This window comes from Pseudomonas sp. NFACC02, from assembly GCF_900110765.1.
Taxonomy (GTDB): domain Bacteria; phylum Pseudomonadota; class Gammaproteobacteria; order Pseudomonadales; family Pseudomonadaceae; genus Aquipseudomonas.
This window is the reverse complement of record NZ_FOEO01000001.1, coordinates 280,111-394,416: the sequence shown is the minus strand read 5'-3', so window position 1 is coordinate 394,416 and position 114,306 is coordinate 280,111. Positions and strand designations below refer to the sequence as shown.

The 114,306-nt window shown below is 61.2% G+C and carries 107 protein-coding genes and 3 pseudogenes (1 of these 110 only partly in view); 70 read left to right on the top strand and 40 right to left on the bottom strand.

Going from position 1 to position 114,306, the window contains the following annotated elements:
- Positions 1–994: 994 nt before the first annotated feature.
- The 6 genes from BMY73_RS01960 to BMY73_RS01935 all read right to left on the bottom strand — a co-directional run bounded on the left by BMY73_RS01960 (position 995) and on the right by BMY73_RS01935 (position 6,082).
- On the bottom strand, positions 995–1,666 hold the full coding sequence (locus BMY73_RS01960) for a response regulator transcription factor (RefSeq protein WP_062382567.1): 672 nt from the start codon (positions 1,664–1,666) through the stop codon (positions 995–997).
- Between the two features lie 31 nt (positions 1,667–1,697).
- Positions 1,698–2,258 (bottom strand): PQQ-dependent catabolism-associated CXXCW motif protein, encoded by a 561-nt coding sequence (locus tag BMY73_RS01955; protein WP_092404638.1) that lies wholly within the window; start codon positions 2,256–2,258, stop codon positions 1,698–1,700.
- A 106-nt stretch (positions 2,259–2,364) separates the two neighbouring features.
- Positions 2,365–3,156 carry an ABC transporter permease gene (locus tag BMY73_RS01950; protein WP_092404636.1) on the bottom strand — a complete coding sequence of 264 codons (792 nt, stop codon included), beginning with the start codon at positions 3,154–3,156 and terminating at the stop codon, positions 2,365–2,367.
- On the bottom strand, positions 3,153–3,890 hold the full coding sequence (locus BMY73_RS01945; RefSeq protein ID WP_092404634.1) for an ABC transporter ATP-binding protein: 738 nt from the start codon (positions 3,888–3,890) through the stop codon (positions 3,153–3,155). Before BMY73_RS01945 ends, BMY73_RS01950 begins: the two co-directional genes overlap by 4 nt.
- On the bottom strand, positions 3,887–4,846 hold the full coding sequence (locus BMY73_RS01940; RefSeq protein ID WP_092404632.1) for a YVTN family beta-propeller repeat protein: 960 nt from the start codon (positions 4,844–4,846) through the stop codon (positions 3,887–3,889). Before BMY73_RS01940 ends, BMY73_RS01945 begins: the two co-directional genes overlap by 4 nt.
- A 66-nt stretch (positions 4,847–4,912) precedes the next feature.
- Positions 4,913–6,082 (bottom strand): ABC transporter substrate-binding protein, encoded by a 1,170-nt coding sequence (locus BMY73_RS01935; RefSeq protein ID WP_092404630.1) that lies wholly within the window; start codon positions 6,080–6,082, stop codon positions 4,913–4,915.
- Between the two features lie 243 nt (positions 6,083–6,325).
- On the opposite strand from BMY73_RS01935, the gene pedF reads away from it, so the two are divergent.
- From pedF to BMY73_RS01895, 8 genes are all read left to right on the top strand, one after another.
- A complete protein-coding gene (gene pedF, locus BMY73_RS01930) occupies positions 6,326–6,739 on the top strand; it encodes a cytochrome c-550 PedF (protein ID WP_092404740.1) in 414 nt (137 codons plus the stop codon).
- A 5-nt stretch (positions 6,740–6,744) separates the two neighbouring features.
- On the top strand, positions 6,745–7,632 hold the full coding sequence (locus BMY73_RS01925; protein WP_092404628.1) for a substrate-binding periplasmic protein: 888 nt from the start codon (positions 6,745–6,747) through the stop codon (positions 7,630–7,632).
- 26 nt (positions 7,633–7,658) lie between these two features.
- Positions 7,659–8,393 (top strand): quinoprotein dehydrogenase-associated SoxYZ-like carrier, encoded by a 735-nt coding sequence (locus tag BMY73_RS01920; protein ID WP_371914937.1) that lies wholly within the window; start codon positions 7,659–7,661, stop codon positions 8,391–8,393.
- A complete protein-coding gene (locus BMY73_RS01915; RefSeq protein ID WP_062382588.1) occupies positions 8,390–9,337 on the top strand; it encodes a quinoprotein relay system zinc metallohydrolase 1 in 948 nt (315 codons plus the stop codon). Before BMY73_RS01920 ends, BMY73_RS01915 begins: the two co-directional genes overlap by 4 nt.
- A 153-nt stretch (positions 9,338–9,490) precedes the next feature.
- Positions 9,491–11,266 (top strand): PQQ-dependent methanol/ethanol family dehydrogenase, encoded by a 1,776-nt coding sequence (locus tag BMY73_RS01910; protein WP_092404626.1) that lies wholly within the window; start codon positions 9,491–9,493, stop codon positions 11,264–11,266.
- A 144-nt stretch (positions 11,267–11,410) separates the two neighbouring features.
- Positions 11,411–11,482, top strand: coding sequence for a pyrroloquinoline quinone precursor peptide PqqA (pqqA, locus tag BMY73_RS01905; RefSeq protein WP_010455123.1), 72 nt, complete (start codon positions 11,411–11,413; stop codon positions 11,480–11,482).
- Positions 11,483–11,638: 156 nt separating this feature from the next.
- Positions 11,639–12,802, top strand: a complete 1,164-nt coding sequence (gene ercA, locus BMY73_RS01900; protein ID WP_062382593.1) for an alcohol dehydrogenase-like regulatory protein ErcA — start codon at positions 11,639–11,641, stop codon at positions 12,800–12,802.
- Positions 12,786–14,516 carry a PAS domain-containing hybrid sensor histidine kinase/response regulator gene (locus BMY73_RS01895; RefSeq protein WP_092404624.1) on the top strand — a complete coding sequence of 577 codons (1,731 nt, stop codon included), beginning with the start codon at positions 12,786–12,788 and terminating at the stop codon, positions 14,514–14,516. The genes ercA and BMY73_RS01895 overlap by 17 nt, the downstream gene beginning before the upstream one ends.
- A gap of 158 nt (positions 14,517–14,674) precedes the next feature.
- On the opposite strand, the gene moaA is transcribed toward BMY73_RS01895, so the two are convergent.
- The 10 genes from moaA to BMY73_RS01845 all read right to left on the bottom strand — a co-directional run bounded on the left by moaA (position 14,675) and on the right by BMY73_RS01845 (position 25,518).
- The gene (moaA, locus tag BMY73_RS01890) at positions 14,675–15,673 is read right to left on the bottom strand and encodes a GTP 3',8-cyclase MoaA (protein WP_092404622.1); all 999 of its coding nucleotides are present in this window, start codon (positions 15,671–15,673) and stop codon (positions 14,675–14,677) included.
- 76 nt (positions 15,674–15,749) lie between these two features.
- Positions 15,750–16,577 (bottom strand): formate/nitrite transporter family protein, encoded by an 828-nt coding sequence (locus BMY73_RS01885; protein WP_062382599.1) that lies wholly within the window; start codon positions 16,575–16,577, stop codon positions 15,750–15,752.
- A gap of 347 nt (positions 16,578–16,924) precedes the next feature.
- Positions 16,925–18,295 (bottom strand): cation:proton antiporter, encoded by a 1,371-nt coding sequence (locus tag BMY73_RS01880; protein ID WP_092404620.1) that lies wholly within the window; start codon positions 18,293–18,295, stop codon positions 16,925–16,927.
- Positions 18,296–18,858: 563 nt separating this feature from the next.
- Positions 18,859–19,911: an ABC transporter substrate-binding protein gene (locus tag BMY73_RS01875; RefSeq protein WP_092404736.1), complete on the bottom strand. Its 1,053-nt coding sequence runs from the start codon at positions 19,909–19,911 to the stop codon at positions 18,859–18,861.
- Positions 19,912–19,916: 5 nt separating this feature from the next.
- Complete coding sequence (locus BMY73_RS01870; protein WP_092404618.1) at positions 19,917–21,116, bottom strand: NAD(P)/FAD-dependent oxidoreductase; 1,200 nt, start codon at positions 21,114–21,116, stop codon at positions 19,917–19,919.
- A complete protein-coding gene (locus BMY73_RS01865) occupies positions 21,113–22,474 on the bottom strand; it encodes an FAD/NAD(P)-dependent oxidoreductase (protein ID WP_092404616.1) in 1,362 nt (453 codons plus the stop codon). The genes BMY73_RS01870 and BMY73_RS01865 overlap by 4 nt, the downstream gene beginning before the upstream one ends.
- Positions 22,471–22,761, bottom strand: coding sequence for a (2Fe-2S)-binding protein (locus tag BMY73_RS01860; protein ID WP_092404614.1), 291 nt, complete (start codon positions 22,759–22,761; stop codon positions 22,471–22,473). Before BMY73_RS01860 ends, BMY73_RS01865 begins: the two co-directional genes overlap by 4 nt.
- Before the next feature lie 61 nt (positions 22,762–22,822).
- Positions 22,823–23,617 (bottom strand): ABC transporter permease, encoded by a 795-nt coding sequence (locus tag BMY73_RS01855; RefSeq protein WP_062389169.1) that lies wholly within the window; start codon positions 23,615–23,617, stop codon positions 22,823–22,825.
- Between the two features lie 3 nt (positions 23,618–23,620).
- Positions 23,621–24,493 (bottom strand): ABC transporter permease, encoded by an 873-nt coding sequence (locus BMY73_RS01850; RefSeq protein WP_062389166.1) that lies wholly within the window; start codon positions 24,491–24,493, stop codon positions 23,621–23,623.
- Positions 24,490–25,518 carry an ABC transporter ATP-binding protein gene (locus BMY73_RS01845; RefSeq protein WP_092404612.1) on the bottom strand — a complete coding sequence of 343 codons (1,029 nt, stop codon included), beginning with the start codon at positions 25,516–25,518 and terminating at the stop codon, positions 24,490–24,492. The genes BMY73_RS01850 and BMY73_RS01845 overlap by 4 nt, the downstream gene beginning before the upstream one ends.
- Before the next feature lie 257 nt (positions 25,519–25,775).
- Here BMY73_RS01845 and BMY73_RS01840 point away from each other — a divergent pair, with 257 nt between their 5' ends.
- Both BMY73_RS01840 and BMY73_RS01835 read left to right on the top strand, forming a co-directional pair.
- Positions 25,776–26,615 (top strand): IclR family transcriptional regulator, encoded by an 840-nt coding sequence (locus tag BMY73_RS01840; RefSeq protein ID WP_062389159.1) that lies wholly within the window; start codon positions 25,776–25,778, stop codon positions 26,613–26,615.
- 385 nt (positions 26,616–27,000) lie between these two features.
- Positions 27,001–28,620: a methyl-accepting chemotaxis protein gene (locus BMY73_RS01835; protein WP_092404610.1), complete on the top strand. Its 1,620-nt coding sequence runs from the start codon at positions 27,001–27,003 to the stop codon at positions 28,618–28,620.
- A 278-nt stretch (positions 28,621–28,898) separates the two neighbouring features.
- On the opposite strand, the gene BMY73_RS01830 is transcribed toward BMY73_RS01835, so the two are convergent.
- Positions 28,899–29,798 (bottom strand): LysR family transcriptional regulator, encoded by a 900-nt coding sequence (locus BMY73_RS01830; RefSeq protein WP_062389152.1) that lies wholly within the window; start codon positions 29,796–29,798, stop codon positions 28,899–28,901.
- 106 nt (positions 29,799–29,904) lie between these two features.
- On the opposite strand from BMY73_RS01830, the gene BMY73_RS01825 reads away from it, so the two are divergent.
- The 18 genes from BMY73_RS01825 to BMY73_RS01745 all read left to right on the top strand — a co-directional run bounded on the left by BMY73_RS01825 (position 29,905) and on the right by BMY73_RS01745 (position 46,357).
- The gene (locus tag BMY73_RS01825) at positions 29,905–31,275 is read left to right on the top strand and encodes an MFS transporter (protein ID WP_175500110.1); all 1,371 of its coding nucleotides are present in this window, start codon (positions 29,905–29,907) and stop codon (positions 31,273–31,275) included.
- A gap of 54 nt (positions 31,276–31,329) precedes the next feature.
- Positions 31,330–32,604: a glucarate dehydratase family protein gene (locus BMY73_RS01820; RefSeq protein ID WP_092404606.1), complete on the top strand. Its 1,275-nt coding sequence runs from the start codon at positions 31,330–31,332 to the stop codon at positions 32,602–32,604.
- Positions 32,605–32,681: 77 nt separating this feature from the next.
- Positions 32,682–33,050: a hypothetical protein gene (locus tag BMY73_RS27750; protein ID WP_139214067.1), complete on the top strand. Its 369-nt coding sequence runs from the start codon at positions 32,682–32,684 to the stop codon at positions 33,048–33,050.
- Positions 33,051–33,570: 520 nt separating this feature from the next.
- Positions 33,571–33,987: a DoxX family protein gene (locus BMY73_RS01810; RefSeq protein WP_092404602.1), complete on the top strand. Its 417-nt coding sequence runs from the start codon at positions 33,571–33,573 to the stop codon at positions 33,985–33,987.
- A complete protein-coding gene (locus tag BMY73_RS01805) occupies positions 33,980–34,612 on the top strand; it encodes an antibiotic biosynthesis monooxygenase (RefSeq protein ID WP_092404600.1) in 633 nt (210 codons plus the stop codon). The genes BMY73_RS01810 and BMY73_RS01805 overlap by 8 nt, the downstream gene beginning before the upstream one ends.
- Positions 34,613–34,760: 148 nt before the next feature.
- Positions 34,761–36,599 carry an amidohydrolase gene (locus tag BMY73_RS01800; RefSeq protein ID WP_092404734.1) on the top strand — a complete coding sequence of 613 codons (1,839 nt, stop codon included), beginning with the start codon at positions 34,761–34,763 and terminating at the stop codon, positions 36,597–36,599.
- Between the two features lie 115 nt (positions 36,600–36,714).
- Entirely contained in the window at positions 36,715–37,338 is a 624-nt protein-coding gene (gene ycaC / locus BMY73_RS01795) for an isochorismate family cysteine hydrolase YcaC (RefSeq protein ID WP_062389129.1), read from the top strand.
- A gap of 38 nt (positions 37,339–37,376) precedes the next feature.
- A complete protein-coding gene (locus tag BMY73_RS27745) occupies positions 37,377–37,586 on the top strand; it encodes a hypothetical protein (RefSeq protein ID WP_139214065.1) in 210 nt (69 codons plus the stop codon).
- Between the two features lie 20 nt (positions 37,587–37,606).
- The gene (locus BMY73_RS01790) at positions 37,607–38,014 is read left to right on the top strand and encodes an SRPBCC family protein (protein ID WP_092404598.1); all 408 of its coding nucleotides are present in this window, start codon (positions 37,607–37,609) and stop codon (positions 38,012–38,014) included.
- A 721-nt stretch (positions 38,015–38,735) separates the two neighbouring features.
- Entirely contained in the window at positions 38,736–39,044 is a 309-nt protein-coding gene (locus BMY73_RS01785; protein WP_092404596.1) for an antibiotic biosynthesis monooxygenase, read from the top strand.
- Position 39,045: 1 nt separating this feature from the next.
- Positions 39,046–39,324 (top strand): helix-turn-helix domain-containing protein, encoded by a 279-nt coding sequence (locus BMY73_RS01780; protein WP_092404594.1) that lies wholly within the window; start codon positions 39,046–39,048, stop codon positions 39,322–39,324.
- Positions 39,325–39,556: 232 nt separating this feature from the next.
- The gene (locus tag BMY73_RS01775; protein WP_062389116.1) at positions 39,557–40,231 is read left to right on the top strand and encodes a GntR family transcriptional regulator; all 675 of its coding nucleotides are present in this window, start codon (positions 39,557–39,559) and stop codon (positions 40,229–40,231) included.
- Positions 40,232–40,346: 115 nt separating this feature from the next.
- Positions 40,347–41,153, top strand: a complete 807-nt coding sequence (locus BMY73_RS01770; RefSeq protein WP_062389113.1) for an ABC transporter substrate-binding protein — start codon at positions 40,347–40,349, stop codon at positions 41,151–41,153.
- A 24-nt stretch (positions 41,154–41,177) separates the two neighbouring features.
- Positions 41,178–41,945 carry an amino acid ABC transporter permease gene (locus BMY73_RS01765; RefSeq protein ID WP_062389110.1) on the top strand — a complete coding sequence of 256 codons (768 nt, stop codon included), beginning with the start codon at positions 41,178–41,180 and terminating at the stop codon, positions 41,943–41,945.
- Position 41,946: 1 nt separating this feature from the next.
- Positions 41,947–42,726, top strand: a complete 780-nt coding sequence (locus tag BMY73_RS01760; protein ID WP_092404592.1) for an amino acid ABC transporter ATP-binding protein — start codon at positions 41,947–41,949, stop codon at positions 42,724–42,726.
- Positions 42,727–42,745: 19 nt separating this feature from the next.
- Positions 42,746–43,837, top strand: a complete 1,092-nt coding sequence (locus BMY73_RS01755) for a polyamine ABC transporter substrate-binding protein (RefSeq protein WP_092404590.1) — start codon at positions 42,746–42,748, stop codon at positions 43,835–43,837.
- Between the two features lie 26 nt (positions 43,838–43,863).
- Entirely contained in the window at positions 43,864–45,474 is a 1,611-nt protein-coding gene (locus tag BMY73_RS01750) for a gamma-glutamyltransferase family protein (RefSeq protein WP_092404588.1), read from the top strand.
- 202 nt (positions 45,475–45,676) lie between these two features.
- On the top strand, positions 45,677–46,357 hold the full coding sequence (locus tag BMY73_RS01745; protein WP_092404586.1) for a GntR family transcriptional regulator: 681 nt from the start codon (positions 45,677–45,679) through the stop codon (positions 46,355–46,357).
- A gap of 126 nt (positions 46,358–46,483) precedes the next feature.
- On the opposite strand, the gene BMY73_RS01740 is transcribed toward BMY73_RS01745, so the two are convergent.
- The gene (locus tag BMY73_RS01740; protein ID WP_092404584.1) at positions 46,484–46,810 is read right to left on the bottom strand and encodes an NIPSNAP family protein; all 327 of its coding nucleotides are present in this window, start codon (positions 46,808–46,810) and stop codon (positions 46,484–46,486) included.
- A 175-nt stretch (positions 46,811–46,985) separates the two neighbouring features.
- Between BMY73_RS01740 and BMY73_RS01735 the strand changes: the two genes are divergently transcribed.
- From BMY73_RS01735 to BMY73_RS01685, 11 genes are all read left to right on the top strand, one after another.
- Entirely contained in the window at positions 46,986–47,879 is an 894-nt protein-coding gene (locus tag BMY73_RS01735) for an NAD(P)-dependent oxidoreductase (RefSeq protein ID WP_092404582.1), read from the top strand.
- Positions 47,880–49,307, top strand: a complete 1,428-nt coding sequence (locus BMY73_RS01730; protein ID WP_092404580.1) for an aldehyde dehydrogenase family protein — start codon at positions 47,880–47,882, stop codon at positions 49,305–49,307.
- Between the two features lie 103 nt (positions 49,308–49,410).
- Positions 49,411–49,806, top strand: a complete 396-nt coding sequence (locus BMY73_RS01725) for a carboxymuconolactone decarboxylase family protein (protein WP_092404732.1) — start codon at positions 49,411–49,413, stop codon at positions 49,804–49,806.
- A gap of 53 nt (positions 49,807–49,859) precedes the next feature.
- Positions 49,860–51,200 (top strand): MFS transporter, encoded by a 1,341-nt coding sequence (locus BMY73_RS01720; RefSeq protein WP_092404578.1) that lies wholly within the window; start codon positions 49,860–49,862, stop codon positions 51,198–51,200.
- A gap of 36 nt (positions 51,201–51,236) precedes the next feature.
- The gene (locus tag BMY73_RS01715; protein WP_092404576.1) at positions 51,237–52,160 is read left to right on the top strand and encodes an NAD(P)-dependent oxidoreductase; all 924 of its coding nucleotides are present in this window, start codon (positions 51,237–51,239) and stop codon (positions 52,158–52,160) included.
- Complete coding sequence (locus BMY73_RS01710; RefSeq protein WP_092404574.1) at positions 52,157–52,546, top strand: cupin domain-containing protein; 390 nt, start codon at positions 52,157–52,159, stop codon at positions 52,544–52,546. The genes BMY73_RS01715 and BMY73_RS01710 overlap by 4 nt, the downstream gene beginning before the upstream one ends.
- A 13-nt stretch (positions 52,547–52,559) precedes the next feature.
- On the top strand, positions 52,560–53,330 hold the full coding sequence (locus BMY73_RS01705) for a carboxymuconolactone decarboxylase family protein (protein WP_092404572.1): 771 nt from the start codon (positions 52,560–52,562) through the stop codon (positions 53,328–53,330).
- A gap of 58 nt (positions 53,331–53,388) precedes the next feature.
- Positions 53,389–54,246 carry an N-acyl homoserine lactonase family protein gene (locus tag BMY73_RS01700; RefSeq protein ID WP_092404570.1) on the top strand — a complete coding sequence of 286 codons (858 nt, stop codon included), beginning with the start codon at positions 53,389–53,391 and terminating at the stop codon, positions 54,244–54,246.
- Positions 54,243–55,010, top strand: coding sequence for an SDR family NAD(P)-dependent oxidoreductase (locus BMY73_RS01695; protein ID WP_092404568.1), 768 nt, complete (start codon positions 54,243–54,245; stop codon positions 55,008–55,010). Before BMY73_RS01700 ends, BMY73_RS01695 begins: the two co-directional genes overlap by 4 nt.
- Positions 55,011–55,055: 45 nt before the next feature.
- Positions 55,056–56,396, top strand: a complete 1,341-nt coding sequence (locus BMY73_RS01690; protein ID WP_092404566.1) for an MmgE/PrpD family protein — start codon at positions 55,056–55,058, stop codon at positions 56,394–56,396.
- 15 nt (positions 56,397–56,411) lie between these two features.
- On the top strand, positions 56,412–57,293 hold the full coding sequence (locus BMY73_RS01685; RefSeq protein ID WP_092404564.1) for an NAD(P)-dependent oxidoreductase: 882 nt from the start codon (positions 56,412–56,414) through the stop codon (positions 57,291–57,293).
- A gap of 21 nt (positions 57,294–57,314) precedes the next feature.
- On the opposite strand, the gene BMY73_RS01680 is transcribed toward BMY73_RS01685, so the two are convergent.
- Positions 57,315–58,676, bottom strand: coding sequence for an MFS transporter (locus BMY73_RS01680; RefSeq protein WP_092404562.1), 1,362 nt, complete (start codon positions 58,674–58,676; stop codon positions 57,315–57,317).
- An 85-nt stretch (positions 58,677–58,761) separates the two neighbouring features.
- Entirely contained in the window at positions 58,762–60,504 is a 1,743-nt protein-coding gene (locus tag BMY73_RS01675; RefSeq protein WP_092404560.1) for an IlvD/Edd family dehydratase, read from the bottom strand.
- A gap of 188 nt (positions 60,505–60,692) precedes the next feature.
- Between BMY73_RS01675 and BMY73_RS01670 the strand changes: the two genes are divergently transcribed.
- The 15 genes and pseudogenes from BMY73_RS01670 to BMY73_RS01600 all read left to right on the top strand — a co-directional run bounded on the left by BMY73_RS01670 (position 60,693) and on the right by BMY73_RS01600 (position 73,061).
- A complete protein-coding gene (locus tag BMY73_RS01670) occupies positions 60,693–61,397 on the top strand; it encodes a GntR family transcriptional regulator (RefSeq protein WP_062389053.1) in 705 nt (234 codons plus the stop codon).
- Between the two features lie 116 nt (positions 61,398–61,513).
- Positions 61,514–62,593, top strand: a pseudogene (locus tag BMY73_RS01665) (transglycosylase SLT domain-containing protein); the annotation flags it as partial.
- Positions 62,594–63,773: 1,180 nt separating this feature from the next.
- Positions 63,774–64,625, top strand: coding sequence for a sigma 54-interacting transcriptional regulator (locus BMY73_RS01660; protein WP_371914936.1), 852 nt, complete (start codon positions 63,774–63,776; stop codon positions 64,623–64,625).
- A gap of 84 nt (positions 64,626–64,709) precedes the next feature.
- Positions 64,710–65,621 carry a sigma 54-interacting transcriptional regulator gene (locus BMY73_RS01655; RefSeq protein ID WP_062389046.1) on the top strand — a complete coding sequence of 304 codons (912 nt, stop codon included), beginning with the start codon at positions 64,710–64,712 and terminating at the stop codon, positions 65,619–65,621.
- A gap of 203 nt (positions 65,622–65,824) precedes the next feature.
- Positions 65,825–66,166, top strand: coding sequence for a type III secretion system major pilin HrpA (locus BMY73_RS01650; RefSeq protein ID WP_062389043.1), 342 nt, complete (start codon positions 65,825–65,827; stop codon positions 66,164–66,166).
- 54 nt (positions 66,167–66,220) lie between these two features.
- Entirely contained in the window at positions 66,221–67,246 is a 1,026-nt protein-coding gene (locus BMY73_RS01645) for a harpin HrpZ family protein (protein WP_092404554.1), read from the top strand.
- Positions 67,247–67,301: 55 nt separating this feature from the next.
- Entirely contained in the window at positions 67,302–67,676 is a 375-nt protein-coding gene (gene sctI, locus BMY73_RS01640; protein ID WP_092404552.1) for a type III secretion system inner rod subunit SctI, read from the top strand.
- A 9-nt stretch (positions 67,677–67,685) separates the two neighbouring features.
- Positions 67,686–68,489 (top strand): type III secretion system inner membrane ring lipoprotein SctJ, encoded by an 804-nt coding sequence (gene sctJ / locus BMY73_RS01635; protein WP_092404550.1) that lies wholly within the window; start codon positions 67,686–67,688, stop codon positions 68,487–68,489.
- Positions 68,489–69,031 (top strand): type III secretion protein, encoded by a 543-nt coding sequence (locus tag BMY73_RS01630; protein WP_256570774.1) that lies wholly within the window; start codon positions 68,489–68,491, stop codon positions 69,029–69,031. Before sctJ ends, BMY73_RS01630 begins: the two co-directional genes overlap by 1 nt.
- A gap of 33 nt (positions 69,032–69,064) precedes the next feature.
- On the top strand, positions 69,065–69,646 hold the full coding sequence (sctL, locus tag BMY73_RS01625) for a type III secretion system stator protein SctL (protein ID WP_092404548.1): 582 nt from the start codon (positions 69,065–69,067) through the stop codon (positions 69,644–69,646).
- 100 nt (positions 69,647–69,746) lie between these two features.
- Positions 69,747–69,971, top strand: coding sequence for a type III secretion protein (locus BMY73_RS01620; RefSeq protein WP_062389028.1), 225 nt, complete (start codon positions 69,747–69,749; stop codon positions 69,969–69,971).
- Positions 69,958–70,389 (top strand): type III secretion protein, encoded by a 432-nt coding sequence (locus BMY73_RS01615; RefSeq protein WP_092404546.1) that lies wholly within the window; start codon positions 69,958–69,960, stop codon positions 70,387–70,389. The genes BMY73_RS01620 and BMY73_RS01615 overlap by 14 nt, the downstream gene beginning before the upstream one ends.
- A 1-nt stretch (position 70,390) precedes the next feature.
- The gene (gene sctC / locus BMY73_RS01610) at positions 70,391–72,496 is read left to right on the top strand and encodes a type III secretion system outer membrane ring subunit SctC (protein ID WP_092404544.1); all 2,106 of its coding nucleotides are present in this window, start codon (positions 70,391–70,393) and stop codon (positions 72,494–72,496) included.
- Positions 72,493–72,699, top strand: a complete 207-nt coding sequence (gene hrpT / locus BMY73_RS01605) for an HrpT family type III secretion system protein (RefSeq protein ID WP_092404542.1) — start codon at positions 72,493–72,495, stop codon at positions 72,697–72,699. Before sctC ends, hrpT begins: the two co-directional genes overlap by 4 nt.
- 2 nt (positions 72,700–72,701) lie before the next feature.
- A complete protein-coding gene (locus tag BMY73_RS01600) occupies positions 72,702–73,061 on the top strand; it encodes a type III secretion protein HrpV (RefSeq protein ID WP_092404540.1) in 360 nt (119 codons plus the stop codon).
- 89 nt (positions 73,062–73,150) lie between these two features.
- Here the strand turns inward: BMY73_RS01600 and BMY73_RS01595 are convergent, their stop codons facing one another.
- Positions 73,151–73,432: a DUF1652 domain-containing protein gene (locus BMY73_RS01595; protein ID WP_062389014.1), complete on the bottom strand. Its 282-nt coding sequence runs from the start codon at positions 73,430–73,432 to the stop codon at positions 73,151–73,153.
- Positions 73,433–74,024: 592 nt separating this feature from the next.
- Here BMY73_RS01595 and BMY73_RS28685 point away from each other — a divergent pair.
- Together BMY73_RS28685 and BMY73_RS28680 are read left to right on the top strand one after the other, a co-directional pair.
- Positions 74,025–74,792, top strand: a pseudogene (locus BMY73_RS28685) (MCP four helix bundle domain-containing protein); the annotation flags it as partial.
- A complete protein-coding gene (locus BMY73_RS28680; protein WP_371914935.1) occupies positions 74,787–75,650 on the top strand; it encodes a methyl-accepting chemotaxis protein in 864 nt (287 codons plus the stop codon). The pseudogene BMY73_RS28685 and the gene BMY73_RS28680, both read left to right, overlap by 6 nt.
- 154 nt (positions 75,651–75,804) lie before the next feature.
- On the opposite strand, the gene BMY73_RS01585 is transcribed toward BMY73_RS28680, so the two are convergent.
- The 5 genes from BMY73_RS01585 to BMY73_RS01565 form a co-directional block, all read right to left on the bottom strand.
- The gene (locus BMY73_RS01585) at positions 75,805–76,788 is read right to left on the bottom strand and encodes a 2-hydroxyacid dehydrogenase (RefSeq protein WP_092404536.1); all 984 of its coding nucleotides are present in this window, start codon (positions 76,786–76,788) and stop codon (positions 75,805–75,807) included.
- 15 nt (positions 76,789–76,803) lie between these two features.
- Positions 76,804–78,120, bottom strand: a complete 1,317-nt coding sequence (locus BMY73_RS01580; protein WP_062389005.1) for an MFS transporter — start codon at positions 78,118–78,120, stop codon at positions 76,804–76,806.
- A gap of 75 nt (positions 78,121–78,195) precedes the next feature.
- Positions 78,196–79,161, bottom strand: a complete 966-nt coding sequence (locus BMY73_RS01575) for a sugar kinase (protein WP_092404534.1) — start codon at positions 79,159–79,161, stop codon at positions 78,196–78,198.
- A complete protein-coding gene (locus BMY73_RS01570; protein WP_092404532.1) occupies positions 79,154–79,954 on the bottom strand; it encodes a sugar phosphate isomerase/epimerase family protein in 801 nt (266 codons plus the stop codon). The genes BMY73_RS01575 and BMY73_RS01570 overlap by 8 nt, the downstream gene beginning before the upstream one ends.
- Positions 79,955–80,059: 105 nt before the next feature.
- A complete protein-coding gene (locus tag BMY73_RS01565) occupies positions 80,060–81,082 on the bottom strand; it encodes a LacI family DNA-binding transcriptional regulator (RefSeq protein WP_092404530.1) in 1,023 nt (340 codons plus the stop codon).
- A 245-nt stretch (positions 81,083–81,327) separates the two neighbouring features.
- Here BMY73_RS01565 and BMY73_RS01560 point away from each other — a divergent pair, with 245 nt between their 5' ends.
- From BMY73_RS01560 to BMY73_RS01520, 9 genes are all read left to right on the top strand, one after another.
- Positions 81,328–82,464 carry an MFS transporter gene (locus tag BMY73_RS01560; RefSeq protein WP_092404528.1) on the top strand — a complete coding sequence of 379 codons (1,137 nt, stop codon included), beginning with the start codon at positions 81,328–81,330 and terminating at the stop codon, positions 82,462–82,464.
- A gap of 214 nt (positions 82,465–82,678) precedes the next feature.
- Positions 82,679–83,359 (top strand): hypothetical protein, encoded by a 681-nt coding sequence (locus tag BMY73_RS01555; RefSeq protein ID WP_062388989.1) that lies wholly within the window; start codon positions 82,679–82,681, stop codon positions 83,357–83,359.
- A gap of 223 nt (positions 83,360–83,582) precedes the next feature.
- Positions 83,583–84,506 (top strand): DNA-3-methyladenine glycosylase family protein, encoded by a 924-nt coding sequence (locus BMY73_RS01550; RefSeq protein ID WP_092404526.1) that lies wholly within the window; start codon positions 83,583–83,585, stop codon positions 84,504–84,506.
- A 120-nt stretch (positions 84,507–84,626) separates the two neighbouring features.
- A complete protein-coding gene (locus BMY73_RS01545) occupies positions 84,627–85,193 on the top strand; it encodes a methylated-DNA--[protein]-cysteine S-methyltransferase (protein ID WP_092404524.1) in 567 nt (188 codons plus the stop codon).
- A gap of 71 nt (positions 85,194–85,264) precedes the next feature.
- Positions 85,265–85,882, top strand: a complete 618-nt coding sequence (lexA, locus tag BMY73_RS01540; RefSeq protein ID WP_092404522.1) for a transcriptional repressor LexA — start codon at positions 85,265–85,267, stop codon at positions 85,880–85,882.
- On the top strand, positions 85,882–86,499 hold the full coding sequence (gene imuA, locus BMY73_RS01535; RefSeq protein ID WP_175500114.1) for a translesion DNA synthesis-associated protein ImuA: 618 nt from the start codon (positions 85,882–85,884) through the stop codon (positions 86,497–86,499). Before lexA ends, imuA begins: the two co-directional genes overlap by 1 nt.
- A 7-nt stretch (positions 86,500–86,506) precedes the next feature.
- The gene (locus tag BMY73_RS01530) at positions 86,507–87,937 is read left to right on the top strand and encodes a Y-family DNA polymerase (RefSeq protein WP_092404518.1); all 1,431 of its coding nucleotides are present in this window, start codon (positions 86,507–86,509) and stop codon (positions 87,935–87,937) included.
- A complete protein-coding gene (locus tag BMY73_RS01525) occupies positions 87,934–91,032 on the top strand; it encodes an error-prone DNA polymerase (RefSeq protein WP_092404516.1) in 3,099 nt (1,032 codons plus the stop codon). Before BMY73_RS01530 ends, BMY73_RS01525 begins: the two co-directional genes overlap by 4 nt.
- Positions 91,033–91,251: 219 nt before the next feature.
- Entirely contained in the window at positions 91,252–92,103 is an 852-nt protein-coding gene (locus BMY73_RS01520; RefSeq protein WP_092404514.1) for an urea carboxylase-associated family protein, read from the top strand.
- A gap of 617 nt (positions 92,104–92,720) precedes the next feature.
- On the opposite strand, the gene BMY73_RS01515 is transcribed toward BMY73_RS01520, so the two are convergent.
- Positions 92,721–94,751: a hybrid sensor histidine kinase/response regulator gene (locus BMY73_RS01515; RefSeq protein ID WP_092404512.1), complete on the bottom strand. Its 2,031-nt coding sequence runs from the start codon at positions 94,749–94,751 to the stop codon at positions 92,721–92,723.
- On the bottom strand, positions 94,748–96,232 hold the full coding sequence (locus BMY73_RS01510) for an ATPase domain-containing protein (protein ID WP_092404510.1): 1,485 nt from the start codon (positions 96,230–96,232) through the stop codon (positions 94,748–94,750). The genes BMY73_RS01515 and BMY73_RS01510 overlap by 4 nt, the downstream gene beginning before the upstream one ends.
- A gap of 284 nt (positions 96,233–96,516) precedes the next feature.
- On the opposite strand from BMY73_RS01510, the gene BMY73_RS01505 reads away from it, so the two are divergent.
- Both BMY73_RS01505 and nudC read left to right on the top strand, forming a co-directional pair.
- Entirely contained in the window at positions 96,517–97,329 is an 813-nt protein-coding gene (locus BMY73_RS01505; RefSeq protein WP_092404508.1) for a crotonase/enoyl-CoA hydratase family protein, read from the top strand.
- A 92-nt stretch (positions 97,330–97,421) separates the two neighbouring features.
- Positions 97,422–98,270, top strand: a complete 849-nt coding sequence (nudC, locus tag BMY73_RS01500; RefSeq protein ID WP_092404506.1) for an NAD(+) diphosphatase — start codon at positions 97,422–97,424, stop codon at positions 98,268–98,270.
- Here the strand turns inward: nudC and BMY73_RS01495 are convergent.
- The 5 genes from BMY73_RS01495 to BMY73_RS01475 form a co-directional block, all read right to left on the bottom strand.
- A complete protein-coding gene (locus tag BMY73_RS01495; RefSeq protein WP_092404504.1) occupies positions 98,226–99,005 on the bottom strand; it encodes a TSUP family transporter in 780 nt (259 codons plus the stop codon). The genes nudC and BMY73_RS01495 overlap by 45 nt on opposite strands.
- A gap of 799 nt (positions 99,006–99,804) precedes the next feature.
- Complete coding sequence (locus BMY73_RS01490) at positions 99,805–100,572, bottom strand: SDR family oxidoreductase (protein ID WP_092404502.1); 768 nt, start codon at positions 100,570–100,572, stop codon at positions 99,805–99,807.
- 68 nt (positions 100,573–100,640) lie between these two features.
- On the bottom strand, positions 100,641–101,708 hold the full coding sequence (locus tag BMY73_RS01485; protein ID WP_092404500.1) for a phosphotransferase family protein: 1,068 nt from the start codon (positions 101,706–101,708) through the stop codon (positions 100,641–100,643).
- A gap of 226 nt (positions 101,709–101,934) precedes the next feature.
- The gene (locus tag BMY73_RS01480) at positions 101,935–102,249 is read right to left on the bottom strand and encodes an SCP2 sterol-binding domain-containing protein (protein ID WP_062388950.1); all 315 of its coding nucleotides are present in this window, start codon (positions 102,247–102,249) and stop codon (positions 101,935–101,937) included.
- A gap of 57 nt (positions 102,250–102,306) precedes the next feature.
- Positions 102,307–103,017: a histidine phosphatase family protein gene (locus BMY73_RS01475; protein ID WP_092404498.1), complete on the bottom strand. Its 711-nt coding sequence runs from the start codon at positions 103,015–103,017 to the stop codon at positions 102,307–102,309.
- A gap of 232 nt (positions 103,018–103,249) precedes the next feature.
- On the opposite strand from BMY73_RS01475, the gene sohB reads away from it, so the two are divergent.
- Positions 103,250–104,272 carry a protease SohB gene (sohB, locus tag BMY73_RS01470; protein WP_092404496.1) on the top strand — a complete coding sequence of 341 codons (1,023 nt, stop codon included), beginning with the start codon at positions 103,250–103,252 and terminating at the stop codon, positions 104,270–104,272.
- Between the two features lie 178 nt (positions 104,273–104,450).
- Here the strand turns inward: sohB and BMY73_RS01465 are convergent, their stop codons facing one another.
- On the bottom strand, positions 104,451–104,945 hold the full coding sequence (locus BMY73_RS01465) for a DUF934 domain-containing protein (RefSeq protein WP_062388937.1): 495 nt from the start codon (positions 104,943–104,945) through the stop codon (positions 104,451–104,453).
- A complete protein-coding gene (locus tag BMY73_RS01460; RefSeq protein ID WP_092404494.1) occupies positions 104,929–106,587 on the bottom strand; it encodes a nitrite/sulfite reductase in 1,659 nt (552 codons plus the stop codon). The genes BMY73_RS01465 and BMY73_RS01460 overlap by 17 nt, the downstream gene beginning before the upstream one ends.
- A gap of 558 nt (positions 106,588–107,145) precedes the next feature.
- On the opposite strand from BMY73_RS01460, the gene BMY73_RS01455 reads away from it, so the two are divergent.
- Complete coding sequence (locus tag BMY73_RS01455; RefSeq protein WP_092404492.1) at positions 107,146–108,270, top strand: ABC transporter substrate-binding protein; 1,125 nt, start codon at positions 107,146–107,148, stop codon at positions 108,268–108,270.
- 1 nt (position 108,271) lies between these two features.
- Here BMY73_RS01455 and BMY73_RS01450 read toward each other — a convergent pair whose 3' ends face one another.
- On the bottom strand, positions 108,272–108,514 hold the full coding sequence (locus tag BMY73_RS01450; protein WP_092404490.1) for a DUF2970 domain-containing protein: 243 nt from the start codon (positions 108,512–108,514) through the stop codon (positions 108,272–108,274).
- A 109-nt stretch (positions 108,515–108,623) separates the two neighbouring features.
- On the bottom strand, positions 108,624–109,319 hold the full coding sequence (locus tag BMY73_RS01445; protein WP_092404728.1) for a pirin family protein: 696 nt from the start codon (positions 109,317–109,319) through the stop codon (positions 108,624–108,626).
- 398 nt (positions 109,320–109,717) lie between these two features.
- On the opposite strand from BMY73_RS01445, the gene BMY73_RS01440 reads away from it, so the two are divergent.
- Complete coding sequence (locus BMY73_RS01440) at positions 109,718–112,156, top strand: UvrD-helicase domain-containing protein (RefSeq protein ID WP_175500113.1); 2,439 nt, start codon at positions 109,718–109,720, stop codon at positions 112,154–112,156.
- 328 nt (positions 112,157–112,484) lie between these two features.
- On the opposite strand, the pseudogene BMY73_RS01435 reads toward BMY73_RS01440, so the two are convergent.
- The 3 genes and pseudogenes from BMY73_RS01435 to BMY73_RS01425 form a co-directional block, all read right to left on the bottom strand.
- Positions 112,485–112,997, bottom strand: a pseudogene (locus BMY73_RS01435) (ABC transporter ATP-binding protein); the annotation flags it as partial.
- A 38-nt stretch (positions 112,998–113,035) separates the two neighbouring features.
- Positions 113,036–114,067 carry a FecCD family ABC transporter permease gene (locus tag BMY73_RS01430; protein WP_092404488.1) on the bottom strand — a complete coding sequence of 344 codons (1,032 nt, stop codon included), beginning with the start codon at positions 114,065–114,067 and terminating at the stop codon, positions 113,036–113,038.
- Positions 114,064–114,306 carry the 3' portion of an ABC transporter substrate-binding protein gene (locus tag BMY73_RS01425; RefSeq protein WP_092404486.1) on the bottom strand. It continues 771 nt past the right edge of the window, so the window shows 243 of its 1,014 coding nt (coding positions 772–1,014); its start codon lies beyond the right edge, outside the window; it ends in the stop codon at positions 114,064–114,066. The genes BMY73_RS01430 and BMY73_RS01425 overlap by 4 nt, the downstream gene beginning before the upstream one ends.

Genomic DNA, 114,306 nt, shown 5'->3' with positions numbered 1-114,306 from the left:
CGTATGCGATAGTCCAGACACCACAAATCGCGACTTGGGTGCAGGCCAAACGCAGACGACGCGCAGTGGGTCGAGCGGCAGGGATGCCGCGAGAGCGCCGTCAGGGCATGGATGCCCGTTCGGCGCGGGCCCACGGAGCGTCGTCGGAGTGCGGGTACCCGACGCAGGAGGGCCAAACCAGGAGCTGGGCACTTTTGGTTACTTTTGGTGCCTTTTCAAAAGTGACCCGCCGGAGGGGCGGAAAGGTGAGTCGGCGCCACCCGAGATAATGGATCTGCTCACAATCCCAACGCCATACCCATTTTGATCGTTCCCACGCTCCGCGTGGTAAAGCAGCGACTGACGCTCTGCGTCAACGTGGACGCGGAGCGTCCTGGCAGCCATTCCCACGCAGAGCGTGGGAACGATCCTGAATCGTCTGCACCCCACCCGCGACTGTTGTAGCCGCCGGAGTGGCGCTCCACCTTGTCCCGCGATCTGCCGGGAACCGGCAGCAAAACCGGTGCATGCGGAGTGCCTGATACAACCGGGTCGTCTGATTTTGCTGCCGCTGCGCGCCAGATCGCGGGACAAGCCACGCTCCTACAAGAGAGAGTGGTGTACGGGAAATGGATGCACGAACCAAGAAAGCGCGGAGTGTTAGCTCCAGCCCGAGTTGCTCTCGTATGCGACAGTCCAGACACCGCAAATCGCGACTTGGGTGCAGGCCAAACGCAGACGACGCGCAGTGGGCCGAGCGGCATGGATGCCGCGAGAGCGCCGTCAGGGCATGGATGCCCGTTCGGCGCGGGCCCACGGAGCGTCGTCGGAGTGCGGGCACCCGACGAAGGAGGGCCCAACCAGGAGCTGGGCACTTTTGGTACTTTTGGTGCCTTTTCAAAAGTGACCCGCCGGAGGGGCGGAAAGGTGAATCGGCGCCACCCGAGAAAATGGATCTGCCCACCCTCCCAATGCCAAACCCGACGAACCCACGAACCCACAACGCCGGACTTCGCTACCTGCGCAGATACGCCGCAAAGTCGATGTCGCCCGCACTCAGGATCGCCTGCACCCGGTTATGCACGTTGAGTTTGCGCAAGATCGCCGAAACGTGTGCCTTCACCGTGGTTTCGGCAATGGCCAGGCTGTAGGCGATCTGTTTGTTGGAATCGCCTTTGGTCATGCGCTCCAGTACCAACAATTGTTTGCGAGTCAACGCCTGGAGCAGTTCGGGCGGGAAGTGGGGAGCGTCGCTACCGTTGCCGCTGCGGCGGGTGGCGCTTTTCTGGCTGCGGATGATGTCTGACGGCAGGTACACGTTGCCATTGAGAATCTGCTCGATGGCTTCGGTCATCTGCTTTCGCGGCGAAGACTTGGTGATAAAACCCACGGCGCCATAGGTGATTGCCTGCAGCACCACCTGCTTGTCCTGCTCGGCGGACACGATCACCACCGGAATGGTCGGTGCTTCGTTTCGCAGGTTGATCAGGCCATTGAGGCCGTGCATGCCCGGCATGTTCAGGTCCAGCAGAATCAAATCCAGGTCGTCATGCTCCCGGGTCAGGGCAAGCGCGCTGTCCAGGTCTTCGGTTTCCATGACTTCACTGCCAGGGAAACCGTCGCTGATGACGTTATGAATGGCTTCCCGAAACAGCGGGTGATCGTCGGCGATCAGGATCTTGTACATGGTTTTTCACCTTTTTTATTGTCGATGCCGTTTAGCGCAAAGGTTCGGGTTGTGCGGGTTCCACGGGCAGTCCGGCAGACAGCCAGGCGTCCAGGCCGTCGCGATACCAATACAGATGACTGTAGCCCAGCGCGTTGGCGCGTTTTGTCGCGTTCCAGCTCAGCCAGCAGTCGGCTCGGCAGTAGAACACCAACGGCGTGTCCTGACGACCATCGGTCAGCGTGCGCAGGTTGAAGGTGAAGTACTCCATCCAGCGCGGGGCCAGTTCTCCGTCACCGGTATTGGCCAGCCAGTGACTGCCGGGGAGGTTGGTGTGGGGTTCGTCTTCAATGAAGCGACCTTCCAGCCACTGCCTGCGGTATACGTCGATCAGCACAGGTTTGGGATGCTGGCCGAGCAGCGCCCGCAGCTGTTCGGTGCCGACGATCTGCGCACCGTCGATCCGTTCTGGCGTCGGGCTGCGATACAGCGTGATGCGGTAACCGTCGGCGTTGAACAGCGGCGCGCGCGCATCAGCGGTCGCAGCGTGAGCCAACGGGCCTGAACCCAGGACAAGCGCAAGCAGACAGGCATAGGATGAGGCGCGGGGCATGGCGAAAGTTCCTTTCTTCTTATGGCGTGCATTACAAGCCAGTCCCGCTGCTTTGTGAATGCGACCATAGAAAGGAAAACCAGTACCAAAGTCTTAACGGGGTCGTTCAGCCCGGCTTGCGCACCGCCGCGTGCTGCGGGTTGAAGGTCAACACGGCCAGCCAGGCAAACAGTACGGTCAACACCAGGCAGACCGCCAATGCCAACGGGTTCAGCCGTTCGTACAACGCATAACGCACCAGTTCCACCGCGTGACTGAACGGGTTGACCGCGCACAGCCAATACAGCCATTCGCTGGCTTCGCGCATCTTCCACAGCGGGTACAACGCCGACGACATGAAAAACAGCGGAAAAATCACGAAGTTCATCACGCCGGCGAAGTTCTCCAGTTGGCGAATGGCATTGGACAACAGCAAGCCCAGCGCACTGAGCATCAACGCGACCAGCAGCAAGGCAGGCAATGCGACCAGCAGCCCTAACACGGGCGGCTGCACGCCGTACACCCACGCGACGGCCAGAAACGCATACACCTGCAACAGGGAGATCAGCGACGTTGCCAGCAGTTTGCTCACCAGCAGGAATGTGCGGGGCAGGGGACTGGTCAGCAGCACGCGCATGCTGCCCATCTCCCGGTCGTAGACCATCGACAGCGAACCCTGCATGCCGTTGAACAGCAGGATCATGCACGCCAGGCCCGGGATGATGTACACCTCATACGGAATGTAGGTGTCGTAGGGTTCGATGATCGCGATGCCCAGCGCCGCGCGGAAGCCGGCGGCGAACACCAAAAGCCACAGCAATGGCCGCACCAGTGCGCTGAGGAAGCGGGTGCGCTGCAGCACGAACCGCAGCCATTCACGCAGGACGATCCCGCTGAAACAGTGCCAATAAGCGTTCATCGAGGTGTCGCTCCGGCGGTGGTGGTCAAGCGGTTGAACGCCGTACCCAGTTCACCCCCATGCTCGGCGCTTATATCGCGGGCCTGGCCGCTGGCTACCAGGCGGCCCTGATGCAGAATCAGCAGGTCGTCGTCGCTGTGGACCTCGTCGAGCAAATGGGTGGTCCAGAGCACGCTGATGCCCTGGTCGCGGCACAGGCTGCGCACATGCTGGTTCAGGGCCAGACGGCTTCCCGGATCCAGACCCACGCTGGCTTCGTCCAGCAACAACAGGCGCGGTTGGTGCAGCAACGCCCGGGCGATTTCCACCCGGCGACGGTGCCCGCCATTGAGCTCCCGGACCCGTTCACGACGGCGCTCGCTCAACCCCTGACGGGCCAGTTCCTGTTCAACCCGCTGGTTGACCTCGCGACGCGCCAGTCCATGCAGCGCGGCGTGATACCGCAAGTTCTGCTCAACGCTCAGGTCCAGATCCAGCGTGCTCTGCTGAAACACCACGCCCAGCTGTTTGAGGGCCGGGCGAGGTGACTGGCGCAGCGAGAATTCGCCCATCCGGATCTCGCCTCTCTGCAGGTCGTAGAGCCGGGTCAACAGCGCGATCAAGGTCGACTTGCCCGCGCCGTTCGGGCCCAACAAGGCCGCGAAACGACCGGGCGCCAGGCTGAACGACACCTGCCGCAACGCCTCGCGTGCGCCGTAGGCGAAGCTCAACTGGTCGACATGCAGTGCACTCATGGCGCGACCACCACGCCCCACGGATAACGCCCGACCTTGACCGACTTGAGCACCTTGAGGCTGGCAACGTCGATGACCGAAACATCACCGCTGACGCCGTTGGTCGCCAACAGCTGTTTTTGATCCGGGGTGAACGCCAGTTGCCAGACCCGGCGCCCGACCAGCAGATAATCGACGACGTCCAGGGTTTTAGCGTCGATCACCGCCACGTGGTTCGCAGGCCCCAGGGCCACAAACGCGTATTTGCCGTCGTCGGTGATCTTGATGCCCACCGGCTGCACCTTGTCCGGGTGCACGCCTTTGATCTCGAATCTCAGGGTCTTGAGGATCTTGCGAGTGGCCACGTCTATCACGCTCACCGTGCCGCCAATTTCCGCCGACGCCCAGAGCTGCGAACCGTCCTTGTTGAACTCGACGAAGCGCGGGCGTTGATCGACCAGCGTGTTGTCCGCCAGGGTCTGGGTCGAGGTGTCGATCCAGTGCAGCATGTTGGTGGTTTCACTGGTGTTGACCGCCCACTTGCCATCGGGGCTCACCGCCATGCCTTCGGGTTCCACCCCGACGTCCACCTGCGCCAGCACCTTCGAGGTTTCGGTGTCGATGACCGTCACCAGCGAGTCGTCTTCGTTGGAGACGTACAGCCAGCGGTTGTTGGGATGAAGGGCGAATTGCTCGGGGTCTTTGCCGGAGGGCAGTTCCTTGATGATTTTGTGTGTGGCGATGTCCATGACCTGCACACGGTCCGAATCGCTCGCGCAGATGTACAGCAGCTTGTTGTCGTGGGACAGCAGCAGGCCGCGCGGTCGCATGCCAACGGGCAAGGTCTGCGTCACCTGCAAGGTGTCCATGTCGATCAGGCTGAGGTTGTTGTCCTTTTCGTTGGAGACAAAGGCGGTGGCGGCCAGGCTTTGCCCCGCAGCGATCAACAGGGCAGTGGCTATCAGGGTGCGGCGCATGGGGCGGTCCTTGTTCTTGTTGTTGGAAGTGTCTGGTCTGCAGCAGTGCTTCTACGCGTCAGGCGTTCAAAACGGGCAGGTCACCTCGGGCTTGTCATAGCCAAGGCTGTCGAGTTCGGTGCCGGGGTGCAGAAAACCGTCCTGCGGCGAGGTGGTGACCAGCGCGCGGGGTTGGACCACCGGTATCGGTTGCCGGAGCTGGCCGTTCCATGACCGATAACTGAGTTTGCTGCCCTTGAAGCCGTCGAGCGGCAGGTTGTCGCCCAGTTCGAGTTCGCGAATCTGCATCGCATCCGTGGCGCGCAACCGGGTGACCGCGGTGGCGATGCTGCGCACGGCCATCCAGGCGGCAAAATCCCGATCGTTCATCCAGCGCCCGGCAGCGGCTTCGAAGCGTTTCTGCAACTGCGCGGCACCGTAGGTTTCCACGGTCTTGTGCCAGCCGGTCGGGGTCAGGCCCTGGGTGCCCGCCACCGGACGCGGGTACCAGGTCTGGTAGGGCACGTACTCGCCGAAGTCTCCGCGCTCGTCCGCCACCAGCACCACGTCGTACTCGGCGGTCTGGGTAAACAGCGGCATGTCGGCCTGAGCGCTGCGTCGCTGATCGTTATCGAAGGTGAAGGCCTTTTCCGCGACGATGGTGTGACCGAAGCGTTTGGCTGCGCGGCGCAACGCGCTGGCGTAGGCCTGATCGTCGGGCGTCTGGCCGACGATCAACAACCAGCGTGTCCAGCGCCGGACGGTGAGAAATTGCGCGAGTGCATCGGCCAGCATCGCGCGGCTGGGCAGCGTGTGCAGCACGTTGTGCAGGCAGGCGGTGCTGCGCAGGCTGTCGTCGGGGCTCCCCGCGTTGAACAGCAGGCTGTCCGGCATCGCGGCACTGAGCTGGCGCAAGGCATCGACCGGCGCGTTGACCACGAACAGGCGCACACCCTGTTCGTGTTGAGCCCTGGCCTGCTCAAGCAGCGCTTCAGGGCTGTCCGTGCTGGCACTTGTCAGGCTGTAGCTGTGTTTGAGAAAGCGGCCGGTGCTGTTGCTGTCGACGATGGCCAGTTCCGCGCCGCGCAGCCCTGCATCCCGGGGTTCGGGAATGACGTTGGAGAGGACCGGACCCGTGTCCGGGATGTATGCCAGGTAACCGATTCGCACCTGCAATGGCTCTTCGGCTGCGAACGTCAACAACGACCAGGCAGCGAGGGCAAGGCAAAGCAATGGGCGAAACACCGGCTGGCGCATAGAACACTCCCTACAGACACGGCCAGCATAGAAATGCCTGTGCGGTGGGGAAATATGCAGATGGTACGGGTCTGCCAGTACCAAGGTAGTAAGGCGCGGCCACCAAAGCAGCATTCGGCCATGGATAAGCCGTTCATAAGATGGCGACAGGCTTTTGCATGCATCTCCGAGGACATAACAATGACAACAAAAAACCTGATCCAGCCTGACACCGAAAACCGAACCCAGACACGTCGCTTGCGCATGGGCGCACTGATGCTCTGCGGTCTGCTCGCCAGCAACCTGGCCCAGGCCCACGGTGACGTGGTGCCGCATGCCGTCGCCACCGATGGCCTCGAGCAACTGGGGCCGGAATGGCGCACGGAAAACCCTTATCGCGATTCCAAGGATCACGACAAGGCGCTTGAAATCGGCAAGTCGGCCTACACCCAGAATTGCGCCGCCTGCCATGGGCTTGAGGCCATTTCCGGAGGCATCGCGCCAGACCTGCGACACCTGGACGTGGGCAGTGCGGGCGATGAGTGGTTTGTCGAGCGGGTTCGCAACGGCGCCGTGCGCGACGGTCGTGTGTACATGCCCAAGATGGCGGACTACTTGAGCCAGGAGGCCCTGTGGGCTGTCCGGACCTACCTGGACAGCGTTCACACCGAGGAATGATCGGTATGCGTGCCTTCGCCGTGTTGTTGAGTGCGATCTCCTGTTGCCTGCTATTGATGTTCCAGCCTGCCGGTGCGCAGATCCGCAGCTACGACAGCATCATCGCCGCCGGGGTGATCAAGGTGGCGGTGTACCAGGATTTTCCTCCCTACAGTTTCCAGGTCGACGGACAGGCACGGGGCGTGGATGTCGACCTGGCGACGGCGCTGGCCAAGGCATTGGGCGTGCGCCTGGAGTTGATGTGGGCACCGCCGGGCGAAAAGCTCGACGACGATCTGCGCGACCTGATCTGGCGTGGCAGCCAATTGCGTGGGCAGCAACTGGCCGATCTCATGATGCGCGTGCCCTACGACAAGGATTATTCGCAGAAGCGCAATGACCTTGGCGAACTGGAAAACGATCACGTCGTGATGTTCGCGCCGTATCAGACCGAGCGTTGGCAAGTCGCATTCGACCGCACGCGGCTGGAGGCCGTACCCAGCGTTGCCGTGTTTGCCGAGCATCCGATCGGGGTCGAGATCGACAGTGTGCCGTCGTTCTACCTGACGTCGATCTTCAACGCACAGTTTGCCGGCAGCACCCACCATTTTCCGTCGGTGCAAGAGGCGTTCGCAGCCATGCGCGACGGCAAGGTGGACGCGGTCATGGCCATGCGTGGCGAGGTGGACTGGCAACTGCATCAGGCCCACGACCCACACTGGTCGCTGGCCGAAAACGCCTACCCGAGCATGGGGCGGCAGACGTGGGAGATCGGCATGGCGGTTCATGAGAGCAACCGCCAGCTGGCCTACGCCATCGAAGAGGCACTGGAAACGTTGATTCGCGAGGGCGAGGTGCAGCGTATCTATGCCGCGTATGGCCTGCGTTACGACGTGCCGGAGATGTACCAGTGAACCGTATTCAGGGCTGGTCGGCAGCGATGGCCATGCTGCTTTGTGTCGCGGGCGGTGTTCATGCCGATCCCGGCAAAGACCCGGTCACCTCGGTGATGTGGGGCTACTATCAGCAGAAATTCCTCAAGGACCAACCCTACGTCTTCGACGACAAGGTGCTGTTGCGCGCGCCGCCGTTTGCCGAAGACGCCCGGCAAGTGCCGATCGAGATCGATGCGCGGGCCTACGCGGGTGAAGTGGTGCGGATTCTGGCCTGGGCCGAGCTCAATCCCTTGCCGCAGATCGTCGACTTCCAACCGGTCGAGCGGGTGCTGCCGTGGCTGTCGATCCGCATACGGATCGAGCAGGCCACGCCATTGCGTGCCGCCGTGCTGACCCGCGATGGCGTCTGGCACATCGGTTCGACCACCATCGATGCAGCGGGAGGCGGTTGCACCGCGCCCAGCGTCGTGCGCACCCAGCCAGGGTGGGAAGAGCACATCGGCGAGGTGATGGGAGGTCGTTACCCCCGCTCAGGCTTCAGTCGTCTGCGGGTGACCATCGCCCATCCGATGGACAACGGCATGGTCAGTGGCATCCCCGAGTTCTATCTGAATCAGGCGCAACTCAAGGACGCTCATGGCAAGCTCCTGGCGACGCTGGAGCTGTTTCCGGCCGTCAGTGAGAACCCGACGCTGGGTTTCGACATCGAGGGTGACGGCGAGACGCAATTGTCGTTGCGTGATATCAGCGGCAACCTGTTCAGTGCGGCGGTGAAATGAGCCGGCGTGCCGTGGTGCGATTGACCGCGTGGCTGCTGGTCTGCGTCAGTGCGCTGGCTCACGCCGAGCTGGAGTATCGCCTGCAACCCCGGCAAATCGCCGAAGACACCTACCTGCTCGAAGGCACCACCGACAACTTCGACAAACGCAACGGCGGCAATATCGTCAATACTGGCTTCATTGTCACCGACGGCGGTGTGGTGGTCATCGACACCGGTCCGTCACGTCGCTATGGCGAGGCGCTTCGCAAAGCCATCGCCACGGTGACGGACAAACCCGTGATTCAGGTGTTGCTGACGCATCATCATCCCGATCATGTGCTGGGCAATCAGGCATTCGCCGATGTGCCGATCGGTGCGCTGGCCGGTACTGCCGACTTGATGCGCGAGCATGGCGATGCCCTGACGGAAAACATGTACCGCATGGTTGGCGACTGGATGCGCGGCACCGAAATGCGTTTGCCGACGCAGGTATTGGCACCCGGCACGCTGGCGTTTGGCGGCCACCGTTTGCGCCTTGTGGCGCTGTCTGGCCACACCGGCGCCGATCTCGCCATCCTGGACGAAGACACGGGCGTGCTGTTCGCGGGCGATATCGTCTTTTACGAACGTGCATTGACCACCCCGAACAGTCCCGGCTTGCAGGTGTGGCTCAATGACCTGGACACGCTGCAGGCCCTGCCGTGGAAGCGGCTCGTGCCCGGCCACGGTCCCGTGACGACAGATGCCAGGCCCTTCGAGCAGATGCGTGATTACCTGCGCTGGCTCGATGGACTGTTAAGAGACGGGGCCGCACAGGGTGCCGACATGGCGGAACTGATCAGAAGCCCGATTCCGGAGCGTTTCGCCGCCATCAGCCTGACCCGGTACGAACTGATTCGCAGCGTCAGCCATTTGTATCCGGCTTACGAGCGGGCGCAGATGGTCCGGGTCGACGCACGCTGACGAGGTTCGCCGGGTACAGACCCACCTACCAAAGAACTAGAAACCTCCGCACTGCGGGCAATTGTGGGGGCCGGACGCACCGCCAACAATCGTCTTGATCGGGGCAATGTCCCGAAAGGAACACAACAACAATAAACCACAGAGGCAGCCGTCATGATTCAACCCGCACGTCGCCAATCTTTCGCACTGGGCCTGCTGGTCAGCGCCATGCTGTCGTCCGGCAGCCTCCTGGCCGCCGTGACCGACGAAGAAATCCTCCAGGACCCCAAGAACCCCAACCAGATCGTCACCAACGGCCTGGGCGTGCAGGGCCAGCGTTTTAGCCCGCTGGACATCATCAACACCGATAACGTGAAGGACCTGCGACCGGTGTGGGCCTTCTCGTTTGGCGGTGAAAAGCAGCGTGGCCAGCAGGCGCAACCGTTGGTCAAGGACGGGGTGATGTACCTCACCGGCTCCTACTCACGGGTGTTCGCGGTGGACGCTCGCACCGGCAAGAAGCTCTGGCAATATGACGCGCGCCTGCCTGACGACATTCGCCCGTGCTGTGACGTGATCAACCGGGGCGTGGCGCTGTACGGCGATCTGGTGTATTTCGGCACCCTCGATGCCAAGCTGGTCGCGCTCAACAAAGACACAGGGAAAGTGGTGTGGAGCAAGCAGGTCGCTGACCACAAGGCCGGTTATTCCATCAGTGCGGCACCGATGATCGTCAACGGCAAGCTCATCACCGGTGTCGCCGGGGGCGAGTTTGGCGTGGTCGGCAAAGTCGAGGCCTATGACCCTAAAAACGGCACCTTGTTGTGGTCGCGTCCGACCGTCGAAGGCAACATGGGGTACGTCTACAAAGACGGTCAGGCCGTCGAAAACGGCATCACCGGTGGCGAGGCTAACAAGACCTGGCCGGGTGACCTGTGGAAGACCGGCGGCGCGGCACCCTGGCTTGGCGGTTATTACGACCCGAGCAATAACCAGATCCTGATTGGCACCGGCAACCCGTCGCCGTGGAACTCGCACATGCGGCCGGGCGATAACCTGTATTCCTCGTCGCGCCTGTCACTGAACCCCGACGACGGCACCATCAAATGGCATTTCCAGAGCACACCCCATGATGGCTGGGATTACGACGGTGTGAATGAGCTGATTTCATTCGACTATCAGGAAAACGGCAAGACCATTCAGGCCGCAGCGACGGCCGACCGCAACGGCTTCTTCTATGTGCTCAATCGCAAGGACGGGAAATTCATTCGTGGTTTCCCGTTCGCCGACAAGATCACCTGGGCCAGCGGCCTGGACAAGGATGGCAGACCGATCTACATCGATGCCAGCCGGCCTGGCGCGCCTGACGGCGAAGCCAAGGGCTCGTCGGCGTTCGTGGCTCCGGCGTTCCTGGGTGCCAAGAACTGGATGCCGATGGCCTACAGCCCCGACACCGGTCTGTTCTACGTGCCGGGCAACGAGTGGGGCATGGACATCTGGAACGAAGGCATTGCCTACAAGAAAGGTGCAGCGTTCCTCGGCGCAGGCTTCACCATCAAACCGCTGAACGAGGATTACATCGGCGTGCTGCGCGCCATCGACCCGAAAACCGGCAAGGAAGTCTGGCGTCACAAGAACTACGCCCCGTTGTGGGGTGGCGTGCTGGCGACCAAAGGCAACCTGGTGTTCACTGGCACCCCGGAAGGTTTCCTGCAGGCGTTCAATGCCAAAACCGGCGACAAGGTCTGGGAGTTCCAGACCGGTTCCGGCGTATTGGGCTCGCCGGTCACTTGGGAGATGGACGGCGAACAGTACGTGTCGGTGCTGTCCGGCTGGGGAGGCGCCGTACCGCTGTGGGGGGGCGAGGTGGCCAAACGGGTGAAGGATTTCAACCAGGGCGGCATGCTCTGGACCTTCAAACTGCCCAAGGACCTGGTGACCAAGCGCTGATACAAGCGTTGTGATCGGAGGGGCTGAGCGCGACCAATACCTGATTCATCAGTCCCAAAGTACTATTTGTCGGTCATCGCCCTTGTGCGCTAATGAACGTGCCGGACCACCCGGCGCTACCCAGAATGACAAGAGGAAAGGCCCATGTGGAATAAACCAGCGTTCACCGATTTGCGTATTGGTTTTGAAGTGACCATGTACTTCGCCAACCGCTGATCGGCATGCCCGGTCAATCAACGTTGACCGGGTCTTCTCTCCCGCACGAAGACCTTCGCCATGAGCCGACACCGTCAGTCGTTGGTCTTATTGCATTACCCCGCAGATGCTCTAGGCTGGCGTTCATTCTCTAATAACAACAAGAATGCGCTTGATATGAGCCAAAGCCTCAACCAGCTGCGTAAATTCGTGTCCCCGGAAATCATTTTCGGTGCGGGCAGTCGTCACAGCGTGGGCAACTACGCCAAAACCTTCGGTGCGCGTAAAGTGCTGGTGGTCAGTGACCCCGGCGTCATCGCCGCCGGCTGGGTGGCCGATGTCGAAGCCAGTTTGCAGGCCCACGGTCTGGAGTACTTCATCTACAGCGGCGTGTCGCCTAACCCTCGGGTCGAAGAAGTCATGCTGGGCGCCGAGCTGTACCGTGAACACCATTGCGATGTGATCGTCGCGGTGGGCGGCGGCAGCCCGATGGATTGCGGCAAGGGCATCGGCATCGCGGTGGCCCATGGACGCAACATCCTGGAATTCGAAGGGGTCGACACCATCCGCGTGCCGAGCCCGCCGCTGATTTTGATCCCGACCACGGCGGGCACCTCTGCCGACGTGTCGCAGTTCGTGATCATTTCCGATCAGCAGGAACGCATGAAATTCTCCATCGTCAGCAAGGCCGTCGTGCCCGACGTCTCGCTGATCGACCCGGAAACCACGCTCAGCATGGACCCGTTCCTGTCTGCCTGTACCGGCATTGATGCGCTGGTTCACGCCATCGAGGCGTTCGTCTCGACCGGCCACGGTCCGCTGACCGACCCGCACGCCCTGGAAGCCATGCGCCTGATCAATGGCAATCTGGTGCAGATGATCGCCAATCCTGCCGACATTGCCCTGCGCGAGAAGATCATGCTCGGCAGCATGCAGGCCGGTCTGGCGTTCTCCAACGCCATCCTGGGGGCGGTGCATGCCATGTCCCACAGTCTGGGCGGCTTTCTGGACCTGCCGCACGGCCTGTGCAATGCGGTGCTGGTCGAGCACGTGGTGGCGTTCAACTACAGCTCGGCACCGGACCGCTTCAAAGTGATCGCGGAAACCCTGGGGATCGACTGCCGGGGCCTGAATCACGTCGCCATCAGCAAACGCCTGGTGGAACACCTGATCGCGCTCAAACATCAGGTCGGTTTTCACGAAACCCTCGGTCTGCAAGGCGTGAGCATGGCCGACATCCCGTTTCTGTCTCAGCACGCGATGGGCGACCCGTGCATCCTGACCAATCCGCGTGTTTCCAGTCAGCGGGACGTTGAAGTGGTCTATGGCGAAGCCCTCTGACGTTCATCAAGGCGCGCTGACAGCGCTGCTCGGGTTGGGCAATCACTCGACCCGAAAAAGCCATTACCCGGAACTGACCCTGCGTCTCGGTGAGCTGGAAACCGAGCGCAACCGATACAAGTGGTTGTTTGAAAATGCCGTCCACGGCATCTTTCAGGCCAGTCTCCACCAAGGCCTGCGCGCCGCGAACCCGGCACTGGCGCGCATGCTGGGTTACCGCGATGAGCACGAAGTGCTGTTGTTGCTGAATGACCTCGCCAGCACGCTGTTCATTGGCGGTCAGGTGGAACTGAACGCCATTGCCCAGGTGCTGCAGCGCGAACACAGCCTGCAAGGTTATGAAACCCGCTTGCGGCGCCATGACGGCAGCTACGTCGACGTCGTGATGAACCTGCTGCTCAAGCCGGACGAGGATGGCCTGTTCGAAGGCTTCGTGGCCGACATCACCGAGCGTAAGCTGGCGCAGCAACGTTTGCAGGAGCTCAACGACCAGCTCGAGTTACGCGTGGCGGCCCGCACCGACGAGTTGCTGGAAGCCAACCGCAACCTGCAACAGCAGATCATCCAGCGAGAGCAGATCGAACATGATCTGCGTGAAGCCCGAGACGCCGCCGAGGCCGCCAACCACAGCAAGGACAAGTACCTCGCGGCGGCCAGCCATGACCTGCTGCAGCCATTGAACGCGGCGCGGCTGTTGATCTCCACCTTGCGGGAGCGCGCGTTGCCCAGTCCCGAGCATACGTTGGTGGAGCGCACGCATCAGGCGCTGGAAGGGGCGGAAGACCTGCTCACTGACCTGCTGGACATTGCCAAACTCGACCGGGCGTCGATCAAACCGGACATCGAGCTGTATCGGCTGGAAGAAATCCTGGCACCACTGGTGTCCGAGTTCGAGCCGGTGGCCGCGGCGGCGGGGTTGACGCTGCGGGCGCGCATCCCCCCGCTGGCGGTGCGGACAGACCTGCGTCTGTTGACGCGCATCCTGCGTAACTTTCTCAGCAACGCCTGCCGCTACACCGAACACGGCGGCATTTTGCTGGGCGCTCGTCAGCGTGGCGAGTGGTTACGCGTTGAGGTGTGGGACACAGGACGCGGTATAGCCGAGGACCAACTGGAGGCTGTTTTTCTGGAGTTCAACCAACTGGACGTCGGCCGCGCGGCGGACCGTAAAGGCGTCGGGCTGGGGCTGGCGATCGTGGAGCGCATCGGCCGGATTCTCGGTTGTGCGATTCAGGTGCGTTCGCAGCCGGGGCGCGGTTCGGTGTTCTCGATCGACGTGCCGTTGTCGGCCGACATGCCAGCGCCAATCAATATGGTTGCGCAGCAGTTGCCGGGTGCAGGCAATCCGCTGCCGGGGCGGCGTTTGCTGGTGCTGGACAACGAGATCAGCATTCTCGAAAGCATGGCGGCGCTGTTGGGGCAATGGGGCTGTGAGGTGCTCACCGCGACCGATCAGGCGGCGTGCTACAGCGTACTGCAGGAGCGCGCGCCGGAACTGATCCTGTTTGACTTTCACCTTGACCACGGCGTGCTGGGGTGCGAGGTGGTGGCGGACCTTCGCGCGCATTTCGGCCTGGAAATCCCGTGCGTGATGATCACCGCCGACCGTACCGATCTGTGCCGTCGATCCTTGCAGGCGCTCGGCGCGCCGCTGCTGAACAAGCCCGTCAAGCCGGGGAAGTTGCGGGCGGTGGTCAGCCAGTTATTGAGTTAGGGGCCCACGGAGCGTCGCCGGAGTGAGCAACCCGACGCAGGAGGGCCCAACCGGGAGCAGACCCTTGGCTGCCTCTTGAAACAAAGAGGGGGGTCTTTTCAAGTAACCCGCCGAAGGCGGAACAGTTTGGACGTCAGGACAAACCAAACCAGGGCGTATCAGCCGCCCGTCATGTTCATGAACCGCACCACCTGCACGTCGTCGTTGATCTCGAAATTGTGCTGGTAGGGCTTCAGCTTCATGGCTTCGATCAGGGCGTTTTCCAGCTTTTCCGGTTGACCGGGATTGGCCCGAAGGACGGCTTTGAGGTCGGCCGAATGCTCGTTGCCCAGGCACAGCAACAGACGGCCCTCGACGGTGACGCGAACCCGGTTGCAGGTCGCGCAGAAATTGTGGCTGTGGGGCGAAATGAAGCCCACGCGTATGTCAGGCGTCTCGGCCAGACGCCAGTAGCGTGACGGGCCTTGGGTCGACTCGGTGGAATGGATCAGGGTGTAACGTTCGGCGATGCGTTCGCGCACCTGTTCGCTGGAAAAAAACGACTCGGCACGGCTGTGTTCACTGATGACGCCCAACGGCATTTCTTCAATGAACGTGATGTCCAGGCCCCGGTCGATGGCAAACGCCACCAGATCGTTGACCTCGTGATCGTTGCGGCCCTGCATGACCACACAATTGAGCTTGGTGTGCGTGAAACCGGCCGCGTTGGCGGCATCGATGCCCGCGATGACCTTGTCCAGTTCACCGGTGCGCGTCAGTTCCTTGAAGCGAACGGGGTCCAGGCTGTCCAGGCTGATGTTCAAACGCTTGAGGCCTGCGTCGAACAAGGGCGCAGCGAGCCTCTCCAGTTGCGACCCGTTGGTGGTCATGCACAACTCGCGCAAGCCGGGCAGGGCGGCGATGTTCTTGCACAGGCCGACGATGCCAGCGCGTACCAGCGGCTCGCCACCGGTCAGGCGGATCTTTTTGGTGCCCAGCGCCACGAAGCGCTCGGCAATCTGCTGGATTTCTTCAAGCGAGAGGATCTGTTGGCGGGGCAGGAACGTCATGTCCTCCGCCATGCAGTACACGCAACGGAAGTCGCACCGATCAGTCACGGACATGCGAACGTAATCGACCTTGCGTGAATATCCGTCTATCAGAACCCGATCCGACATAGTTTTTCTCGACAACATGCTGCGTGGCAGAAGCAAACCGCGTGACGTTGCTTTGAACGTCCCGCGATTGAAACGTTTAAATTTTCTGGCTTCCCGAGTGGTCGATGATCGCTGCATCTTGCTCGACTGTCGAGCGGGGGAAAGCCTTTGAATACGATACGTAATACGCCAGCCCGACAAAAATTGCACCTCCTACCGCGTTGCCCAGAAACACGGCGAAGAAGTTTTCGACAAACTGTCCCCAACTCAGCGCATCGGCGAAGATGGCCGCAGGGATCACGAACATATTGGCGACCACGTGCTGAAAACCGATGGCGACGAACGCCATGATCGGGAACCACATGCCGAGGATCTTGCCGGTGACGTCCTTGCTCGCGTAGGACAGCCAGACGGCAAGGCACACCAGCCAGTTGCAGCCGATACCCGAGATGAACGCCTGAGCGAAGTCAGCGCTTGCCTTGGCTTTGGCGATGGCCAGTGTCTTGGCCAGATAGGCGCCTTCCGTCAGGCCCAGTACATGGCCGAAGAAGTAAGCAATGAACAGGGCGCCGAGCAGGTTGGCGACGGTCACCAGCACCCAGTTGCGCGCGACGGCGCTCAGCGGAATGCGTCCAGCGAACAGCGCGGTGGGCAAGCTCATCATGTTGCCGGTCAACAGCTCGCCGCCGGCCAGGATCACCAGGATCAGGCCAATGGGAAATACGGCAGCGCCCAGCAGATTACCCAGCGAGGCCCATGGGGCGGGGATCATGGTGCTGACATGGATGTCGAGCAGAAAACCCAGCGCGATGAACGCACCGGCCAGAAATCCCAGGACCAGAATCGAAAGGGTGGGCAGATGCGATTTCTTCACCCCGGCTTCAATGGTGATTTCAGCGATCTGTTGAGGCGTATTGATGGACATTTTTCTGGACTCGCACGCAAAGGCCGGCACCACGACACCAGGTCACGTGCCACGCAACTATAGGGGTGATTCAAAGCATCCGGTCTCGATGCGCGAGCGTGTCGGACGACACGACGGCAGGTCCTTGTGAGGGCACCAATCTGCGACTTTTGGCCACATTGCAGACGCGGCGCAACTGACGAAATCAATTAGTGAGCAAGCTACCGACCGGGAGGTAGAGCGTCCAATCGCTTGTTCCGATGACTTGATCGACGTGCTCTATCAAGAGGTGTGCGGCTATTTCCCCTGGTGGGCGTCGGAGCTCCCGCAGGACCTGATGCGCGGCGCGTCATAAACCTGTCGCGAACTCACCCCTCAGATTTCAATTCAGAACGTTCGCACTCTCTCGACATGTTTTTCTCGTAACGCTCTAGCAAGGGCTGGATGCTGATGCCGTGAAGCAAAATACTTAGCGCGACCACGGACAATGTCAAACCGATGGTGGTCTGCACGACGTCGCCGGGCAAACCGTGAGACAGCGCGTAACACAGGTAATACAACGTGCCGATGCCGCGGATCCCGAACCATCCCACCAGTGCTTTTTGTGGCCGGGAAAGCAGTCGTCCGCTTATCAGCAGCCAGACGCTAAGGGGACGGATCACACAGAACAACGCAAGGCCCAGGCCGACCGCCCGCCAGTCCCAGTAAAAGGCAATGGCCGCGCCGAGCAGGGTGATCAACAGCACTTCCATGGCCCGTTCCACCAGACTGCCAAAGGCGAGCATGTCCCCCATCATGACGCCGGCCGCCAACTGTGATTCGCTGAGTTCTTCGTGTCGGGTCACCGTGGCCGCCTTGGGGTCGCTGTCCATGTGCCCCAATACCGGTTTGGCAACATGCTCGGAAGGAAGGTCCGATTGAGTGGTGCGGGCTTCGGCGTGTCGCAGCCCCAGACCTGCGGCAAATACCGAAAGGAAGCCAAAGGCGCCCAGGCCTTGAGCGACGACGTATGCCACCGCGATCAGGGCAAGGGCCAGAAAGTCATTGGGTGAACTGGTACTGTCGGCGTTCTTGATCCGCAGGTAGATCATCAGATGCCCGACGCCCCGGCCTAATCCGTAGCCGATCAGCAGGGCGACGGGAACCCCCCAGATCAGGCTCTTCAGCAGCCAGCCCTGCACCCAGGTGAAGTCCGAGGGGCCATGACTGAGGAACAGCAGGGCGAAGATAACGAAAGGAAAAGCGGTTCCGTCGTTCAAGCCCGCTTCCCCAGAAAGGCCAAAGCGGACCCGGTCGAAATCCTGCGCGTTGTTGACCTGCACCAGTCCTGCCAGAACGGGGTCGGTGGGCGAGAGCATCGCGCCGAGCAGAAGCGCTATGGCCCATGGCACCTCAAGCAGGTAGTGCGCGACGAGGGCCACGCCCAGAATACTGGCGAGCATCACCGGGCCGGCCAGCAGGTATGCCGAATGCCAGGCTTTGCGATTCAGTGGCAGACGCAGCTTGATTCCGGTGTTGAACAGCGAAAACAGCACCGCAACCTCGGTCAGGCGCTCCAGCCAGTGGCGGGCGTCGCGAATGTCCAGTTGCACGAGGTCCAGGCCCCAGGGCCCCATACCGGCGCCGAACGCCAGGCACACCGCGGACGTCGTAACCGGAAGCCAGCGCAGGTAAGAGGAGGTCAGTGCGAGCAGCATCAACAGGACGCCGAGCACGGTCATGCAAAGAATGAAACTCATCCGGCCTCGTCATCAGTCAGTGGGGTATCAAAGGTGTGACCGTCGCGAGGGGGGATAGTTGGAAGCAATGTTCGGTTGGCGCATCGGCATCGTGAGTGAATGACACTGCATTCGTCCGAAGTGCGGCCCATACCCTCGTAACCTCGGACGTCTCCCACAGGGGACCGGGTTGATGCACGAACCTGTGTCCATGCCTCGGACCTGTGGGAGCCGGCTTGCTGGCGAATGCGGCAGGCCAGCAACATCAATGGTGCATGACCCACCGCCTTCGCGGCCCTCGTAACCTCGGACGGCTCCTACAGGGTTCGCGGCGTTCCGATGATTCGCGCCGGACGCAAAACCTGTGGGAGCCGGCTTGCTGGCGAATGCGGTGGGTCAGCAACATCACCAGTGACGTAAACACCGCATTCGCGGCCCTCGTAACCTCGGACGGCTCCTACAGGGGACCGCGTTGAGGCACGCACTTGTGTCCAAGCCTCGGACCTGTGGGAGCCGGCTTGCTGGCGAATGCGGTGGATCAGCAACATCAACAGTCACTGACCCACCGCATTCCGCCAGGCAGTTTACCGCTCGATGGTCTTGCTCCAGCGTGCGTTCCATTGCGGGCGAAGCTGGTTAACCTGATCCCAATCGATGGTCACCGCGGTTTCCAGGTATTTGTTCATCGCTTCCACCTGGCCTCGCGTACGTTCGGTGGTCGGCGTTTTCGGGTTGGACGGGATCTGGTCGCCCATCTCCAGCGCCGGGGCCTGTGCTTCCGGTGTCAGCAGGAATTCCGCCAGCTTCTGCGCCAGTTCCGGCTGGTCGTTGTTGGCGATGGTGCATTCAGCGACGTTCAACACCACGGCGCCTTCCTTGGGCGGCGCGTATTCGACCGGCACGCCCTTGAGCTTCAGCGCGGTGACCTGGGTCGGGGTCAGCGGAAACAGCGCCGCTTCGCCGGTCTGGACCATTTCGGAAATTTTCGCCGAGCTTGCGATGTACTCCAGCACGTTCGGCCCGACGGTCGTCGGCCAGGCTTTGAACCCAGGCTCGACATTGGTTTCACTGCCGCCCTGCAACCGGTTGAACATCAGGAAGCCATGCAGGCCAAAGGTCGAGGAGGCGAGCGACTGAAACACCAGCTTGTCCTTGTAACGCTTGTCGGCCATGTCAGCCCACGACGTCGGCGCCTTCCAGCCGTTCTCCTCGAACATTTTGGTGTTGTATGCCAGGCCCGTCACCCCGAGGCTGACCGCCACGGCTTCGTCCTTGATCTTGCCCTTGTCCGGAATGTCCGCCAGGGTTGCGCTCGGTTGCAGCTTGCCGCACAGCCCCATGGAAATCGCGCGGTACATGATGCCGTCGTCGAGGAACATCACGTGCATCTGCGGGTTGTCCTTGCTGGCCTGAACCTTGGCCAGGATGTCCGACGAGGTACCGGGTACGATCACCACTTTGACGTGATTGGCCTTTTCGAAGGCGGGCAGCACCTGGTCGGCGTACAGGCGCTCCATGGTGCCGCCGTTCATGCCCAGGTACAGCGTCGGCTCGGCCTGTGCCGGCAGCGAGGTGAGCAGGGCGGCAAAGGGCAGACAAGACAGGCCGGTCAGGGCAAAACGTTTAACGATGTTCATGTGTTTCATGGCTGCGATCTTCCTCTGAACAATGGGATGACGTTGTCCGCGTGAGCGGGAGCGGGCGGTGCGGTCGGTAGCGTGGGCTGGGAAACGGGTTGAAAACGCTGGATCGAAAAGGCGTCGAGTCGGATCGACGGCGCGCCGGTGCAGACAATTTGTGCCAGAGCCTCGCCCGCCGCCGGGCCGATCTGAAAGCCGGAACCGGCGAAACCAAAACCGTGCAGCAGGCCCGGTTGCGTCGAGCTGGCGCCCAGCACCGGCTCGCGGTCCGGCAAATACCCTTCGGTGCCGCTCCAGGTGCGAATGGCCTGAGCCCCGGCCAGCGGCGGATAGAGCTCGATGGCGTTACGCAGGATGTCGAGAATCGCCGCCTGGCCGGGACGCGCCGTGGCGGGATCCAGTGCAAAGCCCTGACCGCCGCCCAACACACAGTTGCCGCGCGCGACCTGACGGGCATAAATGCCACCGCCTTCGACACCGGTGCTGACGTCCATGAACATCGGCAGCGGTTCGGTGACCAGCATCGCGGGGTGCCCCGAGCGCATCGGTACCGGTTCGCCAAACTGTTCCGCCAGCGCCGCGGCCCATGCGCCTGCGCAATTCAGCAGCCAGGGTGCGCGAAAGGTCCGGCCGCTGGCCGTGCGGACGGTGAAGCCATGGCCGTCATGACTGACGTCGGACACAGGTGCCTGCTCGCAGACGTCGGCACCGGCTCGACGTGCGGCATGGGCAAACGCCGGTGAAACGATGCGCGGGTTCGCGTGCCCGTCATCGGCGCACAGCGAGGCGCCTACGGCCACATCACCGGCCCACGGGAAGCGGGCGCGCAACTGGTCGCGGTCGAGCAATTGCAGGTTCAGTCCAAATCCTTGAGACGCCTGCTCGTAGGCCACCAGCGCCGCCATGTCCTTGTCACTGCGTGCCAGCTTCAGATGGCCGGAGCGCAGGTATTCGCCGTCGATCCCGATCAGGTTTTCCAGGTGGCCCCAGATCGCGTGGGCCCTTTGCGACAGCGGCAACTGCGAAAGCGGCCTGCCTTGGCGCCGCACGCCGCCGTAGTTAACGCCACTGGAATGAGCGCCGAAAAAATCACGCTCCAGCAACGCCACACGCTGGCCGCTTCTGGCCAGAAACAACGCGGCGGACGCGCCGACGATGCCACCGCCAATCACGACGGCATCCCTTTCGATCGGCAGGCTCATTGCTCCACCTCCACGCCGAACGGAATCGGCTTGATCGGCGCCTGGCCGCGCAGTCGACCCACACTGGCAACGTCCCGGCCTGAGGCGTGAGCGACGATCTCTGTGGCCGCCATGGCGCACATCCGTCCCTGACAGCGGCCCATGCCGACGCGACACATGGCTTTTACACGGTTGATCTCCCAATGGCCTTGTTCGACGGTTTGTCGGATCTCGCCTGCGCTGACCTCTTCACAGCGGCACACGGTCAGGCTGTCAGGGGCGTTGGCGGCCCAGTCCTCGGGGAAAGGGAACGCCGTTTCCAGCCCGTGACGGAAGCGCTGGATGGCGTCGAGCTTGTGCCGCAGCGCCATGCTGCGCGCTGCATCGACCTGATGACCGGTGTCGCCAAGAAGGGTCAAGGCGGCGAGCTCGCCCGCCATCTCGGCGGCGTCGGCACCCATGATGCCCGCGCCGTCGCCCGCCAGATACACGCCTTCAACGCTGCTGCGGCCACACGTATCCCGGGTCGGCAACCAGGCGCGGTTGAGCTCACTCCAGCTGAAGGCACAGCCCAGCAGATCGGCGAGTTGAGTTTCGCTGCGCAATGCGTGAGCAAAGGCCACGGCATCGCAATCGAGCGTCTTTTCATGCTCGCCCTGACGCCAGCGCACACTCTGCACCCGCTGCTCGCCTTGTATGCTGTCCAGTTGAACCCCTTGATGCACCGGCACGCCATGGGCAGTGAGCCAACCCCGGTAATACAGGCCTTTGGCGAGGGTCGCCGGTTGACCGAGCAACGCGGGCAGGGCGCGGGTTTGCGCGGACAGCGGCGAGCTGTCGAGCACCGCCGCCACCTTCGCGCCCGCCTTGGCGTACTGGTAAGCCACCAGATACAGCAAAGGCCCGCTGCCGGCGAACACCACGCGTTCGCCGATAGCGCAGCCCTGGAATTTCAAGGCGATTTGCGCGGCACCCAGGCTGTAGACGCCGGGCAGCGTCCAGCCCGGTACCGGCAGGATACGGTCGGTCGCGCCGGTCGCCACGATCAGATGCGCGTAGGGCAGTTGGGCCGCGACGCCGTTGTGCAGTGTGTCCAGCGTCTGCGCTTCGGCGTTCCAGACCAGGGTTTGCGGGCGGTAATCGATGTCGGCCGCAAGCCGGTCCAGTGTCGCGTGCACCGCCTGCGCTTTCGCGGCCTCAAAGCCATAAAGCGCCTTGGCCGGACGCTTGAAGTTTTCGGGCTGGCGGCGATAGATCTGCCCGCCACCACGCAGGCTCTCGTCGATCAGGCTAGGTCGCAGGCCGTAGGCCGCCAAGGTCTGGGCTGCGCGGATGCCGGCCGGCCCCGCACCGATGATGACAAGGCCCGAAGGGTTCATAGGGTCCGCCCCGGTTCGCGGCTGACGCAGTGTCCGGCCTCCAGCAGGGTGGTGCAGGCGCGCACCCGGCGACCGTCCTCGAGTCTCACCCAACAATCCTGGCAGGCGCCCATCAGGCAGAACCCCGCACGGGGCTCGGCGCTGAAGTCGCTGCCGCGCAACGCATCGGCTCTGGTCAGCACAGCGGTCAGCAGGGTGTCGCCTTGCAAACCGGTGGCGGGTTGGCCATCGAGGGTAAATGGCAGGACGTCGCGGTCCTGTTCTGCCAGACGTTTCAGCAAAGCCATGGTGCGTTCTCTATCCGGTAAAAGCAGAAGGGGCGGTTTTGATCCATTCGTGTCGTGCACATCAGTGACGACCCACAAGCACGCGGTCCAGCCCGTAAACCCGGTCGAGGATGATCATGGTGGCGGCCGTCAGTGCGATCACCAGCGCCGACACGGCCGCCATCATTGGGTCGATGGATTCGGTGGCGTAGACGTACATGCGCACCGGCAAGGTCTGGGTCGACGGTGAAGTGACGAAGATCGACAGCGTCACTTCGTCGAAACTGTTGATGAACGCCAGCAGCCAGCCACCGGCAACGCCGGGCAGGATCATCGGCAAGGTGATCTGGCGGAACAGCGTGAAGCGACCGGCGCCCAGGGATTCGGCGGCCTGTTCGGCGCTGCGATCAACGCCGATGGCCGCAGCGATCACCAGGCGCAACACGTAAGGCGTGATCACCACGACATGGGCGAACATCAGCCAGACGAAACTGCCATTGACACCCATCAGGGCGAACAGACGCAGCATCGCCACACCGAGCACCAGGTGCGGGATGATGATCGGCGACAGAAACAGGCCATTGAGGAAGTTGCGTCCCGGGAACTGATAGCGGGTGATCGCCAGGGCGGCGGGCACGGCGATCAGCGTCGCGAGGGTCGCAGCCACGACCGCAAGCATCAGGCTGTTGTAGAAGGACTGAATGAAGTCGGCGCGCTCGAACACCGCAGCGAACCAGCGCAGGGAGAAACCGTGCCACGGCAGGCTCAGGGTGTTTTCCGGGGTGAATGCCACCAGACACACCATCACCAGCGGCGCCAGCATGAACACCACGACCAGGGCGTGAAAGGACAGGGCCAGAGGACCGTTCTTGGACATCGATCATTCCCCCAGGGATTTTTTATAGCGACCTTCGACCAGCCGGTTCCACGACAGCATGACCAGCAGGTTGATCAACAGCAGCGCAACCGCGATGGCGGCGCCCATGGGCCAGTTGAGTTCCGAGAGGTACTGGTCGTAGACGACGGTCGCGACCATCTTCAGACGGCGTCCGCCGAGCAACCCGGGAATCGCAAAGGAGCTGGCGGACAGACCGAACACGATCAAGGTGCCGGACAACACGCCGGGCATGACCTGCGGCAACACCACCAGGCGCATCACCTTGGCTTGCGTCGCGCCCAGCGACAACGCAGCCTGTTCGGCCGAGGCGTCGAGCTTCTGCAGTGAAGTCCAGACCGGGATGATCATGAACGGCAGCATCACGTGGACCAGCGCAAGGATCACGGCGAACGGGGTGTAGAGCAGTTTGACCGGACGGCCGCCCAGCGCCTGGATGGCCTGGTTGATCAACCCGTCGGCGCCCAGCAACAAGCTCCAGCCAAAGGCGCGGACCACCACCGAAATGAGCAGCGGGGTGAGGATCAGAATCAGAAAGATCGAGCGCCACGGCGTGCCCATGCGACTGAGGATGTACGCCTCGGGAACACCGATCACCACGCACAGCAGGGTCACCAGCGCGCTGATCCAGAAGGTGCGGAAGAATATCTCGTAAAAGTACGAATCGGTGATCAGGCTCAGGTACTGCGCAAAGGTCCAGGCATCACCTTTGACCCCGACCTGGTAATCGAACACGTTGAACGACAGCACCAGGGTCAGCAGCAACGGCAACACCAACAGACCCACGAACAGTGCCAGCGCAGGCGCCGACAACAGGTAGCCGCGACCGGTGTCGCGCAGCACGCTTGCGCCACTCATGCCGACACCTCGTCGGCAGTCAGCACGCGCAGCAATTCAGTGGACCAGTCGAGGCCGACGGCAGTGCCTTCGTTGAACGGCGCGTCGCCATTGTTGCGACGCACGACGGTCAGCTCACCGATGGACGTCTCGACGCGGTACAACCACTGACTGCCCAGGAAATAGCGGGTGACAATCCGGCCCTGAAGGCGACCTTCGCCGGCCTCCACCAGATCGATTTTTTCCGGGCGCAGACTGAGGATCAGTTCGCCGTCGCCCTGTTGCTGGCGCACGTGTGCCGTACCGCCGTGATCCCGGTCGCCTTGCAGCAGATTGGCCTTGCCGACAAAACCGGAAATGAAACGCGTGCGGGGGTGCTCGTACAGTTTGTAGGGCTCGTCGATCTGTGTAATGCGACCGGCCTGCATCACCACCACGCGATCGCTGATCGACAGGGCTTCGGCCTGATCGTGGGTCACCATCAGGGTGGTGATGCCAACTTCGCGCTGAATGCGCCGAATCTCGAATTGCATCTCTTCGCGCAGATTGGCGTCGAGGTTGGACAACGGCTCGTCGAGTAACAGGACCGGTGGTTCGATCACCAGTGCGCGCGCCAGCGCCACACGCTGACGCTGACCGCCGGACAGTTCACGGGGATAGCGTTCGGCGTGCTGGTCCAGGCGCACCAGTTCCAGCACCCGCGACACGCGGCGCTGCACATCGGCCGCAGCCACCTTGCGCATTTTCAGGCCGAAGGCGACGTTGTCGCGCACGGTCATGTGCGGGAACAGCGCGTACGACTGGAAGACCACGCCCAGGCCCCGGCTCGCCGGCTTTGCATGGGTGATGTCGCGCCCGTCGAGCAGGATGCGTCCGGCGCTGACGTCCACGAAGCCGGCGATCATTTGCAGTGTGGTGGTCTTGCCGCAGCCTGACGGGCCGAGCAGGGAAACGAACTCGCCTTTTTCCACCGAGAGATCAGTGGCAACCACCGCATCGACGGGGCCGTAACGTTTACAGAGTGCCTGGAGCTGAAGAAAAGCCATGGCTGCTTCCACCTCGTTTTCGTGCACACCTGTGGCATGCGTTTTTTATGGGCAGATGCGAAGAGAGAAGGCGCACCGGAATGCTGGCAAGCCTGCGGACGCTGGCGCTCGATCTGGGTCGGCTGCCGCTGTTATTCAAATCGCCCTGTGGACTGATCCTATGCCCGGGAATAGGATGGCTCAACGCCGAATTTCACTGAGTGAGTGATTTTTTCAACTTTATTCATTGAGTGGATTGAATGAAGGAATCACCGCTAATGAATTCCACTGAACGGAATAAAAATGAATCAAAGGACGCGGGCGTCGGCGCGGTTTCGCGCCTGTTCGCGGTCCTGCGCTGTCTGGGTGAATGCCCCGAAGGCGGTGAACGGGTGACGCAACTCGCACAACAGGTCGGGCTGTCGCAACCCACGACCCATCGATTGCTGCGCAGCCTGATGGACGAAGGGATGGTCGAGCAGGATGCGCGCAGCAAACGGTATCGCCTGAGTCTGGAGTTTTTCGCCCTGGCCGCGAGAGCGGGACAGACCGGCAACCTGCGCGACGTGGTGCGACCCAGCCTGCTGCGCTTGTCGGCCTCTTTGGGCGACTCGCTGTTCCTGCTGGCGCGCAGCGGCTTCGATGCCGTCTGCCTGGACCGCAGCGAAGGGCCGTACCCGATCCGCACCTTCACCGGCGACATTGGCGGCCGCGTGGCCTTGGGCGTCGGGCAGGGCAGCCTGGCGATCCTGGCGTTCCTGCCTGAAGAAGAACGCGACACCGTGATCCGCTACAACCTGCCGCGCCTGCGGGATTTTCACCTGTATGACGAAGTGATGCTGCGTTCGGAAATCGACAACGTACGCCGCCTGGGCTATGCCTCACGCAACACCGGCGTGCTCGAAGGCATGGCCGGACTCGCCGTGCCGATCCTCGACCGGGAAGGCCGCGCCGTCGCTGCCTTGAGCGTGGCAACCATCAGCGATCGTCTGAATGCCGAACGCATGCCGACCGTGGTCGACATGCTCAAACGCGAGGCGGCGTCCATCAGCCAGAACATCAACCCGTTCGACCCGGTGCTGCGCCGGCCCTCCCAAGTGTTCGGACAACAAACCTGACGAGGCAGCCCTACAGCGCCACGGGCAAGGCAAAACCGCGCAGTGTTTCGGGGTCGAACGGATCGGGCAGACGCGTCGTTTAGTAGATAGTTAACGCGCGCGCCGGCGACTTCGGTCAAAAAGAATCAGGCGTCCCATGGCGACCAGGTTTCTGACCTCTGTTGCAGACGTTTGCTTAACAGATTCGGACCGTCTGTCGGCGGTCTTCTTTGCGGCTTAAAGAACGCGTGAGCCGGGTCGAACAACCTGGGTAACTCTGTTGTTTTTTAAACGTTTTCGAACGTGACCAACGCAGCGGCACAGGGAGGTGAAAAGCAGACAAATCTTCGGCGCGCTGTCGAGCCCGGCGCTGAAGACGGCAGTTCCCCCTGATGAGATTTCCCCTATGTTCAAATCCCTGAGGTTGCAGATCCTGGTGCTGCTCAGCGGCAGCCTGATGCTGGTGTTAGTGGTCGCACTGGCCTGTTTCCAGTTCCTCTCCGGCAACGTGCATGCTTACCGAGGCCTGGTCGATGGGCCGCTGCACGCTTCGCAGTTGGTCGATCAGGCCAACCTTCAGTTCAAGATTCAGGTTCAAGAGTGGAAGAACGTGCTCTTGCGCGGCAAACAGCCGGCGGATCGCGACAAATTCTGGGCTCAGTTCGAGGAGCAGGAGCGCCAGGTGCAGGACACGTTGGGGCGCCTGAGTGCCATGACGGTTCTGGATGCCGGAACCCGAGGGCAGGTGGACACACTGCGCGATGAGCACCGCGCACTGGGTGTCGCCTACCGCAAGGGCCGTGATGCTTTCGTGGCGGCGGGAGGCGATCCGGTCGCCGGCGACCAGGCCGTCAAAGGTGTGGACCGCGCGGCCAGCGAACAGATGAGCGAGCTGGTGGACAGCCTGCGTAAACAGAGCGATGCGCAGTCGATGTCGATCAGCAGCGCGGCGGATCAGACCATTCTGATCGGCACGCTGGTGATGCTGGCCTCGGCGCTGCTGGTGGGTGTGCTGACACTGTGGGTGGTCAATCGCAACATCGTCGGCCCTGTCACAACGCTGATCGAATACGTCGCGCAGTTGAGTCAGGGACGTTTCAGTGACCGCGTCAATGTGACCCGTCAGGATGAGCTGGGACGGCTGGCGGTCGCCGCCAATACGCTGCGGGATTTCCTTGCGGATACCTTCACCCGCCTCAAGCGCAGCACCACTGACCTGGACAGCGCCGGTGGCGAGTTGAAGGCAATTGCCGCCTTGATGGCGCAAGGCACGCACGAGCAATTCGAGCGCACCGATCAGGTGGCGACGGCGATGACCGAGATGTCGGCGACCGCGCAGGAGGTGGCGCGTCATGCGGCACAAGCCGCGCAGGCGGCTGATGAGGCCGACCGCAGTTCACAGGACGGCGGCAAGGTGATGAGCGCGACCATCACGGCGATCACTCAGATGCGCACCGAGATCAGCAATACCGCCGACGTCATTCGTCGTCTGGAAAGTGACAGCGGGCGGATTGGCAAGGTGCTGGAAGTGATTCGGGGGATTGCCGAGCAGACCAATCTGCTGGCGCTCAACGCAGCGATCGAAGCGGCGCGCGCGGGCGACGCCGGACGCGGTTTCGCGGTTGTGGCCGATGAGGTGCGCACGTTGGCGCAGCGTACGGCGGCGTCGACGGCTGAGATCAATCAGATCATCAGTTCGGTGCAGACCGGCGCCATCGATGCGGCTCAGGCGATTGAAAGCGGTCAGGCGCGCAGTCAGGAAAGCGTGGACCAGGTGGCGTTGGCCGGTTCTTCGTTGCAGCGGATCACGGTGGCGGTGGAAGCGATCCGTGACATGAACCGTCAGATTGCCACGGCGGCGGAGGAGCAGACGTCGGTGGCTGAGGACATCTCGCGCAATCTGACGGAGATCACGGCGATTGCGACGACGAATCAGAGCAATGTGTTGCGCACGCAGACGGCCAGTGAGGATCTGCACGGGTTGTCGGTGGGGTTGAATGATGTGATTTCTCGATTGAGTGCCTGAGGAGCGGAACGGCGGTTCGTGGTATCTGGACTGCCGTTTACACGCGCAACGCGGGCTGGGGCTAACGCTCTGCGCTTTCTTGATGCGTGCATCAATGTTCCTCACACCATTTTTGACTGTAGGAGCGCGCTTGCCCGCGATCTGCCGGAAACCGGCCGCGAAACCGATGGATGCGGAGTGTCAGGCATAACCGGGTCGTCTGATTTTGCTACCGCTTCGCGGCAGGTCGCGGGCAAGCGCGCTCCTACAGGGGTTGCGTCTGACCTTGGCTGCGCACGTTACGCCGTGTCGGCTTTCACCGCCGCGCGGATGGCTTCCAGCAGCATCATGCATGCCGGGTTGTCGTTGTCCGAGCGCCAGACCAGGTGCAGCTCGCTTTGCACGCCTTCGCCCAGGTCAATGTCGCGGAAGACCACGTTCTTGAACACCACGTTGGTGGCGCAACGAGGCACCAGCGCCAACCCCATCCCCGCGTTGACCAGCGCCAGAATCGTCAGCGAAGAACCCAGCCACTGCACGTACTCGGGCGCCACTTGCGCGGAACGCAGCGTTCCGGTGAGCAGCTCGTTGAACGGCGGGTAGGCGGAGTGCGAATACATCAGAAAGGGTTGTGCATCCAGATCCTGAACGCTCACCGAAGCGGCGCTGGCCAGCGGATGGCTGCCGGGCACGGCAAGCACGAAGGGCTCCCGCACCAGGCATTCAGTCTCGTACCCGACCTGCAGCAGGGGCGCGCGGACGATACCCAGGTCGATACGCCGGGCCCTCAAGGCTTCGTGCTGGGAATAGGTGTTCATTTCGGTCAGGGAGATTTTCACGTGCGGCTGGTTCAGCCGCGCTTCGGCGATGACTTTCGGCAGAAATTCATACACCGCGCTGCCGACGAAACTGATGGTCACCGACCCGATATCGCCCTCGGCGATTCGCCTGGCGGCCAGGGCAGCCTGTTGCGCATGCTCCAGCAGCGTCTGCGCTTCGATGAAAAAGGCCCGGCCGGCAGCGGTGAGTGCCACGCTTCGCGTACTGCGCGTGAACAGTTCGACGCCCAGGTGATGCTCCAGCAATTGAATCTGTCGGCTCAAGGGCGGTTGGGTCATGTTCAACCGTTCGGCGGCCCGGCGAAAGTTGAGTTCCGTGGCCACGGTGGTGAAACAGCGCAGTTGAGCGAGTTCGAACATTGATATATTCCGGGTATCAATCAACAGTCAATCTAGATTAGACGGGAACAATACCGGCGTCCATCATCGGCTCATCCCCAAAAAAACAATGATCGGGAGTTGCCCCTTGAATACCCTCAATCCCACGACGGACCCCACCGTGCTTGCCCGCGCGGCCGCCAAGGTAAAGCGGCACGTGCTGCCGTTGTTCGTCATCATGTTCATCGTCAACTACATCGACCGGGTGAACATCGGCTTCGTACGCAGCCATATGGAGACCGACCTCGGCATCGGTGCGGCGGCCTACGGACTGGGTGCCGGCCTGTTCTTCGTGGGGTACGCGCTCTTCGAAGTGCCGTCCAACATGTTGCTGCAGCGGTACGGTGCCCGCGCCTGGCTGACCCGCATCATGTTCACCTGGGGCGCAGCGGCCATGGCCATGGCGTTCGTGCGAGGCGAAACCAGCTTTTACGTTCTGCGCTTCATTCTCGGCGCGGCGGAAGCGGGCTTCTTCCCCGGCATCATCTATTACTTCACGCAGTGGCTGCCGTCGAACGAGCGCGGCAAGGCGATGGCGGTCTTCCTCAGCGGGTCGGCCATCGCGTCGGTGATTTCCGGCCCTGTGTCCGGTGCGTTATTGGGCGTCAGCGGCTTGAGCCTGCACGGCTGGCAGTGGATGTTCATCATCGAGGGTTTTGCGTCCATCGCCTTGTGCGGTTTCGTCTGGTTCTGGTTGCAATCTCATCCCCGCGAAGCCAAGTGGCTGAGCGAGGAAGAGAAGGGCGCGCTGATCCGCGCGATCGAAGAAGAGCAGCGTGCCCGTGAAGCGGCGCAAGTGATCAAACCGTCGATCTTCAAGCTGCTGGCGGACCGGCAGATCCTGCTGTTCTGCTTCATCTACTTCTCGGTGGCGCTGACGATTTATGGCGCAACGTTCTGGCTGCCGAGCATGATCAAGAAGATGGGCAACCTGAGTGACTTCGAAGTCGGTATGTTCAACTCGATCCCCTGGATCATTTCCATCGTCGCCATGTATGGCTTTGCCGCGCTGGCCGCCCGCTTCAAACACCAACAGGCGTGGGTGGCCGTGACGCTGGTGATCGCTGCATGCGGCATGTTCATGTCGACCATGGGCGGACCGATCTTTGCCTTCGTCGCCATCTGCTTCGCCGCGATTGGTTTCAAGGCGGCGTCAGCGCTGTTCTGGCCGATTCCTCAGGGCTATCTGGACGCACGCATCGCCGCGGCGGTGATTGCCCTGATCAACTCCATCGGCAATCTCGGCGGCTTCGTCGCGCCGACCGCGTTCGGTTTTCTTGAACAAACCACCGGCTCTATCCAAGGCGGCCTGTACGGCCTGGCGATCACCTCGTTGGTGGCCGCGGTGGTGATCTTCTTTGCCCGCACTACGCCCAAAGGTGAACAGCCGGGAAAGCCGCGAAACGTTCCGCCCAGCCCCTCGATGGATAAAACGGCGGCACTGCGCGCTGCCAAGTAGCCCCGACCCTGCTGCGAGCCAAGCCTCACACCCTGATTGACCGGGAGAAGTCTTTTGAAAATCACACGCGTTACTGTCACTCCGATTGCATTCCGTGACCCGCCGCTGCTCAACGCCAGCGGTATCCATGAACCCTTCGCGCTGCGCTCGATCATCGAAATCGAGAGCGATAACGGGTATATCGGCCTGGGCGAAAGTTACGGCGACGCGCCGGCGCTGGCGATCCAGCAGCAGGTACAGAGCCAACTGATCGGCCTGGACCCGTTCAATCTTGCGCAACTCAAGGCCGTGGTCAAAGCCACGGTCGCGGCCCACAAACCGGCGAGCATTGCAGGCGCCGAGCTGGCGCCGGGCTCGCACGCGAGCAAAGCGGTGAGCAACGCGTATTCGGCGTTCGAAGTCGCCTTTCTCGACCTGCAGGCGCGTTCGATGAGCCTGCCGCTGGTGGACCTGCTCGGCGGTGCGGTGCGCGATCAGGTGCCGTTCAGTGCGTACCTGTTTTTCAAATACGCTCAGCACGCTGATTCGCCTTATGCGCCGGACAGTTGGGGCGAGGCGCTGAGCGAAGAGCAGATCGTTGCCCAGGCGCGGCGCATGATCGAGGCCTATGGCTTCAAGAGCATCAAACTCAAGGCCGGCGCCCTGGATCCCGAGCATGAGGTGTCGTGCATCAAGGCCCTGAAGAAAGCCTTCCCGGGCTACCCGTTGCGCATCGACCCGAACGGCAACTGGTCGCTGGAAACCTCCATCCGTATGGCCGAATTGCTGGGAGACGATCTGCAGTACTACGAAGACCCGACGCCGGGCCTGGACGGCATGGCCGCGTTGCACCAGCGCACGGGGTTGCCGCTGGCGACCAACATGGTGGTCACCGATTTTGACGAGTTCCGCCGCAGCGTGGCGCAGAACAGCGTGCAGATCGTCCTTGCCGACCACCATTACTGGGGCGGCCTGCGCGACACCCAGACGCTGGCGAAGATGTGCGAGACATTCGGTCTCGGTGTGTCGATGCACTCCAACTCGCACCTGGGCATCAGCCTGATGGCGATGGCGCACGTGGCCGCGGCGGTGCCGAACCTGGATTTCGCCTGCGACACCCATTACCCCTGGCAGGAACCGGACGAAGAAGTGATCAAGGGCGGCAAGCTGCCCATCGTCGACGGCTGCGTGAAAATCACCCGCGACCCGGGCCTGGGCCTTGAACTGGACTATGACCAGTTGGGCAAGCTCAACGACCAGTACCTGACCTGTGGAATCCGTTCACGGGACGACGTGAAGCAGATGCAGAAGTACAAGCCCGACTGGAAAGCGGTCAAACCGAGGTATTGAGGCGGAAAAAAAGCGAACGCTGATGATCGACTGTCCTCGAAAAGAAAGGCCCTTGGGGAAATTCTGGAGAGACGTGGATGATCAGCTCGCGCAAGACCTTGATGTGTTTGTCGCTGGCAGCCATGACTGCCGCGTCGAGTGGCGCCATGGCGCAGCAGTCGGTTTCGTCGCCGTTGATGCTCGCCGCTTCGGATACCGGGGCGATGGGCACCCACGGCGTTAACAACGCCATCAACCCGAACCGCAGGAACAACATCGGTGTGGACACCGGCGGTGCGGGCACGACCAACCCGGCGTTACGACCCGGCACGACATCCGGTTCGTCATCTTCTTCCTCTTCCTCTCCTTCTTCCGGCGGCACTTCCGATTCCCTGCAACAGCAACGCCAACAGAGCGGCGAGCGCATGATCATGGAGCGCAAGGGGCAGATTCAGGAAGCCAACTGAAAGAGCAAGTTTCATGAGTTCGCCCCACCCCGGATGACGCGGAGCGTCATTCAATGGGGTACCACGCGGAGCGTGGGAACCATCAGCAAAGCTTTCAGCAGAAGCGAATATGTGTCGGCGGTACTGTTGTTGATTCTGGCCGGAGGCCGTAGCAACTGTCTTCCATCACATGTGCAGCTCTAAGGGTTCTGCCTGCATGGTGTAGGAGCGTGGCTTGTCCCGCGATCTGCCGGGGACCGGCAGCAAGACCTGTGCATGCGGTGTGTCAGGTATAACCGAGTCGCCTGATTTTACTGCCGCTTCGCGCCAGATCGCGGGACAAGCCACGCTCCTACCGCTCCTACCGCTCCTACCGCTCCGGCCAGACGCTGGCAAGTACGCGGCAACGTTGCCCCACGCACAAACCGTCCATTCACAGCACGTCTGTTCAAGACCTGAATCTCCCACCGCGACACTATGGCTTTACCTTTCGTCCACGCTGTTTCGGCTGGGCGGGTATCGCTGAATTCATGGGTGTGCGATGAACGATTCAACTGCCGATGATCGTGCTCGGGACTGGGGGCTTTTGTTCCTGCGAGGGAGCGGCTCGTTGTTCCTGCTGTTCGTCCATGGGCTGCCCAAGTTGCTGGACTTCAAGGCGCAATTATCACTGATCGAAGACCCGTTCCACCTGGGCGCACCCCTGACCCTGAGCATGGCGATTTTCGCCGAAGTGTTGTGCCCGCTGCTGATTCTGACCGGCGTCCTGGCGCGAATCGCTTGTCTGCCTATTCTCTTCCTGCTGCTGGTGGCACTGGTCGTGGTGCACAGCGACTGGAGTGTCGATCAAGGCCAGTTCGGCTGGTTGCTGATCATCATTTTTACCAGTGTGCTGATCGCCGGTCCTGGCCGTCTGGCGCTCACTGTTCGCTTGCCCGGAGCGCTTCGCTATGCCTGAGTCTGCCTTGTCTGCGGAGGTCACGCCGACCTCCAAACTGTCGCCCGACGAGATTGTCACGCTGGTGATCAAGCACCGCGTCAAGAAAGGCATGGAGGCGCAATACGAAGCCTGGCTGCGGCGAACGGTGGCCATTGCGGCCACCTACCCGGGGCACCTGGGCGTGGACGTGATCCGTGGTCAATCCGGCGGTCTGCACATGTTCACCTGTGTGCTGCGGTACTGCTCCACCGACGTCATGCAAAGCTGGCTGGACTCCGCACAGCGCCGCGAACTGGTCGCCGAGGCGGCGCCGATGCTCGCCGACGGCGACTTCACGGAGGTCAACCGGCACAACGAGTTCTGGTTCGTCCCTGCCAGCGACAGTCCACCGCCGCCGCGCTGGAAACAGGCGGTCGTCACCTTCTTCGTGATCTGTCCGCTGACCCTGTTGATCCCGCTGCTCTGGGGCCCGGTCTTCCAGGCCTTTCCACCGCTGGGCAATTACGTCATCAGCACCGCACTGGTGACCATCACCATCGTGCTGCTGGTGGTCTACCTGCTGATGCCTCAGGCGACCCGGTTGTTTGCGCCCTGGCTCAACGCCAAGCCTGAGCCGGCGCCCGGTGCCGATCATGAAGGATGATCCGAACGATGATGCCCCGGCCAGCAGCGAGCGCCGCAGTTTCGTCGCCAAAGGCTCATTGCTCGGCGCTGCGGCCGCCATGTTCTCTTCAATGCCTGTCACCGGCTTCGCCGTCGGTGCTTCTCACTCTTCAGCCGCCGGAGGCCCCATGAACGTCGATCTGATTCTTTACAACGGCAACTTTCACACCGTTGATCAGGAAAAACCCAAGGCCAGTGCGGTCGCGATCGGCGACGGCAAGTTCGTCGCGGTCGGCACCGATGCTGAAATCATGTCATTGCGCGGCAGTGCGACTCAGGTTATCGACATGAACCGGCGCACGGTGATCCCGGGCCTCAACGACTCTCACTTGCACCTGATTCGTGGTGGCCTGAACTACAACCTCGAACTGCGTTGGGAAGGTGTGCCGTCGCTGGCCGACGCCTTGCGCATGCTCAAGGCGCAGGCCGACCGCACACCGACCCCGCAGTGGGTGAGGGTGGTGGGTGGCTGGAACGAATTCCAGTTTGCTGAAAAGCGCATGCCCACCCTCGAAGAACTCAACCAGGCAGCGCCCGATACGCCGGTGTTCGTCCTGCACCTGTATGACCGCGCGTTGCTTAACCGCGCGGCGCTGCGGGTTGCCGGCTATACCCGTGACACGCCGAACCCGCCGGGTGGCGAGATCGTGCGCGACAGCAACGGTGATCCGACCGGCATGCTGGTCGCCAAACCGAACGCGATGATTCTGTACTCGACCCTCGCGAAAGGTCCCAAACTGCCGCTTGAATACCAGGTCAACTCGACCCGCCAGTTCATGCGCGAGTTGAACCGTCTGGGCGTGACCAGTGCCATCGACGCGGGCGGTGGTTTCCAGAACTACCCGGATGACTACGCCGTCATCACTCAACTGGCTGAAGCCAGGCAGTTGACCGTGCGCATCGCGTACAACCTGTTTACCCAGAAGCCCAAAGAAGAGCTCAACGACTTCAAGAACTGGACCCAGTCGGTCACGTTGCACCAGGGCGACGACTTCCTACGTCACAACGGCGCGGGCGAGATGTTGACGTTCTCGGCGGCGGACTTCGAAGACTTCCTCGAACCGCGTCCGGACCTGCCGCCGGGCATGGAGCAAGACCTGGAACCGGTGGTGCGTCATCTGGTCGAGCACCGCTGGCCGTTCCGTCTTCACGCCACGTACGACGAGTCGATTTCGCGCATGCTCGACGTGTTCGAGAAGGTCAATCGCGAGATCCCGTTCAACGGCATTCCATGGTTCTTCGACCACTGCGAAACCATCACTCCGAAAAACATCGAGCGCGTCAAAGCGCTGGGCGGCGGTATTGCGATCCAGGACCGCATGGCCTTCCAGGGCGAGTACTTCGTCGAGCGCTACGGCGCCAAGGCCGGCGAACACACGCCACCGATCAAGCGCATGCTGGCCGAAGGCGTGCCGGTCGGCGCGGGCACTGACGCGACGCGCGTGTCCAGCTACAACCCGTGGACCTCGTTGTACTGGATGGTCAGCGGCCGTACCGTGGGCGGCCTGGCGTTGTACCCCGAAGGGCTTTCTCGCGAGACTGCGCTCGAGCTGTACACCCGCGGCAGCGCCTGGTTCTCGTCCGAGCAGGGCAAGAAGGGTCAGATCAAGGTCGGCCAACTGGCTGACGTCGTCGCGCTGTCGCAGGACTTCTTCAGTGTGCCGGAAGAGTCGATCAAGTGGATCGAGTCGGTGTTGACGGTCGTCGACGGCAAAGTGGTCTACGGCACCCAGGAGTTCGATCAACTGTCGCCGCCGAGCCTGCCGGTACTGCCGGACTGGTCCCCGGTGGCGAAAGTGCCTGGGCACTGGCGTCCGGGTGCGCCGATGGCGGCTGCGGTTCACCAGTGCAGCGGCCCCTGCGCCGTGCATGCCCATAGCCATGACAAGGCCCGTCAATCGAAAGTGCCGGTCAGCGACTTCCAGGGATTCTGGGGCGCGTTTGGCTGCTCGTGCTTCGCGTTCTGACGACACGGCCCGAAGGAGCATGAAACACCTCGCCGGGACTCACCGGCGAGGCTATCCGCCGGCGCAGTTCGCTGGCACTCGCCCACACCTGTCACACACTTAACTGGAGTCAACCATGACCGTTCCCTACAAGCGTCTGGATATCAACGATGCCGTCGTGCTGCTGGTCGATCATCAGACCGGCCTGATCTCGCTGGTGCAGGACTTCTCGCCCAACGAATTCAAGAACAACGTGCTGGCACTGGCCGACTGCGCCAAGTTCTTCAAACTGCCAACCATCCTCACCACCAGCTTCGAAACCGGCCCGAACGGCCCGCTGGTGCCCGAGCTGAAAGAAATGTTCCCGGACGCGCCTTACATTGCCCGTCCAGGTCAGATCAACGCCTGGGACAACGAAGACTTCGTCAAGGCGATCAAGGCCACGGGCCGCAAGCAACTGATCATCGCAGGCGTGGTGACCGACGTGTGCGTGGCGTTCCCGACGCTGTGCGCGCTGGAAGAAGGTTTTGACGTGTTCGTGGTCACCGATGCCTCGGGCACCTTCAACGACGTGGTACAGAAAGCCGCCTGGGCGCGCATGACCGCTGCCGGTGCGCAATTGATGAACTGGTTCTCGGTGGCGTGTGAGCTGCAACGCGACTGGCGCAACGACATGGAAGGCCTGGCCAACCTGTTGTCCCAGCGCATCCCGAACTACCGCAACCTGATGAACAGCTACTCGGCGTTTACCGCCAAGTAAGCGAGCCAGCCGTTCATCCTCAAACCCCATGGGAGCCCATGAGCGCGCTCCCATGGGGTTTTCTGTCTGCCGGTCGCGCGTTGGCGAAGGTCGTTTACTTCGTCCGTCCGACACCGCCTTCGTCTATGATTCAGCGCGCCACGGATGCGGATGAGGTGATCCATCTACCCGGCATCACCCCCGTCTTCCGCGTCCACCGGGGCTGCCCTGCGTGTGGTAGCGTCGTCATCGACAGCCCGGCTATCTGAACCATTTCTGGAGATTCATCATGGCTACAGCATCTGCATCCGTTCGCATCCCGGTTTCGGCGGACACAGTCTGGGCGCTCGTGGGCGGTTTTCTTTCGCTGCCCGACTGGCTGCCGTTCATTGCCCAAAGCGTGTCCGATGAAGGCGGCCGCATTCGCCACCTGACCACCGAGGACGGCGCGAAGATCAGCGAGCGTCTGGAGACTTACGATAATCAGGCACGCACCTACAGCTACTCGATCACCGAGGGTCCATTGCCGGTGACAGGGTATCTGGCGACGTTGAAAGTCAGGGCCGACGGCGAACGCGCGGCAGTGGTCCAATGGTCGAGTATTTTTACCGCGAACGGCGTTTCCGACGCCGAGGCCGAAGCGCTGATTCAAGGCGTCTACGACAGCGGGCTTGAAGCCCTGAAAGGCAAGTTCTGATCTCGTATCCCGGTGAACACCCCATGACCTGCGGGAGCGAGCTTGCTCTAGGCGGCATTCCGACAATGCGTCAGGTCAGCACCATCAACGGTGACTGACCCAGCGCATTCGCAGCCCTCGTAACCTCGGACGTCTCCCACAGGGGGCCGGGTTGACGCACGAACCTGTGTCCAAACCGCAGCTCTGTGGGAGCCAGCTTGCTGGCGAATGCAGAGGGTCAGTACCATCAACAGTGACTGACCCACCGCGTTCGTCCGAATTGCGGCCCATACCCTCGTAACCTCGGACGTCTCCCACAGGGGGCCGGGGTGGGGCACGAACCTGAGTTCAGACCGCAGACCTGTAGGAGCCAGCTTGCTGGCGAATGCAGAGGGTCAGCACCATCAACAGTGACTGACCCACCGCGTTCGCTGCCCTCGTAACCTCGGACGTCTCCTACAGGGACCGCGTTGTTGACGAGCTTGAGGCCATCCCTCAGACCCCGGTCCAGCCTCGGACCTGTGGGAGCCGGCGTGCTGGCGAATGCGGTGGATCAGCGGAATCATCATTCACTGACACCCCGCATCCGTCAGCACGCGGATTCACGCAGGTCATGTCTGTGGTTTGCCAGCCGCCTTGGTTAATTGTCGCTTAATCCGCAACGCTGAAACTCCAAACCTGTGGTTTATCCGGGCGCCGCCGGTCGTCAGACTTGCCCGATCATTTATCGCAGGAGAGGATGATGCTTGTTTCGGCCATCAATACCGTAGAGATACACGCCACTCAAGGTCGTTCGAGCGAGGTCGGCACACGCGTGCCCCGCATGCTTGAAGTCTTGAACAGCACGACCCCGTGTGTCGCCTATACGTTTACCGCCAGCAAACATGACGACGCCTCCTGGATCGTCAGCGGCTACTGGCGGTCCGAAGGCCAGATGCAAGCGCATTTCTCACACCCTGAACTGACCGGTTTCATGGAATTGCTGTCGAGCGGGGCGATCAGTCACATCCAGTTCAACAGCTTCGTCATCGACGCGAACGAGGTGACCTGACATGTCCCTGAATGAAGATATTCTGCTGGGCATTGACCTGAATCTGCTGCTGACCTTTCTGGTGGTCTTCCGGGAACGCAGCGTCAGCGAAGCGGCCCGCCATCTTCGTGTGACCCAACCGGCGGTGAGTGGATCGCTGGTGCGTCTGCGCCAGTGCTTCGGCGACCCATTGTTCCTGCGGCGCAATCGCAAGATGCAGCCGACGCCCAAGGCCCAGGAACTAGCCGAAGCATTGCTGCCCGCCATGCTGCAGATCGAATCGGTGATTCGTCACCCGTAACCGTTCGCCATCACCTTTCCTCGTTTCCCAAACGCACAGCTGTGCTTCATGGCTGTGCGTGTATGCCCCCGCCTGATCCAATCGGTAGCAGTCCTGCGTCAGTGACTGTCGCCGCATTCGCGCAACTTTCCTCATGGCTTCATTGGCTTACGGTGCAATTGACCAAGCTGGCATCGCTTTTGCTTTTGTGTATCCGTGGATGATTGGATACAAAAATTCAAAAGGTAATGCGATGCGACTCGTACCCGGATACGCCAGCCGACAACCCGTCACTGCCGAAGAAGAGGCCTATGCCTTCCTGCTCGACGCCATCTGTAAGGGCACCTATCGCATGGGCGAACGGTTAATTGCAGAGGACATCGCCACGGAGATCGGCATGAGCCGCATGCCGGTGCGCGAGGCGTTCAGGCGTCTGGCCGCCGATGGGCTTGTCACCTTGCGTCCCAACCGAGGCGCGGTGGTCAGCGGTCTGAATATCGAAGAAATGCGCGAAGTGTTCGAAATGCGCAGCGCACTCGAAGGGCTGGCGATTCGGGTCGCGGTGCCAAAAATCACCGAGCGTCACCTGGTCCATCTGGAGCGCCTGCTCGACGACATGGATGATTACCGCGACGACAGTTCGGAGTGGGTAGGGCGCCATCGCGCATTCCATGAATACCTCTGCAGCCTCAGCGGCCGAGCGCGGCTGATGCGCCAGATTTCTGCGCTGTACACGGCGATCGAGCCGCACATGCGGGTCTGGCTGGAGCACGGAGAGAAGCCGTTGAGCGCCCGCGACGAACACGCGGTGATCCTCGAGGCGCTGCGCGCGGGGGATGCCGATCAGGCGGAGCAGGTTCTTCGCGACCACATCGACGGCACGATTCCCAGCCTGATTGCGTTTCTCGAAGAGCAGAAGCCTGCATGAGTGCCTGACATTCATTCAAACAGAAGCGGGCAACCAGCCCGCCAGAGACACCCGGTCACCCTGTATCGACGTTCAGAACTGCCCTTACTTTCTCACCGTAATCGGAGCTTTCGTCATGTACAAACCCGCCGCGCTGGCCGCCCTCGTTTCCCTGAGTCTGTGTACGCCGCTGGTGTTCGCAAACCCGACCGTGCCGGACCGTCTGCAGAAGGTCGACAAGATCACGTACTGCTCCGGGATGGATTCGCCACCGCTGGTGTCGTTCGATGCCACGCAGAAACCGGTGGGCCTGACCATCGACCTCGGTGTGGAAATCGCCAAGCGTCTGGGCGGCAAGAAAGTCGAATGGCGGGTGATTCCGTTCTCCGGCCTGGTGCCGGCGTTGCTCGCGCAGCAGTGCGACATGATCGTCGATCAGCTCTTCGACAAGCCTGAGCGCCGGGAAGTGATCAACATCGTCAACTACATGTATTCCAGCCAGTCGGTGGTGGTGCCCAAAGGCAATCCCAAGGGCATCAAGTCGCTGGACGATCTGTCGGGCCACAAGGTCGCGGTGCTCAACGGTTCCACCATCAAAACCCTGCTCGACGCGCAGAACGAGTCGCTGACCAAAGCCGGCAAGACGCCGCTCAAACTGGTGGTCTACAACACCGACACCGATGCCTTCCAGGCGCTGCGCATCAATCAGGTCGACGCCTACGGCACCACGGTGGAAACCGCTGGCTATTACGCCAACATGGCACCCGATCTGTTTCAGGAAGGTGTTCCTGCTTTCAGCCGGATTCTCACCGGGTTGGGCATTCGCAAGGACGATCCGCAGCTGACCGCCGCGGTGCAGCAAGTGATCAGCGACATGCGCAGCGACGGCAGCTACACGCAGCTGCTTGCCAAATGGCACGTCGAAAGCGACAAGCTCGATTGAGCCCTGACAGAGCGGAATAAACCGATGAATTTCAATTGGGAAGTGTTCTGGCAGTACCTGTTGCAGCCCAGCGGTGTCTACCTCACGGGGTTGTGGCTGACGTGCCTGATCAGCGTGCTGGCGATGCTGCTCGGGTGCAGCCTGGGCCTGATCGCCGCGTTGATGCGCCTGTCGAAGAATCCGTTGCTGAACCTGCCGGTCCGTTTTTACGTCTGGTTGATGCGCGGTACGCCGCTGCTGGTGCAGATCGTCTTCCTCTACACCGCCTTGGCGGCAGGCGGCATTTTCCGTTTCGAAGACATCGATCTGGGCTGGTTTACCGTGCCGGGTAACATCCAGGCGGCGATCATAGCCCTGGGGCTGAATGAAGGCGCCTATATGGCCGAAATCATTCGTGCAGGCATCGGCGCGGTGGACAAGGGGCAGTACGAGGCCGGTCGCTCTCTGGGCATGACGTTCGGCAAGCTGATGCGCCGCATCGTACTGCCACAGGCCTTTCGGGTGATCGTCCCGCCGCTGGGCAACGAGTTCAACGTGATGCTGAAAAACACCACGCTGGTCAGTGTGATCGGCGTACAGGAGCTGTTGTTGAGCACGCAGATGGTGACGTCGGCAACGTTCCGTGTTTTCGAGCTGTACCTGGTGGTCGCGATCTATTTCCTGATGCTTACCACGCTATGGGGCTTTTTCCAGCGTTGGCTGGAACAGCGTTTCGGCCAGTCCGATCGTCAACCTCCGGCGGCGAAACGCATGTTTGGCCGCAGTGCGATGAAACTGTTGAGGGGGCGTTGAGATGGCGCATCAAAGTGAAGAACTGATCATCGAGGCGCTGGACGTTCACAAGTCCTTCGGCGATCTGGAAATCCTCAAGGGCATTTCCCTGCAGGTGCGTCGCGGGGAGGTGGTGGTGCTGATCGGCGCTTCGGGCTCGGGCAAAACCACGTTTATCCGCTGTATCAACCTGCTGGAGGACATCCAGTCCGGACGCATTCGGGTCAATGGCCAGCCCATGGGGTATCGCGAACGTGCTGATGGCAGTCTGGTCCGCGACTCGGAACGCAACATCGCTCGCCAGCGGCGTGATATCGGCATGGTTTTCCAGCGCTTCAACCTGTTCGCGCACATGACCGCGCTGGAAAACATCATCGAAGCGCCCATTCATGTGCTGGGCGTTGCTCGTGAGGCAGCGCTGACGCAGGGGCGTGAGCTGCTGGCCCGGGTCGGCCTGGCGGACAAAGCCGGGCATTACCCTTCGATGCTGTCCGGTGGTCAGCAGCAGCGGGTGGCGATTGCCCGCGCGCTGGCCATGAAGCCCAAAGCCCTGTTGTTCGACGAACCGACCAGTGCGCTCGATCCGGAAACGGTCGGCGAGGTGCTGCAGGTCATGAAGGCCCTTGCCGAGGACGGCATGACCATGGTGGTCGTGACCCACGAAATGGGCTTTGCCCGCGAAGTCGCCGACCGCGTGGTGGTGCTTGATCAGGGCGAACTGATCGAACAGGGGCCGCCCGAACAGATTTTCAGTCGTCCTGTCCATCCCCGTACCCAAGCCTTTCTCAGCCGCGTGTTGTAACGCTTACAAGGAAATCGTCATGCGTTCATTCTGCTTTGCCGCTGCGTGGTGCTCTGTTGCGTTCCTGCCAGCGGCGCATGCCGCCGACGGCGTGATGAAGATGTATAACTGGTCTGACTACATTGCGCCCGACACCCTGAAAAACTTTGAAAAGGACAGCGGGATCAAGGTCCAGTACGACATCTTCGACACCAACGAAATGCTTGAGGCGAAGATGCTGTCAGGGCATTCGGGGTACGACCTTGTGGTGCCTTCGAGTCAGTTTCTGTCCAAGCAGATCCGGGCGGGCGCCTACCAGCCGTTGCAGCGGTCCTTGCTGTCCAACTGGAATCACCTGGACCCTCGGTTGATGAAGCGTCTGGAGGCCGCCGACCCAGGTAATCGGTATGCCGTGCCGTACATGTGGGGCACGGTCGGTATTGGTTATAACGAGGAAAAAGTGCGGGCGGTGCTGGGCAAGGAAGCGGTGCTGGATTCGTGGTCGATGGTGCTCAACCCGGACAATCTGGCCAAACTCAAGCGTTGCGGCGTGGCGTTTCTCGATGCGCCGGTGAAGATCATTCCCCAGACCCTGCTGTATTTGGGCCTGGACCCCAACAGTGTGAAGCCCGACGACTACAAAAAGGCCTCGGCTTTGCTGATGAAGTTGCGCCCGTCGGTGACCTACTTCAATTCGTCCAAATACACGGCTGACCTCGCCAACGGTGATATCTGCGTGGCGGTCGGCTATTCCGGCGATGTGATGCAGGCCCAGACCCGCGCCAAAGAAGCCGGCAAGAACGTCGACATCCGCTACCTAATCCCCAAGGAAGGGGTGAACCTGTGGTTCGACATGCTGGCGATCCCCAAGGATGCTGCCAACGTGACCAACGCCCATGCGTTCATCAACTACCTGCTGCGCCCGCAGGTCATTGCCTCGGTGAGTGATTACGTGGGGTACGCCAACCCCAACACCGACGCCACCACCTTGATGGACCCGAAGGTCAGCGGCAATCCGGGCATCTATCCGGGGGATGACGTGATCAGCAAAGCCTTTGTTTCCGCGGATCTGCCGGACAACATCCAGCGGCTGATCACACGGGAATGGAACCGCATCAAATCCGGGCAATGAATCCAGTTTTCTGAAGAGCGTTCGTCATGTTGAAATTTTCTGCTCATGAATACCCCTATCCCTCGCAACGTCAGAGCGTGTTCGCCCGACGTGGCATGGTCGCCGCCTCTCAACCGCTGGCGGCACAGGCGGGCATTGAAGTCATGCAAAAGGGCGGCAACGCAATCGATGCCGCGATTGCCACCGCGGCGGCGTTAACCGTAGTCGAGCCGACCGGCTGCGGGATTGGCGGCGACGCCTTCGCGCTGGTCTGGAGCAAGGGTCGGTTACACGGGTTGAACGCCAACGGCCATGCGCCTGCGGCCTTGAGTGTCGAGGCGGTTAAAGCCGCCGGGCATGAACAGATGCCGATGTACGGCTGGACGCCGGTCACCGTGCCCGGCTGTCCGTCGGCCTGGGCAGAACTGTCCCGGCGTTTCGGCAAGCTGCCGTTCGCCCAACTCCTGCAACCGGCAATCAGCCTGGCCCGCGACGGGTTTCCGCTGTCACCGGTGGTTGCCCATCAATGGCAAATCGCGTTCGACGAGTTCAGTGCCCATCGCGATCCGGTGATGGACAGCTGGTTCCAGACCTTTCTGATCGACGGACGCGCGCCGAAGGCCGGGGAGCTGTTTCGCAATCCGGCCCAGGCGAACACCCTGGAAGAACTGGCGGCGACCGAGTGCGAAAGCCTCTATCGCGGTGCATTGGCACAGCGACTCGACGCGCATTCCCGCGCGACCGGTGGCTTTTTGAGGGCTGAAGACCTGGCGGGTTTCCGTGCGCAATGGGTCGATCCCATCAACGTCCGTTATCGCGGCTACGACGTCTGGGAGATTCCGCCCAGCGGCCAAGGGCTGGTCGCACTGATGACCTTGAAGATCCTCGAGGGCTTCGCCTTCGATCATCGCGACAGTCAACTGACCTGGCATCGGCAACTGGAGGCCATGAAGCTGGCATACAGCGACGGCTTGCACCACATCACCGATCCAGATCACATGCGTGTGGCGGTGGCCGACTTGTTGAGTGAGCGCTACAGCGACGAACGAAGGGCATTGATCGGCGATCAGGCGCAGGCGCCCAAGCCAGGCGATCCTCTGGCCAGTGGCACGGTGTACCTGGCGACGGCCGATGCCGAGGGCAACATGGTGTCGTTCATTCAAAGCAACTATCACGGCTTCGGCTCTGGCGTGGTACTGCCGGACAGCGGCCTTGCCTTGCAGAATCGCGGGCAGGAATTCAGCCTCGATCCGGGCCACGCCAACTGCCTGGCGCCGGGCAAGAAAACCTTCCACACGATCATTCCGGGCTTCCTGACGAAGGACGATCAGCCAGTCGGTCCTTTTGGTGTCATGGGCGGTTACATGCAGCCGCAGGGGCATGTGCAGATGGTGATGAACCTGGTGGATTTCGGCCTCAACCCGCAGGCGGCGCTGGACGCACCGCGCTGGCAGTGGCTGGGCGGCCTGAAAATCGGGGTTGAACAGGGCGCCTCGAAGGATCTGGCCGCCGGGCTGGCCAGGCGAGGGCACGACATCAGCATCGCCTTCGATTCCACCGATTACGGTCGCGGGCAGATCATCGTGCGTGATCCCGTCAGCGGCGTGTTGTGTGGAGGGACCGAGCCGAGGGCGGATTCGACGATTGCGGTGTGGTGAATTCCGCTGACGAACCGCGTTCCAGAACAGGTGCGGTGCCACCGTGGACGAAGACCGATTTATTTTTCCGAAAAGGCCTGTAATACAATACGATTGCTTCTGGCGGGCCAGGTCATGATGATCGGCCGCCAGATTCGATTCGGCGTCTTCTTCCTCGAGAAGGGGGGCCGCCATGAAATTCATAGGTCTTCGGGAATACAGCATGAAAGTACAACGCCAGGCGTCGTCTTTGCGGCATCAAGTGCAGGATGCACTGCGCAATGAAATCATCTCGGGCCGTTTCAAGCCCGGTGATCGACTGGTGGAGCAGCAGCTGTACACCGCGCTGGACGTCAGCCGCACTTCGCTGCGTGAGGCCTTGCGCCAGCTCGAAGCCGAAGGGCTTGTGGAGCAGGTGCCACACCGTGGTGCGTACGTCGCGTCGGTGGATGCCAAGGATGCGGTGCAGATTTACGACGTGCGGGGTGCGCTGGAAGTGTTGGCGGTACGCAATTTCGTCCGCCATGCCAGCGACGAGGACGTTCGCGAACTGGCTGAGGTGTTCGATGAGTTCGTCGAGCAGTCTCACACCGCGACCCTCGACGGCGCGGCGTTGCTGGACATCAAGCGGCGTTTCTACCATGTGCTGCTGGACATCGAGCAGAGCCGGGTGGTCGGCGGCATGCTGGAGCAGTTGAACAACCGCGTGAGTCTGCTTCGCGCGCTGTCGTTGGGCCGGGAAGGGCGGATGCCGCACACCTTGGCCGAGCTTCAGGAAATCGTGCGCAACATTCAATTGCGGGATGAAGACGGTGCGTGTGCGGCGGCGTTGTTGCACGTTGAGAATGCGTCGAAGAATGTGCTGGAGCTGCTGGCGGCGGATGCGGGGCATTCGGCGCAGTGACAGGCCTCTTTTGAGCCGTTTCTCTATCGATTTCGTTCCCCGGTGAGGGCCCCGGTTTCGGCCATCAGACCGAACCTGGGCACCTGCGGCTTCGAGACTATCGAGTGCTCGCTCTATCGGCCAGATTCAACGCAGCGCTGAATAAGCCGTCGGCGCCAGGAACTGTGTCTCGATCCGCTCCACGATAATCGCCTGCGCTTCACTTGCCGCCCGTTTGGCGATCCACTCGGCATCGCTCTGAAACGCATTCCACTTCGCCTCGCGCTCAGCCAGGCTTTCCCATTGCAGCAGGTAGGTCAGCGACTGATTGGTTGACCCGGTCAGGTTGGTCCAGAAACCGATCTGTTTGATCCCGTATTTCTCGAAGAACCCCAGGGTGGTGCTGGTGAAGCGCTCGTGCAGGGCGGACAGACGACCCGGTGCACAGTGATAGGTGCGCCATTCGACAATCATTTCGTTCAACTCCTCAAAGGTGCCGTTGGTAGAAACCGTAAATTAGCCTATTGACCGACTGTATGACAATCCTATAGTTTTGTCGCAACTGCTGGCGCAGGTCACCGTTCCAGAACACTGCGTGACATCGCCTTCGACCCGTTTGACAAAAACATAAAAATCAAAGGGCACGAACATGACGCAACCGCAACGAATCGGCTTCATCGGACTGGGCATGATGGGCCTGCCGATGACGTCCTGCCTGGCCAAGGCCGGTTTTCAACTGTTTCTCGCGGACGCGGACCCCGCACGGCTGCGCGATGTACAGGCTACCCTGAATGCCTCCGTGTTAACCGCAGAAAACGCCAATACCCTCGATGTCTTGATCACCATGCTGCCCAACTCGGCCATCGTTGAAAGCGTGCTGCTGGGCGACGGCGGCTGGGCGGCGCACCTGAAGGCCGGTGCGGTGGTGATCGACATGAGCTCTTCGGAGCCGGCACGGTCCCGCGAACTGGCTCATACGCTCAAAGCCCTCAACCTTGAATACCTCGACGCCCCGGTGTCCGGTGGGGTGAAGCGTGCGGTGGATGGCAGCCTGGCCATTCTCGTTGGCGGTGACGAAACGGTCATGCAACGCTGTCGCTCGGTGCTGGAGGCCATGGGCAAAAACATCCTGCACATTGGCGACGCCGGTGCCGGTCACGCGGCCAAGGCCCTGAACAACTTCGTCTCTGCGGCAGGGCTTATGGCGACCGTCGAAGCGTTACACGTGGCCAAGCGTTTTGGTATCGAGCCGGACGTCATGGTCGATGTGCTCAACGCGTCGAGCGGCGGCACCAACACCTCGTTGAACAAGGCCAGGCAGTTCATGCTCAGCGGCACGTTCGGTTCCGGGTTTTCCATGCTGCTGATGAACAAGGACCTGAAGATTGCCAAAGGCCTGTCCGACGCGCTGGATTACCCGCTGACCTTCGGCAAAAGCGCAATCGCGGTGTGGAACGAGGTGGCGCAGGAGGCAACACCCACCACGGATCACACCGAGATGTACCGCATGCTCGCGAAGGAAGGCGAGCGAGGAGGCGAGTAAATGTCCCGTGCAGACTGCTTCTATATAGACGGCCGCTGGGTCGAGCCCGCATCGCCCACCTGGTTCGACGTCATTGACCCGGCCACCGAGGCCGTGGTCGAGCGGCTGGCGTTGGGGGACGCCCGCGACGTCGATCGCGCGGTGGCCGCTGCGCGCAAGGCCCTGCCGGGGTTCTCGCAAACCAGCGTGGCCGAACGCATTGCATTGCTCAAGCGCATCGTCTCGATCTATGAGCGTCGCCAGGAGGAGTTCGCTCAGGCCATGCGCCAGGAAATGGGCGCGCCCATAACCTTTTCCCGATCATTCCAGGTGCCGCGCGGCTGGCTGCACTTGAACCAGTTGATCGATGTGCTGCAGCACTTTGCGTTTGAAGAGGCGCGGGGCAGCACATTGATACGTCACGAACCGGTCGGTGTCTGCGGTCTGATCACTCCCTGGAACTGGCCGATCAATCAGATCGTGGTCAAAGTCGGTCCGGCGCTGGCCGCCGGTTGCACCATGGTGCTCAAACCCAGTGAATATTCGCCGCTGAGCAGCCTGTTGTTTGCGCAAGTGCTGGATGAAGCGGGCGTGCCTGCCGGGGTCTTCAATCTGGTCAATGGCGACGGCCCCGGCGTGGGTGCAGCGATGTCGTCGCACCCCGACATCGACATGCTCTCGTTCACCGGTTCGACCCGCGCGGGCGTCCTGGTGGCCAGGTCGGCCGCAGACACCGTCAAGCGCGTCGCGCAGGAACTCGGTGGCAAGTCGGCGAATATTCTGCTCGACGACGTCAATCTTCAGGACGCTGTGACCCGCGGCGTCGCGGCATGCTTCACCAATAGCGGTCAGTCGTGCTCGATTCCAACCCGCATGCTGGTCCCGCGTTCGCTCATGGATCCTGCCATTCAGATCGCCAGAGTCGCGGCCGAGGGCTATCGCATGGGCGACACGAGCGATGAAAGCACCCAGCTGGGTCCGCTGGTCAATCGCGCTCAGTTTCGCCGGGTGCAAGCGATGATTCAGAACGGCATTGACGAAGGGGCGCAACTGGTCACCGGCGGCGTCGGTCTGCCGGAGGGCATCGATAAGGGCTATTACGCCAGACCCACTGTGTTTGCCTACGTCAGTCCGCAGATGAGCATTGCCCAGGAAGAAATTTTCGGGCCGGTCTTGTCGATGATCCCCTATGACTCGGAAGCCGAAGCCATTGCCATCGCCAACGGCACCCACTACGGATTGGCCGCCTATGTGCAATCGGCCAATCAGCAGCGTGCGCGCGAGGTTGCGCGGCAATTGCAGGCGGGCAGCGTCCACCTGAATTATCCGCCCGCCGATTTTGCGGCGCCGTTCGGCGGCGTGAAGCGCTCCGGCAACGGTCGCGAATGGGGCGAGTATGGTTTTCGCGAATACCTGGAAGTGAAGTCACTGGTGGGCTACGGCGCCTGAGCCCACGCACCGGGCTTGGCGCAGGGCGCGAACCCGCGACTCAAAAAAATTTAGCCGTTTTAACTGTATGACAATCAGTCGATCGTACGAAGAGGTGGCAATGATGGACAGCAACGAACGTTTCAATCATGGCTTCAATAACCGCAAGGAAGTACTGGGCGACCGCCACGTCGAGAAATCCTGGGAAGCCGCCGACGATTTCAATCGGCCAATGCAGAAGCTGGTCACCGAATACTGCTGGGGTGAAGTCTGGGGTGATCCGACATTGCCCTTCAAGACCCGCAGCATCATCAACATCGCCATGCTCACCGCGATGAGTCAGCACCATGAACTCGCCGTTCATGTGCGCGGCGCGTTGCGCAACGGGGTGACGCGGGAAGAGATTCGCGCGGTGCTGATGCAGGCGGCGGTGTATTGCGGCGCGCCGCTGGGTCTTGCGGCCTTTCGCGTGGCGTCGGACGCCATCAAGGCCTGGGACGCCGAGACCTCCAAAGGCTGAATCCCGCACCACCCCTCCATGCTTGCGTCCGACAATAACTATAAGGAAACGTCATGAGCACCTATGCCCCAGCCAGATCGGTGGCTGAAACCGATCAGTCGATCGAGAAGAAAAGAAGGAACGCCATCAAGGGCGCGTTTTTCTCCGAATACATCGACATGTTCGACATTTATTTGCCGGTGGTGGTGTTGTCCCCGGTGCTGTTTTTCTTCCAGCCCGCTCAGTTGTCGCCAGGCATGGCCGCGATTCTCGCGTCACTGGTGTTCATCACCACGCTGCTGGGCCGTCCGATTGGTGCGTTACTGTTCGGCATGATCGCCGACAAGACCGGACGGCGCATGGCGTCGATTTATTCGGTGTCCGGTTTTGGCGTGGTCACGTTGTTGATTGCGCTGCTGCCCGGTTACGAAACCATCGGCATCGCGTCGTACTGGGCCCTGGTGTTGCTGCGTTTTGTCGACGGGATTTTCCTCGGCGGTGGCTACACCGGTGCGATGCCATTGGCCATCGAGTATTCCAAAAAGCATCAGCGCGGTTTTGTCGGCGGTCTGATCATTGCCGGGTTCCCGTTGGCGTATGTGAGCATCAACCTGGTGGCGATGCTGATGTTCATGCTTTTCCCGCTCGATGGCCCTGGCTCGCCTTACGTACAGTGGGGCTGGCGGATTCCGTTCGTGATCGGCGCGGTGCTTGCCGGCGTGCTGGCGCTGTACTACGTGTACGCGGTGTCGGAATCGGAGATCTGGGAGAGCGAAACCGGTAACAAGCCTCGTGAAAAGCTGCCGCTGACCGACCTGCTCAAAGGCAAGAGCGGGCGCAACCTGCTGCAGGTGCTGCTGATGATGACCGGCTTCTGGCTGACCCAGAACATCATCACCATCTTCCTGCCCACCGGCCTGCTGAGAAACATCCTGCACCTGTCAGGGATGGAGGTCACGGGCACGTTGCTGATCGCCTATGCGGTGCTGTTCTTCAGTTACATCGGTTCGGGAATGATCGGGCAGAAAATCGGGCGCCGTCGTTTCTTCATCACCCTGGGGCCGATCATTGCCACCGTCGGGGCCGCCATCATGTACGTCCTTGCCAACGTCCAGGGGCTTTCGCTGCCGGTGATCATTACGCTCGTCTGCGTACTGTCGGTGCTGGTCACTGCACCCTGGGGTGTGATCGTGACCTACATCAACGAGCGTTTCGTGACCGACGTACGCGCCACCGGGTTCGGTGTCGGGTTCAGCCTGTCGGTGATCATTCCATCGTTCTACGCCTTCTATATGGCCTGGCTGGGCGAGTTCATGCCGTTTTCCGTCACGCCCGCCGTGTTGCTGGTCGTCGGCGGTGTGATTGCAACCATCGGCGCCTACATGGGGCCGGAAACCAAAGACGTGGATTTCTAAGGCTCACCCCACCGTGAGCGCTTGAGGAGAGCTGTCGTGAACAACAAGACATTGGGCTTCATCGGTCTGGGCAACATGGGCGGGCGCATGACGCGCTGCCTGGTGAATGCCGGTCTGGATGTGCTCGGTTATGACACCGACGCCCAGCGAATAGCGGCGGCGGGGGCACGGGTGGCGGCCTCGATCGCCGACGTTGCGGCGGAGGCCGGCGTGGTGTTGCTGTCGCTGCCGGACAGTAAGGTCGTCGAGGCGGTCGTCGAGGGTCCGCAAGGGCTGCTCGCGCATTGCCGGGAAGGCCAGGTCGTCGTCGACCTCAGCACCGCAGCGGCCAGTTCGACCCTGCGCCTGAACGGTCTGTTTGCCGAGCGCGGTGTGCAGTACATCGATGCCGGGATTTCCGGCGGTGCGGCAGCGGCCGAGAAGGGTGCATTGACGCTGATGGTCGGTGGCGATGCCGGCACCGTCGATGCGCTGGCATGGGTGTTCAAGCCCATCGCCAGCAAGGTCTTTTTGATGGGGGAGAGCGGCGCCGGGCACACGACCAAATTGCTGAATAACTTCCTCAATGCGGTGAGCCTCGCCGCGACAGCGGAGGTGATGGTCGCTGGCAAGAAAGCCGGGCTGGACCTGCATCGACTGCTCGAGGTGTTGAACAGCAGCAGCGGGGTGAACTTCGCCACGCTCAATCGATTCCCGCACATCGTCGACGGCAACTACCTGGAAGGTGGGCTGACCGGCAAATTGATGAGCAAGGACGTGGTGCTGTACCTGGACCGCGTTCGTGAACTGGGGGTCGCTTCGCTCAATGCGTCCGGGCCGTTGGCCAGTTTCGGCCTGCAGACCGCGCTGGGTTATGGCGACCTGATCAGCAATCGCGTGGTGGATGCCATCGGTGACATGTCTGGTGGGGTGCGCCTGCACGAATCGCGTCAAGCACTGAACACAGGAGAGAACGCATGAAGGTTTTTCACGGCAGCGTCGAAGGCGCCGTTTCAGAGCAACGTACAAGTACCTTCACGGGCGTGGTCTGGGCTGACCCGGTGATGCCCGCCACCGATGGGGTGACGATCAATAACGTGTCATTCAATCCGGGCGCCCGCACCTACTGGCATTACCACGAACAGGGGCAAGTGCTGTATGTGGCCGCCGGCAGCGGCTGGATTTGCCTGGAAGGCGGTGAACCGCAGGCGATCCGCCAGGGCGACACCGTGTGGATCGGTCCGAACGAACGCCACTGGCATGGCGCCAATACCAAAAATTTCATGGTTCACACGGCGACCTCCATCGGCAAGACCGTTTGGCAGGAAGCGGTGGCGGACACGGATTACCTGCGTTCGGCGGATTGAGGAGTCCCGACTGATGAACCTCACAGAAAAACAGCAAAAGGCCAAAGGCGCCTTTGCCTGCAGTGGCGGTACGTGGAACCTGGCGTGGGACAGCCTGCTCAGGCTGGACCCCGGCTTCGTCGAGGCCTACGCCGGTTTCGCTGCCGTGCCGTGGCAGAAGAATCACCTGCCCGCCAAGGTCAAGGCGTTCATTGCTATCGCCGCCGATGCCGCGGCCACGCACTTGTACCGCCCCGGCATCCAGGAGCATCTGCGTGTCGCCGTCCAGCATGGCGCAACACGTGAAGAGTTGACCGAAGTGCTTGAACTGATCAGCACCGTGGGCATTCACGCGTCCAATGTCGGTGTGCCAGTGTTGCTCGAGGTGCTGGAGGAAGAGGGCATGCGTGACGGTCCCGAGCCGCTCGATGCCCGTCGGGAAGCGCTCAAGTCCAGTTTCATCGACAACCGGGGTTACTGGCATTCGTCGTGGGAAGGGTTGCTTGAACTGGACCCGGAACTGTTCGAGGCGTACGTCGAATTTTCATCCGTGCCGTGGCGCACCGGCGTGCTGGAACCCAAGGTCAAAGAGCTGATGTATTGCGCATTCGATGCAGCCGCTACGCACCTGTACGTGCCGGGCCTCAAGCTGCACATGCGCAATGCCTTGCGCTATGGCGCGACCAGGGAAGACATCATGGAAATGCTGGAGATCGTCAGCGTCATCGGCATCCACGGCGCGCTGGAAGCGGCGCCCATGCTTGAACAGGCGCTGGGGGAAGCGAACCGCCGTCCCACCGGGTGATCGCCAATTGTCGGGACCTCGCTGCTGAATCTGCCCGGTTTTTATCTGGAGTTGTTTTATGGACACGCCATCAAAGAGCAATCAATCAACCCCAACCCCGCCTGACTGGATCGATCCAGAGGTCATCATCGTCCGCTATGGCACGCGCCAGACCACCAAGAGCGAGTGCTATTACAACTTCCGCGCGTACCGTGAGCCAGACGCGGACATCACCATGGATTATTTTTTCTGGATCTTCCGCAATGCCGGGCAGACCATCGTCATCGACACCGGGTTCAGCCCGGAGGCGGCGATTGCTCGGCGCCGACAGCCCGTCATCGCGCCGGCCGACGCGCTTGCCCGGTTGGGCATCGATCCACTGGAGGTCAAGCTGCTGGTGCTGACCCACGCGCACTACGACCACGCTGGCAATCTGGGGCTGTACCCCAACGCCAACATTGTCATGTCGCGGCGCGAGTTCGAATTCTGGGGCACCGACATGGGCAAGCGGCCTCAGTACGCCCATCACATCGACCCACTGGACATCGAGCGGATTCAGGCCTTGCACCGGGACGGCCGTATCACCTTGCTGGACGAGCCTCGCACCACGTTGATCCCGGGCATCGAGTTGCACGAACTTGGCGGGCATACACCGGGGCAACTGGCGGTCGTCGTGGAGATGCCGGAAGGCCCGGTGATTCTGGCCTCGGACGCCATTCACTATTACGAAGAGCTTGAGCAGGACCGGCCGTTCGCGGTGCTCGACAGCCTGGCGGACATGTACCAGGGCTATGTGCAGATTCGCGAGTGGTTGCAACGTCCTGGGGCCGTGGCCGTGCCAGGGCACGACCCGGACGTGATGAATCGCTTCGCGCCCGTTGATCCCGGTGATCCCTCGTTTGCCGTGCGCATCGGCTCCCCCGGGCCACGCGTATGAAGGGCCGGGTCGCGCTGGTGACGGGGTCATCGGACGGGCTGGGTCTGGCAATGGGCAAGGGCCTCGCTGCGGCGGGGTTCGACGTGGTCCTGCACGGATTGGCGGATCCTGACGGGATGCATCAGACGTGCGATGCGTTGATGCGTGCCCATGATGTGGCGGTCAGGTACGTCAGGGCCGATGTCGCCCACCCCCATGAAATCGAATCGCTCATCAACGCGGCAGGCCGGGTGGACGTGTTGATCAACAACGCGGTGGTCCGGCACTTTGCGCCATTGGAGGCCTTTCCTCTGGAGCGCTGGGATCAGGCGCTGGCGGTTAACCTGACGGCGGCGTTTCGTGCTACCCAGTTGGTGTTGCCAGGCATGCGCGAGCGGCAGTGGGGGCGGATCTTCAACCTGTCTTCAGCCTATGGCTCGCGCGCCATCGCCAACCGCATCGATTACGTCACCACCAAGACCGCGCTGCTGGGCCTGACCCGAGCCGTGGCAGTGGAAACCCAAGGCCAGGGCATTACCTGCAACGCGGTGTGTCCGGGGTCGGTGCTGACACCGAACATCGAAGGCCGTTTGAATGCCTTGATGGCGGAGAAGCAGCTGGACAGGCAAACCGCCACGCGTGAATTCCTGCATGGCAAACAGGGCACCGGGCGCTTTGTCGAGGCAAGCCACGTGGCCGATCTGATCGTGTACCTGTGCAGCGATTCCGCCGCATCCATCACCGGCGCCACCCTGCCGGTGGACGATGGATGGATGGCGGGCTAAATGCGCGCCGCACACCAGCCCCCCAATAAGCACCGGGAATAGCGCATGACCCACGCCTTAAGTCATCCACTTGCCGAATACATCGAACGCACGACCTGGGCCGACATTCCGTCGTCTGTGGGGCATGAAGCCAAGCGGGCGCTGGTCAATTATTTCGCCGTCTGCATGGCCGGCTGCAGTGATCCGGACGTCGTCAAGGCTGCGAAGCTGTTTTCGCGTTACAACGCGGGCAATCAGGCCCACCTGGTCGGTCGCAGTGAGTCGATGGACCTGCTCAATGCGGCCTCTCTGAATGCGATGAGCGCCAACGTCTTCGATTACGACGACACGCACATTCCAACCATCCTTCACCCGACGGCGCCTGTCGCGGCCGCGTTATTCGCGCTGGCTGAAACCCGGCGGGTCAGTGGCAAGAATTTATTGCTGGCGTTTGTGCTGGGGGTCGAGGTCGAGTGCCGGTTGGGCATGGCGATTTCCCCGGAGCACTACCGTCGGGGCTGGCACATCACCGCGACCTGCGGCGTGTTTGGCGCAGCGGCAGCGGTGGGCAAGGTGCTCGGGCTCAATGCCCGGCAACTGGTCTGGGCTTTTGGAAACGCCAGCGCTCAGGCATCGGGACTGGTGGAAACCCTGGGCAGCGCGGCCAAGAGCATCGGCGTCGGCAATGCGGCACGCAATGGCGTGCTGTCGGCGTTGCTGGCCGAGGAGGGTTTCGCCGGGCCCGAGCAACCGCTGGAGGGTGAACGAGGGTTTCTTAACGTCTTCGGCGAGCAGCCTCGCTACAGCGAAGTCAGCAGCGGACTGGGCGAGTCGTGGGCGTTGCTTGCCAACACCTACAAGCCGTATCCCTGCGGCGTGGTGCTCAATCCGGTGATTCAGGCGTGTCTTGAGATGTCGCGGGATCGCCAGTGGGCGCTGGAGGACATCTTGCGTATTGAGCTGACGGGAAATCCGTTACTGCGCCAGCGCACTGATCGCCCGGACATCGTTCTGGGACGGCAGTCTCAGGTCAGTGCGCAGCATGCGGTCGCCGTCAGCCTGGCCACTGGCAAGGCAGGGCTCGGTGAGTTCAGCGACGCCGCGGTCAGCGACCAGCGTCTGCGGGCGCTGTATGGGCGTTTGCAGTTCATCGATGACACCGACTGCCCGGTGGAGTCTGCGCAGGTCCGGATTTTCTTCGCATCACGAGACCCTCTCAGCCGCACCATTGACGTGTCATTGGGCAGTCTGGGCGCGCCGCTGAGTGATCAGTTTCTGGAAAACAAATTGCGGGATTTGGTCGCCTACGGCCGTTCGGGCTGCGAACCACAGCCGTTGCTTGAGGCGCTGTGGGCGCTGGATCGTTCAACCGACGCGGGCGCGCTGATGCGCCTGGCCAGTCTTTAATTATCAGGAATCATCATGGCCGAGCATCAACTGGGTTTTATCGGGGTGGGTGTCATGGGGCGCCCCATGGCGCGGCGGTTGCTGCAACACGGGCATTCGCTGGTGATCTACGACAAGGATCAAAGCGCACTGGATGAACTCGCGGCACTCGGCGCGCAGGTGGCCTCCAGTGTGCGGGAAGTGGCCGACAGTGCGGAAGTCATCTTCACCAGCCTGCCCAGCCCGGCGATCTTCAAGGCCGTGGCGATGGGGGCCGATGGCCTTATCGAGGGCCGTGCGGTGAGGGTTCTGGTGGACCTGTCGACAGTGGGGTCGCGCGCCACGCAGGAAGTGGCCAGCGCGCTCGCAAGCAAAGGCATCGAAACGGTCGATGCGCCCGTCAGCGGCGGAGCTGCAGGGGCGAAGAACGGTACGCTGGCGCTGATGATCGCGGGCAAGCCCGACGTCGTCGAGCGGGTACGGGCGCTGTTCGATGTCTTCGGCAAGGTGTTCATCGTCGGCGAGCAGCCTGGGCAAGGCCAACTGCTGAAGTTGCTGAACAACATGCTTTCCACGACAGCATTTGCGATCACCAGTGAAGCCTTCGTCGCGGGCGTCAAAGGCGGGCTGGACCCCGACGTCATGATGGCGGTGATCAACGCTGGCAGCGGCAAGAACGGCGCGACGCTGGACAAATTCCCCAAGCATGTGTTGCCGGGCACTTTCGATTTCGGCTTCCCCATGTCCAGCGTGTGCAAGGACGTGGGCCTCGCCGTGGAGGAGTGCCAGGCGCTGGGGGTGCCGATGTGGCTTGGCAATGCTGCACGGCAACTGTGGAACGTTGCCGCGCAGCAGGACGGCGGAGATCGCGATCTGACCGACCTGGTCCGTACGGTGCAAGGGTGGTCCAATCGCTGATCCAGGTTCGGCTGGCTGGACTCAGCGTTTACTCGTCAACGACTCCACGGCGGTGACCGGCGTTTCGGCAGGCTCATCCTTGAGGGTCATGCGTTCGATTTTTCCGACGATCACCAGGTAGCAGAACATCGCCACCAGCGCGTTCGCGGCGACGAAGATCAATGCGCCTTCGAACGATCCGGTCGATTGCAGGATGAAACCGATGACGATGGGGGTGGTGATGCCGGCCGTGTTGCCAAATCCGTTGAACATCCCGCCGCACAGCCCTGCGATCTGTTTGGGCGCGGTGTCGGCCACCACCGCCCAGCCGATAGCACCAAACCCTTTGCCGAAGTAGGCGATGGCCATGACGGTCACCACCAACCATTCAGCGTCGATGTAGTTGCAGGCGATCATGCTGGTCGACATCAACATGCCCAGCACCAGCGGCGTCTTGCGTGACCAGGTCAGAGAGCGGCCCCGTCGCAGCATGCCGTCGGAGATGATGCCGCCGAGCACGCCGCCAAGGAACCCGCAAATCGCAGGCACCGAGGCGACCAGTCCAGCCTTGAGGATCGACATGCCACGGTCCTGCACCAGATAAACGGGGAACCACGTCAGGAAGAAATACGAGAGGGTGTTGATGCAGTACTGACCAATGAAAACCCCGAGCATCATGCGATGGGTCAGCAATTGCTTGAAGTGGGTCCAGCGGGGACGGGTGAATTCATTCTTGACCCCGATCTGGTCCATTTCGATCAGGCCGCCACCGCTGGAAATGTGCTGCAGTTCGGCCTCATTGACCTTAGGGTGCTGGCGAGGGGCATGGATGGTTTTCAGCCAGATCAGCGACATCAGGATTCCCAGGGCGCCCATGACCAGAAACACGTAGTGCCAGCCGTACTGGAAGGTGATCCAGCCCATCAGCGGGGCGAACAATACTGTGGCGAAGTACTGCGCGGAGGTGAATATTCCGGCGGCGGTACCGCGCTCGGCGGTGGGAAACCAAGCGGCAGCGATGCGGCTGTTACCCGGAAAAGAGGGCGACTCTGCCAGACCGACGATAAACCGCAGGATGAACAACGCCACGACGATGGCGCTCACGCTCAGCACACCGACAAAGCCCTGCAGCAGGGTGAGGATCGACCACAGAAAAATACTCCAGGCGTAGACCCGCTTGGAACCGAAGCGGTCCAGCAGCCATCCGCCGGGAATTTGTCCGATAACGTAGGCCCAGGCAAACGCCGAGAAAATGACCCCCATCTGAACAGGGGTCAGGCCCAAGTCTTTTTGCAACGTAGAGCCGACGATAGACAGCGTTGCGCGGTCTGCGTAATTGAGCGTGGTGACAATGAATAGCATCAACAGAATCAGGTACCTGATTCGCGTGGGGCGTGTGGTCATGACGGCGGTCCTGTTTTTATTGTTTGAGCCCGTGCGCCACTGCGTGATAACGCAGCGGTGCACGTTCAGGGAAAACCGGTGCTGATCAGTCGCGGGCGGGGACCCGCGCGATCATGTGTGGCGGGCGCAGGAACCCGAAGTCGCAGCCTTTGTCAGCCTGAGTTACCTGCTCGAAGAACAACTTGCGGTACCCACGCTCGGCGCCCTGCGGTACAGGGCGTACCCACTGCGCTCTGCGCCGTTCCAGTTCCTCGGCGGAGACTTTCAGCTCGATGCTGCGTTCGGCCACGCTCAGGCGAATCCGGTCGCCGTTACGCACCAGCGCCAAAGGCCCGCCCAACGCAGCTTCGGGTGTGACGTGCAAAACGATGGTGCCCGCCGCTGTACCGCTCATGCGACCGTCGGAAATCCGGACCATGTCCTTAACGCCAGCGCGCGCGAGCTTTTTCGGAATCGGCAGGTAACCGGCCTCCGGCATGCCCGGGGCGCCGGTGGGACCGATGTTCTTGAGCACCAGAATGTCGTCGGCGTTGACGTCCAGTTCGGGGGCGTCGATGCGCGCGGCCATGTCTTCGGAATTTTCGAACACCACGGCGCGGCCTTCGTGCTCCATCAGGACCGGGTCCGCAGCTGACTGTTTGATGATCGCCCCATCGGGCGCCAGGTTGCCTTTGAGGAAGGCGATGCCGCCGGCCGGGTAGATCGGGTTGGCGAAGCTGCGAACCACGTCCTGCTTGAACGATGGCACTGCATCGAGTTCTTCGCCCAGGGTGCGGCCGGTCACGGTCAAGGCGTCCAGATGCAGTTGCGGGCGCAGTTCGCGCAGCACGGTCTGTAGGCCCCCGGCGCGGTGCAGGTCTTCCATGTAGTGCTGGCCCGACGGTTTGAGGTCGACCAGCACTGGCGTTTCCCGGCTCATGCGATCAAACGCCTCCAGGTCGATATCGAACCCCATGCGCCCGGCGATGGCCGTCAGGTGGATGATGCCGTTGGTTGAGCCACCAATCGCCAGAAGGATGCGCAAGGCGTTTTCGAAGGCTTTCTCGGTGAGGATCTTGTCCGGCGTCAGACCGCTCCGGGCCATGATCACCGCCTGACGTCCGCTGAGCTCGGCAATGCGGATACGGTCAGACGTCACGGCCGGTGGCGAGGCGCCTCCGGGCATCACGATGCCTAGCGCCTCACCGATGCAGGCCATGGTGCTGGCCGTGCCCATCACTGAACAGGTGCCGACGCTGGCCACCAGCTTGTCGTTGACTTCGGTGATTTCCTGCTCGTCGATCTGATCACCCCGGTACTGACCCCAGAAGCGCCGACAATCGGTACAGGCGCCTACGCGTTCGCCCCGATGGCCACCGGTGAGCATGGCCCCGGTCACCAGTTGCACCATGGGCACGTTCGCCGACGCTGCACCCATCAGTTGCGCGGGAACCGTCTTGTCGCAGCCACCGATCAGCACCACGGCATCCATCGGTTGCGCACGGATCATCTCTTCGGTGTCCATGGACATCAGGTTACGCAGGTACATGCTGGTGGGTTGCGAGAAGCTTTCGGCAATGGAAATGGTTGGAAAATCGATCGGCAGCCCGCCGGCCATCATCACGCCACGTTTTACCGCCTCTATGAGTTGTGGGGCGTTGCCATGGCAGGGGTTGTAGCCGCTGCCGGTGTTGGCGATGCCGACGATGGTGCGGTTCAACGCGTCGTCGGTGTAACCGGCACCTTTGATGAAGGCCTTGCGCAGGAACAGGGCGAAGCCTGTGTCGCCATAATTGGTCAGCCCCTTGCGGATGCCTTTGAGTTTGATGACAGGGTCGTGATCAGGCATGGTTACCTCAGTTGATTTTATTATTGGATATATTATCGATAATCCATGAAGTGGATGTAATCACGGAACACCGAGGCGAAGCAAGCGTCTTGTGGTTTTCATCAGAAGGCTTAAACGAAGCTGCGCTGGACGTGGGTTTGTGGCAGTCTGACGCGGTCAATCCTGATCACGTGAGTGCTGTACCCGCTATGCAACCCCTGGAACTCGATGATCCGCAAAGCGGCCTGGAACGGGCCGTGCAAACCCTCGAAGAAGAAATCGTGCTGGGTTTTCTGCACCCGCGCGAGCGACTCGTCGAGGACGAGTTGCTCACACGCTTCAACCTCAAACGGCACGTTGTGCGCCAAGTGCTTGTCGAGCTCGAACGCATGGGCTTGGTGGAGCGCAAGCGCAACATCGGCGCACTGGTTCGTGCGTACACTGTTAAAGAAGTGGAGGATTTGTATGCGGTTCGTGAGCTGCTCGAATGCCAGTGCGTGCAGTTGATCCGTTTCCCGGTACCGCTTGATCGGCTTGACCAACTGCAAGCGACCCAGCAGGAGCATGACGCGCAGATCGCCGCGGGCAATTTGCGCCTGGTGTTTCGCGCCAACATGCGTTTCCACCAACAGCTGTTTGCTCTGTCGGACAACCCGGTATTGGTTGCGGCTATTCAGGATCACGCCCAGCGTGCTCACTCCATCCGGTCGTCCTCGCTAGTGCTCCCCGAACAACTGGAGCGTGCCCGTCGCGAACACTGGGCGATCATCGATGCGCTCAAGGCCGCTGACGCGCAGCGTCTTGTCGAGCTGTGTCGTGCACATCTGGCGCCCTCGCGGGACGCTTACGTCGCGGCCTACTATCGACGTGCTGGGTCCCCGATGGCGGTCGAGCAAAAGCACCTGAGTGCATGAACGACGCTCTCCGGTTGTCTTGTCCACGCGATGCCACACGCGATGACGGCCAGTGAGAGGGAACCGGGCGGGCGTTTGAGCCACCCAGGGTAATCTCGCTCTCAGGACTTCCGCTCATGCCGTTTGCCTTGACCTTCCCGATCGGGCTGCCGCGACTCGGCTATCAGATACGCACCGGGTCGCTCGGCCTCTGCCTGCTCTGCGCAGGTTGTCAGTCCTTCGATTACTCGCCGCAGGCCACGGTTGAGCGGACACCCCGTCTGGTGGCGGGGCTTCATCGCGAGGTGAATTCCCAGGCTCCGGGCGCGGAGCCGTTGCGCTACGACGGCAGCGATATCTGGGGGCGGTTGGGGCAAGGCTTCAGCCTGGCCGACGCCGTTGGCCTCAACCCGCGTATCGTGCGCCAGCGCGACTGGTTGCTGGAAAACCCGTCTTTCCTCCGCATGGCCAGCCAGCGGGCCAGCCCTTATCTGCATTTCATCGCGCAGTCTCTGGACGAGCGGGGAATGCCGTCGGAGCTGGCGTTGTTGCCCATCGTAGAAAGTGCCTACAACCCTAAAGCCAACTCTGCCCGTGATGCGGCCGGCTTGTGGCAGTTCATGGCCGCCACCGGACGGGACTTCAATCTGCGTCAGACGGCTTTTTACGACGGGCGGCGTGACGTCGTGGCATCGAGCAAAGCGGCCATGGATTATCTGACGCGTCTACACGATCAGTTCAACGGCGATTGGCTCCTGGCCATGGCCGCCTACAATGCGGGCGAGGGCACCGTAGCGCGGGCAATTACGGCCAATCAGCAGCGGGGTTTGCCGGCAGACTATTGGCATCTGAATCTTCCGCGAGAAACCCAGGACTACGTCCCACGTCTGCTGGCGCTTTCGATATTGGTGCGCGAACCGGCTGCGTATGGGGTGCGACTGAGTCCGGTGGCCAATGCACCGTATTTTACAGCCATCGAACTGCTGCATCCGGTTGACCTTACCCAACTGGCGGAGACCGCTGGCGTCGACGAAACCGTACTCGTGGGTCTGAATCCTGCGTTTTTGCGCAAGAAAACCGTCGATGGCCCGCATCATTTGCTGGTCCCACGCAATCAAGCGCGGCAGTTGGCGGCCGGCTTGGCGAAAATGGAAGACAGCACTGCCATCCCTCCCGTGGACGCGTTGGCGATCAGCGGGGCTTCTCCATCGCCGTCTGTCAGATGGGCGCCTTGATCCACCTTTTTTCCCCTTTCGCCCAGCCGCTTTACTCAGTGCGTTTTGCCCCACAATGGGGCGGTTTCTCGTGCGTGAGGGAGGGAGCGGCAGTAATGACGCTTCCCAACGCGGACGTCGACTGGACTAACGCCCATCGTAGAGCCATTGAATGATTTGCACGGCCGAAGACGGCCTGAACTTTTTCTTCATGGTGTAACCCTGTTGATACACCTGGGTTTTGCGTTGCACTGACATATCTTGAAACATCGCAACAGGTATTTCTGTGGTGAATACCCGGTTATCGCGACCGTTATATGGGCCTGTCGGTCCATTTTCGTTAGTTGGCTATTGATCAGGATGGATGGGTGAAACATGCCTGCTTTTGCGTCAGCGTACCGTTCGAGTACAAGCGCAGCGCTACCGGAAAGCCCTGAAAACACAGGGCTTGGCTGAATGGATAAAGCAATGTTCGGAAATCCGAATGGCCCTAGTTGGAAAACCGAACGAAAACCAAATGGCAAAAAGAGGTGGCCGCAGCGAACAAATATATACAGGTTTTATGAAGGGTTGTTGGGTGTGAAGTTGTAGTTCGATAAGTTTAAAAAGTGCGCGCAGTATAAGCAGGTTAAATAATGCGCGTGACCGTAGGGCTACCAAGTAGCTGGTCGTCATAAAACTTCAGGTGTTTTAAAAGATAAAATAACAGAGCCTCTCGATGACAGCGACGTAACAGACCCCAGGCGCAGCGCTGGGTGCCGGGTGAGGTCAATAGATTTGCGGAAGCGGAGTAGACCTTTAAAAACTAAACCATTGATAATCAACACAATTATTCATTATATGATAACGATTCCCATCTAGATGATTTCTAATAAATCATTGTCTCAAGGCAGGCAAGCGTTAAATTTAAATAGTCGTTTGAAAGTTGGTGTGCACGTATTAGTTGCATGCTAAGTGGAGCCATAATGATATCACTGGGGAACCTTGTGACCCGGTTCTCATCGGCTTCGGGAACTTAAATTAATTATTGATGCCTGTGTAATGCGTGGTACTAATAACTCGCTTGCACCCACTTTGAGAGGTATCGATGAAGGAAGAAATCGATGTAAGCGATTGGGCGTGTCTGGAGGAAAGTGCAGCGCTGGATATTCATCAGATAGCCGTGAATACCGCAAGTCTGGGCATGGATTTGCTGTTGTGTGGAGAGACAGGGACGGGTAAGGACACGCTGGCAAAACGTATTCATGCGCTGTCGGGGCGCTCGGGCGCTTTCGTCGGGATGAACTGCGCGGCGATTCCGGAATCGCTGGCTGAAAGCCAGTTGTTCGGTGTCGTCAACGGGGCGTACACCGGTGTCAGCCGATCCCGTGAGGGGTACATCGAGGCCGCGTCGGGCGGCACGCTGTATCTGGATGAAATCGACAGCATGCCGTTAAGCCTGCAGGCCAAGCTGCTGCGAATCCTGGAAACCCGCGGCATCGAAAGGCTGGGCTCCACTGCCTTCATTCCGGTGGACTTGCGCGTCATTGCTTCGGCACAGCGCCCTCTGGATGAACTCGTGGAACAAGGGCTGTTTCGTCGCGACCTGTTTTTTCGGCTCAATGTGCTGACCATCCAGATGCCAGCCTTGCGCAATCGTCGCGAACAGATCCTGCCGTTGTTCGACCAGTTCACCCAGCGCATCGCCCGCGACTTTGGTCGCCCGGTGCCCACGCTCAGTAACGGCTTGGTGCAGGTGCTGCTGAGCCACGCCTGGCCCGGCAACATTCGTGAGTTGAAATCAGCCGCCAAACGTTTCGTCCTCGGCTTTCCCTTGCTGGGCGCGGATACCGAACCCACCCGCGACCCTGAAACCGGCCTGAAAACCCAACTGCGTGTGATCGAAAAAATGCTCATCGAGGACGCCATCAGACGTCACAAGCACAGTCTCGATGCCGTGCTGCAGGAGCTGGAAATCCCGAGACGTACCTTGTATCACCGCATGAAAGAGCTGGGCCTGACGTGCCTGGGTGCGTCCGATCCGCTGTTTTCGTAGCGCCTGAATAACCGTTGTCTCGTAAGCGCGTTGAGGCTTCCGTTCGCGGGCAGCCACAGGCGCTTGAAGTGTCAGAGGTCGTGGATGAGTGTGTACGATTTTTTTGATGAGCAACTGGAAGAGAATCACCCTGTACCGAACCTGACGGTCGTCGCCCAGAGCATTTCACAACTGGGTATCGACGTGTTGTTGTCCGGTGAAACCGGAACAGGCAAGGACACCGTGGCGCAGCGCCTTCATGACTTGTCGGGGCGCAAGGGGCGGCTGGTTGCGATGAACTGCGCGGCGATTCCCGAATCCCTGGCTGAAAGCGAATTGTTTGGCGTGGTCAGTGGTGCCTACACCGGCGCCGATCGTTCGCGGGTGGGGTACATCGAAGCGGCGCAGGGCGGCACGTTGTACCTGGATGAGATCGACAGCATGCCGCTGAGTCTTCAAGCCAAGCTGCTGCGTGTACTGGAAACGCGCGAGGTTGAGCGCCTGGGATCGACCACCCCGATCACGCTGGATGTGTGCGTGATTGCGTCGGCGCAGCATGCGCTGGATGAGCTGGTGGAGCAGGGCCGGTTTCGTCGGGACCTGTACTTCCGCCTCAACGTGCTGACGCTCAAGTTGCCCCCGTTGCGGGCTCAGCGAGAGCGCATTCTTCCGCTCTTCCGGCAATTCGCCGTGGCGTCGGCGCGGGAGTCGGGGTTGTTGATGCCGGAGGTGAGCGCGGTGTTACGGCATGTCCTGTTGAATCATTCGTGGCCGGGCAACATCCGTGAACTGAAGTCGGCGGCGAAACGGTTCGTGCTGGGGTTCCCGCTGCTGGGCAGTGAGTCGGGGGATGAGCGTGAGTCTTCCACCGGGCTGAAGTCGCAGTTGCGGGTAATTGAAAAGGTACTGATTCAGGCGGCGCTCAAGCGGCATAACAACAGCATCGATGCGGTGAGTCAGGAACTGAATATTCCGCGACGGACGTTGTACCACCGGATGAAAGAGCTGGATGTTTGAGAGGGCGGTTTTCAGTGAGGACGCAATGGTGCGCTTATCCCGTGCTCTGAGGCGAGTTCTCGTTCTACCGTCAGGCAGAACCCGATTTTTCCCCCTTCTAACCACCCCTAAATTTATTGAATTTCCCGCGGAACCGATTCCGGCCTCGCAGCCACCCATCAACACCATGCAATGACGCTGGTGTCGATCGAGAGGTATGCAAAATGGCTGTCAATTTGAACCCCATCTCCGGCATGACCAACATGCTCAACTCCGGTGTTAACGCGGTCGGTGGCCTTGCCCAGGGCGCTAACAGCCTCGCCGCGAACGCCAACATGCAATCCGCTGTGGTTCAAGGGAGCGGCAACAGCCAGTCCGTTGCCGCGCAGCAGCAGGCCAGCCAACAGGCGGATGCCAACCAGGCCAAGCTGATCGCCTTGCAAGAGCAGGAAACTGAACGCAAGCAGACCATGGACGTCCTTAACGCCATCGCGTCCGGCAAGGCCGATTCCGCCAACAAGGAAATCAGCGCCACCGCCCAGAACGCCAAGGGCATCAGTTTCTGATCCTGTTGGACTGCCCTCTGATCAAGGGGGCAATCACCTGAATACGGAGGTTTCATGATCAGTCTCAACGCCAATATCAATCCCCTGCAGAGCACGCACATCGGCACGGTCGCGTCGACCGGCGGCATCGGCGGGCAGCAAGGTCCGCAGTCGCTCAAGGACGTCATCGACAAGCTCGCACAGGCCCTGACCAAAGACGGTCATCTCGATCAGGACTCGCCGCTGGGCAAGATGGTCGGCAAGCAAATGGAAAAGATGAACCCGTTGGCCTCAATGATCGGTGGCTCGCCCGACATGATCAAGGCAGCGCTGGGCGCGGTTATCAAGGACAAACTGGGCGAGAACTTTGGCGCGGCGGCCGATTTCGGTCTGGGCGGCGGCGCGGGTTCCGGCAAGCCGGACCTGATGTCCCAAGTGCTCAACGGTCTGGGTAAAGCGTCGCTGGATGACCTGCTCAGCAAACAGGGCGATGGAACGAAGTTCTCTTCCGATGACATGCCGATGCTGGACAAGATCGCGCAGTTCATGGACCAGAACCCGAGCAAGTTTCCGGCACCGGATTCCGGTTCCTGGAAGAACGAACTCAAGGAAGATAACTACCTGGACAGCAAGGAAACCGGTGCCTTCCGTGCCGCGCTGGACATGCTGGGTGGTCAATTGGAGCAGCAACAGAATGGTGGCGGCAGCCCACTGGACGGCAATGCGTTATCCAACGGCCTTTCGACCCTGCAAATGCCTGGCGGCGGCAACCCGACTCAGGACCTGGGTCAATTGCTCGGCGGGCTGTTGCAACAGGGCATGAACGCGAGCCTGGGCAACGGCGGCGGCAATAACCTTGGCGGTGGTCTGGGCACGCCGGTCAACGCCGGTAACAGTGTGACGCAGGACCTGGGCAAGCTGCTCGGCGGATTGCTCGAAAAAGGCCTGGAAGCCAGCCAGGGCGGCGGTGGCGTCGGCGGCACGGGTGGTCAGCCTAATCAGCTGTTCGCGCAACACGACCTGCAAAACACCCTGGCGCAGGCAGCCACGGCAATCGTTTCCGCCCTGGTGGGCGCAGGTCACACCGCTCAGGCCGCCTGATCTTCTCAGTCAGGCTTCGCCGTTATCACTCGACACCGTCTGCCGGAGATCACCCGTGACTGTTTCCCATATCAATCAACTCAAACCGTCATCCCCCGATCTTGAGCCGTCCATGGATCAGGGATTGGTGAGCGCGCCTTCGCAGGCGGATGTCGACCTGTTCAATGCCGCCATGCGTCCCGACATGGCGTTGCAGCAAAGCCATCTGTCCGAACAGATCGCCAGCGCCTTGTCCGAGCGACTGGGCGCCACCGACAAACTGTCTCAGCAAGCGGTGCGAAAGATGAGAAATGCCTCGACCACTGACGATCCGATGGAGATTGTCCAGATGAGCCGCTCGCTGTCGCAGTACTCGTTGCAAATGGCGTTGACGACCAAGGTCGTGAACAAGAGCGCGCAGGCGCTCGACAAGTTGACCAACCTGCAATAGAGGTCTGACGTGAAGTATCTGACTGCGGGTCTGTTGTGCCTGATGTTGCTGCTCAGTGGCTGCAGTGACGAAACCGACCTGTTCAGCGGTCTGTCCGAGCAGGACGCCAACGATGTGATTGCCAACCTCGCCGATCAGCATATCGATGCACGCAAGCGCAGCGAGAAGACCGGCGTGGCGATCAGCGTCCCCACCCGCGATATCAACCGTGCGGTGCGAGTCCTGGACGCCGCAGGCTTGCCGAGACGTTCACGCACCAGTCTGGGTGAAATCTTCAAGAAGGAAGGGGTGATTTCCACGCCGCTGGAAGAGCGTGCGCGTTATATCTATGCGCTGTCGCAGGAGCTGGAAGCCACGTTGTCGCAGATTGACGGTGTGATCGTCGCACGGGTTCACGTGGTGTTGCCGGAGCGCGTAGCGCCGGGCGAACCGGTGCAACCCGCCTCGGCAGCCGTGTTCATCAAACACACGCCAGCGCTCGACCCTGATAGCGTGCGCGGACGCATTCAGCAAATGGTCGCCAGCAGCATTCCCGGGATGTCGAGTGAGCCTCTGGACGCCAAGAAATTCGCCATCGTGTTCGTCCCGGCCGCTGAGTTTCAAGACACCGAACGGCTGGTTAATTTCGGTCCGTTTCTGGTCGACAGCGACCACCTCGGGTTCTGGAAATACGTGGTCTGGGCCGCGCCGTTCGCCGCCTTGCTGCTGATCTTTCTGGTGGTGCTGGGCGTTCGTGGTGACTGGCGGGCCGCGCTGCTCCAGCGCCTCGGTCTGCGTCGCGGCGATCGTTCGGGTCTGCCGGTGCGCACCTGATGTCCGACAGCGAAGCGCGCTGGATTCAATGGTGGTGCGCGCCCTGGCAGTGGGCGCATCCGGCGTGGAAGGCACCGTTTCTGGCGCTCGTCGGGGCGGCCGAAGACGACTTGATGGACGCACCGCAAGGACTTCAAACCGCTTTTTTACACAGTGCGCAGATCGAACCCTGCCAACCGCCGACGCCGGTTAATGCGGTCCTGCAATGGTTGGCATTGCCGGCCGATCAACAGCACCAGGCACTGGAACTGGCCGCCCGTATTTGCCTGACGTCCGTCGGCGATGGCAAGACGCAAAGCCCGACGTCGGTCTATGAAGGCTGGTGCCGGGCGGTGGCCAAGGCGCTGAGACCCGGCGTGTGGCTGGACCCGGCCATCGACGACCCGCGCCTGCTGCTGGCGGCCTGGGTCGGTGAGGATTGCTGGTCACGCTTGCGCCTGAGCTGGCCGCCGCAGGCAGTGCAGCCGGCCGTCACGAACATGCCCTCAAACAAATTGCACACGCTCTGGCAGTCGGTGTTGTGGCGCGTCACGACGCCGTGAACCGGACCCTCGCGACCCTTTCAGGATGCCCCTATGCTCGCCAAACGCCGCCTTGTTCTGTCGCCATCCACAGTGCTCATTGAGCCGCTCCTGCGTCGTGAGGACATCGCCGATATCCAGCTGGCCTCCGAGGTGCTGAGTAAGGCCCGCCGCGAAGCCGTTCTGATTCTGGAGGACGCCCGGCTTCAGGCGCAGCAGGAAAAAGATCAGGCGCTCGGCCAGTTCTGGGCGAATGCCAATCAGTTTCTGCACGGCCTGGATCAGGAGCGTCAGGCCCTTCAGCGCGAATCAATGGCCGCCGTAGAGGCGTTGCTGACCCGCACGCTCTCGCGGCTGCTGGATGACAGTACGCTGGCCGAGCGCACCCGCGCCCTGGTGAGGCATCTTGCGGACAGCCAGCCCTATGAAGCGCAGGCGACACTGGGTGCGCATCCCGAGATGCTCGACGACCTCAGGCACTGGCTTGCGCAGAGTCGATTTGCCGAGCACTGGCAACTCAAGGCAGACCCCACGCTCGCCCCGCAAAGCCTGCGTTTGAGTGACGCCAACGGCGCGTTCGATGTCGACTGGACCCGCCTGCGCCGTGGTTTGCTGGGCGTCTGCGGCGGCGAATGACGGTTTCTTCAAGCCGCCGTGGCGGTTTATGAACCACGGATGGAACCGGAGCGCTGGCAGCTTCCACTCAGGGAATGAACCCTTCAGTTGGAGTTGTTTCATGATCAGTTTCAAGTCCTTGCAAAACCACCTCGACCATTCCTTCACCCGCGCCCAGACCCAAATGGACGATGCCGCGGAAGCGGCGTCCGACAGCGGTTCTCTGGAGGACATGCGCGCCTTCAACGATGCCTCCCAGCAAACCAACGTGGCGAACATGATCCTCAACGAAGGGCTGCGCGCCAAACACGGCATCACCAAAGCGATCATCGATGGCGTTCAGTGACTTCACGGCGATCCTCGTTCAGTGGTGTGAGCAGCGTCCGCTCACACCGCTGGACTGCTGGATCGACGACGCCAACGCGCGATTATCCGTGCACGGGGAAGGCGTGCGTCTGAGGCTCGATGTGCTGGACCCCTACGACGGCAGCGACCCGCAGCGTCTCGATGCCTTGCTGGGTCAGGGCGGTGCCAGCGTCGCCTGTGCCTGCGACGGTGCGCTGGGGCTGGACCCCGATACACGCTGTGTCGTGCTGCTCAGCTGGCTGCCGGATCCTTGCGCCCCTGAGTCGCTGCTCGATCGCCTCGAAAGCCTGGCCAACCAGCGCGCGGCGATGCTGAGCCTGATGCAGACCTCGATGCGCAACGCGACGGCCTTGGCCTCGCCTCGCGCCATCCTCGATACCTGGCAACCGGGAGTGTGAAATGCGCAAGGCCTTAATGTGGTTGCCTTTGCTGATGATTGGCGTGACGGCACCCGCCCTGGCGGCGGTCCCTGACGCCTGGAAACACACGGCGTATGCCTATGACGCGCGGCAGACCGATCTGGCGACGGCGCTGGGCGATTTCGCCAAGGAATTTGGCATCGGGCTGGACATGGCGCCGATTCACGGCACGCTCGATGGGCGTATACGCGCTCAGAACCCTCAGGCGTTCCTCGACCGGCTGGGCCAGGAGCATCATTTTCAGTGGTTTGTGTACAACGAAACCCTGTATATCAGCCCGACGAGCGAACAGACCTCGGCGCGCATCGAAGTGTCGCCTGACGCCGTCGACGATCTGCAACAGGCCTTGTCCGACGTCGGCCTGCTGGACAAGCGTTTTGGCTGGGGTGCCTTGCCCGACGAAGGCGTGGTGCTGGTCCGCGGTCCGGCCAAGTACGTCGACTTCGTGCGCACGTACAGCAAGAAGGTCGAGGCACCGGAAAAAGCCGAGAAACAGGACATCGTGGTGTTGCCGCTCAAATATGCCAACGCCGCCGACCGTACCATTCGCTATCGCGACCAACAGCTCACCGTGGCCGGCGTCGCCAGCATTCTTCAGGAACTGCTGGAAAATCGCTCACGGGGAGAGTCGATCAATGGCGTGAGCCTGTTGCAAGGCCAGGGCGGCTCCGCGAGTGGCATGACCGGCGGCAACAATTCCACCGGTTTGAATTATGGCGGCCTGGACAGTGGCGGTTTCGACACCGGTGCGCTGGAGCAGGGGCTGGACCGGGTGCTGGGCGCCAGAGGGAAGCGCGCTGGTGGGGCGGGCAGTTCAAGCCGCCGTTCGAAAATCCGTGTCAGTGCCGATGTGCGCAATAACGCGGTACTGATCTATGACTTGCCCAAGCGCAAGGCGATGTACCAGAAACTGGTGAAGCAACTCGACACCCCACGCAACCTGATCGAAATCGACGCAGTCATCCTCGATATCGACCGCAACGAGCTGGCGCAATTGTCCAGCCGCTGGAATTTCAATGCCGGCAGCGTCAGCGGAGGAGCGAACCTGTTCCAGCAAGGCACCAGTTCCACCTTGTTCATCCAGGACGCCGGGAAGTTCGCCGCCGACCTGCATGCGCTGGAGGGTAACGGAGCCGCGTCGGTGATCGGCAATCCCTCGATCCTGACCCTGGAAAACCAGCCGGCGGTGATCGATTTCAGCCGCACCGAATACCTTACCGCCACCTCGGAACGGGTGGCCGACATTCAGCCGATCACCGCCGGTACCAGTTTGCAGGTCATCCCGCGTTCGCTGGACAAGGGCGACAAGTCTCAGGTGCAGTTGATCGTCGACATCGAGGACGGGCAGATCGACACCTCGCAGATCAACGAGGACCAGCCTGCGGTGCGCAAGGGCAATGTCAGCACCCAGGCAGTGATCGCCGAGCACGGTTCGTTGGTGATCGGTGGTTTTCACGGGCTGGAAACCACCGACAAGGTCAACAAGATCCCGTTGCTGGGCGACATTCCGGTCATTGGCAAGTTGCTGTTTCAATCGCGCAATCGCGAGCTCAACCAGCGTGAGCGCTTGTTCATCCTCACGCCGCGTTTGATTGGCGATCAGGTCAACCCTTCGCGTTATGTCGAAATCAGTAATCCGCATGATGTCGACGACCAGATGAAACGTATCCAGCAACGTCGGGACGGCGGCGAAACACCCACCCGTGGCGACGTACAGAATGTGTTCACCCAGTTGCTGGACGGTGTAGCGCCGGTGGGATTCAACAGCGGTGAGGCACTGCCGTTCGAGGCCGACAGTCTGTGCGATCCGGGCGAAGGCCTGGTGCTGGATAAGCAGCGCTCGCAATGGTTCTCGAAAAAAGACTGGGGCATTGCCGTCGTCGTGGCGCGCAACACCACGAGCAAACCGGTTCGCATCGATGAAAGCCGTTGCGGCGGGCGCTGGGTGATGGGTGTCAGTGCCTGGCCTCGTGCCTGGTTACAACCGGGTGCGGAGAGTGAAATCTACATCGCCTTGCGTCAGCCGCAGGTGTCGACCAAAGCCAGACAGAACCGACCTTCGCTGCTCAAGGGGGCAACACCATGACCGCGCGCGTTTACGTCTTCCTGCTCATGCTGTTCGCCACCCTGACGGGGTGCGCGAGCCATTCCGGGTGCTCGGGGTACGCCTGCAAGCGCCCGGACTCCAATGATCGCGAGTTGGTGATCTGGTGGCCGCCCGATATGCGTCAGGGACTTGATGAGCGAGACCACGAACTGGACTTCACCGTTGTGCCACTTAAGGATTGAGCATGATTCGGGTATCGGAAAAGGCGGCGTTTTACGCCCATGTCGCGGCCGAACGCGCGGCAATCTGGCCGGTCGCGACCGGGGTGGCCTTTGTCAGCCGACGCGAGCATCGCGATTGGGGGATTGCCTTGCACATCGAAGGTCGGGCGTTACGTCCCGAACAGCTGCGGGATGCGTTGGAGCGGAGGTTCTCCCAGGCCGAGCGGTTCAACGATTACTTTCTGTTCCTCGATGTGCAGCGTGACTTCGTGGTGTGGCACGCGGTGCCTGGCCTGTCTGAGTCACAGGCCAGTCTGGACACGATTCGTCGACACGAACTGATGCTGGCGGGGCTAGAGCATTTGAACGACGTGGGGCGCTGACGCCTGCATCGGTCCGGCTTCCCGGCCGTGACCGTTATTGCGTCGCTGCGGTCGGCAAGTCGGTGGTCAAAACTCATCGACACGCGGTGTCAAGCTCGATTGAGGTAGAGCGTCTGCTGGGGAGCGAAGGTCTCCAGTTCCAGTTCAATGGCCTCGATGATGCGCTCAACGTCCATGGCGTTCATCACCGTCTGGCAGGGAATTCCCGCGATCGCGAGCACCGTCTCGCCACTGGCACGGTCGAACAGGCGGGCCACCATGCTGCTGGGTGCATCCATATTGGCTTCAAAGCCCACAGGGTGGAAGTGCCAGCGCATTAACTGACAAGCGTTTGGAAACGTGACTTTGTTCATGGGGCCTACCTCGTTCAATCGAGCAATTCCAGAGCTCCGCAGGGCAGGAAAAAAGTGGTCGGTGTGTCGGCTGCCGGGAACGACGCAACGCGTATGCCAGAGCACAACGATGCATTGTTATGTGTCACATTCGCAGGCGCACGGACTCATAGACCACGAGTCAGATAAAGGTAGCACCGACTTCTGACAGATATGGGAAAAAAATCCTACGGCAATAAAAAATTTATGTTGCGTTGATCGGGATCAAGCATCGATATATCCATAAGACTTCTATCATCGGTGCTGAATCGTTATTTTGAAATAAGGCGTTAAGCCATCATGGATGGATGATCGACTATAAAGGGAGTTTGATACCGGACCGTGCCAAACATACCCTTTGACTCATACGCAAACGTTTGACCCTTCGATAGTGGGTCAGCAAAACATTTGTTTTAAAAAAAGACCAAAGTTGGACTGAATAAAAGAGTGATCCCAGCCGATAGAAGATCAGGTGGCCACAAAACTGGAAGTTGCACGTTATATGGCAGCCATCCTTTGGCGACGAAACCCCCTAAAGTTTGCTTGATTCACGCATGGACGCCTCAGCCTGATCTTTTAAGAGAGACATTCCATGTCGATTAGACACATGAACATCGCGCCTCGCGCATTCCTGGGGTTTGCCTTCATTGCCGTGCTGGTGATAGGGCTGGGTTTCTTCTCGCTTAATCGCCTGGCCGTGATTCGACAGGCCACCACCGACATTGAAACCAATCAACTGCCCAGCGTGGGCTACCTGGGCAACATGCTGGAAAACAGCTTGCGCCTGCGCATCACGTCCTTCCGCACGCTGGTCAACCGCGAGCCTGCGGCATTGCGCGAAACCGAAGGGCGTATCGCGGAGTTGATCGGCAAGTTGCAGGACGCCAGGAAGCACTACGCGGCGTTGCCTGCCGGAGAGGAAGAGTTGGCGGTTTATCGTCAGTTCGAAACGACGCTGGCGACGTTCCTTGATGTACAGGCGCAAGTACTGGACTTGTCGCGTCAGGAAAAGACAGAAGAGATGCGCACCTTGATCAATACCCGTATGAAGGACGCGACCGACCTGATGGGTGTACAGATTAACCAGCTCATCACCATCAACAGGAAAAGTGCGGGCGACGCGGCGGTTATTTCGAAACAGCAATATGATGGCGCCAATGTGGGCGTTATTTCCGTCTCTGTGATGGCTGCACTGATGACCGTCTTGCTGGCCTGGTTGTTCACTAAAAGTATCGTCAACCCGCTGTCTAGAGCGGTGCAGGTTGCGCAGGAAATTGCCGGCGGTGATTTGACCCGACCGATTGAGGTGGACGGCAAGGACGAAGCCACGCAGTTGTTAGAGGCGCTGGCAACCATGCAACAGAACTTGCGCAACACCCTCGAGCTGATCTCCGGCTCGGCCACGCAACTGGCGTCTGCCGCAGAGGAACTGAGCGCGGTAACGGAAGAATCGTCACGCGGTTTGCAGCAGCAAAACAATGAAATCGAACAAGCGGCTACCGCAGTCAACGAAATGACCGCCGCAGTGGAAGAGGTGGCACGCAATGCGGTGTCGACCTCCGAAGCCTCGCAGCAATCCAACCAGACCGCACGCGAGGGGCGTGATCGGGTGGTTGAGACGGTCAAGTCAATTCAGGACATGACTCAGCAGATTCAGGCGACAACGGGCTTGGTGGAAGGCCTGGCGGAGCAGGGCCGCGACATCGGCAAGGTGCTCGACGTGATTCGTTCGATCGCCGAACAGACCAATCTGCTGGCGCTGAACGCCGCCATCGAAGCCGCGCGGGCGGGCGAGGCGGGGCGTGGCTTTGCGGTGGTGGCCGATGAGGTCCGGGCGCTGGCCCACCGTACGGCGCAATCGACCACTGAAATCGAGCAGATGGTGGCGGGCATTCAGACCCGCACGGGCGACGCTGTGCAATCGATGTCGCGCAACACCGACAGCACGCGCAGCACGTTGAGCCTGGCCAGTTCGGCGGGCGATGCTCTGGAACTCATTACCGAAGCGATCTCGCAGATCAACGAGCGCAATCTGGTGATCGCCAGCGCCTCGGAAGAGCAGGCGCAGGTGTCGCGTGAGGTGGACCGTAATCTGGTGAACATTCGTGACCTGGCGGCGCAGACAGCGGCGGGTGCCAACCAGACCAGCGCAGCCAGCCATGAACTGTCGCGGCTGGCGGTGGACCTGAAGGCAATGGTGACGCGGTTCAAGGTTTGAATGGATCGCCGGAGCCCGGCTACCGTTAGAAATGGGTGGGGCCTGTAACGTGCAGGGGCGCGCTTGCTCTGGGCCGCATCCGGGCGATTTCGGTATGCCTGAACACATCGTTCGCTGACACACCCTCATCGCGGGCAAGCGCGCTCCTACACGGTCAGGTGTTCTTCCAGGCTGACGGGTTTACCAAATCCTTCGGCCGCTCTCCCGCCAGTGCCGCCAACAGATTATCGACCGCACAACGCGCCATCGCTTCACGGGTTTCGTGCGTGGCCGAGCCCATGTGTGGCGTCGCCACCACGTTGTCCAGTTGCAACAACGGGGAGTCGGCCTGCAAGGGCTCGCGCTCGAACACGTCGAGGCCTGCCGCGCGAATCTGTCCCGTTTGCAGCGCGTGGATCATGGCCTGCTCATCCACCACTTTGCCCCGCGCGATGTTGATGAAGATGGTTTCAGGGCGCATCCGGGCGAACTGCTCCGCGCCGATCAAACCTTCGGTTTCAGCGGTCAGCGGCACGGTCAGGCAGACAAAGTCGGCTTCTTGCAGCAGCGCGTCGAGGCTACGGTATTGCGCGTTGAACCGCGCCTCGACGGCCGGTTTTGGCGAGTGGCTGTGATAGAGCACCGGCATGCCGAAACCGAAGTGGCCGCGTTGCGCCACGGCTTCACCGATCCGTCCCATGCCGACAATGCCGAGCGTTTTGCCATGAACATCGGAGCCGAAATGGGTCGGGCCGATGTTTTGCGTCCATTGGCCGTTGCGCACCATCGTGGCCAGTTCCACCACACGACGGGCCGTGGCCATGATCAGCGCGAAACCGGTGTCGGCCGTGGTTTCAGTGAGTACATCCGGCGTGTTGGTCAGCAGGATGCCGCGTCGGGTGAGGTCGTCGATGTCATAGTTGTCGACGCCTACCGAGACGCTGGACACCACCTTGAGCCTCGGTGCCAGATCGAGTAATGGCGCGTCGAGCTTGAGGCTGGCACCCAACAGACCATCGGCCTGGGGCAGGGCGTCACGCAGGCGAGCCAGACCCTCTTGGGTTTTCGGGTCATCGATCAATGTGACCTCGGCGTGCGCCTGCAGGCGCTCCATCAGGGGCGCCGACAGTTTTTTATACAGAACCACGTGCTTGTTCATCGAATGCTTTCCAGATCAGGGGTGCGCAGGCGTGCGACGAACCGTCGGTTCATCGCGCACCGGCTTTGCGGAGTTGTCCGGTTTGAGCAACAGGGTGAGAACCACCGACACCAGCAATGCGCCGCTCATGAACAGGTAGGACGCGCTCAAGGTGCCGGTGACGCCGTTGAGGTAGCCGACCAGATAAGAACCCGCGAACGAGCCCAGTGCGCCCAGGCTGTTGATCAACGCCATGGCACCGCCGGCCACGTTGGCGGGAAGGATCTCCGGCACGATGGCGAAGAACGGACCATAGGGCGCGTACATGCAGGCGCCCGCAATCACCAGCAGGGCGTAGGACCACCAGAAATGTTCGGTGCCCAGTGCGTAAGAGCCGTAGAACGCCACGGCAGCCAGCAGCAGCGGTGGCCAGACGAAGAGTTTGCGTTTTTGCAGCTTGTCCGACGCCCACGACACCAGCACCATGCCGATCACCGCTGCCAGATAAGGCAGCGCGGACAACCAGCCGGCCTCGACCATGTCCATTTGCATGCCTTTCTTGATGATCGTCGGCAACCAGAGCACGAAGCCGTACACGCCGATGCTCCAGCAGAAATATTGCGCGGCCAGCAGCAGGACTCTCGGCGAGCGGAAGGCTTCGGCGTAGTTCTTCACCGGTTTGATGCCGACCTGTTCGGCGTCCAGACGCGCTTGCAGTTCGGTCTTCTCTTCCTCGGTCAGCCATTTGGCCTGAGCGGGACGCTCGTCCACCAGGCGCCACCAGATGAACGCCCAGATCACCGCAGGCAAGCCTTCGACGATGAACATCCAGCGCCAGCTGAAGTGCGCCACCAGGTAGCCTGACACCACCGACATCCAGAGCATGGTCACCGGATTACCGAGGATTAACACCGTATTGGCGCGCGAGCGTTCGGCCTTGGTGAACCAGTAGCAGAGGTACACCAGCATCGCTGGCATTACCGCGGCCTCGACCACACCGAGCATGAAGCGGATGCCGATCAGCATGTAGGCGTTGGAGACGATGCCGGTCAAGGTCGCGAGGCTGCCCCACAGAATCAGGCTGACGAAAATCAGCTTCTTCACGCTCTTCTTCTGCGCGTAGATGGCACCCGGGACCTGAAAGAAGAAGTAGCCGAGGAAGAACAGCGCCCCCAGCAACGACGACATGCCCGGCGTGATGTGCAGGTCTTCGGCCATGCCCGAGGCGGCGGCGAAGCCATAGTTGGCGCGGTCCAGATAGGCCAGGCTGTAGGTAATGAAGACGATCGGCATGATCAGCAGCCAGCGACGTTTGAGGCCGGCGTGCTTGACGGTTTCGAGTAGCTTTTCCATTTCAGGCTCCCTGAGCATGTTGTTTTTGTCGCAGCAGGTGAAGGGGAACAGTGTGTGCAAGCATCCAACGGCGAATCAGGCGGTTTGTCGTCGGGTTGTCGGGTTCAGTTCGGCAGCGTGCAAGGCGGCGCGAGTCGGCAAACCCTCCATGTCGCCACGGCTCTGTACCGCCTGACTGCCGACCCAGTTGCCACGGGCAGTGGCCTGAGCAAAACCGAGGTTTTCCAGCAGTGCGCTGATCACGCCGACTGCGAAACCGTCACCCGCACCGACCGTGTCGATGACCTTGGCCACCGGTACGCCCGGCACGAACGCTTCGTTGAGCTGGGTGCGGTAATACGCACCTTTGGCGCCGAGTTTGATCACCACCGCTTCCACGCCCAGATCCAGATAGAACCGGGCGATGTCGGCCGGGGTGTCGTAGCCCGTCAACAGTTCACCTTCGGCCAGGCCGGGCATCACCCAGTGCGCCAGACTGGCGAGCCGGTTGACCTCACGAATCATCGTCGCCTGGCTCGACCACAGCGAAGGCCGCAGATTGGGGTCGAACGACACGCTGCGTCCGGCGTCACGCATCTGCGTCATCAGCACATGCGACAACTCTCGGCAGGTGTCGGACAGCGCGGCAGGAATTCCGGTGGCATGCAGGTGCCGGGCCTTGAGCAGCTCGGGAACGATATCGTTGACCGACAGGTGACTGGCCGCCGAGCCACGGCGGAAGTACTCGACCACAGGGTCAGCGCCTTCAAGCTCCAGCGATTTGAACTGGAACCCGGTGGGATGGTCGTCATCGACCGTCACATAACTGCAATCGACGCCTTCCTGTTGCAGGCTTTCAGTGACGAAGCGGCCCATGGAATCGTTGCCCACACGGCTCAGCCACGCGACCTTGAAGCCCAGGCGGGACAAGCCGATGGCAACGTTGCTGTCGGCGCCGGCGATACGCTTTTCGAAATGGCGAACCTGAGCCAGATCGCCGGTCTGCTCGGCGACCAGCATGGTCATGGTTTCGCCGAAGGAGAGGATATCGATCTCAGACATGGCTCACGGCCTCGGTGGCAGGTTGAACAAGGGGCTGACCGAGGCGGGCCAGGGCGGCAACTTGCGTCCGCGTCACGTCCAGCAGGTCCTCGCCTTGCAGCGGGTATTCGACAGCGCGAGGCAGGCCGCTGGGCATGTGCTTGAGCAGTTGTTCCCACTGACGCAGATCGGATGGCGTGGGCGGCACGGCGATCAGCTTGCCCGCTGGACTGCGTACCACGGCTTTGCAGTGCACGTATTCGACGAAGCGGCCCAGTTGGCAAGCAGCGGCGGAGGCCGACTGTTCCTGCCACATCCAGTTGCCGATGTCGAAGGTCATGCCGATCGGCATCTGCAATGCCTCGACGCGTGCAAAAAAGTCGGTGAAAGGCTCGATGCGACCGCCTTGTGGCGTCTGGTCGTTTTCAACCAGCAAATGAACGTCATAACGGGCCAGACGGTCGGCCAAGGAAGCGACATCGCTGTCCTCGGTCAGATGCCCGAGCGACACCTTGAGCCATGCAGCGCCGCAGGTGGAGGCGCGTTGCAGCGTCGGTTCCAGCGCCGGATTGGGTTGACGCTGTCCTTCCAGCCAGAGCTCCAGCGGTGCCGAATACAGGCATTCCAGACCTTGTGCGTGGATGGCCTCGCCGAGGGCTGCAAGGTCTTCGCGACCGTTGAAGAGTTCTTCGCGCAGTTCGATGCGGGTGACGCCTGCCTCAACCAGAAGCGGGATAAAGCTGGCCTGGCCGCGCTCGCGGACGAAGTCGGCACCGAAGGCGCCCAGGCTGATGGCAACGGGGAATCGGCTCATTGTTATTGTCCTCTGAAACCGGTTTCATTTTTGTTCGAGCGGAGGTGCTCGAAAAAAGTTCTTCAAATCATCAGGCGTAAAGACCTGCGGTATAAAAAAAGGGTTTCAGGGTCGCTGTCGCGTGGAACCGCGCACGATCAGGTGTGCCGGAAAGTCGAAGGTTTTCACGGCGTCCAGATCACCGCGCAGACGGCCGAGCAGGCACTCGAAGGCGGTAACACCCATCTCGTGGGTCGGCTGCGCCAGGGCGGTAATGCCGCTGCCGACCAGCGGATACCACTCCAGTTCATCGAGGGCGATCAGACCGATGTCGTCGAACAGGTGGCAGCCCAGCTCATGCAGTTGGCGGGTAGTGTCCAGGGTAGCGACGCCGTTGCCGGTGAACAGGGCTTTATGCCCATGGCCGGTCTGGGCAAGAAACTCACGAAGATGGTCGCGCAGGCGGTCGCCGGTTTCGCGCACCTGACCGCGCATGTCGGAACGCCCGGCGATCCCCGCCGTGAAGGCTTCGACCCGCTCGATCCGAGAACTGGTGCCATCTTGCGGTTCGGTGACCATGAGGATGTCGCGATACCCCGATTGCTGGAGGTGATCCAGCGCCTGGTTGATGGCCGCAATATTGTTCAGGCCCACCAGATCGCTTTGCAGTTCGTCGACCTTGCGGTCCACCAGCACCATCGGCAGTTCGCTGTGCAGTTCACGCAATTCATCCAGGTGGTGACCGAGGGTGTTCACGATCAGGCCTTCGATGTTGTACGAACGCAGCGCCGCCAGATGCAGGCGTTCCTGTTCGTCATCGCGGTCGGTGTTGCACACTACCAGGCTGTAGCCGTGCTTGCGGCAGGCGGTTTCGACACCGTGCATGACGGCAATGGAATAGGGGTTACGGATGTCGGCGACCAGCATGCCGATCAAGCGAGTACGACCGCGCTTGAGGCCACGAGCCATCTGATTGGGGCGATAACCGAGGGTTTCGATGGCGTGTTCGATGCGCCGGGCAATGGCTTCGGACAGCAACTGGCGGTCTTCGCCGATGAAGCGCGACACACTGGCTTTGGACACGCCGGCCATGTCGGCGACATCGTTCATGGTGACGCGGGCGCGCACCGGTGTCGGGATACTGTTCATGGCCTGACCCTTATTGGATTTATCAGCAGGCGTTTACGGAAAACGTGTGGCTCTGAAACCGGTTTCAGGAAACACCAAAGCGAGTGTTTCGTCAACTCTGGTTCGGATGAAAGGTGAAGGAGCAGGAGTGGCGTTTCAGCACTGGGGCAAGGTAATTTTTCCCCGGATTCGCTGATCAGCAGTTGTCAGTTGCGCTGATGCTCTTCATGCTGCGGCTTTCAACGTGTTACAGGATCTTTCTGCGCATGTCCGTTGCCGCCCGAGATGCCGATTCCGCTTCACGCCGTTCGGCGACCGTTCTCAGTCTGTGTCTGCCCAGCGATGTTCTGCTTTACCTGCTGTTGCCCATGAACGCCGAGGCGTTCGGGATCAGCCTCCCTGAAGCGGGGATCCTGCTGGCGGCCAACCGACTGGTACGCATCTTCGGTTACAGCTATGTGGTGCGCTTTTACGCTAACCGGGGTGATCGTCCGACGGTGATGCTGGCGGCTGTGGTGTCGGCACTGTGCGCGTTTGGCAACTCGTTCATATCAGGGTTCTGGTGGTTGCTGATCCTGCGTCTGGGGTGGGGGCTGACGTTCGCAGCGCTGAACCTGTCCACCCAGGCGCTGGCGACCTCCGAACCCGGCGGCGCAGCACGCCGTTCCGGTACTTCACGGGCGATCATCGCCATCGGTCCCATGCTGGCGCTGCCGATCGGCGCCTTGATCAGTCTGCATTTCGGCCCCAGGCTGATATTTCTGATTCTGGCGTTCTTCTCGCTGGCAGGATTGCTGGTCGCCAAGGGATTGCCGAAGCTCCCGCATGCGATGCCCAGTGCAGGCGGGCGGCGATTCAAGGCCCCGGACAGCATCGCGGTGTGGTCCTTCATCGAAGGCGTGACACTGGATGGATTGTTTATTTTCGGCCTGTCGTTGCAGGCGCAATCGGTGCTCGGTGGCAATGCGGTGTTCATTGCAGGTGTTCTGCTGGCATTGAGGTATGTCTCGGAAATGCTGCTCAGCCCACTGGGCGGGCGGGCAGCCGAGGCGTTTGGGGCGGTGCGCATGCTGGTGGTGTTTTCCGGGCTGACCACGCTGGCGCTGACCGCCTTCGGCTTTCACTGGCTGATCCTTGGCGCAGGGAGTGTCCTGATCCTGCGCGCGTTGCAACTGCCCTTGGTGACCACGTTGGTTGCGCAGCGCAATCCAGGCGCGGGGCGGGTTCAGGCATTGGCGGGCAATGCCGTCTGGCGTGATGTCGGTGCTGGCGTCGGCCCCTTGCTGGCGGGGGTGTTACTGCCCATCGCTTCGCCCTCTTGGGTGTACAGTCTGGCGGGTGTGGCGGTGGTCGTGAGTGCCGTCGTTTGCAGCCGCTACAAGGGACGTGAAGCGGTGGCCTGACCCCGCCGTGATACATCTTCTTACATACCGTTCGGCGATTAATCCGGAAAATCAGCCGGTTGCGTGCAACCTCTGAGGCTGTTTCCCATCTGATGATCATTCTTCATACGGACATAAACCTTCGCTAGCCTGCATTCGTTAGCACATTGCCAGTTCACAGGGACGTTGCTCAGGGCGAATCCGCCCCTCACGCACCATCAGAACCCGGGCCATCATGACCTTTTTCAAATCCGCTGCTGTTTCTCACGCGCTCCAGCGTTTCGCTTATTTTCTGTTGCCCTTTTTGCTGATCTGCTCGGCGGTGTTCTGGTTCACCGTGGGCAGGGGCGTTCATGCGGAACCCAAGAACGGCACTCAGACCCTGGTTTTCCTGCGTCACGCCGAAAAACCCGACATGGGGCTGGGACAACTCAACTGCCAAGGCCTGAACCGCGCCATCGACCTGTCCACAGTGTTGCCGAAGACCTTCGGCAAAGCCGACTTCATCTTCGCCGCCAACCCGAGCCGGCATGTGGAAGAGGGCGAAGGTGACCATTCCTACAGTTACCTGCGCCCCCTGATGACCGTTGGGCCCAGCGCGATCAAACTGGGCCTGCCGGTCAATATCGACTTCGCGGCCAACGACACCAGCGACCTGGCCGATGAGTTCATGCGCGACAAATACCACGACGCGACGATCTACACCGCCTGGTCGCACGGCTACCTGCCGGAGCTGATCAACAAGGTCGCTCAAGAGGCATCCGGCAAGGACCTCAAGCTGGTCAAGGACTGGATGGGCGACGATTTCGACTCCGTCCTTGTGTTGACGCTGAAATGGAACAACGGCAAGGCCACGCTGCAGTATGAGAATTACAAGCAGAACCTGAATGACGGATCGGTGGGTTGTCCAACGTGATGACACGCTGTCATAGGCTGATCGTTCCCACGCTCCGCGTAGTAACGCTTCCCTGGACGCTCCGCGTCTTGAGGGCGCCTGCAGTTTGATCGTTCCCACGCTCCGCGTGGTAACCCATCCCGGGACCTCCGCGTCTGCTTCGATTTGAGGGTGCCTGCAGGTTTTGTGTTTGGCCCGCCACTGCGCTAGCGTTCAGCCGGTCGAACACTCTCTGGCGTCCCCCATGCTCGAAACATCCCACCTCCAGGCTTCCCGTCACCTTCCGTTCAAACCGCCCTTTGACTGGCAACGCATGCTCAACTTCTTCGCCGCACGCATGACGGCCGGGGTTGAAGCGGTGGTCGAAGGTGTGTACCTGCGCAATATCGAGTTCAACGGCGTCGTTGGCACGCTCTCGGTGGAGATGGCGCCCTCGGAAGATCATCTGATCGCGACGGTGCATGGTGAGGTCAGTCGGCACATCGACGATCTGGTCGCGCCGGTCTCGCACATGTTCGACCTGTACGCGACGCCTGATGACATCGACCGCTGCCTCTCCGTTGACCCTTGGCTGGCGTCATTGGTGCAGAAGCGTCCGGGATTGCGCGTGCCGGGCGCCTTTTCGGGGTTTGAACTGGTGGTGCGGACCATCGTCGGGCAACAGGTGAGCGTGAAGGGTGCGACCACCATTGTCGGGCGTCTCGTGCAGCGAGCAGGCGTTCAGGTGCCTGAGAGCCACGGCGAACACCTTGCCTGGCGGTTCCCCACGCCGGATGCGCTGGCGCGCGTCAACCTGGACAAGATCGGCATGCCCGGCAAACGCGTTGAAACCCTGCAACGGGTGGCAGCCGCCGTCGCCAACGACGAGATCGCGCTGAATGTCAGCCACGGTGATGATGTCGCTGAACTGCGTCGGCAGTTGCTGGCGATGCCGGGCATTGGCCCGTGGACGGTCGAGTACATCGCCATGCGCGCCTGGCGCGATCCTGATGCCTGGCCTGCATCCGACCTGGTGCTGATGAACCTCATGACCCAGCGGGACCCGAGCCTCACCCGACTGGCATTGCATAAGGCGCGGGCGGAAGCGTGGAGGCCGTGGCGCGCCTATGCAGCCATGCACATCTGGAACTCGGCAGCGGACGTGGCGGGCAAGGCGAAAGGCGGCTAAATGCGAATTTGATCGCAAGAAACTGGATGGCTGCGTCAGCGCTCGCGGTTACCATGGGCACATTCCGGCCCGCCTCAATGGTTTGAAAAGGCCTGGTCGACGTCCGATAAGGAGCTTCCCATGACCTTCACCTATCGCTTCATCGATTCACCGGTCGGCCAATTGAAACTGATCGCAAAAGGTGCCTGTCTGGCGGCGATTCTCTGGGAAAATGACCGCCCCAATCGTGTGTTGCTGGGTGCCATGAACGAGGATCAGGGCAGCGAGATTCTCGACCAGGCCGAGCGTCAACTCGCCGAGTATTTCGCCGGAACCCGTCAGCGTTTCGATCTGGCGCTGGACTTCCATGGCACCGAGTTTCAGAAAAAAGTCTGGCACGCCTTGCTGACCATTCCCTTTGGCCAAACCCGCAGCTACCTGGACATTGCCCGCCAAGTCGGCAACCCGGCTGCCGTGCGTGCGGTCGGTGCCGCCAACGGCAAGAACCCGATTTCGATCGTCGCACCCTGTCACCGGGTCATCGGCAGTTCCGGCGCGCTGACCGGGTTTGCCGGTGGTCTGGCGGCCAAGGAACTGCTGTTGACCTTGGAAGGCTGCATGCCTCAGCGGTCGAAAAAGCACCAGACGCGCGCAGAACTTGCGGGCTCAGATCAAGACGGTGCCGCAGTCCTCTGTTCATCGCCCTGACGTCCGATGCGTCTGCGGGAGGAGGTCCCTGGATAAACGGCGCTAGCCAGATTTCCCTGAAAAGAGTACAAATGTACTCCATGACGACTTTATCTCCCAAACGCTCTGCCATCCTGACCTTCATCCGGGATCGCATCGCCCAGAATGGCCAGCCACCCAGCCTTGCGGAAATCTGCGAAGCCTTCGGGTTTGCCTCGCGCAGCGTGGCGCGCAAGCACATCGTGGCCCTCACTGAAGCCGGTTTTATCGAAGTCGCGGCCAATCAGGCCCGGGGCATTCGCCTGGTGGAGACCAGGCCGCGTGCCCAGATGCTGGAAATTCCGGTGCTGGGCCGCGTTGCCGCCGGCGCCCCGATTGGCCCCGATATCGACCTGCACGACACCTTTACCCTCGACAGCCGCACTTTCCTGCGCATTCCCGATTACCTGCTGCGGGTCAAAGGCGACTCGATGATCGAGGACGGGATTTTTGACGGCGATCTGGTCGGCATCCTGCAAAGTGCCGAGGCCCGGGACGGCCAGATCGTCGTGGCCCGACTCGACGGCGAGGTGACCATCAAGCGCCTTGAGCGCGGTCATGACACCTTTCGTCTGATGCCGCGTAATCCGGCGTATGCCCCCATCGTCGTGCGTCCCGATCAGGACTTTGCCATCGAAGGCGTGTTCTGCGGCCTGGTGCGACGGGAATGATGGGCGCGGTGGTCAGCCTCAACGCCCTGCTGGACGAGCGTCGGGTCTGGAAAGGGCGTCCCGAGGTGCAGCCGGTGGCCGCGCAGCCCACTGGCCATGCCTTGCTGGACGCTGCGTTGCCCATGGGAGGGTGGCCGCCCGCGGCGCTGACCGAAATCCTGATGCCTGCCCATGGCAGCGGTGAGTTGCGCCTGCTGTGGCCGACCCTCGCTCGGCTGGCCGACAGTGGCGAGCGCATCGTGCTGGTGGCGCCGCCTTATGTGCCGTATCCCCAGGCCTGGCAGGCCGCCGGTGTCGACCTGCGGCAGTTGTCGGTGATCGAAGCCAGTGAGCGCGATGCCTTGTGGGCGGTGGAGCAGTGCCTGCGTTCGGGCAGTTGTGGCGCGGTGCTGTGCTGGCCGAACAAGGTCGACGACCGTGCCTTGCGTCGGTTGCAGGTGGCGGCGGAAACCGGGGAAACCCTGGCCTTCGCCTGCCGTGGGCAGCATGCCGCGATCAACCCGTCGCCTGCTGCATTGCGCATCGCCATTGATGTGCGACCGCGTCAGCTACGGGTGCTCAAGTGCCGTGGCGGTCTGGCGCCGTCTTCACCGATTCCGTTTACCACCGACGCCTGAGGTTGCCATGCTCTGGGCCTGTGTCCTGCTGCCGCAACTGGCACTGGACGGCGTCATGCGTCGTCGCGCCAACCCTGAAGAACCGCTGGCGTTGATCAGCGGCTCATCCCAGCGTCGGGTGTTGCAAGCCGTCAATGCCGCTGCTCGCGAACTCGGATTGCGTCCCGGTCAGTCACTGACCGCCGCCCATGCCATGACTCGCGAGTTTGCGACGGTCGAATACGACCCGGATGAAACCGGGCGCTGGCACCGTTTACTGGCCGCCTGGGCGTATCGGTTCAGCTCGCAGGTTAGCCTGAAATACCCCCGCGTTTTGTTGATGGAAGTCGAATCCAGCCTGGGGTTGTTCGGGCCCTGGCCGGTGTTCGAAGCACGCCTGCGTCAGGAACTGACGGCATTGGGGTTCAGTCATCGCATCGTCGTGGCGCCCAATCCGGTGGCGGCGCGCATGCTCGCCAATGCCCACGATGGCCTGGCGGTGACCTGCAACGACAGCCTGCAACAGGTGCTGGAACAGATGTCGGTCAATCGCATCGGCTTGCCTCAGGACGTGTCGACAGCCTTTGCCCGGATGGGGCTGCATCGACTGCGTCAGGTGTCGGCGTTGCCTCGCGATACCCTGGCCAGGCGTTTTCCGCCCCAGGTGCTGCAGCACCTGGACACCTTGCTGGGGCGCAGGCCGATGCCCCTTGAGTGTTACGTGCCGCCCGATCATTTCGACACCCGCATCGAACTCAATTTCGACGTGGAATCTCATCAGGCCTTGCTGTTCCCGCTCAAGCGCATGATTGCCGATCTGGCGTTGTTTCTCGGTGGCCGTGACAGCGGCGTGCAGCGCTTCATCATCCACCTGGAGCATGCGCCGAGTGTCGGCAGCGTGGCGCCCGATACGCTGATTCCGGTGGGCTTGCTGAGTGCCGAGCGTGAAGCCGACAGGCTGTTCGAACTGGCCCGTGGGCGTCTGGAACAGGTGGTGGTGCCATCACCCGTGCGCGCGCTGAGGTTGCAGGCAAAGGAGCTGCCGGCCTTCGTGCCTTCACACCGCGAGCTGTTCGATGATCGCCCGCAACAGAACATGCCGTGGGAGCAGTTACGCGAACGGCTGCGTGCTCGACTGGGCGATGAAGCGGTCAGCGGTCTGGGTTTTCATGCCGACCACCGTCCTGAATGCGCGTGGTTGCCGACGTCTGCCAGCAAACCCGTGGTGTTGGCGCAAAACGTTTCGCGTCCAGGGTGGCTGCTGCGTGAGCCTGAGCCGCTCAGCGATGCCAGCGTCCGCGTGCTGGCCGGGCCCGAGCGTATCGAGTCGGGATGGTGGGACGGCGGTGATGTGCGTCGTGATTACTTCCTGGTCGAGACCCGCACCGGACAGCGAGGCTGGGCCTATCGCACCGTCGGGGAAGACAGCGGCCTGTTGCTGCAGGGCTGGTTCGCATGAGCGACTACGCCGAGCTGCACTGTCTCTCCAACTTCAGTTTTCAGCGCGGGGCCTCCAGCGCCAAGGAGCTGTTCGAGCGGGCGAAGCGGCATGGCTATCAAGCCCTGGCCATCACCGATGAATGCACACTGGCGGGTATTGTCCGCGCCTGGCAGGCGGCGAAAGAATGCGAGCTGCCGTTGATTATCGGCAGCGAGATCACCCTCGAGAACGGTCCGAAAGTCGTGCTGTTGGTGGAAGACCTCACCGGCTATCAGGCCTTGTGCGGATTGATCACCGAAGGTCGACGGCGCAGCAAGAAGGGCGAATACCGGCTGTTGCGTGAGGATTTTCTGCGACCAGTAGCAGGGTTGCTGGCGTTGTGGGTCCCGGATCTGGATCTGCGTGCCGAGGTTCTGCAAGAGCAAGGCCACTGGTTGCGCCATACCTTCAAGCAAAACCTGTGGCTGAGCGTGCAGTTGCATTGCGGGCCCGATGACAGCCTGCGTCTGTCGAGGCTGCTGGCGCTGGCCCGTTCACTCGATATCCCTGCCGTGGCCAGTGGCGATGTGCACATGCACGCCCGTGGCCGTCGCGCCTTGCAGGACACCATGACCGCGATCCGTTATCACACCACTGTGGCCGAAGCCGGCCATCGGTTGTACCCCAACGGCGAACGGCATTTGCGCCCCCGACACGTGCTGGCCGGGTTGTATCCCGCCGACTTGCTGGCTGAAACCCTGAACATCGCCCGGCGCTGCCGTTTCGACCTGAAGCAGTTGCGCTACGAGTACCCTCACGAGCTGGTGCCCGCCCAACACACACCGGCCAGTTGGCTACGCCAGCTCACCGAAGCGGGCGCGCGCTGGCGCTGGCCGGACGGCGTGCCCGAGCTGGCACGGAAAAACATCGAGAAGGAACTGAAGATCATCTCGACGATGAAGTACGAAAGTTACTTCCTGACCGTGCATGACATCGTCAAATTCGCCCGTGATCAGAGCATCCTGTGTCAGGGCCGTGGCTCGGCGGCCAACTCGACCGTGTGTTTCGTTCTGGGCATCACCGAGCTGGACCCGGCAAACATCAATCTGCTGTTCGAGCGCTTCATCTCGGAAGAACGTAACGAGCCGCCGGACATCGACGTCGACTTCGAGCACGAGCGCCGCGAGGAAGTCCTGCAATACATCTTTCGTCGTTATGGCCGGGGCAGGGCGGCGTTGACGGCCGTGGCGAGCACTTATCACGGCGCGGGCGCGATTCGGGATGTAGCGCGGGTGCTCGGTTTGCCGCCCGATCAGATCAATGCACTGGCGGACTGTTTCAGCCGCTGGAGCGATACCCTGCCGCCGCCTGAGCGTTTGCGTGAATGCGGGTTCGAGCCGGACAGTCCGGTCTTGCGTCGTGTATTGACGTTGACCGGCGAACTGATCGGTTTTCCTCGGCACCTGTCCCAGCATCCCGGTGGCTTCGTGATTTCCGAGCACCCGCTGCAGACGCTGGTGCCCGTGGAAAACGCGGCCATGACCGACCGCACCATCATTCAGTGGGACAAGGACGATCTGGACCTGGTGGGCCTGCTCAAGGTCGATATCCTGGCCCTCGGCATGCTGAGCGCATTGCGCCGCACGTTCGATCTGGTCGAGTTGCATCGGCACACGCGCTGGACCATCGCTTCGCTGCCTGGTGGTGACGAACCGACCTACGACATGATCAGCCGCGCCGACACCATCGGCGTGTTCCAGATTGAATCCCGGGCGCAGATGTCGATGCTGCCACGCCTCAAACCCAAAGAGTTCTACGACCTGGTGATCGAAGTTGCCATCGTCCGGCCAGGGCCGATTCAGGGCGACATGGTGCATCCGTATCTGAGGCGTCGTAATGGCGAGGAAGAGGTGACCTATCCCTCCGAGGCGCTCAAGGAAGTCTTCAAGCGGACACTGGGCGTGCCGCTGTTTCAGGAGCAGGTCATGCAACTGGCCATCGTCGCCGCCGACTATTCGCCCGGTGAGGCCGACCAGCTACGCCGCTCCATGGCCGCCTGGAAACGTCACGGCGGGCTCGAGCCGCATCGGATTCGCCTCAGCGAGCGGATGAAAGAGAAGGGGTATCCGGACGAATTCATTCACCGCATCTTCGAGCAGATCAAAGGCTTTGGCAGTTACGGGTTTCCCGAGTCCCATGCCGCCAGCTTTGCCTTGCTGACCTACGCCAGTTGCTGGCTCAAATGCCACGAACCGGCCGCGTTCACCTGCGCGCTGATCAACAGCTGGCCCATGGGGTTCTATAGCCCCGACCAGTTGTTGCAGGACGCGCGTCGGCATCACATTGAGGTTCGTCCGGTGGACGTTCGATACAGCGACTGGGACTGTTCACTGGAGCCGGTCGACAATCCCGAGTACACGCGCAACCTGGCGATCCGCATGGGCATGCGCCTGATTCGTGGTTTTCGTGAAGAAGACGCCAGGCGTATCGAGCAAGCGCGGCAACAACGCGCGTTCAAGGACGTCACCGACCTGTGCATACGGGCCGACCTGGACAATCGTGCCCGCGCTGCGCTGGCCGATTCGGGCGCCTTGCGCGGTTTGGCCGGGCATCGCCATCGCGCGCGTTGGGAGATTGCCGGGGTCGAAGTGCAGCGGCCGTTGTTCGGCGATGACTGTTTTGGCGAAGAGGCACAAGTGGCCTTGCCGCTGCCCAGCGTGGCTCAGGATCTGGTGGCCGATTACGACACCCTCGGCACGACACTGGGTCCGCACCCGTTGTTTTTGCTGCGCAACAAACTGGCGGCAAAACGCTTTCGCAGCTCAAAGGATCTGCTCACCGAAGAGCACGGGCGCAATTTCAGCGTCGCCGGGCTGGTGGTCGGTCGGCAACGGCCCGGGACCGCCAGCGGCGTGACGTTCGTCACGCTGGAAGACGAACACGGCATGATCAACGTGGTGGTCTGGCGCGACCTGGCCGAACGTCAGCGCAAAGTGCTCGTGGGGTCGCAGTTGATGCAGGTGTTCGGCAAGTTCGAATACCAGAAAGGCGTGCGCCACGTCATTGCGCAGCGGCTGTTCGACCTGACGCCGTTATTGACAGGGCTGGATGTGCGCAATCGGGATTTCAAATAGTTGTCCGGAAAGAATCTTGAGACTGGCCATCATCTCTGCTTTGCGGGATGTGCGTGTCCTTGAGGTTTTCGAAATCGGGTTCCTGCTCCATGATGTGTGAGCATTTAAATTCGATTGCGGTGACGATCACCCGCAGTCAAGCACTGCAACAACCCGAGTAGAGAGGTCAGCCCTCGTCATGTTGGCCCGCGCTGTCCGACACTGAGCCAGGAGATTGTGATGTACAAAGATTACCCAGCCGCCTATCAGGTCAGCAAAGGCGCTGCGCTGCAGGTCGATACGGCGTTCTACAACCGTATTCGCGAGCGTCAGGACAGTCGCACGCTGGTTGAGCAGTTCCAGGTGCCGATTCGGACCGGGCGTGCCTGGAAGGTCAAGGCCGGTCAGGTGTTCCGCGTCACGACACCCGTGGGACCACAGGTGGGCGATTTCAACGTGTGGAACGCTCACGATCCCCGTGAACGCATGTGGGCATCGCGTACCCGGCAACTGCAGGGAGCGCACGTGACCACCTACGATCGCCTGTGGTCGAACCTGCCGTTCCTGCGGCCGATGGTCACCATTACCGACGACAGCCTGGCGAGTTACGGCATCGATGAACACGGTGGCCGCCTGCATGACCTGCTGGGGACCCGTTGCGACCCTTACGTGAACAAAATGCTGACGGGTGAGGATTTTCATCATCACTGTCACTCGAACCTGACGCGTGCCGTCTTGCCTCACGGCCTGACCGAATTTGACGTTCACGATGTGCTGAACATCTTCCAGTGCACGGGCCTGAATCACGATGACATGTACTTCATGAAGGCCTGCCCGGCGCAGAAGGGCGATTATCTGGAGTTCTTCGCCGAGATCGACTTGCTGTGCGCTTTGTCGACGTGCCCGGGCGGTGATCTTTCTCTGCCGATGTGGGGCCCTGAAGCGCAGGATCCCTTGACCGTGTGCCGCCCGCTGGGCGTGGAAATCTACGACCTCGACGCGTCGCTGCTGCACGGGTGGGCACCACCCAAACGCGCAGAGTACAACGGCCTGCACGGCTTGAAGATCGACAAGGCGGACTGGGAGAAGTAAGCACTGCTGCCATAACCCGATCCTTTGGACTGCCCCGAAAGTTGGACAGTTTAAGCGCCGTCGGAACGACCCGGGTCCTGTAGGAGCCGTCCGAGGTTACGAGCGCCGCGAAGGCGGTGGGTCAGCCATTATTGAGGGTGCAGATCCAGCGCCTTCGCCAGCAAGCCGGCCCCACAGTATCCGCGTCATCCTCACGTCTTCGGAACAACACGAACCCTGTAGGAGCCGTCCGAGGTTACGAGGGCAGCGAAGGCGGTGGGTCAGCCACTATTGAGGGCGCAGATCCAGCGCATTCGCCAGCAAGCCGGCTCCCACAGTATCCGCGTCATCCTCAAGTCTTCGGAACAAAGCGAACCCTGTAGGAGCCGTCCGAGGTTACGAGGGCCGCGAAAGCGGTGGGTCAGCCATTATTGAGGGTGCAGACCCAGCGCCTTCGCCAGCAAGCCGGCTCCCACAGTATCCGCGTCATACTCAAGTCTTCGGAATAACGCGAACCCTGTAGGAGCCGTCCGAGGTTACGAGGGCCGCGTAGGCGGTAGGGCAGTGAGATCGATTTTGCCTGAATGACCGCCTTCGTCAGCCAAAAGGGGGGGCTACAGATTCACGGCTGCGTGCAGCTATCCCTCGATCATCTCCCGCACTTTGGCGGTCAGTTGATCGAATGCGAACGGTTTGGTGATCATTTGCATGCCGGTGTCGAGAAATCCTGCGCGAACGCTTGCGTTCTCCGCGTAGCCGGTGATGAACAGTACTTTGAGGTCAGGGCGCATCTGGCGGCCGATATCGGCCAGTTGGCGCCCGTTCATGCCGGGCAGGCCGACGTCACTGATCATCAGGTCAATGCGCTGCGTGGACTCGAGGATCGGCACTGCGCCCACCGCATCTCCCGCCTCCAGCCATGCATACCCCAGTTCGCCCAGCACCTGGGTCACCAAGGCACGGACTGCCGGGTCGTCCTCGACGATCAGGATGGTCTCGCCTGCCCGGGCCTCGACGGCCTGGCTATGGATGTCGGTCTCTTCCTCGTGCTTGTCGCCGTGGAAACGAGGAAGGAACAATTGCACGGTGGTGCCATGCCCGACCTGGCTCTCAATCGAGACATGGCCGTGGGACTGCTTGGTGAAGCCATAGATCATCGACAACCCCAGCCCGGTGCCTTGACCGATGGGCTTGGTGGTGAAGAACGGATCGAACGCACGGCTGATCACGTTCTCCGGCATGCCGCACCCGGTATCGGTCACGCTGAGCACCACGTAATCACCCGGTAGCAGGTTTTCGTAGGCGTTGGTAAAGGTGCGGTCCAACTGGCGATTGAAGGTCTCGATCATCAGCATGCCGCCGTTCGGCATGGCATCGCGGGCGTTGAGGACCAGGTTGAGCAGGGCGCTCTCCAGTTGGTTGGGGTCGGCCTCGGCCGTCCAGAGCTCGGGCTCCAGACACATGTCCAGGCGAATGCTTTCATTGACGCTGCGATGCAGCAACTCGCCCATGGAATTGACCAGCTCATTCATCTCCACCGGCTTGGAATCCAGCGATTGTCGGCGCGAGAACGCCAGCAAGCGGTGGGTCAGGGCGGCGGCGCGATTGGCGGATGTCACACCCAGGTCGATCAGACCGTCCAGATCTTCGGTCTTGCCGCGAGCCAGTCGGCGCCTGAGCAGTTCCAGGCTGCCAATGATGCCGGTCAGCATGTTGTTGAAGTCGTGAGCGATACCGCCCGTGAGCTGCCCTACGGCCTCCATCTTCTGCGATTGACGCAGGACTTCTTCGTTATGCCGCAGTTGCGAGGTGCGTTCTTCGACCTGCTGCTCGAGGGTTTCGTTAAGACGGCGCAACTGGGTTTCGGCAAGCTTTCGCTCGGTGATGTCGGACGTCACGCCTGCGAGCAGGCTGACCCGGCCATTGCGCGCGCGTATCGCCCGGGCACGCACGTCCACCCAATGCAGCGAGCCGTCGGCCCAGACGTTCCTGAACTCGATGATGAAGTCTTCACCGGTGTCCAGGCAACGCTGCAAGGCGGATTGCATGCGCGGCTGATCCTCGGGAAACACCGATTCAAGCCAGTCGTGATAAGTAAAGGGCGCCTGTTCCTCGCGCCCGAAGTGAACCTTGCTGATGTCTGAGCATTCCAGCTCAAGAAACTCGACCTCCAGTTGCCAGGAACCCAGCCGTCCGGCCTTGAGCGCGTGCTGAAGGCGCTGCTCGCTTTCGACCAGGTCCTCCATGCGACTACGTGCCTCGTACTGACGTCGTCGACCTCTGACGGCAGTGGTCACCAGGCTGACCAGTGTTGCCGGATGAAAGGGACGCTCAAGGAACGTGACGTTACCAAGCATCTTGCCCAGCCGCGCCGACGGGTTCTGCTCCGGCCCGCCGTGGTGGGTGAGGAGCACGATCGGCAGATCCGACCAGGCCGGCTGGTTGGCCAGCAGATTCAGCAAGGGATTGAGATCGACGCCGCGCAGCGCCTCGTCGGCAACGATGGCAAGCCCTGCGCCGGACATCAGCTCCTTGCACATGCCCGTCAGGTCGTGGGTGATCAGTGCCGGGAAACCTGCTTCCTGCAGGATCATCAAGGCAATCTGGCTGTCCCTCCCGCGAGGCGCCAGGATGACTGCGCGTTCTGATAACTGTCCCGGTGTACTCACACTTCCTCATCCCGCAGCAGCGGATTGCTCTCGCCGAAATAATGCGGCACGCCGCGCAGCACGCCTTGAAAAGCTTCCAGCGGGTTGCCGATTCTCAAACCGTTGCCACTGATGCGGTATTCGCGAATGGTCGATTCATGGGTGCCTGTGCGCTTCTTGATGATGGAGATCGCGCGACGCACTTTGCCCAGTGCCTCGAAATAACGCAACAGCACGACCGTATCGGCCAGGTAAGTGATGTCCACGGGGGCGCGCATATCGCCCACCAGCCCGTGCTGCGCCACGGTCATGAACGTTGAGGCGCCCTGACGGTTCAGGTACAGCAGCAGTTCGTGCATGTGCAGCACCAGGGCGTTTTCTTCAGGCATGGCCGCCTGATAGCCGTTGAGGCTGTCGATGACCACGGTGCGGATATGCTTCTGATCGACACTGCGGCGCACGCGATGCGAAAACTCGCCTGGCGAGAGTTCCGCAGCGTCAACCTGTTCGATCAGCAGGTTGCCGGTGCGCTGCAAGGCGTGCAGGTCGATACCCACCTTTTTCATGCGTTCGAACAGCAGCCCCAACTCTTCATCGAAAATGAACAGCCCGACCTTTTCGCCACGCGCCACGGCTGCAGCGGCGAAGACCATCGAAATCAGGGATTTGCCGGTACCGGCCGGACCCAGGATCAGCGTGCTGGAGCCGCTGTCGATACCGCCGCCCAGCAGCGAATCCAGCTCCGGAATGTCGCTGCTCATTTGTATGCTCTCGTACCCGCTGCGATGTTCAGCGGCAACGAGGCGGGGGAATACATGAATACCGTCTTCCATGATGTTGAAGTCGTGGTAGCCGCCTCGGTATTTCTGGCCTCGGTACTTGACCACGCGCAGACGGCGGCGCTCGGCGCCGTAGCTGGGGGTAAGCTCCTCCAGCCGGATCACTCCGTGAGCGACGCTGTGTACGGTTTTGTCCAGGGATTCAGTGGTCAGGTCGTCGAGCAGGATCACCGTCGCATCGTAGCGGGCAAAGTAATGCTTGATCGCCAGGATCTGGCGGCGATAGCGCAACGAGCTTTGCGCCAGCAGGCGAATCTCTGAAAGGCTGTCGATGACCACGCGCTTGGGCTTTACCCGCTCGACCACTTCGAAGATTTGCCGGGTGGCTTCTCCAAGTTCAAGGTCAGAGGAATACAACAGGCTCTGCTGGTGTTCGGCATTGAGCAGGTCTTCAGGTGGCGTCAGCTCGAAGACGTGGATGTGCTCACCCAGATCCCAGCCATGGGATTTGGCACCGTCGCGCAGTTCGCGCTCGGTTTCAGACAGCGTGATGTAAAGACAGCGTTCTTGCGCCTCCGCGCCTGCCAGCAGAAACTGCAGCGCCACGGTGGTTTTACCGGTTCCGGGTTCTCCTTCAAGAAGAAATACATGACTGCGTGAAAGACCACCCGCGAGGATATCATCCAGGCCCACGATGCCGGTTGCCGCTTTTGATGTAGTCAAGAATCGCCCTCTTGCGACCTGAGAAAGGGTGGACGCCGATGGTTGCACGGCTGCCCCCGGGCAGTGGCGATGACCGGGAGATTCCGGTTCTGCACTGCCATCACTCTGGACCGTAGCCACTTGTAACCGTTCAGTTTTTCCAGTGGCGGATTGCGATCTGTTCCGACGAAACGCCCATCGAAGTCCAGCAAATGGCGCAACCGTGGCCTGCGACGGCCAGTGGCTGTTGATATAGTCCGGCGACATGGATTTCACCCCTCACAGGCCATTCAAGGATTCTCGCCGTGTCTGATTACAGCGCTTTCAAGGTCGAGCTCACCGACCACGTCGCCCACGTGCAAATCAATCGCCCGGAGAAAGTCAACGCGATGAACGCCGCGTTCTGGGGCGAGATCATCGAGGTCTTTCAATGGGTCGAAGACACGGACGATGTGCGCGTGGTGGTGCTCAGCGGGGCAGGCAAGCATTTTTCATCGGGCATTGACTTGATGATGCTCGCCTCGGTCGCCAGTGAGCTAGGCAAGGATGTCGGGCGCAACGCACGGTTGTTGCGACGCAAGATCCTGCAGATGCAGGAATCGTTCAGTGTGGTGGACCGTTGCAGCAAACCCGTGCTGGCCGCCGTCCAGGGCTATTGCATCGGCGGCGCCATCGACCTGATCAGTGCCTGCGACATGCGCTATGCGGCCGACGATGCGCTGTTTTCCATCCGCGAGATCGACATGGGCATGGCGGCCGACGTGGGCACACTGCAGCGTCTGCCCCGCTTGATCGGTGACGGCATGATGCGCGAGATGGCGTACACCGGGCGCAACGTCAAGGCCGACGAAGCACTGCGCATCGGCCTGGTCAACCGAACGTTCGCCGACCTGCCGCAGTTACTGGCCGGCGTCTTTGAAATCGCCCGTGAGATCGCCGCCAAGTCGCCGATCGCTATCAGCGGCAGCAAACGCATGATCGGTTATATGCGAGATCACCGGGTTGACGATGGTCTTGAATACGTTGCCACGTGGAACGCTGCCATGTTGCAATCGGCGGACCTGAAGCTGGCTTTGGCTGCTCACACGAGCAAACAGAAACCGGTCTTCGATAATTGACCGGCGAACCTGATTTCGCCGGCGCCTGTTGCCGTTGAGCCTCGCGTGCGGAGCCTCTGACGGTGCAGGTCGCTGACTAGAGGAGTTCTTTCATGACGCGCCCCAGGCGTTGGACCACCGCTGTGCTGGATACGCAGGCAGAAGGCGGGTGGGCCGTGGTCCATAGCGATCAGGGTTTTCTGCTGGACGGCAACGGGGTGATGTTTCCCCGCGAGTGGCTCAAGCGGCAGGAGCTGCCACTGATCAGCGAGCACGGCATTGGCCATTTCGACGGCGAGCCCGTCTACGTGCAGGTCCTCAGGCACCCGGTAGAACTGGAAGGCACCCGTTGGCAGACCTTGCGCCAGTTCATGCTGGCCGACGATGCCGACGTCTTTCAGAAACTGGGTTATGCCGCGCAGATCAGCACCTGGGCGCGCGAACATCGGTTCTGCGGCAGTTGCGGTCAGCCGATGCAGCAAGTGCCGGGCGAACGGGCGATGTATTGCCAGGACTGTGACCTGCGTTCTTACCCCAGAATCTCACCCAGCATGATCGTGTTGATCACCCGCGGCGACGAAGTGTTGCTGGCGCGTTCGCCGCGCTTCGTGCCGGGTGTTTACAGCACGCTGGCCGGATTTGCCGAGCCGGGCGAGTCCGCCGAGGACTGCGTACGCCGTGAAGTCATGGAAGAGGTGCAGATAAAGGTCAGGAACATCCAGTACAAGGGCAGTCAGTGCTGGCCGTTTCCGCACTCGATGATGCTGGGCTTTCACGCCGAATATGACAGTGGCGAAATTGTGCCGCAGGCGGACGAGATCGAAGATGCGCAGTGGTTCAGCATTCATGACATGCCGCCTTTACCGGCCAGCCGCTCCATTGCGCGTTACCTGATCGATCTGTACCTGGCGCAGAAGTCAGGCGCCGCCGAACCAGTGTTGCCAGGCCAGGCGGACCGTTAAACCCAGCACCACGGCGATGAAGACAGGGCGGATGAACTTCGCGCCGCCCTGAATCGCCGTTCTGGCACCCAGGAAGGCGCCGACCATCAAGGCTGAGCCCATAGATAGGCCGATGGCCCAGTCCACGGACCCGTTGATGGCGAATATCGTCAGCGCGGCCGCGTTGCTGACGAAGTTCATGCTGCGTGCCACACCGCTGGCCTTGACCAGGTCGACCGGGTACATCAGCAACGTACTGACGGTCCAGAACGCCCCGGTTCCCGGCCCTGCGACGCCGTCATAGAAGCCCAGTCCGAGCCCTTGCGGCAGTTGCCACCGGGTCTTGATCGGCGCGTCACTGTCGAGCGGGGCCTTGGGCGTGCCACCGAACAACAGGTAGAGCCCGCAGCCGAACACGATCACCGGCAGCATCTGGTTCAGGAGCTCGGCCGGCAGGTAATGCGCGACGACTGCGCCGATCAACGAACCGACGGCGGTGCCGATCAGACCGCGCTTCCATTGCCCTGGATGAAACAACTTGCGCCGGTAGAACGTAAACCCCGCGGTAGCCGAGCCAAATGTCGAACTGAGTTTATTGGTGCCCAGCACCAGATGCGGTGGCAGGCCCGCGGTGAGCAGAGCAGGGGTGGTCAACAGGCCTCCGCCTCCGGCAATGGCGTCGATGAAGCCGGCCACGAAGGCGACAAGGGCGAGGACCACGAGCGTGGTGGGATCAACGGTCAGTTCAAACGGCATGGACAGGGGCTTACTTGGCAGTCAGGCAGAACAGCTGCCCGGAAGCGCGGCATTCTACCTGTAACCCGATGTGTTTTGGTGTGTCTGTCTGTGACCGGGCTTTTTAGTTTTTGGGGGTCGCGGTGGGTGGGTTTGTTGGGTTCGCTGGGTTCGTGGGGTTTGGCATTGGGAGGGTGGGCAGATCCATTTTCTCGGGTGGCGCCGATTCACCTTTCCGCCCCTCCGGCGGGTCACTTTTGAAAAGGCACCAAAAGTAACCAAAAGTGCCCAGCTCCTGGTTGGGCCCGACTTCGTCGGGTACCCGCACTCCGACGACGCTCAGTGGGCCCGCGCCGAACGGGCATCCATGCCCTGACGGCGCTCTCGCGGCATCCCTGCCGCTCGACCCACTGCGCGTCGTCTGCGTTTGGCCTGCACCCAAGTCGCGATTTGTGCTGTCTGGACTGTCGCGCATATGAACAGCGTGGGCTGGAGCTAACGCTCCTCGCATTCTTGGTTCGTGCATCCATTTCCCGCACACCACTCTCTTTTGTAGGAGCGTGGCTTGTCCCGCGATCTGCCGGGAACCGGCAGCAAGACCGGTGCATGCGGTGTATCAGGTACAACCGAGTCGCCTGAGTTTGCTACCGCTGCGCGGCAGATCGCGGGACAAGCCGCGCTCCTACACACCTGGCAGAACCCTTACAACTGCACATGTGATGGAAGACAGTTGCTCCGCCCTGCGGCCAGAATCAACAGCAGACCCATGCATCCTGGCAAAAAAAGTCGCGACTGCCTGGCGGTGTGGTGCAGGGCGGCGTCAGGACAAGAATCCGCCGTCCACATTCAACGCCACGCCTGTGGTGTAGCTCGACGCATCGCTGGCCAGGTACAGGACCGCGCCGGCCATTTCGCTCGGCGCCGCCACGCGCTTGAGCGGAATCTGTGCCAGTGCGGTGTTGAGGATTTGTTCGTTGCTGACCAGCGCCGAGGCGAATTTGGTGTCGGTCAGGCCTGGCAGCAGGGCGTTGCAGCGAATACCGAACGGCGCGCACTCCTTGGCGAAGACCTTGGTCATGTTGATCACCGCCGCCTTGGTCACCGAGTAGATACCCTGGAACACGCCCGGTGATACGCCGTTGATCGACGCCACGTTGATGATGCTGCCACCGCCGTGCTCGCGCATCAGCTTGCCTGCCTCGACCGACATGAAGAAGTAACCGCGGATGTTGACGTCAACGGTTTTCTGGAACGCGCCGAGGTCGGTGTCCAGGACATTGCAGAACTGCGGGTTGGTGGCGGCGTTATTGACCAGAATGTCCAGTCGGCCAAATTCTTCCCGAATGCGCGCGAAAACGCTGTCGATCTGTTCCATTTCACCGATGTGGCAGGCGATCGCCGTGGCCTTGCCGCCGTCGGCAATAATCGCATCGGCCACGTGCTGGCAGCCTTCGATTTTGCGGCTGGAGACGATCACATGCGCGCCTTGCTGGGCGAGCAGTCTGGCGATGGCCTCACCGATGCCGCGGCTGGCGCCGGAGACGAAAGCAATTTTGCCGTCGAGGTCGAACAGTTGGGTTTTGGACATGGTGTCTTCCTTATCGTGTCGCAATCAGGGGCGAAGCAGGTTCAGGGGCGCGGCTGAAAACCAGGGACTCAAAGCGCCGAGCGGCCAATCACTTGCAGTGCCATGTGTTCGAGCAGCGTGTTCATGTGAATGAACGGCGCGAAACGTTTGTCCTGGGTCTGGCCGTGGAAAAAGCGGTAGTAGATTTGCTGCACGATACCCGCCAGACGAAACAGGCCGTAGGTGTAATAAAAGTCGAAATTGTCGATGCGAATGCCCGAGCGTTCGGCGTAGTAGGCGACAAACTGCTCACGGGTCAGCATGCCTGGCGCATGACTGGGCTGACGACGCATCAGCTGCACCGGCGCCGGGTCGTCGGCCTGTATCCAGTAGGCGAGGCTATTGCCCAGGTCCATCAGCGGATCGCCCAAGGTGGTCAGCTCCCAATCGAGCACCCCGATGATCTGCATCGGGTTGTCGGGGTCAAGGATCACGTTGTCGAAGCGGTAATCGTTGTGCACGAGGCTGGAACGCGGGGCATCCGCTGGCTTTTTATCGTCCAGCCAGCGCGCGACTTTCTCCCACCGGGGTGCATCCGGCGTACGGGCTTTTTCGTAGCGTTCCGTCCAGCCACTAATCTGCCGTTCGACATACCCGTGTGGCTTGCCCAGATCCCCAAGGCCGCAGGCGGTGTAATCGACTTGGTGCAGCTCCACCAGCTTGTCGATGAAACTCTTGCACAGGGCTTCGGTTTGCCTCGGGTCAAGACTCAGTTCAGCGGGCAGGTCCGCGCGCAGGATGATGCCCTTGACCCGCTCCATGACATAGAACTCGGCACCGATCACCGATTCATCGGTGCAGTGCACATAGGCCTTCGGGCAATAAGGGAAAGCCTCCTTGAGCTGGTTGAGAATCCGGAACTCACGGCCCATGTCGTGGGCGCTTTTTGCCTTGTGGCCGAACGGCGGGCGGCGCAGCACGAACTCCTGTTCCGGGTAACTCAGCAGGTAGGTGAGGTTGGAAGCCCCACCCGGAAACTGACTGATTTGGGCGGTGCCGCTTAGCCCTGGAATATGAGTTTTCAGGTAGGGATCGATCAGCGCTGCGTCGAGTTCTTCGCCGGATCGAACTGAGGTGGACTGGTCGGTTAGCGCCATGCTTATCCCTGCTGGTTATTTTGGATGGCTATGATCATTGGCTAATCTAATGCGCCGACGACGTGCTGAACAAGCCATGGCTGGCCTTATTGGCGAGCGTGTTACAGGTCAATCAGCCGATTTGATCAATGGGGTACGAAAACCATCGAGCAAAAAAAACCGAAGCCGGAAAGCTTCGGTTTTCAAGGTCCAGGTGCGATCCGCGATGGGAGCGCGTATCACTGTCTTACGATGGGAACAGTTCGCTCAGCTTCATCGCCAGCATCATGTCGCCTTCGGCGCGCAGCTTGCCGGCCATGAACGCCTGCATGCCGTCGGTCTCGCCGCTGACGATGCCTTCCAGTGTTTCGCCGTCCATCACCAGCGTCACTTGTGCGTCAGGGTTTTCACCTTCTTGCAGCTCGCAGGTCTTGTCTTTCACGATCAGGGAGAAATTTTTGCTGTCGTCGATACGGAAACCGAATACCAGGTCCAGGCCCGCAGCGGCTTCAGGGTTGAACTTGGCTTTCATCGCTTGTACGGCATCGGCTACGGAGGTCATGGTGTCATCCTTTTATATGAGTGATTGCAGGCACCTTGCGGGTGCGATTGGCCGGGCTCAGCGGTAGGTGATGAGCTCCGGCGTCTTTAACAGTTGCAAGTGCGCGTGACTGTTAAAGGAGGCCAGGGACACGTCGCGACCACGAAACTTCAGGTGGTTGAGCGAGGTGTTGACGATTTGCCAGTTGAGTTCGAACGCCTGGGGTGCAGGCATTCGGGTGATCAGGTGGAGCAGGGCGGTGATGGTGCCGCCGGACGTGAATACGGCAATGCGATCGCTGGGGCCAGCGCTGTCGAGAATCCGCTCCAGGCCTGCCTGGACCTGTGCGACGAAGGCCTGCCAGCTCTGCAGCGCCGGCGTATCGTGTTGACCGCCGAGCCAGCGACCGATGATCAGTGCGAACAGACGCTGGAATTCCGCGCGGTTTTGCGCAGCGTTACGCATGACCTCCAGCGCTTCAGGTTCCTCTGGCAGCATCGCGGGCAGCAGCGCACGAATCACGCCTTCGGCGTCAAATTCGTTGAACGCCTGGTCGGTTTCCAGCGTCGGGATTTTCAGGCCGGCCGCATCGAGTTGTGCCATGGCGGTTTCAGCGGTATGACGCTGACGGAACAGGCTGCCGCAGATGCATCGGTCGACCGTCAGCTCAAGCTGCGCCAGATGGGCACCGAGGGCTTCAGCCTGGCGAAAACCGTTGGGCGACAGAACGTCGTAGTCGTCTGCACCAAAGGAGGCCTGGCCATGTCTTATCAGGTAGATGCTGCCCACGTCCGCGTCATCCCGGTACGCTGAAAGTGATGGGAGGTTATGAGGCTGGCGCCGTGTCTGTCAATAAAAAAACATACGCTTGTTTGAATTGTCGGATTGTCATGTCCTTCGTCCGTCAGACGCTGGCTCCACACGGGGCGCGTCGGTATGCTGGGCGCATTCGCGATTCTGTATACGACGTGCGTCAACGAAGGCTGACTCAGGTTTCAGGCATGTAGGCAAAGGAGCTTCTGTGGAGTTTATGTTCGATTACGCCAGCTTTCTGGCGAAAACCGTCACGGTGGTCATCGCGATCGTCGTGGTGCTGGTAGTCATTGCATCCATGCGGGGCCGGGGGCGTCGCGGCGCTGGTGGTCAGCTGCATGTGACCAAACTCAATGATTTCTACAAAGGGCTGCGTGACCGCCTGGAAGGCTCGCTGCTGGACAAGGCGCGGCTCAAGACGCTGCGCAAGTCGCAGGCCAAGGACCTGAAGAAAGAGAAAAAGCAGGCCGACGTCAAGCCGCGTGTGTACGTGCTGGATTTCGACGGTGACATCAAGGCATCCGCCACCGAAAACATGCGCCACGAGATCACCGCACTGTTGAGCCTGGCCACCCAGAAGGATGAAGTGGTGCTGCGCCTTGAAAGCGGTGGCGGCATGGTTCACAGCTATGGTCTGGCCTCGTCCCAACTGGCGCGCATTCGTCAGGCCGGTATTCCGTTGACGATCTGCATCGACAAGGTGGCCGCCAGCGGCGGTTACATGATGGCGTGCATTGGCAACCGCATCATCAGCGCGCCGTTCGCCGTGCTGGGGTCAATTGGCGTGGTGGCTCAACTGCCGAACGTCAACCGTCTGCTGAAAAAGCACGACATCGATTTCGAAGTACTGACGGCCGGTGAATACAAGCGCACGCTCACCGTGTTCGGCGAAAACACCGAGAAGGGCCGGGAGAAGTTCCAGCAGGATCTGGACATCACCCATGAGCTGTTCAAAAACTTTGTCGCCAGCTACCGCCCACAGTTGCAGATCGATGAGGTCGCCACCGGTGAGGTCTGGCTGGGTATGGCGGCGAAGGACAAGCAACTGGTCGACGAACTGAAAACCAGTGACGAGTATTTGTCCGAGAAGGCGAAGACGGCCGAGGTGTTCCACTTGCACTACGCCGAGCGCAAAAGCTTGCAGGAGCGCGTGGGGCTGGCGGCCAGCGTTTCGGTCGACCGGCTGGTGACAAGCTGGTGGAGCAAGTTGACGCAGCAGCGGTTCTGGTAGAGCGCGACTCCGTCGTTGTAGGAGCGCGCTTGCCCGCGATGCGGTGGGTCAGTTTCCACGTGGGTGTCTGACCGAACGCAATCGCGGGCAAGCGCGCTCCTACAGATCGAATGATTACAAAAAAGCCCCGGCCTCTCACGAAGCCGGGGCTTTTTGCTGCTTGCTGATCAGCGTCGCATCAACGACGGCGAAACAGCGGCAATGGCTCGTCGGTCGCCGCCTGATAGGTGACCGAGAAGTCCCGAAGGCTTTGCAGCGCTTCGTACGGGTCCTTGTCGGCACGAATCGCAAAGGCGTCGAAACCACAGCGGTGCAGATAGAACAATTGGTCGCGCAACACGTCGCCAATGGCCCGCAGCTCGCCTTTGAAGCCGTAGCGATCACGCAGCAGGCGTGCGTTGGAGTAGCTGCGCCCGTCGGTGAACGCCGGGAAGTTCAGGGCAATGACCTGGAACTGGTTGGCGTCCTCACCGATTTCTTCCGCTTCCTCGTCGCTGTCCAGCCAGACACCCAGCCCGCCGTCACGGGCCTTCAGCGCATGGCCGTGTTCGCGCCACAGAGCCAGTGGCACGATCAGGTCGTCGCAGTTCGAGAGGCTATCGAATTCGGTGTCCTTGGGCAGCAAGTGCCAGGTTTCGTCGATGACTTCGTTGTTCTTAATGATCCGTTGCATAGACGCGCTCCTTGAAAGGGTCGATGCCGATACGCTGATAGGTGTCGATGAAGCGCTCGTCTTCGTTACGTTTTTCGACGTACACCTTGATCAGCTTCTCGATCACATCCGGCATGGCGTCCTGCGCGAACGACGGGCCAAGAATCTTGCCCAGGCTTGCATCCCGGCTGGCACTGCCGCCCAGGGAAACCTGATAGAACTCTTCGCCTTTCTTGTCCACGCCCAGAATGCCGATATGGCCGACGTGGTGATGGCCGCAGGCGTTCATGCAGCCGGAAATGTTCAGGTCCAGTTCGCCGATGTCGAACAGGTAATCCAGGTCGTCGAAGCGGCGCTGGATGGATTCGGCGATCGGGATCGACTTGGCGTTGGCCAGCGAACAGAAATCACCGCCAGGGCAGCAGATGATATCGGTCAGCAAACCAATGTTCGGCGTGGCGAAACCCTGCTCGCGCAGTTCTCCCCACATCGCGAACAACTGGCTCTGCTCGACGTCGGCCAGAATGATGTTCTGCTCGTGGGAGGTGCGCAGCTGGCCGAAGCTGTAGCGATCGGCCAGGTCGGCGATGCCATCCAGTTGCTTGTCGGTGACATCGCCCGGTGCGACGCCTGTTGGCTTGAGCGACAGGGTCACGGCCGCGTACCCCGGCTTCTTGTGCGCCAGGACGTTGCGTGAACGCCAGCGGGCAAACCCGGGGTGTTCTTTGTCCCGTTCAGCCAGTTCCGCGCTGTAGTCCGCCAGTGCCTTGTACTCAGGGTCGACGAAGTGCTTGGAGACCCGGTGAACCTCGGCCTCGGTCAGCGTCGTCTGGCCACCGCGCAGGTGAGCCATTTCCGCTTCGACTTTTTCGGCGAAGACTTCAGGGGTGAGCGCCTTGACCAGGATCTTGATCCGCGCCTTGTACTTGTTGTCGCGCCGACCGTAACGGTTGTACACGCGCAGGATGGCATCGAGGTAGCTCAACAGGTCCTGCCACGGCAGGAACTCATTGATGAATGCGCCGACGACCGGGGTACGGCCCAGGCCGCCGCCGACCAGCACGCGGAAACCCAGCTCGCCCGCGGCGTTCTTCACTGGCTCAAGGCCAATGTCATGGACTTCGATGGCAGCACGATCGGACGTGGAACCGTTGATTGCGATCTTGAACTTGCGTGGCAGGTAGGCGAATTCGGGGTGGAAAGTCGTCCACTGACGCACGATCTCGCACCATGGGCGCGGGTCAACCAGTTCGTCGGCGGCGACGCCGGCAAACTGGTCCGTGGTGACGTTGCGCAGGCAGTTACCGCTGGTCTGGATCGCATGCATCTGCACGGTGGCCAGTTCAGCGAGGATGTCGGGAATGTCTTCCAGCGCCGGCCAGTTGAACTGCACGTTCTGGCGGGTACTGATGTGTGCATAGCCCTTGTCGTAGTCGCGGGCGATTTTGGCCAGCATTCGCGTCTGGCGCGACGTCAACTGGCCGTAGGGCACAGCGACCCGCAGCATCGGCGCGAAGCGCTGGATATAAAGGCCGTTTTGCAGGCGGAGCGGGCGGAACTCTTCTTCGCTGAGCTCGCCGGCCAGATAGCGGCGGGTCTGGTCGCGGAACTGCTTGACGCGGTCCTCGATGATCCGCTGATCGTACTCGTCGTATACGTACATGGTGGTCCTGTTCTCAGGCGGTTCACTGCTGCTTAGACGGCCCGAAACAGGCGATGCATTGTCGCGAAGGTCTCAGGCCGCTGAACAAATCTGCGCGCACGGTCGCACAGCCCCTAAACGGAGCCGGGGGAGGTTACCAGTTTGCGAATATGCGCAAAAGTGATGTTTGAATATATGCAAAGAACCAAACGTGATAAGCCTCACGTCGGGTGATCATGTCCACACTTGTGATAAGGGCAAGCGTCGACTTTACTCTGCTCAGGGCCTCGGTCAACCGTCTGCGGTCCGTGTCATCTGCAATCACCCATAAGACTGACAAAAGGCGATGCAATGAGTAACCACCACCCTAAAGTTTCCAAGCCCGACAGCCACGTGGATGCCTGGGCGATCTTCTTCCTCATTATTCTGGTCGTGGGGGCTGCCGTTTTCTGGGTGAGCCACCAATAGCGCAGCACTGTGTCCCCACATGAGTACGCCTTACCCGACGACGGCCAATAAGGTATAAGCGGGCCTGATACAGCTCGGTTATGACGTATGGGGTGGTGAGGCTCGGTGTCCATGATCAGGTTTTTCAGTGGCTGCCTCATTCTGGTCGCGGGTGGGCTGTGGTCCGGCGGTACGTGGGCGGCTTCGGTGGTGTTTCTCAACCCGGGGGCGGCATCCGATCCGTACTGGTCCAGCTATTCGCGCTTCATGCAGGCGGCAGCCGATCGCCTGGGCATGCGTCTTCAGATCCACTACACCGACCGTGACACGCGCACGTTGCTCACGCTTGCCCGCGAGACGCTGCAAGGCAGCGAGCGACCGGACTATCTGGTGTTCTCCAATGAGCTGAACGTTGCGCCGGAGGTGCTGCGCCTGTCAGTCGGCAGCGGGGTCAAACTGCTTGCGGTCAATAACACCTTCACGGCCGATCAATTGAGCATCCTGGGTGACTTGCGCGCCCGCTACCCCGACTTTCTGGGCAGTGTCGTGGCCAACGACGAGGAGGGCGGCTACCTGATCGCCAAGCGACTGATCGAATCCCGCGCGCCCTTGTTACCAGGGCAGACCCTGTTACCAGGGCAGACCCTGTTACCAGGGCAGACCCTCGACATGCTGGCCTTTTCCGGTACGAACAGCACGCCGGTCTCCCTGCAGCGCGAACGGGGCCTGTATCGAGCCCTCGCCGAAAATCCCCAAGTCCGTCTTCGACAGATTGTCCTGGGTGGCTGGCGCCGCGATCGTGCCTATGAGCAGGCACAGGTATTGCTCAAGCGCTATCCCGACGTGAGTCTGGTCTGGGCCGCCAGCGACTTGATGGCTTTCGGGGTGATGGACGCCCTGCGCGACGCGGGCAAGGAACCGGGCAAAGACGTATCGGTCGGCACGATCAATGATTCGACGGACGCGTTGCAGGCGCTGCTGGAAGGGCGTTTGAGCGTGGTCGCCGGAGGCCATTTCACCTTGGGAGGCTGGGCGCTGGTGTTGTTGCATGACTACGACGAGGCCGATAAGGACGCGCGTCAGCCCATCGGCACCTGGCAGGTACGCGCGATGCGAATCAGGGAGCGCAGCGACAGTCTCAGCTTCATGCAGGCCAACGGCCGCGATGACTACGGTATCGACGTCCGCCAGTTCACCGAGGGGCACAGCCCCGAGGGTGTCGCTTACCCCTTCGTGCGCGTCGATGCATCACACTGAGTCATGGCACGGCGAAGTGCAGGACCAGTTGCACGATACCCATCAACGCAAGGGCGAAGATGACCGTGAAGGCAACGCCCATGATCACGAAGTGCGACGGCTTGCCATGATTGAAGTCCCGGGCGCGATTCTTGTGGCTCTGCACGCCAAAGGCTGCCGCCATGACGCTGTGCAGCATCTGCCAGAAGGTCGGCGGCTTCTTATCATCGGAACGTTGAGGTGATTGATCGGATGGCTTGTCCATGGGCCTGCTCAAAAGAGGAATGGCCTGATGAAGAATAGACGTCATCCCGATAAAAAAGCCCCGGCGTCTCACGAAGCCGGGGCCTTCCGTCTACAGCATCAGCGCGCTGTCACGCGACATCCACCAGAACGATCTCACTGTCTTCGACGGCGGTTACCCGCAACACCCGCTCATCTTCAACCGCCACGCCGTCCCGCGCACTGGCGCGCAGACCGTTGACCTCGATGATCCCGGTGGCCGGCACCAGATACGCCCGGCGACCCTGGTCGAGGGTGTACTCGGCGGTTTCACCGGCCTTCAGGTTTGCCGCGACCAGACGCGCATTGGCACGGATACGCAGCTCGATGTCATCGTCCGTTTTACCGCTGGCCAGGGTTACGAAGCCTTCGCGGTTGCCTTTCGGGAACGGTTTGGCGCCCCAGGAAGGCGGAGCCCCGACTTCGTCCGGCATGATCCAGATCTGGAAAATGCGGGTCTCTTTCGACTCCAGGTTGTACTCGCTGTGGGCTACACCCGTCCCGGCGCTCATCACTTGCACGTCGCCGGCTTCGGTGCGGCCCCGGTTACCCAAGCTGTCCTCGTGAGTGATAGCGCCCTCACGTACGTAGGTGATGATTTCCATGTCGCGGTGCGGGTGGCGCGGGAAGCCCGTGCCTGCCTGGATCACATCATCGTTCCAGACCCGTAGCTGGCCCCAGCTCATGCGGGCCGGATCGTAATAGTTGGCGAACGAAAAATGGTGATGAGCGTTCAGCCACCCGTGATCGGCGCCGCCAAGGGATTTGAAGGGTCGAAGTTGCAGCATGATCAGTTCCTCCATTAGCAGGGCCGGCGTAAGCAGCAGCGCTGCTGGTGATGACTCTTCAGTCGATGGATGTATGATCTATCAACCAAGCATCGATAAAAAGCGTAAGATTTGCGTTATTACAATCGAAATATTAAATGTTTAACGATTGCCTGTTTTGCGGCTTTACCTGCACTTGATCGGCTAACTCCATGACCCTAAAGCATTTCGCTGGAGCTCTCCGGCAAATGGGGCGACCATAGACACCTTCTCGTTCAACGCTGATAGATGGAGCCCGCGTGTCGCACGATTTTCCAGCCGAGCCACCCCACGAGCTACTCCACGAGTCGATCGCTGACTTGCCCCCTGACCTGACGACGCCCGAGCGCTTGCCCTTCTTCAAACGCCTGCTGGCCCGGATGATCGGCCGCGGTTTGTCACGCATGCAGGCTCAGCACGTCCCGTCATGGAAGCAGGGGCATGCCGACGGCTTCCTCAACGGTCACGCCGAAGGCATGGATGAGGGCTACAACGAAGGGCGTCTGGACGGTATCGAAGAAGGGCGTCGGGTTCTGGTGATCCGTGATACCCGCCCGTCGGAGCACCGGGGGCCGCGGGTCGACGATCACCTGTTCGATGACTGGCGTCTGGCGCTGACCAACGAGCTGAAAAAACGCATCAAGGCCGATGTGGCGGACAAGCTCCCACCCCATGCTCAGCCCACAGCCGCGCAATGGAAGATGATTTTCAGTGATACGCCCTCGACCTACGTCATCGCGGGTGCTGGCGCAGGCAAGTCGACATCGCTGGTCTTGCGGGTGCTACTGCTCCATCACTACCTGGGGTTCGAGCTGGATTCGATGACCGTGGTGACCTTCACCCGGGAGTCGCGCAAGGACTTCATCAACAAGCTCGTCGAGATCATGGGGCTCTGGGGGCACGACCTGTCGCTGCGCCAGGCACGTGAGGTGGTGCGCACCTTCCATTCACGCATCCTGCCGCTGGTGCGCAGCTTGCCGGGCTTTGAGCAGCTTCAGGCCTTCGAAAATCTGAGCAGTCAGAATACCCATCTGTCGGGTGGCGACCTGTTCGGCCACAAAGGGCTGGACGATGGGGCGGACAGCAACCCCTTTGACCTGCGCATCAACGATGCCCAGCGCCAGCAGATGAACCTGTGCTATCGGGACCTGTACGCGGCCAATGCACGCTTTCGTGAAGTGATGGCGCCGCTGTACCGGCATTCACTGCAATTGAAGGAACTGGATCGCGATCATCCGGATGTGCAGAAGCGCATCACTGTCATGGGCTTGTCGTCCAGGCGTGACGAGGAACTGTGCGACGTTATTGAGGACCTGTGGATCCGCGCGGGCGCCTGGCCGATCCAGGGTGTCGAGCCCATGCGTCAGACCGTCGAGGTCAGCGGGCTGACATTCCACGTCCACGGCTATGCCGCCGAACTCGACGCCTGGATCGTGCTCGGTTTCGACCCGAGTGAAGACCAGCACCTGCGCCGTCCGGACGCCAAGCTGCCGGTCTGGGCCGAGTGGGTGATCAAGCGCACGCTGTTCCAGGCGTTCTGCCGCAAGCCGGTGATCTGGCTGGAGAGCTACGAGGCGTCGCGCGGCATGATGCAGTCATTGTCGGGAGCGGCGGTTGCCGGGCCTGGCTTCGATTACAAGGTCAAAGGCGAGCTGAGCGCAGCACCGTTGCTGGACTGCTTCGTGGCCGCCGCCAGCTTTATCGAAAACCTGGGGCTGGATGTGCCTGACGCCGTCTCGCAGATGAGTTTTTCGGATCAGGACCCGGACCGGTTCTTCTTTGAGGCCTTGAGCCTGTTCTGGAAAGCCTTCGAGGACCATTTGCTGGAACAGACTCCGCCGGTCATGACCTATAACCGGATGTTCTCGCTGTTCGGTGAGAACTCGCCAGAAAACCTCAAACTGGTCGCCGATCAAGGCTTACGCCCGCTGTCGCACCTGATGATCGATGAGTTTCAGGACGTCTCGCCACAGATCGTCTCGTGGATCCGCGCCAGCCTTCGGGAAATTCGCAGCCGTGGCCCTGCGTTGCACGCGGGTCGAAGCGCGCAGCGATCATCCCTGTTGTGCGTCGGAGACGACTGGCAGTCTATCTACGGCTGGCGCGGCAGTTCGCCGAAATTCTTCATGGAGTTTCCCAGGGAGTTCCCGTCACCGGGCACCACTAAGGTCATGCTCAGCGACAACTTCCGCAGCCATCAGCACATCATCGACGCGGCGGAACATATTGTGCGCGCGGCGCCGGCGATCAGCGGCAAGAAGGCCAGAGCGAGCGGGCCGGTGCAGGAATTGCTGCCGGTCAGCGTGTTCGATCGCGATGACGATCAACTGGTGAAGCGTCTGATCGAGCATTACAACGCGGGTGACTCGGTATTGTTGCTGTACCGCAAAGGGAGTGAGCGCAACAAGTTACCGGAGGCATTGCACGCGGTGATGAATGCCGATTATGCGTTGCCGCCCGGTGAGCGGCGCCTGAAGCAACTGACGTATCACAGCGCCAAGGGGTTGCAGGCCGACGCGGTGTTCCTGCTCGGCGACTGCCAGCACCTGACCCGGTCACCGTACAAGAATCAGGTTTACCAGATGGCAGGGCTGGGTAAAGAGGGCGACCTTGAAGCCTTCGATAACGCGCAGAAGGACGAGGTGTTGCGCCTGGCCTATGTCGCGATCACGCGGGCAGTGCGCCATTGCTACTGGTTCATCGACGCGACGGGCGATGACGATGCCGCGGTGCCCAGGGCGTCGTCGCGAGTTGCCGGGGACAAGCCGTTCTTCGAGGATCGACGAGGCGCCTTGCTCAGCCACGATGCCGTAGTGTAGCCCTACGGCTTGTCGGCGTTGCGGCCGTGGGCCGGCATCGCGTGCGCGGTGTCGTGCGCGCTCAAGAGGCGCCGTCTGAAACCGTGCGCAGGCGCAAGAGCCTAGCGCCATCGACCGGGTCGGTCAGCCAGTGCCCTGTGACGCCGAATGTGGTGTGCAGCCGTTGCGGCGTCAACACGTCGAACGGCAACCCCAACGCCACCAGTCGACCTGCATCCAGGACCGCCAGACGGTCGCAGGCCAGTGCCTGATTGAGGTCGTGAAGGGCGGTCACGGTGGTGACGGGTAAGCAATGGACCCGTCTGAGGATCAATAGCTGCTGCTGGATATCCAGATGATTGGTGGGCTCGTCCAGTAGCAATATCTGCGGCTGCTGCGCCAGTGCCCGCGCGATATGCGCGCGTTGCCGTTCGCCTCCCGACAGCGAATGCCATGCCCGGTCTTTCAGGCGCTGCAGGTTCACGTCGGCCATGGCTTGATCGACGATGTCCCGGTCGACATCGCTCCAGGGGGCGAGCGCCGATAGCCAGGGCGTTCGACCCAGTTCCACCGCCTCTTGCACCGTGAGATTGTCGCTGGTTTGCGCCTGCTGCTCGACCACGGCCAGGCATCGTGCAATGTCCCTTCGACGCAGGGTCGACAGAGGCTTGCCGTGCAACAGCACTTCCCCGTGGGTTGGCGTTTTAATCCCGGCCAACAGCTTGAGCAAGGTCGATTTGCCTGATCCGTTGGGGCCCACGACACCCAGGTTCTCGCCCGGCCGAATCACCAGGCTGACGTCCTTGAGCAACTGAGCGCCTTTGACGGCGTAACTCAGGTGGACCGCGCTGAGCAGGGCCATGCCCTCGTCGCCAGTTGCGTGAAATGGATTGGATGCGTTCATCGGAGGCGGTTTCCACGGATCAGAATCAAGGCAAATACCGGGGCGCCCAGCAGGGCGGTGATGACGCCGATCGGCAGCACTTGTCCCTTGATCACCGTGCGGGACAGGGCGTCAGCGGCGATCATGAACAGCGCACCGCTCAGGGCGCTCAGCGGCAGCAAGCGGGCGTGGCGCACACCTGCGACCATGCGCACGGCGTGCGGGACGACCAGCCCGACAAAGCCGATCGAGCCGACGATGGACACCATGACGGCAGTGATCAGCGCGGTCGTGGCGATGAGCGTCGCCTGCACCCGGCGCACGGGAATGCCCAGTGACGCCGCCGAATCAGCGCCAAAGGTAAACGCGTCCAGCGAGCGGCGGTGCCACAGACACATCACCAGGCCGAACGACACAACGGGTACCGCCAGGCTGACTGACGACCAGCGTACGCCGCTGAGGTTACCGAGCAGCCAGAACAGGATGCCGCGTGCCTGCTCGGCGTTGGCTGATCGGGTAATCAGAAAGGAGGTGAGGGCGTTGAACAACTGTGAGCCTGCGATCCCCGCCAGAATGATCTGGCCCGCCGCTGTCTGACCACGAGAGGCGCGGGCCAGCAAGGCCACCAGCGCAAAGGCGGCCATTGCGCCGGCGAAGGCCCCGGTGGAGAGGGAAATGGCGCCCGCGCCCACGCCGATAATTGCCACCAAGACAGCGCCGGTCGACGCGCCCGCCGATATGCCCAGCAGGTAAGGATCGGCCAGCGGATTGCGCAGCAGCGACTGCAGCACCACGCCGGAAATCGCCAGCCCCGCGCCACAGGCCGCCGCGACAATGGCGCGAGTCAGGCGGTAGTTCCAGACGATGCCCTCATCGATGAGGTCCACCGGGTAACCGGCAGCCCACAGCTTGTTCGCCAGGACCTGGGCAATGACCGGGAGGCTGATCGATGTCTCGCCAATTGCAACGCCCGCCATGATCGCCAGGAACAGCACGGCGCTGACCCACAGGCCATGACCGAGCCATCGACACAGACCCTTGCGGTTCATGGCGCGAGAATGACGCGTTGAGCGGCAGCGCCGAGCTGCTCGATGCCGTCGAACAGACGCACGCTGGACTCCATTGCGCTAGCGTCCATGATCACGATGCGATCATTCTTCACCGCGTCCATGTTGCGGGTCACCGGATCGGATTTAAGGAAGGCCAGCTTCTTTTCGTGATCGTCTGCCGGGAAGCGACGACGGTCCATGCGCGCGATCACCAGGATCGTCGGATTGGCCTTGGCGAT

Coding starts and splice junctions, on each gene's coding strand:
- BMY73_RS01730 (WP_092404580.1), top strand. CDS start 47,880: ATGTCCCGTGCAGACTGCTTCTATATAGACGGCCGCTGGGTCGAGCCC.
- BMY73_RS01735 (WP_092404582.1), top strand. CDS start 46,986: ATGACGCAACCGCAACGAATCGGCTTCATCGGACTGGGCATGATGGGC.
- ercA (WP_062382593.1), top strand. CDS start 11,639: ATGAGCCAAAGCCTCAACCAGCTGCGTAAATTCGTGTCCCCGGAAATC.
- BMY73_RS01765 (WP_062389110.1), top strand. CDS start 41,178: ATGAATTTCAATTGGGAAGTGTTCTGGCAGTACCTGTTGCAGCCCAGC.
- BMY73_RS01875 (WP_092404736.1), bottom strand. CDS start 19,911: ATGAACATCGTTAAACGTTTTGCCCTGACCGGCCTGTCTTGTCTGCCC.
- BMY73_RS01850 (WP_062389166.1), bottom strand. CDS start 24,493: ATGAGTGGCGCAAGCGTGCTGCGCGACACCGGTCGCGGCTACCTGTTG.
- BMY73_RS01870 (WP_092404618.1), bottom strand. CDS start 21,116: ATGAGCCTGCCGATCGAAAGGGATGCCGTCGTGATTGGCGGTGGCATC.
- BMY73_RS01570 (WP_092404532.1), bottom strand. CDS start 79,954: ATGAGCCGATTCCCCGTTGCCATCAGCCTGGGCGCCTTCGGTGCCGAC.
- BMY73_RS01895 (WP_092404624.1), top strand. CDS start 12,786: ATGGCGAAGCCCTCTGACGTTCATCAAGGCGCGCTGACAGCGCTGCTC.
- BMY73_RS01885 (WP_062382599.1), bottom strand. CDS start 16,577: ATGTCCATCAATACGCCTCAACAGATCGCTGAAATCACCATTGAAGCC.
- BMY73_RS27745 (WP_139214065.1), top strand. CDS start 37,377: ATGAGCGCGCTCCCATGGGGTTTTCTGTCTGCCGGTCGCGCGTTGGCG.
- BMY73_RS01555 (WP_062388989.1), top strand. CDS start 82,679: ATGACCTTTTTCAAATCCGCTGCTGTTTCTCACGCGCTCCAGCGTTTC.
- BMY73_RS01750 (WP_092404588.1), top strand. CDS start 43,864: ATGTTGAAATTTTCTGCTCATGAATACCCCTATCCCTCGCAACGTCAG.
- BMY73_RS01430 (WP_092404488.1), bottom strand. CDS start 114,067: ATGAACCGCAAGGGTCTGTGTCGATGGCTCGGTCATGGCCTGTGGGTC.
- moaA (WP_092404622.1), bottom strand. CDS start 15,673: ATGTCGGATCGGGTTCTGATAGACGGATATTCACGCAAGGTCGATTAC.
- BMY73_RS01720 (WP_092404578.1), top strand. CDS start 49,860: ATGAGCACCTATGCCCCAGCCAGATCGGTGGCTGAAACCGATCAGTCG.
- BMY73_RS01485 (WP_092404500.1), bottom strand. CDS start 101,708: ATGGCGCTAACCGACCAGTCCACCTCAGTTCGATCCGGCGAAGAACTC.
- BMY73_RS01465 (WP_062388937.1), bottom strand. CDS start 104,945: ATGCAACGGATCATTAAGAACAACGAAGTCATCGACGAAACCTGGCAC.
- BMY73_RS01920 (WP_371914937.1), top strand. CDS start 7,659: ATGGCCATGCTGCTTTGTGTCGCGGGCGGTGTTCATGCCGATCCCGGC.
- BMY73_RS01700 (WP_092404570.1), top strand. CDS start 53,389: ATGGACACGCCATCAAAGAGCAATCAATCAACCCCAACCCCGCCTGAC.
- BMY73_RS01615 (WP_092404546.1), top strand. CDS start 69,958: ATGGCGTTCAGTGACTTCACGGCGATCCTCGTTCAGTGGTGTGAGCAG.
- BMY73_RS01630 (WP_256570774.1), top strand. CDS start 68,489: ATGTCCGACAGCGAAGCGCGCTGGATTCAATGGTGGTGCGCGCCCTGG.
- BMY73_RS01935 (WP_092404630.1), bottom strand. CDS start 6,082: ATGCGCCAGCCGGTGTTTCGCCCATTGCTTTGCCTTGCCCTCGCTGCC.
- BMY73_RS01775 (WP_062389116.1), top strand. CDS start 39,557: ATGCGACTCGTACCCGGATACGCCAGCCGACAACCCGTCACTGCCGAA.
- BMY73_RS01530 (WP_092404518.1), top strand. CDS start 86,507: ATGCTCTGGGCCTGTGTCCTGCTGCCGCAACTGGCACTGGACGGCGTC.
- BMY73_RS01575 (WP_092404534.1), bottom strand. CDS start 79,161: ATGTCTGAGATCGATATCCTCTCCTTCGGCGAAACCATGACCATGCTG.
- BMY73_RS01520 (WP_092404514.1), top strand. CDS start 91,252: ATGTACAAAGATTACCCAGCCGCCTATCAGGTCAGCAAAGGCGCTGCG.
- pedF (WP_092404740.1), top strand. CDS start 6,326: ATGGGCGCACTGATGCTCTGCGGTCTGCTCGCCAGCAACCTGGCCCAG.
- BMY73_RS27750 (WP_139214067.1), top strand. CDS start 32,682: ATGATCAGCTCGCGCAAGACCTTGATGTGTTTGTCGCTGGCAGCCATG.
- BMY73_RS01440 (WP_175500113.1), top strand. CDS start 109,718: ATGATCGGCCGCGGTTTGTCACGCATGCAGGCTCAGCACGTCCCGTCA.
- BMY73_RS01645 (WP_092404554.1), top strand. CDS start 66,221: ATGATCAGTCTCAACGCCAATATCAATCCCCTGCAGAGCACGCACATC.
- sctC (WP_092404544.1), top strand. CDS start 70,391: ATGCGCAAGGCCTTAATGTGGTTGCCTTTGCTGATGATTGGCGTGACG.
- BMY73_RS01690 (WP_092404566.1), top strand. CDS start 55,056: ATGACCCACGCCTTAAGTCATCCACTTGCCGAATACATCGAACGCACG.
- BMY73_RS01770 (WP_062389113.1), top strand. CDS start 40,347: ATGTACAAACCCGCCGCGCTGGCCGCCCTCGTTTCCCTGAGTCTGTGT.
- BMY73_RS01585 (WP_092404536.1), bottom strand. CDS start 76,788: ATGAACAAGCACGTGGTTCTGTATAAAAAACTGTCGGCGCCCCTGATG.
- BMY73_RS01725 (WP_092404732.1), top strand. CDS start 49,411: ATGGACAGCAACGAACGTTTCAATCATGGCTTCAATAACCGCAAGGAA.
- BMY73_RS01680 (WP_092404562.1), bottom strand. CDS start 58,676: ATGACCACACGCCCCACGCGAATCAGGTACCTGATTCTGTTGATGCTA.
- lexA (WP_092404522.1), top strand. CDS start 85,265: ATGTACTCCATGACGACTTTATCTCCCAAACGCTCTGCCATCCTGACC.
- nudC (WP_092404506.1), top strand. CDS start 97,422: ATGACGCGCCCCAGGCGTTGGACCACCGCTGTGCTGGATACGCAGGCA.
- BMY73_RS01835 (WP_092404610.1), top strand. CDS start 27,001: ATGTTCAAATCCCTGAGGTTGCAGATCCTGGTGCTGCTCAGCGGCAGC.
- BMY73_RS01855 (WP_062389169.1), bottom strand. CDS start 23,617: ATGTCCAAGAACGGTCCTCTGGCCCTGTCCTTTCACGCCCTGGTCGTG.
- BMY73_RS01655 (WP_062389046.1), top strand. CDS start 64,710: ATGAGTGTGTACGATTTTTTTGATGAGCAACTGGAAGAGAATCACCCT.
- BMY73_RS01840 (WP_062389159.1), top strand. CDS start 25,776: ATGAATTCCACTGAACGGAATAAAAATGAATCAAAGGACGCGGGCGTC.
- BMY73_RS01695 (WP_092404568.1), top strand. CDS start 54,243: ATGAAGGGCCGGGTCGCGCTGGTGACGGGGTCATCGGACGGGCTGGGT.
- BMY73_RS01600 (WP_092404540.1), top strand. CDS start 72,702: ATGATTCGGGTATCGGAAAAGGCGGCGTTTTACGCCCATGTCGCGGCC.
- BMY73_RS01760 (WP_092404592.1), top strand. CDS start 41,947: ATGGCGCATCAAAGTGAAGAACTGATCATCGAGGCGCTGGACGTTCAC.
- BMY73_RS01860 (WP_092404614.1), bottom strand. CDS start 22,761: ATGGCTTTGCTGAAACGTCTGGCAGAACAGGACCGCGACGTCCTGCCA.
- sctL (WP_092404548.1), top strand. CDS start 69,065: ATGCTCGCCAAACGCCGCCTTGTTCTGTCGCCATCCACAGTGCTCATT.
- BMY73_RS01790 (WP_092404598.1), top strand. CDS start 37,607: ATGGCTACAGCATCTGCATCCGTTCGCATCCCGGTTTCGGCGGACACA.
- BMY73_RS01660 (WP_371914936.1), top strand. CDS start 63,774: ATGGATTTGCTGTTGTGTGGAGAGACAGGGACGGGTAAGGACACGCTG.
- BMY73_RS01845 (WP_092404612.1), bottom strand. CDS start 25,518: ATGGCTTTTCTTCAGCTCCAGGCACTCTGTAAACGTTACGGCCCCGTC.
- BMY73_RS01445 (WP_092404728.1), bottom strand. CDS start 109,319: ATGCTGCAACTTCGACCCTTCAAATCCCTTGGCGGCGCCGATCACGGG.
- imuA (WP_175500114.1), top strand. CDS start 85,882: ATGGGCGCGGTGGTCAGCCTCAACGCCCTGCTGGACGAGCGTCGGGTC.
- BMY73_RS28680 (WP_371914935.1), top strand. CDS start 74,787: ATGCAACAGAACTTGCGCAACACCCTCGAGCTGATCTCCGGCTCGGCC.
- BMY73_RS01565 (WP_092404530.1), bottom strand. CDS start 81,082: ATGAACAGTATCCCGACACCGGTGCGCGCCCGCGTCACCATGAACGAT.
- BMY73_RS01620 (WP_062389028.1), top strand. CDS start 69,747: ATGATCAGTTTCAAGTCCTTGCAAAACCACCTCGACCATTCCTTCACC.
- BMY73_RS01915 (WP_062382588.1), top strand. CDS start 8,390: ATGAGCCGGCGTGCCGTGGTGCGATTGACCGCGTGGCTGCTGGTCTGC.
- BMY73_RS01925 (WP_092404628.1), top strand. CDS start 6,745: ATGCGTGCCTTCGCCGTGTTGTTGAGTGCGATCTCCTGTTGCCTGCTA.
- BMY73_RS01880 (WP_092404620.1), bottom strand. CDS start 18,295: ATGAGTTTCATTCTTTGCATGACCGTGCTCGGCGTCCTGTTGATGCTG.
- BMY73_RS01740 (WP_092404584.1), bottom strand. CDS start 46,810: ATGATTGTCGAATGGCGCACCTATCACTGTGCACCGGGTCGTCTGTCC.
- BMY73_RS01710 (WP_092404574.1), top strand. CDS start 52,157: ATGAAGGTTTTTCACGGCAGCGTCGAAGGCGCCGTTTCAGAGCAACGT.
- BMY73_RS01490 (WP_092404502.1), bottom strand. CDS start 100,572: ATGTCCAAAACCCAACTGTTCGACCTCGACGGCAAAATTGCTTTCGTC.
- BMY73_RS01675 (WP_092404560.1), bottom strand. CDS start 60,504: ATGCCTGATCACGACCCTGTCATCAAACTCAAAGGCATCCGCAAGGGG.
- BMY73_RS01480 (WP_062388950.1), bottom strand. CDS start 102,249: ATGACCTCCGTAGCCGATGCCGTACAAGCGATGAAAGCCAAGTTCAAC.
- BMY73_RS01800 (WP_092404734.1), top strand. CDS start 34,761: ATGAACGTCGATCTGATTCTTTACAACGGCAACTTTCACACCGTTGAT.
- BMY73_RS01705 (WP_092404572.1), top strand. CDS start 52,560: ATGAACCTCACAGAAAAACAGCAAAAGGCCAAAGGCGCCTTTGCCTGC.
- BMY73_RS01550 (WP_092404526.1), top strand. CDS start 83,583: ATGCTCGAAACATCCCACCTCCAGGCTTCCCGTCACCTTCCGTTCAAA.
- BMY73_RS01960 (WP_062382567.1), bottom strand. CDS start 1,666: ATGTACAAGATCCTGATCGCCGACGATCACCCGCTGTTTCGGGAAGCC.
- BMY73_RS01940 (WP_092404632.1), bottom strand. CDS start 4,846: ATGCGCCGCACCCTGATAGCCACTGCCCTGTTGATCGCTGCGGGGCAA.
- ycaC (WP_062389129.1), top strand. CDS start 36,715: ATGACCGTTCCCTACAAGCGTCTGGATATCAACGATGCCGTCGTGCTG.
- BMY73_RS01780 (WP_092404594.1), top strand. CDS start 39,046: ATGTCCCTGAATGAAGATATTCTGCTGGGCATTGACCTGAATCTGCTG.
- BMY73_RS01685 (WP_092404564.1), top strand. CDS start 56,412: ATGGCCGAGCATCAACTGGGTTTTATCGGGGTGGGTGTCATGGGGCGC.
- BMY73_RS01865 (WP_092404616.1), bottom strand. CDS start 22,474: ATGAACCCTTCGGGCCTTGTCATCATCGGTGCGGGGCCGGCCGGCATC.
- BMY73_RS01755 (WP_092404590.1), top strand. CDS start 42,746: ATGCGTTCATTCTGCTTTGCCGCTGCGTGGTGCTCTGTTGCGTTCCTG.
- BMY73_RS01455 (WP_092404492.1), top strand. CDS start 107,146: ATGATCAGGTTTTTCAGTGGCTGCCTCATTCTGGTCGCGGGTGGGCTG.
- BMY73_RS01545 (WP_092404524.1), top strand. CDS start 84,627: ATGACCTTCACCTATCGCTTCATCGATTCACCGGTCGGCCAATTGAAA.
- BMY73_RS01830 (WP_062389152.1), bottom strand. CDS start 29,798: ATGTTCGAACTCGCTCAACTGCGCTGTTTCACCACCGTGGCCACGGAA.
- BMY73_RS01910 (WP_092404626.1), top strand. CDS start 9,491: ATGATTCAACCCGCACGTCGCCAATCTTTCGCACTGGGCCTGCTGGTC.
- BMY73_RS01650 (WP_062389043.1), top strand. CDS start 65,825: ATGGCTGTCAATTTGAACCCCATCTCCGGCATGACCAACATGCTCAAC.
- BMY73_RS01745 (WP_092404586.1), top strand. CDS start 45,677: ATGAAAGTACAACGCCAGGCGTCGTCTTTGCGGCATCAAGTGCAGGAT.
- BMY73_RS01580 (WP_062389005.1), bottom strand. CDS start 78,120: ATGGAAAAGCTACTCGAAACCGTCAAGCACGCCGGCCTCAAACGTCGC.
- BMY73_RS01955 (WP_092404638.1), bottom strand. CDS start 2,258: ATGCCCCGCGCCTCATCCTATGCCTGTCTGCTTGCGCTTGTCCTGGGT.
- BMY73_RS01450 (WP_092404490.1), bottom strand. CDS start 108,514: ATGGACAAGCCATCCGATCAATCACCTCAACGTTCCGATGATAAGAAG.
- BMY73_RS01785 (WP_092404596.1), top strand. CDS start 38,736: ATGCTTGTTTCGGCCATCAATACCGTAGAGATACACGCCACTCAAGGT.
- BMY73_RS01495 (WP_092404504.1), bottom strand. CDS start 99,005: ATGCCGTTTGAACTGACCGTTGATCCCACCACGCTCGTGGTCCTCGCC.
- BMY73_RS01950 (WP_092404636.1), bottom strand. CDS start 3,156: ATGAACGCTTATTGGCACTGTTTCAGCGGGATCGTCCTGCGTGAATGG.
- BMY73_RS01525 (WP_092404516.1), top strand. CDS start 87,934: ATGAGCGACTACGCCGAGCTGCACTGTCTCTCCAACTTCAGTTTTCAG.
- hrpT (WP_092404542.1), top strand. CDS start 72,493: ATGACCGCGCGCGTTTACGTCTTCCTGCTCATGCTGTTCGCCACCCTG.
- BMY73_RS01670 (WP_062389053.1), top strand. CDS start 60,693: ATGCAACCCCTGGAACTCGATGATCCGCAAAGCGGCCTGGAACGGGCC.
- BMY73_RS01560 (WP_092404528.1), top strand. CDS start 81,328: ATGTCCGTTGCCGCCCGAGATGCCGATTCCGCTTCACGCCGTTCGGCG.
- BMY73_RS01810 (WP_092404602.1), top strand. CDS start 33,571: ATGAACGATTCAACTGCCGATGATCGTGCTCGGGACTGGGGGCTTTTG.
- BMY73_RS01945 (WP_092404634.1), bottom strand. CDS start 3,890: ATGAGTGCACTGCATGTCGACCAGTTGAGCTTCGCCTACGGCGCACGC.
- BMY73_RS01460 (WP_092404494.1), bottom strand. CDS start 106,587: ATGTACGTATACGACGAGTACGATCAGCGGATCATCGAGGACCGCGTC.
- BMY73_RS01805 (WP_092404600.1), top strand. CDS start 33,980: ATGCCTGAGTCTGCCTTGTCTGCGGAGGTCACGCCGACCTCCAAACTG.